General features: G+C 46.3%; 106 protein-coding genes, 1 tRNA gene and 2 pseudogenes (1 of these 109 only partly in view). 50 read left to right on the forward strand and 59 right to left on the reverse strand.

Translation table 11 applies throughout. The annotated features are described in order from the left end of the window. Nucleotides 1-89: 89 nt before the first annotated feature. From WH43_RS08225 to WH43_RS08265, 10 genes and pseudogenes are all read right to left on the reverse strand, one after another. Nucleotides 90-749 (reverse strand): cell division protein ZapD, encoded by a 660-nt coding sequence (locus WH43_RS08225; protein ID WP_286049592.1) that lies wholly within the window; start codon nt 747-749, stop codon nt 90-92. After that, nucleotides 689-835 (reverse strand): hypothetical protein, encoded by a 147-nt coding sequence (locus WH43_RS20500; protein ID WP_286049593.1) that lies wholly within the window; start codon nt 833-835, stop codon nt 689-691. The genes WH43_RS08225 and WH43_RS20500 overlap by 61 nt, the downstream gene beginning before the upstream one ends. Before the next feature lie 38 nt (nt 836-873). Beyond that, entirely contained in the window at nt 874-1,497 is a 624-nt protein-coding gene (gene coaE / locus WH43_RS08230) for a dephospho-CoA kinase (RefSeq protein WP_053424152.1), read from the reverse strand. 19 nt (nt 1,498-1,516) lie between these two features. Next, nucleotides 1,517-2,398, reverse strand: coding sequence for a prepilin peptidase (locus tag WH43_RS08235; protein ID WP_053424153.1), 882 nt, complete (start codon nt 2,396-2,398; stop codon nt 1,517-1,519). Continuing rightward, nucleotides 2,398-3,618: a type II secretion system F family protein gene (locus WH43_RS08240; RefSeq protein ID WP_053424154.1), complete on the reverse strand. Its 1,221-nt coding sequence runs from the start codon at nt 3,616-3,618 to the stop codon at nt 2,398-2,400. Before WH43_RS08240 ends, WH43_RS08235 begins: the two co-directional genes overlap by 1 nt. Before the next feature lie 31 nt (nt 3,619-3,649). Further along, nucleotides 3,650-5,346 (reverse strand): annotated as a pseudogene (gene pilB, locus WH43_RS08245) (type IV-A pilus assembly ATPase PilB). Between the two features lie 98 nt (nt 5,347-5,444). Continuing rightward, nucleotides 5,445-5,822 (reverse strand): pilin, encoded by a 378-nt coding sequence (locus WH43_RS08250; protein WP_053424155.1) that lies wholly within the window; start codon nt 5,820-5,822, stop codon nt 5,445-5,447. 238 nt (nt 5,823-6,060) lie between these two features. Further along, nucleotides 6,061-6,630: a DUF1294 domain-containing protein gene (locus WH43_RS08255; RefSeq protein WP_053424156.1), complete on the reverse strand. Its 570-nt coding sequence runs from the start codon at nt 6,628-6,630 to the stop codon at nt 6,061-6,063. A gap of 116 nt (nt 6,631-6,746) precedes the next feature. Next, nucleotides 6,747-7,616 (reverse strand): carboxylating nicotinate-nucleotide diphosphorylase, encoded by an 870-nt coding sequence (gene nadC, locus WH43_RS08260; RefSeq protein ID WP_053424157.1) that lies wholly within the window; start codon nt 7,614-7,616, stop codon nt 6,747-6,749. A gap of 46 nt (nt 7,617-7,662) precedes the next feature. Beyond that, nucleotides 7,663-8,181 carry a retropepsin-like aspartic protease family protein gene (locus tag WH43_RS08265; RefSeq protein WP_053424158.1) on the reverse strand — a complete coding sequence of 173 codons (519 nt, stop codon included), beginning with the start codon at nt 8,179-8,181 and terminating at the stop codon, nt 7,663-7,665. Between the two features lie 77 nt (nt 8,182-8,258). Here WH43_RS08265 and ampD point away from each other — a divergent pair, with 77 nt between their 5' ends. The 14 genes and pseudogenes from ampD to WH43_RS08340 all read left to right on the forward strand — a co-directional run bounded on the left by ampD (nt 8,259) and on the right by WH43_RS08340 (nt 29,005). Beyond that, nucleotides 8,259-8,807 carry a 1,6-anhydro-N-acetylmuramyl-L-alanine amidase AmpD gene (gene ampD / locus WH43_RS08270; RefSeq protein ID WP_286049582.1) on the forward strand — a complete coding sequence of 183 codons (549 nt, stop codon included), beginning with the start codon at nt 8,259-8,261 and terminating at the stop codon, nt 8,805-8,807. Further along, nucleotides 8,808-9,695 (forward strand): beta-lactamase regulator AmpE, encoded by an 888-nt coding sequence (ampE, locus tag WH43_RS08275; protein WP_053424159.1) that lies wholly within the window; start codon nt 8,808-8,810, stop codon nt 9,693-9,695. A 406-nt stretch (nt 9,696-10,101) separates the two neighbouring features. After that, nucleotides 10,102-10,863 (forward strand): pyruvate dehydrogenase complex transcriptional repressor PdhR, encoded by a 762-nt coding sequence (gene pdhR / locus WH43_RS08285; RefSeq protein WP_053424161.1) that lies wholly within the window; start codon nt 10,102-10,104, stop codon nt 10,861-10,863. Between the two features lie 68 nt (nt 10,864-10,931). After that, on the forward strand, nt 10,932-13,598 hold the full coding sequence (gene aceE / locus WH43_RS08290; RefSeq protein ID WP_053424162.1) for a pyruvate dehydrogenase (acetyl-transferring), homodimeric type: 2,667 nt from the start codon (nt 10,932-10,934) through the stop codon (nt 13,596-13,598). Nucleotides 13,599-13,609: 11 nt separating this feature from the next. Then, nucleotides 13,610-15,238 (forward strand): pyruvate dehydrogenase complex dihydrolipoyllysine-residue acetyltransferase, encoded by a 1,629-nt coding sequence (gene aceF / locus WH43_RS08295; protein WP_053424163.1) that lies wholly within the window; start codon nt 13,610-13,612, stop codon nt 15,236-15,238. A 143-nt stretch (nt 15,239-15,381) separates the two neighbouring features. After that, nucleotides 15,382-16,794 carry a dihydrolipoyl dehydrogenase gene (gene lpdA / locus WH43_RS08300; protein ID WP_053424164.1) on the forward strand — a complete coding sequence of 471 codons (1,413 nt, stop codon included), beginning with the start codon at nt 15,382-15,384 and terminating at the stop codon, nt 16,792-16,794. Between the two features lie 151 nt (nt 16,795-16,945). Further along, on the forward strand, nt 16,946-19,036 hold the full coding sequence (locus WH43_RS08305) for a M13 family metallopeptidase (protein ID WP_053424165.1): 2,091 nt from the start codon (nt 16,946-16,948) through the stop codon (nt 19,034-19,036). A 547-nt stretch (nt 19,037-19,583) separates the two neighbouring features. After that, complete coding sequence (locus WH43_RS08310) at nt 19,584-21,236, forward strand: RNA-directed DNA polymerase (RefSeq protein WP_053424252.1); 1,653 nt, start codon at nt 19,584-19,586, stop codon at nt 21,234-21,236. Continuing rightward, nucleotides 21,233-21,973, forward strand: a complete 741-nt coding sequence (locus WH43_RS08315) for a hypothetical protein (protein ID WP_053424166.1) — start codon at nt 21,233-21,235, stop codon at nt 21,971-21,973. The genes WH43_RS08310 and WH43_RS08315 overlap by 4 nt, the downstream gene beginning before the upstream one ends. Nucleotides 21,974-22,214: 241 nt before the next feature. After that, nucleotides 22,215-24,812 (forward strand): bifunctional aconitate hydratase 2/2-methylisocitrate dehydratase, encoded by a 2,598-nt coding sequence (gene acnB, locus WH43_RS08320; RefSeq protein ID WP_053424167.1) that lies wholly within the window; start codon nt 22,215-22,217, stop codon nt 24,810-24,812. Nucleotides 24,813-24,870: 58 nt separating this feature from the next. Further along, nucleotides 24,871-25,245, forward strand: coding sequence for a YacL family protein (locus WH43_RS08325; protein WP_053424253.1), 375 nt, complete (start codon nt 24,871-24,873; stop codon nt 25,243-25,245). Nucleotides 25,246-25,426: 181 nt separating this feature from the next. Then, nucleotides 25,427-25,765 (forward strand): P-II family nitrogen regulator, encoded by a 339-nt coding sequence (glnK, locus tag WH43_RS08330; protein ID WP_008899672.1) that lies wholly within the window; start codon nt 25,427-25,429, stop codon nt 25,763-25,765. A gap of 11 nt (nt 25,766-25,776) precedes the next feature. After that, nucleotides 25,777-27,047 (forward strand): annotated as a pseudogene (locus tag WH43_RS08335) (ammonium transporter). Between the two features lie 1,034 nt (nt 27,048-28,081). Further along, complete coding sequence (locus tag WH43_RS08340; RefSeq protein ID WP_053424168.1) at nt 28,082-29,005, forward strand: Dyp-type peroxidase; 924 nt, start codon at nt 28,082-28,084, stop codon at nt 29,003-29,005. On the opposite strand, the gene argR is transcribed toward WH43_RS08340, so the two are convergent. Further along, nucleotides 28,988-29,458 (reverse strand): transcriptional regulator ArgR, encoded by a 471-nt coding sequence (argR, locus tag WH43_RS08345; protein ID WP_008899669.1) that lies wholly within the window; start codon nt 29,456-29,458, stop codon nt 28,988-28,990. The genes WH43_RS08340 and argR overlap by 18 nt on opposite strands. A 185-nt stretch (nt 29,459-29,643) precedes the next feature. Between argR and mdh the strand changes: the two genes are divergently transcribed. Further along, nucleotides 29,644-30,585, forward strand: coding sequence for a malate dehydrogenase (gene mdh, locus WH43_RS08350; protein ID WP_053424169.1), 942 nt, complete (start codon nt 29,644-29,646; stop codon nt 30,583-30,585). A 64-nt stretch (nt 30,586-30,649) separates the two neighbouring features. Here the strand turns inward: mdh and ispB are convergent, their stop codons facing one another. Continuing rightward, on the reverse strand, nt 30,650-31,621 hold the full coding sequence (ispB, locus tag WH43_RS08355; RefSeq protein ID WP_053424170.1) for an octaprenyl diphosphate synthase: 972 nt from the start codon (nt 31,619-31,621) through the stop codon (nt 30,650-30,652). A gap of 207 nt (nt 31,622-31,828) precedes the next feature. Here ispB and rplU point away from each other — a divergent pair, with 207 nt between their 5' ends. The 5 genes from rplU to WH43_RS08380 all read left to right on the forward strand — a co-directional run bounded on the left by rplU (nt 31,829) and on the right by WH43_RS08380 (nt 34,712). Beyond that, a complete protein-coding gene (rplU, locus tag WH43_RS08360; RefSeq protein WP_008899666.1) occupies nt 31,829-32,137 on the forward strand; it encodes a 50S ribosomal protein L21 in 309 nt (102 codons plus the stop codon). Between the two features lie 18 nt (nt 32,138-32,155). Next, on the forward strand, nt 32,156-32,413 hold the full coding sequence (gene rpmA / locus WH43_RS08365) for a 50S ribosomal protein L27 (RefSeq protein WP_008899665.1): 258 nt from the start codon (nt 32,156-32,158) through the stop codon (nt 32,411-32,413). 190 nt (nt 32,414-32,603) lie between these two features. Next, nucleotides 32,604-33,758 carry an Obg family GTPase CgtA gene (gene cgtA / locus WH43_RS08370; RefSeq protein ID WP_053424171.1) on the forward strand — a complete coding sequence of 385 codons (1,155 nt, stop codon included), beginning with the start codon at nt 32,604-32,606 and terminating at the stop codon, nt 33,756-33,758. Between the two features lie 7 nt (nt 33,759-33,765). After that, complete coding sequence (folA, locus tag WH43_RS08375) at nt 33,766-34,254, forward strand: type 3 dihydrofolate reductase (RefSeq protein ID WP_082335722.1); 489 nt, start codon at nt 33,766-33,768, stop codon at nt 34,252-34,254. A gap of 77 nt (nt 34,255-34,331) precedes the next feature. Continuing rightward, complete coding sequence (locus WH43_RS08380) at nt 34,332-34,712, forward strand: DUF3718 domain-containing protein (protein ID WP_053424172.1); 381 nt, start codon at nt 34,332-34,334, stop codon at nt 34,710-34,712. Nucleotides 34,713-34,781: 69 nt separating this feature from the next. Here WH43_RS08380 and WH43_RS08385 read toward each other — a convergent pair whose 3' ends face one another. The 7 genes from WH43_RS08385 to WH43_RS08415 form a co-directional block, all read right to left on the reverse strand. Beyond that, entirely contained in the window at nt 34,782-36,794 is a 2,013-nt protein-coding gene (locus WH43_RS08385) for a HAMP domain-containing methyl-accepting chemotaxis protein (protein WP_053424173.1), read from the reverse strand. A gap of 108 nt (nt 36,795-36,902) precedes the next feature. Further along, nucleotides 36,903-37,700 (reverse strand): symmetrical bis(5'-nucleosyl)-tetraphosphatase, encoded by a 798-nt coding sequence (locus WH43_RS08390; RefSeq protein ID WP_053424174.1) that lies wholly within the window; start codon nt 37,698-37,700, stop codon nt 36,903-36,905. A 4-nt stretch (nt 37,701-37,704) separates the two neighbouring features. Further along, a complete protein-coding gene (gene apaG / locus WH43_RS08395) occupies nt 37,705-38,082 on the reverse strand; it encodes a Co2+/Mg2+ efflux facilitator ApaG/CorD (RefSeq protein WP_053424175.1) in 378 nt (125 codons plus the stop codon). After that, the gene (gene rsmA, locus WH43_RS08400) at nt 38,079-38,894 is read right to left on the reverse strand and encodes a 16S rRNA (adenine(1518)-N(6)/adenine(1519)-N(6))-dimethyltransferase RsmA (RefSeq protein WP_053424176.1); all 816 of its coding nucleotides are present in this window, start codon (nt 38,892-38,894) and stop codon (nt 38,079-38,081) included. The genes apaG and rsmA overlap by 4 nt, the downstream gene beginning before the upstream one ends. Then, nucleotides 38,884-39,882, reverse strand: a complete 999-nt coding sequence (gene pdxA / locus WH43_RS08405) for a 4-hydroxythreonine-4-phosphate dehydrogenase PdxA (protein ID WP_053424177.1) — start codon at nt 39,880-39,882, stop codon at nt 38,884-38,886. Before pdxA ends, rsmA begins: the two co-directional genes overlap by 11 nt. Then, nucleotides 39,879-41,171 (reverse strand): peptidylprolyl isomerase SurA, encoded by a 1,293-nt coding sequence (gene surA, locus WH43_RS08410; RefSeq protein WP_053424178.1) that lies wholly within the window; start codon nt 41,169-41,171, stop codon nt 39,879-39,881. Before surA ends, pdxA begins: the two co-directional genes overlap by 4 nt. An 11-nt stretch (nt 41,172-41,182) precedes the next feature. Continuing rightward, a complete protein-coding gene (locus WH43_RS08415) occupies nt 41,183-43,456 on the reverse strand; it encodes an LPS-assembly protein LptD (protein WP_082335723.1) in 2,274 nt (757 codons plus the stop codon). Nucleotides 43,457-43,598: 142 nt separating this feature from the next. Between WH43_RS08415 and WH43_RS08420 the strand changes: the two genes are divergently transcribed. Genes WH43_RS08420 through djlA form a run of 4 tightly spaced genes read left to right on the forward strand, consistent with a single transcriptional unit; the run spans nt 43,599 to nt 46,062 of the window. Next, a complete protein-coding gene (locus tag WH43_RS08420; RefSeq protein ID WP_053424179.1) occupies nt 43,599-44,588 on the forward strand; it encodes an aminoglycoside phosphotransferase family protein in 990 nt (329 codons plus the stop codon). Between the two features lies 1 nt (nt 44,589). Continuing rightward, on the forward strand, nt 44,590-45,273 hold the full coding sequence (gene murU / locus WH43_RS08425) for an N-acetylmuramate alpha-1-phosphate uridylyltransferase MurU (RefSeq protein WP_053424180.1): 684 nt from the start codon (nt 44,590-44,592) through the stop codon (nt 45,271-45,273). Continuing rightward, nucleotides 45,263-45,490 (forward strand): co-chaperone DjlA, encoded by a 228-nt coding sequence (locus tag WH43_RS20505; RefSeq protein WP_286049583.1) that lies wholly within the window; start codon nt 45,263-45,265, stop codon nt 45,488-45,490. The genes murU and WH43_RS20505 overlap by 11 nt, the downstream gene beginning before the upstream one ends. A 56-nt stretch (nt 45,491-45,546) precedes the next feature. Beyond that, on the forward strand, nt 45,547-46,062 hold the full coding sequence (gene djlA / locus WH43_RS20510; protein ID WP_286049584.1) for a co-chaperone DjlA: 516 nt from the start codon (nt 45,547-45,549) through the stop codon (nt 46,060-46,062). On the opposite strand, the gene WH43_RS08435 is transcribed toward djlA, so the two are convergent. The 6 genes from WH43_RS08435 to WH43_RS21070 all read right to left on the reverse strand — a co-directional run bounded on the left by WH43_RS08435 (nt 46,059) and on the right by WH43_RS21070 (nt 52,209). Then, nucleotides 46,059-46,403 carry a DMT family protein gene (locus WH43_RS08435; RefSeq protein ID WP_053424181.1) on the reverse strand — a complete coding sequence of 115 codons (345 nt, stop codon included), beginning with the start codon at nt 46,401-46,403 and terminating at the stop codon, nt 46,059-46,061. The genes djlA and WH43_RS08435 overlap by 4 nt on opposite strands. 81 nt (nt 46,404-46,484) lie before the next feature. Beyond that, entirely contained in the window at nt 46,485-47,252 is a 768-nt protein-coding gene (locus WH43_RS08440) for a DUF3530 family protein (protein WP_053424182.1), read from the reverse strand. Nucleotides 47,253-47,379: 127 nt separating this feature from the next. Further along, nucleotides 47,380-48,444 (reverse strand): OmpA family protein, encoded by a 1,065-nt coding sequence (locus WH43_RS08445; RefSeq protein ID WP_053424183.1) that lies wholly within the window; start codon nt 48,442-48,444, stop codon nt 47,380-47,382. A 185-nt stretch (nt 48,445-48,629) separates the two neighbouring features. Further along, complete coding sequence (locus WH43_RS08450) at nt 48,630-49,283, reverse strand: RluA family pseudouridine synthase (RefSeq protein ID WP_053424184.1); 654 nt, start codon at nt 49,281-49,283, stop codon at nt 48,630-48,632. Nucleotides 49,284-49,294: 11 nt separating this feature from the next. Beyond that, a complete protein-coding gene (gene rapA, locus WH43_RS08455) occupies nt 49,295-51,556 on the reverse strand; it encodes an RNA polymerase-associated protein RapA (protein ID WP_353504800.1) in 2,262 nt (753 codons plus the stop codon). Continuing rightward, nucleotides 51,535-52,209 (reverse strand): SNF2-related protein, encoded by a 675-nt coding sequence (locus WH43_RS21070; protein ID WP_353504799.1) that lies wholly within the window; start codon nt 52,207-52,209, stop codon nt 51,535-51,537. The genes rapA and WH43_RS21070 overlap by 22 nt, the downstream gene beginning before the upstream one ends. 291 nt (nt 52,210-52,500) lie before the next feature. Between WH43_RS21070 and WH43_RS08460 the strand changes: the two genes are divergently transcribed. Then, complete coding sequence (locus tag WH43_RS08460) at nt 52,501-53,892, forward strand: PhoH family protein (RefSeq protein ID WP_053424185.1); 1,392 nt, start codon at nt 52,501-52,503, stop codon at nt 53,890-53,892. A 40-nt stretch (nt 53,893-53,932) separates the two neighbouring features. Here WH43_RS08460 and WH43_RS08465 read toward each other — a convergent pair whose 3' ends face one another. After that, a complete protein-coding gene (locus WH43_RS08465; protein WP_053424186.1) occupies nt 53,933-54,601 on the reverse strand; it encodes a choice-of-anchor H family protein in 669 nt (222 codons plus the stop codon). Between the two features lie 84 nt (nt 54,602-54,685). Here WH43_RS08465 and WH43_RS08470 point away from each other — a divergent pair, with 84 nt between their 5' ends. After that, nucleotides 54,686-55,525 carry an RluA family pseudouridine synthase gene (locus tag WH43_RS08470; RefSeq protein ID WP_053424187.1) on the forward strand — a complete coding sequence of 280 codons (840 nt, stop codon included), beginning with the start codon at nt 54,686-54,688 and terminating at the stop codon, nt 55,523-55,525. Here WH43_RS08470 and WH43_RS08475 read toward each other — a convergent pair. Beyond that, nucleotides 55,516-57,495, reverse strand: coding sequence for a tetratricopeptide repeat protein (locus tag WH43_RS08475; protein ID WP_053424188.1), 1,980 nt, complete (start codon nt 57,493-57,495; stop codon nt 55,516-55,518). The genes WH43_RS08470 and WH43_RS08475 overlap by 10 nt on opposite strands. A gap of 79 nt (nt 57,496-57,574) precedes the next feature. Here WH43_RS08475 and WH43_RS08480 point away from each other — a divergent pair, with 79 nt between their 5' ends. Further along, nucleotides 57,575-58,423, forward strand: a complete 849-nt coding sequence (locus tag WH43_RS08480; RefSeq protein WP_286049585.1) for a kinase — start codon at nt 57,575-57,577, stop codon at nt 58,421-58,423. Here WH43_RS08480 and WH43_RS08485 read toward each other — a convergent pair. From WH43_RS08485 to WH43_RS08500, 4 genes are read right to left on the reverse strand one after another with little or no spacing between them, the layout of a single operon-like run. Next, the gene (locus tag WH43_RS08485) at nt 58,407-59,360 is read right to left on the reverse strand and encodes a D-2-hydroxyacid dehydrogenase (protein ID WP_053424190.1); all 954 of its coding nucleotides are present in this window, start codon (nt 59,358-59,360) and stop codon (nt 58,407-58,409) included. The two genes, WH43_RS08480 and WH43_RS08485, sit on opposite strands and share 17 nt — an antisense overlap. Further along, complete coding sequence (locus tag WH43_RS08490) at nt 59,360-59,776, reverse strand: group I truncated hemoglobin (RefSeq protein ID WP_053424191.1); 417 nt, start codon at nt 59,774-59,776, stop codon at nt 59,360-59,362. The genes WH43_RS08485 and WH43_RS08490 overlap by 1 nt, the downstream gene beginning before the upstream one ends. Next, the gene (locus WH43_RS08495; protein ID WP_053424192.1) at nt 59,770-60,597 is read right to left on the reverse strand and encodes a DUF3034 family protein; all 828 of its coding nucleotides are present in this window, start codon (nt 60,595-60,597) and stop codon (nt 59,770-59,772) included. Before WH43_RS08495 ends, WH43_RS08490 begins: the two co-directional genes overlap by 7 nt. Further along, nucleotides 60,594-62,924, reverse strand: coding sequence for an EAL domain-containing protein (locus WH43_RS08500; protein ID WP_053424193.1), 2,331 nt, complete (start codon nt 62,922-62,924; stop codon nt 60,594-60,596). The genes WH43_RS08495 and WH43_RS08500 overlap by 4 nt, the downstream gene beginning before the upstream one ends. Before the next feature lie 240 nt (nt 62,925-63,164). Here WH43_RS08500 and WH43_RS08505 point away from each other — a divergent pair, with 240 nt between their 5' ends. Both WH43_RS08505 and WH43_RS08510 read left to right on the forward strand, forming a co-directional pair. Next, on the forward strand, nt 63,165-65,441 hold the full coding sequence (locus tag WH43_RS08505; RefSeq protein WP_053424194.1) for a patatin-like phospholipase family protein: 2,277 nt from the start codon (nt 63,165-63,167) through the stop codon (nt 65,439-65,441). Between the two features lie 14 nt (nt 65,442-65,455). Next, entirely contained in the window at nt 65,456-66,196 is a 741-nt protein-coding gene (locus WH43_RS08510) for a substrate-binding periplasmic protein (RefSeq protein WP_053424195.1), read from the forward strand. Here WH43_RS08510 and WH43_RS08515 read toward each other — a convergent pair. Beyond that, on the reverse strand, nt 66,193-66,636 hold the full coding sequence (locus WH43_RS08515) for a hypothetical protein (protein WP_053424196.1): 444 nt from the start codon (nt 66,634-66,636) through the stop codon (nt 66,193-66,195). The two genes, WH43_RS08510 and WH43_RS08515, sit on opposite strands and share 4 nt — an antisense overlap. A gap of 171 nt (nt 66,637-66,807) precedes the next feature. Then, on the reverse strand, nt 66,808-67,770 hold the full coding sequence (locus WH43_RS08520) for a helix-turn-helix domain-containing protein (RefSeq protein ID WP_053424197.1): 963 nt from the start codon (nt 67,768-67,770) through the stop codon (nt 66,808-66,810). 149 nt (nt 67,771-67,919) lie between these two features. Here WH43_RS08520 and WH43_RS08525 point away from each other — a divergent pair, with 149 nt between their 5' ends. Beyond that, nucleotides 67,920-68,312, forward strand: coding sequence for a rhodanese-like domain-containing protein (locus WH43_RS08525; protein WP_053424198.1), 393 nt, complete (start codon nt 67,920-67,922; stop codon nt 68,310-68,312). Here the strand turns inward: WH43_RS08525 and WH43_RS08530 are convergent. Further along, nucleotides 68,309-68,719 (reverse strand): DUF3429 domain-containing protein, encoded by a 411-nt coding sequence (locus WH43_RS08530; RefSeq protein ID WP_053424199.1) that lies wholly within the window; start codon nt 68,717-68,719, stop codon nt 68,309-68,311. The two genes, WH43_RS08525 and WH43_RS08530, sit on opposite strands and share 4 nt — an antisense overlap. Before the next feature lie 321 nt (nt 68,720-69,040). Between WH43_RS08530 and WH43_RS08535 the strand changes: the two genes are divergently transcribed. From WH43_RS08535 to WH43_RS08545, 3 genes are all read left to right on the forward strand, one after another. Then, nucleotides 69,041-69,697 (forward strand): hypothetical protein, encoded by a 657-nt coding sequence (locus tag WH43_RS08535; protein ID WP_152342813.1) that lies wholly within the window; start codon nt 69,041-69,043, stop codon nt 69,695-69,697. Between the two features lie 228 nt (nt 69,698-69,925). Continuing rightward, a complete protein-coding gene (locus tag WH43_RS08540) occupies nt 69,926-70,285 on the forward strand; it encodes a DUF4189 domain-containing protein (RefSeq protein WP_053424201.1) in 360 nt (119 codons plus the stop codon). A gap of 29 nt (nt 70,286-70,314) precedes the next feature. Then, a complete protein-coding gene (locus WH43_RS08545; protein ID WP_152342814.1) occupies nt 70,315-70,593 on the forward strand; it encodes a Ca2+-dependent phosphoinositide-specific phospholipase C in 279 nt (92 codons plus the stop codon). Nucleotides 70,594-70,649: 56 nt separating this feature from the next. Here the strand turns inward: WH43_RS08545 and WH43_RS08550 are convergent, their stop codons facing one another. The 3 genes from WH43_RS08550 to WH43_RS08560 all read right to left on the reverse strand — a co-directional run bounded on the left by WH43_RS08550 (nt 70,650) and on the right by WH43_RS08560 (nt 74,181). Continuing rightward, nucleotides 70,650-71,273: a DUF2339 domain-containing protein gene (locus WH43_RS08550; protein WP_082335724.1), complete on the reverse strand. Its 624-nt coding sequence runs from the start codon at nt 71,271-71,273 to the stop codon at nt 70,650-70,652. After that, nucleotides 71,195-73,222, reverse strand: a complete 2,028-nt coding sequence (locus tag WH43_RS08555; RefSeq protein ID WP_053424204.1) for a DUF2339 domain-containing protein — start codon at nt 73,220-73,222, stop codon at nt 71,195-71,197. The genes WH43_RS08550 and WH43_RS08555 overlap by 79 nt, the downstream gene beginning before the upstream one ends. Before the next feature lie 134 nt (nt 73,223-73,356). Next, nucleotides 73,357-74,181, reverse strand: coding sequence for an ion transporter (locus WH43_RS08560; protein WP_082335725.1), 825 nt, complete (start codon nt 74,179-74,181; stop codon nt 73,357-73,359). Nucleotides 74,182-74,330: 149 nt separating this feature from the next. On the opposite strand from WH43_RS08560, the gene WH43_RS08565 reads away from it, so the two are divergent. Continuing rightward, nucleotides 74,331-74,777 (forward strand): hypothetical protein, encoded by a 447-nt coding sequence (locus tag WH43_RS08565; RefSeq protein WP_053424206.1) that lies wholly within the window; start codon nt 74,331-74,333, stop codon nt 74,775-74,777. Between the two features lie 28 nt (nt 74,778-74,805). Here WH43_RS08565 and WH43_RS08570 read toward each other — a convergent pair whose 3' ends face one another. Genes WH43_RS08570 through WH43_RS08585 form a run of 4 tightly spaced genes read right to left on the reverse strand, consistent with a single transcriptional unit; the run spans nt 74,806 to nt 81,195 of the window. Next, nucleotides 74,806-75,426: a TetR/AcrR family transcriptional regulator gene (locus WH43_RS08570; protein WP_053424207.1), complete on the reverse strand. Its 621-nt coding sequence runs from the start codon at nt 75,424-75,426 to the stop codon at nt 74,806-74,808. A 43-nt stretch (nt 75,427-75,469) separates the two neighbouring features. Next, nucleotides 75,470-76,885, reverse strand: a complete 1,416-nt coding sequence (locus tag WH43_RS08575) for an efflux transporter outer membrane subunit (protein WP_053424208.1) — start codon at nt 76,883-76,885, stop codon at nt 75,470-75,472. After that, a complete protein-coding gene (locus tag WH43_RS08580) occupies nt 76,882-80,013 on the reverse strand; it encodes an efflux RND transporter permease subunit (protein WP_053424209.1) in 3,132 nt (1,043 codons plus the stop codon). The genes WH43_RS08575 and WH43_RS08580 overlap by 4 nt, the downstream gene beginning before the upstream one ends. An 18-nt stretch (nt 80,014-80,031) precedes the next feature. Further along, a complete protein-coding gene (locus WH43_RS08585) occupies nt 80,032-81,195 on the reverse strand; it encodes an efflux RND transporter periplasmic adaptor subunit (protein ID WP_053424210.1) in 1,164 nt (387 codons plus the stop codon). Between the two features lie 203 nt (nt 81,196-81,398). Here WH43_RS08585 and WH43_RS20515 point away from each other — a divergent pair, with 203 nt between their 5' ends. From WH43_RS20515 to WH43_RS08610, 6 genes are all read left to right on the forward strand, one after another. Then, on the forward strand, nt 81,399-81,989 hold the full coding sequence (locus WH43_RS20515) for a radical SAM protein (protein WP_286049587.1): 591 nt from the start codon (nt 81,399-81,401) through the stop codon (nt 81,987-81,989). After that, on the forward strand, nt 81,896-82,759 hold the full coding sequence (hemN, locus tag WH43_RS20520; RefSeq protein WP_286049588.1) for an oxygen-independent coproporphyrinogen III oxidase: 864 nt from the start codon (nt 81,896-81,898) through the stop codon (nt 82,757-82,759). The genes WH43_RS20515 and hemN overlap by 94 nt, the downstream gene beginning before the upstream one ends. A 71-nt stretch (nt 82,760-82,830) precedes the next feature. Next, nucleotides 82,831-84,159, forward strand: a complete 1,329-nt coding sequence (trhP, locus tag WH43_RS08595; protein WP_053424211.1) for a prephenate-dependent tRNA uridine(34) hydroxylase TrhP — start codon at nt 82,831-82,833, stop codon at nt 84,157-84,159. Next, a complete protein-coding gene (locus WH43_RS08600) occupies nt 84,144-84,353 on the forward strand; it encodes a YfhL family 4Fe-4S dicluster ferredoxin (RefSeq protein WP_053424212.1) in 210 nt (69 codons plus the stop codon). Before trhP ends, WH43_RS08600 begins: the two co-directional genes overlap by 16 nt. Before the next feature lie 121 nt (nt 84,354-84,474). After that, complete coding sequence (locus WH43_RS08605) at nt 84,475-84,915, forward strand: nucleoside deaminase (protein ID WP_053424213.1); 441 nt, start codon at nt 84,475-84,477, stop codon at nt 84,913-84,915. Between the two features lies 1 nt (nt 84,916). Next, the gene (locus WH43_RS08610) at nt 84,917-86,542 is read left to right on the forward strand and encodes a diguanylate cyclase domain-containing protein (protein WP_152342815.1); all 1,626 of its coding nucleotides are present in this window, start codon (nt 84,917-84,919) and stop codon (nt 86,540-86,542) included. Here the strand turns inward: WH43_RS08610 and WH43_RS08615 are convergent. The 6 genes from WH43_RS08615 to WH43_RS08640 are packed head-to-tail and all read right to left on the reverse strand — an operon-like array spanning nt 86,519 to nt 90,759. Continuing rightward, nucleotides 86,519-87,571, reverse strand: coding sequence for a CobW family GTP-binding protein (locus WH43_RS08615; protein ID WP_286049589.1), 1,053 nt, complete (start codon nt 87,569-87,571; stop codon nt 86,519-86,521). The genes WH43_RS08610 and WH43_RS08615 overlap by 24 nt on opposite strands. Next, nucleotides 87,519-87,995, reverse strand: coding sequence for a Fur family transcriptional regulator (locus WH43_RS08620; RefSeq protein WP_053424216.1), 477 nt, complete (start codon nt 87,993-87,995; stop codon nt 87,519-87,521). The genes WH43_RS08615 and WH43_RS08620 overlap by 53 nt, the downstream gene beginning before the upstream one ends. A 3-nt stretch (nt 87,996-87,998) precedes the next feature. Then, nucleotides 87,999-88,580, reverse strand: a complete 582-nt coding sequence (locus tag WH43_RS08625; protein WP_053424217.1) for a ZrgA family zinc uptake protein — start codon at nt 88,578-88,580, stop codon at nt 87,999-88,001. A 20-nt stretch (nt 88,581-88,600) separates the two neighbouring features. Further along, entirely contained in the window at nt 88,601-89,176 is a 576-nt protein-coding gene (locus WH43_RS08630; RefSeq protein WP_053424218.1) for a DUF1826 domain-containing protein, read from the reverse strand. Next, the gene (zigA, locus tag WH43_RS08635; RefSeq protein WP_053424219.1) at nt 89,176-90,384 is read right to left on the reverse strand and encodes a zinc metallochaperone GTPase ZigA; all 1,209 of its coding nucleotides are present in this window, start codon (nt 90,382-90,384) and stop codon (nt 89,176-89,178) included. The genes WH43_RS08630 and zigA overlap by 1 nt, the downstream gene beginning before the upstream one ends. A gap of 3 nt (nt 90,385-90,387) precedes the next feature. Further along, nucleotides 90,388-90,759, reverse strand: a complete 372-nt coding sequence (locus WH43_RS08640; RefSeq protein ID WP_053424220.1) for a MerC domain-containing protein — start codon at nt 90,757-90,759, stop codon at nt 90,388-90,390. Between the two features lie 117 nt (nt 90,760-90,876). Between WH43_RS08640 and WH43_RS08645 the strand changes: the two genes are divergently transcribed. Together WH43_RS08645 and WH43_RS08650 are read left to right on the forward strand one after the other, a co-directional pair. Continuing rightward, complete coding sequence (locus WH43_RS08645) at nt 90,877-93,294, forward strand: TonB-dependent receptor (protein ID WP_053424221.1); 2,418 nt, start codon at nt 90,877-90,879, stop codon at nt 93,292-93,294. A gap of 61 nt (nt 93,295-93,355) precedes the next feature. Further along, the gene (locus WH43_RS08650; RefSeq protein WP_053424222.1) at nt 93,356-94,681 is read left to right on the forward strand and encodes a hypothetical protein; all 1,326 of its coding nucleotides are present in this window, start codon (nt 93,356-93,358) and stop codon (nt 94,679-94,681) included. A gap of 328 nt (nt 94,682-95,009) precedes the next feature. Here WH43_RS08650 and WH43_RS08655 read toward each other — a convergent pair. The 5 genes from WH43_RS08655 to rpsU all read right to left on the reverse strand — a co-directional run bounded on the left by WH43_RS08655 (nt 95,010) and on the right by rpsU (nt 99,832). Beyond that, a tRNA-Ile gene (locus WH43_RS08655) sits at nt 95,010-95,086 on the reverse strand. A 189-nt stretch (nt 95,087-95,275) separates the two neighbouring features. Then, nucleotides 95,276-97,126, reverse strand: a complete 1,851-nt coding sequence (gene rpoD, locus WH43_RS08660; RefSeq protein WP_053424223.1) for an RNA polymerase sigma factor RpoD — start codon at nt 97,124-97,126, stop codon at nt 95,276-95,278. Between the two features lie 103 nt (nt 97,127-97,229). Next, nucleotides 97,230-98,954 (reverse strand): DNA primase, encoded by a 1,725-nt coding sequence (gene dnaG, locus WH43_RS08665; RefSeq protein WP_053424256.1) that lies wholly within the window; start codon nt 98,952-98,954, stop codon nt 97,230-97,232. A 202-nt stretch (nt 98,955-99,156) separates the two neighbouring features. Further along, entirely contained in the window at nt 99,157-99,600 is a 444-nt protein-coding gene (locus tag WH43_RS08670; RefSeq protein ID WP_053424224.1) for a GatB/YqeY domain-containing protein, read from the reverse strand. Nucleotides 99,601-99,616: 16 nt separating this feature from the next. Beyond that, nucleotides 99,617-99,832, reverse strand: coding sequence for a 30S ribosomal protein S21 (gene rpsU / locus WH43_RS08675; protein ID WP_008899776.1), 216 nt, complete (start codon nt 99,830-99,832; stop codon nt 99,617-99,619). A gap of 169 nt (nt 99,833-100,001) precedes the next feature. Between rpsU and tsaD the strand changes: the two genes are divergently transcribed. Next, complete coding sequence (gene tsaD / locus WH43_RS08680; protein ID WP_053424225.1) at nt 100,002-101,015, forward strand: tRNA (adenosine(37)-N6)-threonylcarbamoyltransferase complex transferase subunit TsaD; 1,014 nt, start codon at nt 100,002-100,004, stop codon at nt 101,013-101,015. Nucleotides 101,016-101,032: 17 nt separating this feature from the next. Here tsaD and plsY read toward each other — a convergent pair whose 3' ends face one another. Then, a complete protein-coding gene (gene plsY / locus WH43_RS08685; RefSeq protein WP_053424226.1) occupies nt 101,033-101,656 on the reverse strand; it encodes a glycerol-3-phosphate 1-O-acyltransferase PlsY in 624 nt (207 codons plus the stop codon). Nucleotides 101,657-101,793: 137 nt separating this feature from the next. Here plsY and folB point away from each other — a divergent pair, with 137 nt between their 5' ends. Beyond that, nucleotides 101,794-102,147: a dihydroneopterin aldolase gene (gene folB, locus WH43_RS08690; protein ID WP_053424227.1), complete on the forward strand. Its 354-nt coding sequence runs from the start codon at nt 101,794-101,796 to the stop codon at nt 102,145-102,147. After that, on the forward strand, nt 102,147-102,656 hold the full coding sequence (folK, locus tag WH43_RS08695) for a 2-amino-4-hydroxy-6-hydroxymethyldihydropteridine diphosphokinase (RefSeq protein WP_053424228.1): 510 nt from the start codon (nt 102,147-102,149) through the stop codon (nt 102,654-102,656). Before folB ends, folK begins: the two co-directional genes overlap by 1 nt. Here the strand turns inward: folK and WH43_RS08700 are convergent. Then, nucleotides 102,619-103,863, reverse strand: coding sequence for a multifunctional CCA addition/repair protein (locus WH43_RS08700; RefSeq protein ID WP_053424229.1), 1,245 nt, complete (start codon nt 103,861-103,863; stop codon nt 102,619-102,621). The two genes, folK and WH43_RS08700, sit on opposite strands and share 38 nt — an antisense overlap. Nucleotides 103,864-103,975: 112 nt before the next feature. On the opposite strand from WH43_RS08700, the gene WH43_RS08705 reads away from it, so the two are divergent. Further along, nucleotides 103,976-104,884 (forward strand): ExeA family protein, encoded by a 909-nt coding sequence (locus WH43_RS08705; protein ID WP_053424230.1) that lies wholly within the window; start codon nt 103,976-103,978, stop codon nt 104,882-104,884. Nucleotides 104,885-104,894: 10 nt separating this feature from the next. Continuing rightward, nucleotides 104,895-105,722, forward strand: coding sequence for a general secretion pathway protein GspB (locus WH43_RS08710; RefSeq protein WP_053424231.1), 828 nt, complete (start codon nt 104,895-104,897; stop codon nt 105,720-105,722). Between the two features lie 8 nt (nt 105,723-105,730). On the opposite strand, the gene WH43_RS08715 is transcribed toward WH43_RS08710, so the two are convergent. Continuing rightward, a complete protein-coding gene (locus WH43_RS08715) occupies nt 105,731-106,939 on the reverse strand; it encodes a cyclic di-GMP phosphodiesterase (protein ID WP_053424232.1) in 1,209 nt (402 codons plus the stop codon). A gap of 137 nt (nt 106,940-107,076) precedes the next feature. Next, nucleotides 107,077-110,850: a bifunctional proline dehydrogenase/L-glutamate gamma-semialdehyde dehydrogenase PutA gene (gene putA, locus WH43_RS08720; protein WP_053424233.1), complete on the reverse strand. Its 3,774-nt coding sequence runs from the start codon at nt 110,848-110,850 to the stop codon at nt 107,077-107,079. Nucleotides 110,851-111,026: 176 nt separating this feature from the next. Here putA and WH43_RS08725 point away from each other — a divergent pair, with 176 nt between their 5' ends. Continuing rightward, nucleotides 111,027-111,482 carry an Lrp/AsnC ligand binding domain-containing protein gene (locus tag WH43_RS08725; RefSeq protein ID WP_502694033.1) on the forward strand — a complete coding sequence of 152 codons (456 nt, stop codon included), beginning with the start codon at nt 111,027-111,029 and terminating at the stop codon, nt 111,480-111,482. 42 nt (nt 111,483-111,524) lie between these two features. Here WH43_RS08725 and brnA read toward each other — a convergent pair whose 3' ends face one another. The 3 genes from brnA to WH43_RS08740 all read right to left on the reverse strand — a co-directional run bounded on the left by brnA (nt 111,525) and on the right by WH43_RS08740 (nt 113,080). Beyond that, nucleotides 111,525-111,767, reverse strand: a complete 243-nt coding sequence (gene brnA, locus WH43_RS08730) for a type II toxin-antitoxin system BrnA family antitoxin (RefSeq protein ID WP_053424234.1) — start codon at nt 111,765-111,767, stop codon at nt 111,525-111,527. Next, the gene (locus WH43_RS08735) at nt 111,754-112,020 is read right to left on the reverse strand and encodes a BrnT family toxin (RefSeq protein WP_053424235.1); all 267 of its coding nucleotides are present in this window, start codon (nt 112,018-112,020) and stop codon (nt 111,754-111,756) included. Before WH43_RS08735 ends, brnA begins: the two co-directional genes overlap by 14 nt. A 436-nt stretch (nt 112,021-112,456) precedes the next feature. Further along, the gene (locus WH43_RS08740) at nt 112,457-113,080 is read right to left on the reverse strand and encodes a TIGR04211 family SH3 domain-containing protein (protein ID WP_286049590.1); all 624 of its coding nucleotides are present in this window, start codon (nt 113,078-113,080) and stop codon (nt 112,457-112,459) included. A gap of 113 nt (nt 113,081-113,193) precedes the next feature. Here WH43_RS08740 and WH43_RS08745 point away from each other — a divergent pair, with 113 nt between their 5' ends. Both WH43_RS08745 and glnE read left to right on the forward strand, forming a co-directional pair. Further along, entirely contained in the window at nt 113,194-114,069 is an 876-nt protein-coding gene (locus WH43_RS08745; RefSeq protein WP_053424237.1) for a CYTH domain-containing protein, read from the forward strand. A 7-nt stretch (nt 114,070-114,076) separates the two neighbouring features. Next, nucleotides 114,077-115,343: the start of a bifunctional [glutamate--ammonia ligase]-adenylyl-L-tyrosine phosphorylase/[glutamate--ammonia-ligase] adenylyltransferase gene (gene glnE / locus WH43_RS08750; RefSeq protein ID WP_053424238.1), read on the forward strand. 1,559 nt of this gene lie beyond the right edge of the window; only the first 1,267 of its 2,826 coding nucleotides appear in the window; its start codon is at nt 114,077-114,079; the stop codon falls past the right edge of the window.

A 115,343-nucleotide genomic window follows, 5' to 3' on the forward strand; every position in this document is an offset into this window, starting at 1 on the left:
TACCGTAGTCGGCGGATTTCAGGCGAGCAAATAGTAGAGGCGGTGGTTTATCCCTGCCCATCTCAAATGACCAACTGATGCTGATTGGGTTAGCAACAAGCTAACTTAAAGGGAATTGCTTTATCCATAGTAGTGCGACCTAAGCTGTCACAGAGCTGCATAAAACGTATAGCGTAGCGATATCTGTTACCGCTGATGGTTGGATAACTTTGATACTCCATGGAGTATTCAATACGAAGTAATTCAAACTGCTCGGTATTGCTTTGAAAAAAACCATTCTCAGCCACTAAAGGCTGAAATTGACCGCGTTCACGGATAAAGGTCAGTACATAAGCAATGGCAGTTTCAACCAAAGACAACTGTTCCAGCCAATCTTGCGCCGCTTTTTTGCGTTGCGCCAAAGGTTGAGAAAACCAATATTGCAGTTGAGGTAAATCAAAGTAACAGGTGCCGCCCGGAATAAAGAAGCGCTGCCGCAGTGGTGCCAGAAATTTGTCTTCTTTTAAGCTGGTGGCAAACTTACCGCATCTTAATAAATCACTTTGCAAGCGCACTGCTTTTTGTAACATGCTTTGCAGCATTTCATCTGAAATGGATGGATGACGTGACCAGTTCACTAAAGCCGATTCACAACGCTCTACATCTTTGATTAAATCCGGCCGCACATCATTACGTTCCAATACTTCAATCAACGAAAATAATGAGTTAAAAAACCCTTGCTGCTGCCATTCAGTTTCGAGTGGCAGCAGTTGGTGACTTGCTGAAACAAATACTCCACCCGCAAATAGGTGCGCACTTTTTCGTTCAGCGGATGTTCGTAGATGATTGAGGTCATAACTGAAACATTTGTTAACAATGTTGATTACCATAAACCTAAGTCGAGCTTTTTGCTAGTTTTTCCTTGGCAAACTGCTGATAACGGCTATGTAGTTGTTGTATCTGTGGCTGAAGCGCAAAAACAGGTACTGTATTGAGTACTACATCGTCGGCTAAGCGCAGGCGTTCAGGTCTTGATATCTGGCTGTTCAGAATATTCTGCACTTGTTCTGCTGGCACTTGATCCCGTTGTATAGTGCGGCTTAGTTGTAGCTCTTCGGGCACATCAACCACCAGTACTCTGTCTGCGTAGATCTGTAGGTTATTTTCCAGCAGTAAAGGTGCTATTAACAAAGCATAATCTGAGGTGCATGCGGCTAATTGCTGCAGCATACGCTGACGGATTAAAGGATGTAACAGCTGATTCAGCCATTGCTTTTCTGCTTCATTCGCGAAAATTTTAGTCCGCAAAGCAGCTCGATCCAACTGGCCATCGTGCTGCAAAATGTCCGCCCCAAAGTGCTGAACTATGGCATCTAATGCTACTTCTCCTGGCATCACCACTTGACGGGCTACCAGATCAGCATCAACACTTTGTACGCCTAAATCATGAAATAAATTGGCGACAGTAGTTTTACCGCTGCCTATTCCACCTGTCAGTCCTACTACATAGCCAGACATAAGCTCAACGCCTCATCACTTATAGACCCATGGTGCTCAGATACCAGGCGGTAATATCCTTACCCCATAACATCGCAATCCAGCCTGCTGCTGCTATATAAGGTCCAAAAGGGATAGGTGTGGCTTTGCCTTTGCCTTGCACCAGTAACATCAGCGAGCCCAGCACAGCACCGACCACGGAGGATAATAAGATAATCAGCGGTAATAATTGCCAGCCGAGCAGGGCACCAAAAATAGCCAGCAGTTTAAAATCACCATAACCCATACCTTCTTTGCCCGTCACCAGTTTAAATAACCAGAAGACAGACCATAAACTTAAGTAACCTGCTGCTGCTCCTATCAATGAATCGGTCGGGGAGACAGTAAAGCCTGTGACGCTGAGCAATAAGGCAAACCAAAGCAGCGGCTGGGTAATTTGATCGGGTAAAAGCATTTTGTCTATATCAATAAAGGACAATGCAATCAGACACCAGGTCACCAGCAAATAAATCAGAGTTTGTTCTGTGACACCAAAATGTATGGCGACCAGCACAGATAACAAGCCTGTAAAGGCTTCAATAGCCGGATAACGCACACTGATAGGGGCTTTACAATAACGGCATTTGGCTTTTAACAGCAGCCAGCTGATTAAAGGAATATTGTCCAGCGCCGACAGCGGATGCTGGCATTTAGGGCAATGTGAATGCGGTAAGGCCAAATTAAAACGGTTTTTTGTTGGCTCAGCGTTTGGATTGAAATACTGTTGATAGTCCTGTTGCCAGGCGAGTTCCATCATTTTTGGTAATCTGTAGATCACCACATTCAGAAAACTCCCTACGGCCAGACTAAACAGCGCTACCGTGATATAAAAAGTAAGTTCAGATTGTTCGAACACTTGCACCAGAGGAGAAAAAAAATCCATTACACAATACTGCCTAGTTGGAAGATTGGAAGATACATCGCAATAATAAGTCCGCCTATTAAGACACCTAACACGGCCATAATCAAGGGTTCCAGCAAAGCGGTGAGGCCATCCACTGCATCGTCTACTTCTTGCTCATAAATAGTAGCAACTTTCGCCAGCATACTGTCTAGTGCGCCGGATTCTTCCCCAATAGCAACCATTTGATTCACCATCTCAGGGAAAGCTGCAGTGTTTTTCATTGCCAGATGCATTTGATTGCCCGCCGCTACTTCTTCGCGGACTGACAATATCGCCGCTCTGTATTTCTCATTACCTGAGGCTCCGGCTGCCGATTCCAGGGCTTCAATTAAGGGCACGCCAGCGGCAAAAGTGGTCGACAAAGTACGGGCATACCGGGCCACAGCTGCTTTGTTTAAAATCATGCCGATAATAGGCAGTTTTAAAATGGCATGGTCGGCAGCGACTTTAAAGCTCTGATTGGACTTATAGGACTTTGAGATGGCCACCACACTAGCAATGACAGCGCCAAGCACTATAAACCAATAATTTTTCATAAAATCAGAGATACCCAAAACAAACAAAGTAAAAGCCGGCAATTCAGCTCCCATGTTGCCAAAAATTTCGGCAAACTGAGGTACCACAAAAATTAATAAAATAGAGGTGACTATGCCTGCAACCACAATGACTGCTATCGGATAAAACATCGCCTTTTTAATTTTAGATTTCAGGGCTTCAGCTTTTTCTTTATAGACGGCGATTCGGTCAAAAATCCTGTCCAGAGCACCGGACTGCTCACCAGATTTGACCAAATCACAATACAACTCGTCGAAGTAATCTTTATGCTCACGCAATACTTCAGACAAAGCTGTACCGCCTTGTACCTTCACTGAAACTTTGGTCATCAACTGACGCAAAGTGTCGTTGCTGGCACCGCTGGCAATCAAATCAATACTCTGTACCAAAGGTACGCCAGCGCCCAGCATAGTGGCAATTTGCCGGGTTACGACGCTAATGTCAGAGGATTTAATACCGGGTTGAGTAAAAGCTAAAGGTTTGCTTTTTTTCTTGACGGATGAAGGAGTAAAACCTTGTTGGCGCAATAAAGCTTTGGCGTCAGCAACAGAGCTCGCTCTGATTTCTCCATGGCTGGTTTTACCCCTTTTATTAATGCCTTTCCAGAGAAATGTGTCCAGCTGTTTCACTTTTACTTCGGCCATAATCCAAATCCTTGCTGCGCATTATCGTGCTTTAAGCATTGGTCACTCTGTTCACTTCAGCCAGGCTGGTGAGCCCTGCCGCTGCCTTTTTCAACGCAGATTGACGTAAGTTGGGAAAGCCCTCAATGTGTGCCTGAGCTGCTATATCAAGAGAATTGGCACCAGCCATAATTTTAGCGGCGATTTGTGCTGTGATTGGCAGTACTTCGTAAATACCTAAACGGCCTTTATAGCCGCCAGTGCAGTGATCACAGCCTACAGGCTTAAAGAGTTTTAACTGGCTGATCTGAGACGCTGTAAAGCCTTGTTTGATAGCCTCTTGTTCCGGGAGCTGTTCAGCAGCTTTGCAGTGATTGCATAAGCGTCGGGCCAGACGCTGCGCGATAATCAGTGTGACTGAACTGGCTACGTTATAAGCTGGTACGCCCATATTCAGTAAGCGGGTTAAGGTCTCAGGTGCCGAATTGGTATGCAGGGTGCTTAACACTAAATGTCCGGTTTGCGCCGCTTTAATGGCAATTTCTGCGGTTTCCAAATCACGTATTTCACCGACCATGATCACATCTGGATCTTGCCGTAAAAACGCTTTTAAAGCCGAGGGGAAAGTCAGACCAGCTCTTGGATTGACTTGCACCTGGTTGATGCCCGGAAGGTTTATTTCGACTGGATCTTCAGCCGTAGAGATATTAGTTTCTTCGGTATTGAGAATATTTAACCCTGTATACAGCGATACGGTTTTGCCTGAACCTGTGGGACCTGTCACCAAAATCATGCCCTGGGGCTGGGCCAAAGCGTTCAGATACAATTGTTTTTGCTCCGGCTCGTAACCCAGGATATCTATACCCAGCATGGCACTGTCCGAGTCGAGGATCCGCATCACTATTTTTTCGCCCCATAAGGTTGGTAGTGTGCTAACCCGAAAGTCGATCGACTTTTTTTGCGACAGTTTCAGTTTAATGCGACCATCCTGTGGTACTCGTTTTTCGGCAATATCTAAGCGGGACATTACTTTTAAACGGGCGGATAAGCGGGTGGATAGAGCCACCGGCGGCGAGGCGACTTCATGCAAAATACCGTCAATACGAAACCTGATGCGATAACTTTTTTCGTAAGGTTCAAAATGCAAATCTGAGGCGCCTTTGCGAATAGCGTCATGTAGCATTTTGTTGATAAAAGAAATAATAGGTTGATCTTCACTGTCCGAGCCGACCGTTTTTGTATCTTCCTCTTCACCGCTGGCCAAGCCCATTTTGGCCAAATCCCACTGTGTATCGGTGAAACTGTCTGTGGCTGTGGTTTCAAATAATTTGTCGATGGCTTTATGCAGCTTATCAAATTCCACCACTATCATTTCAGCATTCAGGCCGGTATTAAATTCGAAGTCTTCTACAGAGGTCATGTCTGTCGGATCTACTACCGCCAGAAATAAAGTTTTGTGTCTTTTAGCAAGGGGCAGAATATGGTGTTTGCGGATCAGTTTTTCATTGCGCAGTGAGTCCGGAACGGTATTGATATCAAAAAATCTAAATCCAGCGCGCTATGCAGAGTAAAAGCTGCTGCAGCTTCAGCTAACGCTTTGGCCTGAAGCAGTTTTTCGCCAATCAACAGGTCGGCAATAGTTTGGTATTGGTGACTTTTTTCTTGCAGCAATTTGGCAGTGATCTGTGGATCAACCAAGTTCGCTTGCTGTAAGCGTCTTAATAATATGGAGCTTGGGTTTAAGGCCATACAGACCCCCGGTGGCAGAACGTAGCGTATCTCATACAGGTATCGACATGGGAGAAACGGCCCTGCACGGGCCGCTGCAGCTACAACAGGAGTAAACTTTATGGAACTGTACAGCCTTTAATCGGTACTGCTCCTGTGCCTGATAAAGTACAAGCCCAAGTGATGCTTTCACCTGCGGCTGCTGGTCCAGTGGGTGTTAAGGTTGCGGTAATACCATCGTATGACATCGACAGAATGCCTGCGCCTGAGCAATCTGGAATAGCTACGTTTGACGAATCTGTACAACCCAGAGAACCGCTGGTGGCATAGGCTTCCGCCACTTTAATTTTTTGACCACCTAAAGAGGCTACAGCATTGGAGGCACGGGCTTTTGCCGTGTAGTCCTGATAAGCAGGTAAAGCAATAGCAGCCAATATACCGATGATGGCGACAACTATCATTAATTCAATAAGGGTAAAACCTTGGTTACGTTTCATGGGACATCTCCTGATTGATTTGCCCACAGCCGGGGCTACTTAATTCTGGTTAATATTTGTTATTAAGCAAGCTTTGCTCTGATGTTTAATTCTAGTTGCAAACCAAGCAAAGAAAAAAGGTGAATCATTGGTTAAATAATTGATTTAGCTTAGATAAATTAAAATAGTGTCACTTTTTGCAAAAAATTTGAACCAGACTCTGATAGCAGCCAGAGTAAAAAGCAACTATTGCCATAAATCACAAAACGGAACTCGCGCTGAAAAGACATCTTGTGCACCTTATGGTGCAACCGTTTTGTGCGATTAAAGCGCCTGGCCAGCCCCCAATCAGACTAAACATTTGTAGACTCTCTTCAGGTAAGCGACTGCTGTGCCCGCTGGCGGCCAGCTTTTTATCGATTTGATACAACCAGTACGTAAAAAGACTGGCTTCGAGATAAAACAAAGGCACAATAAAGGCAAAGGAACCAGCTAGTAGCGACAGCAGCAGTAAGGCAAAAAACAAATAACGAAAACACCAGGCCTGTTGTTGGATTTGATAAACGTCTGGTGCTGTTGCTTTGGCTGGTTTTATCTTTGCTACGGTACTTTCTTCAAGTTGTAGTGACTGGGCATAATGGCGTTGTTGTTTGTCAACACCAAGCTCAAAGCTAAGCCTGTCACCTTGTTGCGGGCGTCTGGCCGGAGCTTGTTTAAAATCTCGGATATGAAAAAACAGCCGTTCTTTGTGGTCTGTAATGACAAAGCCAAAACCTTTGTCATCACGCCAGTAGCAGACAGTACCTTGTAACCTTAGTGGAAGGGTCATAGCGATCACAGCTTTGCGGGAACACTAAACAAAGTGTATCAATCTTTTGTAGCTTTGCCGGACGCTGCGACGAATGATAGCAGAGGAGATCGAAACCTCCACCTGCTGATTAAACCTCAGATACTGCGTAAACGCATTGATAAATCAATGGCTTGTATATTTTTAGTTAAGGCTCCACTGGAGATATAATCTACGCCTGTACTACTTAACGAACGCAGAGATTCTGCAGTGATATTACCTGATACTTCAAGTTTGGCCTGGCCTTTATTCAGACTAACGGCTTGTTGGATATCGGCGATATGAAAGTTGTCGAGCATGATAATGTCAGCACCGGCCTGAAGGGCCTGTTCAAATTCAATCAAGTCTTCCACTTCAACTTCAACAGGTTTACCAGGGAAATTCTGCCGCGCTATGCTGACGGCGTTATCAATAGAACCAGCGGCTGCAATATGATTTTCTTTGATTAAAAACGCATCGTATAAACCCAGACGGTGGTTTTTACCGCCCCCACAAGCTACAGCATATTTTTGTGCTAAACGCAGACCAGGCAAAGTTTTACGGGTATCCAGCAAACGGGTGGAGCTGCCTTCCAGTAAAGACACATATAAAGCCGTAGTAGTGGCTGTGCCACTTAAACTTTGGATAAAGTTAAGTGCAGTACGCTCGCCTGTTAATAAAATTCGGGCTGGGCCTGTCAGCTCACACAAGACGGAGTTGGCCGTCACTTTATCACCATCCTGAATAAACCATTCCACTTGTACTTCTGCCGATAACTGACGAAATACTTCACTTAGCCAGGCGCTGCCGCAAAATACGCAGTCTTCGCGGCTGATAATAGTAGCTTTGGCTTGTTGAGTCGCAGGGATCAGAGACGCAGTAATATCGCCTTGCTCCAGCGGTAAATGGCCTAAATCCTCGGCCAGAGCCTGACGAACTGTCAGTTCAATATCCCGTTGTAAATCAGTAAGGTAAGGGACGTTAATCATCTGTATATAGTTCCGCTGTCCTAATAAGCTCTCGAGCCTATTCAAATTAGTGTTGGATAAGTTTGAGCTCATCCTGTTGTTGAGTGAATTCTAATTGTTTTAGCGCGCTCATGCCTAACAAAATATCGTTGCCATGTAAGCCAGGAGTAATGCTGGCGCGTATATCGGTCAGAACTATGTCGCCCAGTTGTAGACTGGACAGTTGGCTGTCGTATGCGATAGCAGGGCCATTTGCTGTGCTGACCTGATACCTTTGTCCTTTCTGCATCCCAAGTTTTTGTGCGGCTTGTTCTGATACAGCCACTACGGTAGCTCCGGTATCGAGCATAAATTCCATCGCAATACCGTTAAATAATGCTGTACCTACATAGTGACCGGCTTTATTGCGCTTGAGTACCGTAACTTTTTCACCACTACTGCCAATCTGACTTTGCAGCTGCTGATTCGGATTTATTTGTAACGAAATTTGATCTTCAAAAAACCAGTACAGCAGCCCAAGTAACAAGAGCCAACTGATCCAGCTAAATAAGCGGCCTAATTTAGTTGTATTGTCAGATGCTTGCATTCCAAAGTCTCAGGGTTGACAATAAAGGCATCAGCTTAACCGAGCATGAAGCGCATTTGCAAAACAGGATCGATACGGTGAATCAAGAACCGGTTTCCTTGGAACTTGAACAGCGACCAAGTCCATATTGGAATTTAAGACCGAATGACATTGATATCAGTCTGTTGGTGATCCATTGCATCAGTTTGCCTGCTGGCCAGTTTGGCAACAGTTACATCGATGATTTATTTATGGGTGTTTTGGACACAACGGCCGATAACAGTTTTGCGGATTTAGCTGGCGTACGGGTATCGGCGCATTGTGTTATTTTCAGAAACGGTGTGGTGCGGCAGTATGTGCCTTTTCACTACAGGGCCTGGCATGCCGGAGTATCGGAATTTAACGGGCGGCAAAACTGTAACGATTTTTCGATAGGAATAGAATTAGAAGGTACTGAACATCTGCCTTATACCGATGCGCAGTACCAAAGTCTGGTGCTATTAACCAGACAACTGATGCAAGACTTTCCGGCTATCACAACGGAACGTATTGTGGGACATCAGCAGATTGCGCCGGGTCGGAAAACCGATCCTGGCCCGTCATTTGACTGGGACCGTTATCAATCTGCGTTAAAGGAGAATGGATAAATGACCTTGATCAGTATGCTTATCGCCTTAATTATCGAACGGCTGGCGGTTCGCAGCGAGGCCTGGCAGTTTTTGTTTTATGCGAAAAAGTACCTTTCCCTGAGCCATAGTTCTGGATTATCTAAATTGTCAGACGACAGTAAAGGCCAGTATCTGTGGGTACTGTTGCCAGGTATTTTCTATGCTTTGCTGTTGTGGTTAATCGGCAGTAGTTTGGTGACTTTAGTGCTGAACACGCTGGTATTACTGGTCTGCATTGGCTGCTGGTATTATCGTCAGTTGTACAAACAGTATTTAAATGCCAGTGAAAGAGCAGATAACGAAGCGGCTTTTTTGACGATGCAGCAACTCAGCAATGATGTGGGTTTAACCGATGCTGAGTTAAGTTATGGCCAACGTTTGGTTTGGCTTAATTTCCGCTATTACGCTGCAGTGCTGTTTTGGTTTGCGCTGTTAGGTGGCGCCGGTGCTATCACTTATGCTCTGCTGCGTCAGATGAATGAACCCGCCAGTTGGGATAAACCTATGAAACTGGCGGAAGAAGGTGATGAAACTGCTGAATTTGTTGAAGCAACACCTGATATTCCTGCGGTATTCAAGCAATTGATGTTCTGGGCTGATTGGGTGCCAGCACGTCTATTTGGTGTAGGTTTGGCTTTGGTTGGGCACTTCTCCCGTGCTTCAGCTTCTTTGTTGGCCTTCTTGGGCGATTTCACAACGCCAGCAGACAAAGTAGTGACTACAGTAGCCAAAGCTGCAGAACCTCTGCCGGATGATGCTTATAACTGCGCTGAAGAAACCTCTTGTATGGTGCAGTTAGCTAAACGTAATGTCCTGTTTTTCCTTGCATTAGTGGCGGTGTTAACACTATCAGGCTGGCTGCGTTAAACTGGCTAATTAATAAAAAGCAGCTTCTGCTGCTTTTTTTATGTCCATGGATGGACGGTATGTCGCAAATGTATGGGTGATAGCGGTCTTTCGAAATGCCAACAATTTGGCATTTCGCCGATATCACGCCTTCGCGTCTGGCGAAGGCCGGGCTTTTGTTGCGACGATGTCCATGGAAGGACGGTATGTATTCACTACTAATGGTCAGACCAATTTTATTGCTATCTTTTCCTCTGTTTTTTTCTGAGCTTTTACTCTAATTATTTGGCCGCTTTGGTCGCATAATTCCGCAGTTTAATTTACAGTTTGATTCCTTTCTGCTAAGTTATGCCGCATAAAATTTAATTGGTAAGACCAATTTACAAGTGGTCAACGCTAAAACCAATAGCTTAACATCAGGGTGACAATGTCCAGTCTGAGAATCAAACCTGCTAAATTGTCCGATCAAATAGTCCAGCAACTGGAACATATGCTGCTGGAAGGTACTTTTACGCCGGGACAAAAGTTACCGCCTGAGCGTGAATTAGCATTGCAGTTTGATGTCTCACGTCCATCCTTGCGTGAAGCTATTCAAAAGCTTGAAGCCAAAGGTTTAGTCAATCGCCGTCAGGGTGGTGGCACTTATGTTTGCGAAAATCTGGCTGTGGGTTTAACCGATCCGCTATTTGCTTTGATTGGTCGTCACCCGGAATCACAATTTGATTTACTAGAGTTTCGTCACGCCTTAGAAGGTATTTGTGCTTATTACGCCGCGCTTCGTGGCACACAAGCTGACTATGACTTGATTAAACAACGTTACGAAGAAATATGTGCTGCCCAGCAGCAACAGGATTTAGACGCTGAAGCGCGGTCGGTAGGCCAGTTTTATTCGGCGGTTGCAGAGGCATCGCATAATGTGGTGCTTTTGCATTTGGTGCGCGGCTTAACGCCGCTGGTGGAGCAAAACATCAAGTTAAACCTTGAAGTTTTGCGGAAAAAAGAAGGCATAGTGAGCCAGCTGAATTCGCACAGGCATCGCCTGATGCAAGCGGTGATCAATGGCGAGCCGGAGCAAGCCCGGCAAGCCAGCAACAGCCATTTAGCCTTTATTGAAGAGGCATTGCTGGAAGCTGACCGGGAGCGCTCACGCATTGAACGCTCGCTCAGACGTTCACAACAGAGCGAATGAGCGTAAGCATACTTTTTAACTGTTAATGTTCCGCTCTCTGGCGTGGAACTGATTAAGGAAACTTTGATATGTCTGAAGTCAATAAGACTGACATCGACGCGCTCGAAACCAAAGAATGGTTAGAGGCTCTTGAATCTGTAGTTCGCACCGAAGGTGTAGAGCGCGCTCAGTTCCTGTTAGAACAAGTGCTGGAACAGGCTCGTCTGGAAGGCGTGGATATGCCAACAGGCATCACCACCAATTACATCAACACCATTCCGCCACAGCAGGAACCTGCGTATCCGGGTGATGTGAATCTGGAAAAACGTATCCGTTCCGTGATCCGCTGGAACGCTATTATGATCGTTTTACGTGCTTCGAAGAAAGAGCTGGATTTAGGCGGCCATATGGCGTCTTACCAGTCTTCAGCTGCGTTTTACGAAACCTGTTTTAACCACTTCTTCCGTGCGCCGAATGAAAAAGATGGCGGCGATTTGGTGTATTACCAAGGCCATATCTCTCCTGGTATTTATGCCCGTGCTTTTGTCGAAGGCCGTTTAACAGCAGATCAGTTGGATAACTTCCGTCAGGAAGTAGGTGGTGAAGGTTTATCTTCGTACCCACATCCTAAATTAATGCCTGAATTCTGGCAGTTCCCAACAGTATCTATGGGCTTAGGTCCTATTACGTCTATCTATCAGGCCCGTTTCCTGAAGTATTTAGAGGGTCGTGGTTTAAAAGATACCAGCCAACAACGTGTCTATGCCTTCTTAGGTGACGGTGAGATGGATGAGCCGGAAAGCCGTGGTTCTTTATCTTTTGCTGCCCGTGAAAAGCTGGATAACCTGTGTTTCCTGGTCAACTGTAACCTGCAACGTTTAGATGGTCCTGTGATGGGCAACGGTAAAATCATCCAGGAACTGGAAGGTTTATTCCGTGGTGCCGGCTGGAACGTAATTAAAGTGGTATGGGGTAGTGGCTGGGACAAGCTGCTGGCCAAAGACACCACAGGCAAGTTACTGCAGCTGATGAACGAAACTGTAGACGGTGACTACCAGACCTACAAAGCTAAAGACGGCGCTTATGTGCGTCAGCATTTCTTCGGACGTTACCCTGAAACTGCAGCTTTAGTGGCTGATATGACAGACGAAGAAATCTTCGCGTTAAAACGTGGTGGTCATGAGCCATCCAAGTTATACGCTGCCTTTAAGTCTGCTCAGGAAACCAAAGGTCGCCCAACTGTCATTCTGGCCAAAACCATCAAAGGTTATGGCATGGGTGAAGCGGCTGAAGGCAAAAACATTGCGCACCAGGTCAAGAAAATGGACATGACTCATGTGCTGCAAATTCGCAAGCGCCTGAATCTGGAAGATTACATCAGCGAAGACGATGTACAAAGCCTGCCTTATATTCAGCTGCCTGAAGGTTCACCAGAGCACCAGTATCTGCATGCCCGTCGTAATGCGTTAAATGGTTACACGCCAGTGCGTTTACCAAATTTCACTAAGGCATTAACTCTGCCAGAACTGAACGTGTTTGAGCCTCTTTTAGAAGAGCAAAAACGTGAAATTTCCACCACTATGGCTTTTGTGCGTTCACTGAACGTGCTGCTGAAAGATCCAAATATCGGCCAGCAAATTGTGCCTATTATTGCCGATGAAGCCCGTACTTTTGGTATGGAAGGTTTATTCCGTCAGATTGGTATTTACAACCCACGTGGCCAGACCTACACGCCGGAAGACCGCGCTGTGGTGTCTTACTACAAAGAAGAAACTTCAGGTCAGGTATTGCAGGAAGGTATTAACGAGCTGGGCGCTATGGCGTCATGGGTCGCAGCTGCTACGTCATACAGCACCAACGATCTGCCGATGATCCCGTTCTATATTTACTACTCTATGTTTGGTTTCCAGCGTGTTGGCGATATGGCCTGGCTAGCTGGCGATCAGCAAGCCCGTGGTTTCCTGTTAGGTGCTACTGCCGGCCGTACTACCTTAAACGGTGAAGGCTTGCAGCACGAAGATGGTCATAGCCATATTCTGGCAGGCACAGTACCTAACTGTATTTCTTACGACCCGACTTACTCTTATGAGCTGGCGGTGATCATTCAGGACGGTATCCGTCGTATGTACGGTGCGGACCAGGAAAATATCTACTACTACATCACAGTGATGAACGAAAACTACCATCACCCTGCTATGCCAGCTGGTGCTGAAGAAGGTATTCGTCGTGGTATCTATAAACTGGAAAGCCATGTTGGCGACAAAGCCAAAGTTCAGCTGTTAGGTAGCGGCACTATCATGAATGAAGTGCGTAAAGCGGCTGAAATTTTAAGTGAAGATTATGGCGTAGGCTCAGACGTGTTCTCTGTGACTTCATTTAACGAGCTGGCACGTGATGGTCAGGATTGTGAACGCTTTAACATGTTGCATCCTATGGCTGAAGAAAAAGTGCCATACATTGCCACAGTGCTCGGCACAGCTCCTGCTATTGCTGCCACTGACTATATTAAAAACTATGCCGATCAGGTACGTTCTTTTGTACCAGCTGTGTCGTATAAAGTTCTGGGTACAGATGGTTTTGGCCGTTCTGACAGCCGTGAAAATCTGCGTCGTCACTTTGAAGTGAACGCAGGTTATGTCGTTCTGGCGTCGTTACGTGAACTGGCTAAACGTGGTGAAATCGATAAGCAGTTAGTGGCAGACGCTATTGCCCGTTTTGGTATCGACACCAATAAAACTAACCCACTGTACGCATAAGAGGATTTGTCATGACGATTGAAATTCATGTGCCGGATATAGGTGCGGATGAAGTTGAAGTCACCGAAGTACTGGTGAAAGTGGGCGATAAAGTCACGCTGGACCAGTCTTTGTTATCTGTTGAAGGCGACAAGGCATCAATGGAAGTACCAGCTGCACAAGCCGGTACTGTCAAAGAGATTAAAGTCAAAGCCGGCGATAGAGTAAAAACCGGCTCACTGATTATGGTGTTTGAAGCTGAAGGTGCTGCTCCGGCAGCGCCAGCAGCTGCGGCTGCTGCGCCTGTTGCTGCACCAGCTCCGGTTGCTGCTCCGGCTACTCCTGCCGCCGCAGAGTTAAAAGAAGTGAAAGTGCCTGATATTGGCGGCGATGCTGTTGAAGTGACTGAAGTGATGGTAAAAGTCGGTGACTCTGTTGCTGCAGATCAATCACTGTTGTCCGTTGAAGGTGATAAAGCTTCAATGGAAGTACCAGCGCCTTTTGCCGGTATTGTCAAAGAAATCAAAGTGAAAGTAGGCGAAAAAGTACAAACCGGTTCACTGGTCTTCGTATTTGAAGTGGCTGGTAGTGCTCCAGCAGCTGCAGCTGCTGCGGTAGCGGCTCCGGCTGCTGTGGCTGCGCCAGCTCCAGTCGCTGCTCCTGCGTCTGTTGCATCAGCTGTGGCTGCAGCACCATCTGCGCCAGCAAGCGAATTTATTGAAAATCAGGCTTATGCTCATGCTTCTCCTGTAGTGCGTCGTTTAGCCCGTGAATTTGGTGTTGATTTAAGCAAGGTTACCGGTACTGCCCGCAAAGGCCGTGTCCAGCGCGAAGACGTGCAAAATTATGTGAAAAACATTCTTGCGCAAGTAGCATCAGGCAAAGGCAACGTCACCAGCAGTAGCAACAGTGTGGGTTTTGATTTAATCCCTTGGCCAAAAGTAGATTTCAGCAAGTTTGGCGCTGTGGAAGAAAAACCACTGTCCCGTATTCAGAAGTTATCCGGTGCAAACTTACACCGCAACTGGGTACGTATTCCGCATGTGACTCAGTTTGATGAGGCGGATATCACTGGACTGGAAGAATTCCGCAAAGAGCAAAACGCGCTGGCTGATAAAAAGAAAATGGGCGTCAAATACACCCCATTAGTCTTTATTATGAAAGCTGTTGCCAAAGCTCTGGAAGAATTCCCAACCTTTAACAGCTCGTTATCTGATGATGGCTCAAGCCTGATCCTGAAAAAATACGTGCATTTAGGTATAGCTGTTGACACACCAAATGGTTTAGTAGTGCCAGTGGTGCGTGATGTGAATAAAAAAGGCATTATCGAATTATCCCGCGAACTGCAGGATATTTCGTTAAAAGCTCGTGAAGGTAAATTGACTGCTGCAGATATGCAGGGTGGTTGTTTCACCATCTCCAGCTTAGGTGGTATTGGTGGTACGGCCTTTACGCCTATCGTCAACGCGCCTGAAGTGGCTATTTTGGGTGTGTCAAAATCTGATATCAAACCGAAGTGGAATGGTAAAGAGTTTGAACCACGCCTGATGGTGCCTTTGTCTGTCTCTTATGACCACAGAGTGATTGATGGTGCTTTAGCTGCGCGTTTTACTGCGACTCTGGCATCTTATTTAGCGGATATCCGCCAAATCATTATGTAAGACGAAACGCGACTGAAAGTTGTCCTGTGCTCTGAAAAGATACGGGACATCTTTCAGGTAGGGTGATAAAATTCCGTCACTTTATTTCCTGGCCGCCTGTTTTGACTGGCGGCTATCTTAGCAAAAGATAAAAAGGTAAAACGATGAACAACGAAATCAAAACGCAAGTTGTGGTGTTAGGCGCCGGCCCTGGTGGATATTCTGCAGCATTTCGCGCAGCTGACTTAGGTCTGGAAGTGACTTTAGTTGAAGCACGCAGCACACTTGGTGGTGTTTGTTTAAATGTTGGCTGTATCCCATCTAAAGCTTTATTACATGTCGCCAAAGTGATCGATGATGCGAAAGAAATGGCATCACACGGTGTGACTTTTGGTGCACCACAAATCGATTTAGACAAAATCCGTGCCTGGAAAGACAAAGTAGTGGCTCAGCTGACCAACGGCTTATCTGGCATGTCGAAGATGCGTAAAGTCAAAGTTGTGACTGGTTACGGCAAATTCACTGGCCCTAATACGCTGGTTGTGGGTGATACTACTATTACTTTTGAAAGCGCTATTATCGCTGCTGGTTCTGAGCCAGTTGCTCTGCCATTTATTCCAAAAGATGACCCACGTGTGATCGACTCTACCGGCGCTTTGGAATTAAAAGACATTCCAGGCGAAATGCTGGTGTTAGGTGGCGGCATCATTGGTTTAGAGATGGGTACTGTGTACCGTGCTTTAGGCTCAAAAGTCTCTGTGGTTGAATTTGCTGACCAGTTGGTTCCTGCTGCGGACGCTGATTTAGTCAAGGTGTACACCAAGTACAACAAAGACAACTTCAACATTATGCTGTCGACTAAAGTAACAGCGGTTGAAGCCAAAGCTGATGGTTTGTATGTGACTTTTGAAGGCAAAAACGCACCAGCAACAGCTGTACGTTACGACAAAATTTTAGTGGCAGTTGGTCGTCGTCCAAACGGTTCGCTGTTAGATGCAGCCAAAGCTGGCGTGAACGTGGATGAGCGTGGTTTTATCAATGTAGATAAACAACTGCGTACTAACGTACCTCATATCTATGCTATTGGTGATGTGATTGGTCAGCCAATGTTAGCTCACAAAGCTGTACATGAAGGTCATGTGGCTGCAGAAGTTATTTCTGGTCTGAAGCATTTCTTCGACCCACGTTGCATTCCTTCTGTGGCTTACACAGATCCGGAAATGGCATGGGTTGGTATCACTGAAAAAGAAGCCAAAGAAAAAGGCGTTGCTGTTGAAACTGCTACTTTCCCTTGGGCAGCTTCTGGCCGTGCTATCGCCTCAGCCCGCACTGAAGGTTTCACTAAGTTAATTTTCGACAAAGAAACACACCGTATTTTAGGTGGCGCTATTGTTGGTATTAACGCTGGTGAAATGTTAGGTGAAATCTGCTTAGCAGTAGAAATGGGTGCAGATGCTGAAGACATCGCTCTGACCATCCATGCTCACCCAACCTTAAACGAATCTATTGGTTTAGCGGCTGAGATGTACGAAGGTTCTATCACTGACCTGCCAAATCCAAAAGCGAAGAAAAAATAAACTGACTCTTCACTAAGAGACAGAATAAAAACCGGCAACTGCTTCGCATTGCCGGTTTTTTATATTTTGTTACAACTTCCATTAACAAAAAGTGGCCTGCCGGAGTAGTATACTGCGGTTATTTAATCCTTTTTGGCAGGAAACCCTTCGAATGAAAAAAATTACCTTAACTGCGCTGAGCGTCGCTATGGCCCTTGGCCTGGCTGCTTGCGGCAAAGCCCCTGAAACAACCACCACTGAAACCGCAAAACCAGCAGCAGAACAACAAGCTACAGCAGCTGTAGCGACTTTGGTTTCTGGTGTGGACAAAGAAAACTTCGACCCGGCAGTACGTTTTCAGGATGACTTCTTTTTAGCTGTGAACGGCGGCTGGTTAAATAAAACTGAAATCCCGGCGGAAAAATCTTCGTACGGCTCTTTCCACGTATTGGCAGATAACTCGCAATTGGCAGTGAAAGCCATTATTGATGAAGTCGCCAGCCGCACTGATTTAGCGCCAGGTTCAGATGGCCACAAGTTAGGTAGCTTCTACAACAGCTATATGAACGAAGCCAAACTGGAAGAGCTGGGTTTAACCGCTTTACAGCCACAGTTAGAACTTATTCAGGGCTTAAAAGATAAAACCCAACTGGCCAGCACTTTTGCCTCACTACAGCGTGACGGTGTGACTATTCCATTGGGCTGGTATGTGAACAACGACGCAAAAAAATCTACTGAATATGCAGTGTATGCCGACCAAAGTGGTTTAGGCTTACCAGACCGTGATTACTACACCAAAGATGATGAAGCTTCGAAAAAAATTCAGGCTGAGTACCAGGCCTACCTGCTGGATTTATTCACTTTAGCTAAACATGCAGACCCGGCAGCTGCGGCTAAACGCGTGTATGCGCTGGAAACTGAGCTGGCGAAAAACCAGTGGACCCGCGTACAAAACCGCGATGCCGATAAAACGTATAACAAAGTATCGACTGCTGATTTAGCTAAAACTTTAGGTGAGTTTAACTGGAACGACTATGCTGCTGGTTCTAAGCTGACCAACGTCAACGAAATCATTATTGGTCAGCCAAGCTATTTTGAAGCGCTAGGTAAAATTGTTGCTGCCACCGATCTGCAAAGCTGGCAGGACTATCTGACCTTCCATACGGTCAATGATTATGCCGACAAGCTGAACAAAGCCTTTGTTGACCGTCAATTCCAGTTTTATTCCACTACCTTACATGGTGTAAAAGAGCAAAAACCACGCTGGAAAAAAGCTGTGGATGCCAGTGATGCCGTATTAGGTGAGTTAACAGGCAAGCTGTATGTAGAGCGTCACTTCAAGCCAGAAGCCAAAGCTCATATGGAAAAGCTGGTGGCAAACTTAATCAAAGCCTATGAGCAGTCGATTAAAGATCTGGAATGGATGTCGGAAGACACCAAAAAAGCTGCATTGGTTAAATTAGGTACTTTTACGCCAAAAATCGGTTACCCGAACAAGTGGAAAGATTATTCCAATCTGGAAATCAAAGCAGACGATTTAGTTGGTAACTTTGTGCGCTCCACGCACTGGAGTTACGATCAGATGCTGGCGAAGTTAGGCAAGCCAATCGACAAGGACGAATGGTTTATGACACCACAAACAGTCAATGCTTACTACAACCCGGCGAATAACGAAATCGTGTTCCCTGCAGCTATTTTACAACCACCTTTCTTTAACATGGCTGCAGAAGATGCAGTGAACTATGGTGGCATTGGTGCTGTGATTGGCCACGAAATCGGCCATGGTTTTGACGATCAGGGTGCTAAGTATGATGGCGAAGGTAACTTACGCAACTGGTGGACAGAACAGGACGAAACTAAGTTCCAGGCTTTGGGCAAAGCCTTAAGCGCACAGTACAGCAAATATGAGCCGGTACCTGGCCATTTTGTGAATGGTGATTTGACCTTAGGCGAAAACATCGGTGACTTAGGTGGTTTAACTGTCGCACTGAAGGCTTACCATTTGTCGCTTGAAGGCAAAGAAGCACCGGTGATGGATGGTTTTACCGGCGATCAGCGCGTGTTATTAAGCTGGGCTCAGGTATGGCGCTCGAAATACCGTGATGAAGTGATGAAAGAGCAGTTAGCGACTGACCCACATTCACCACCGCATTATCGCGTCAATGGCATAGTGTCCAGCCTGCCAGTGTTCTACACAGCTTTTGATGTGAAAGAAGGCGACAAGTTGTACATAGCACCGGAAAACCGCGTGAAGATTTGGTAACTGTCAGATCAAGTCTGAGCTAGTACATGTCAGATTAAATCTGAACAGTTAGATGTTAGGGCCGCAATGCGGCCCTTTTGTTTGTTTGGCTTTCTGTGTTTAACGTCTAAACTGCTTTCGCCGCAGGCGAGATACTTTCTTTTGCGTCGACCAAAAGAAAGTATCACAAAGAAAAGGCGACCCTGGCCGCTGCGAAAGCCCGCTCAAAAAAGTGCGTCCAAGGCGACTCGGCAACTCGTTCGTCGCTACCGCTCCTCGCTCAGACACTCCTCGTCTTAAAACCTTGGCCACCCATTTTTGAACGGCTTGCGGCTAAGGGGGGCTCGGCTGCTAGATTGTTAACTTACGATAGATGTGATCTTTTGCTTTGTATCATGGCTAAGAAACTTCAAAATCAGTGAACACGATTTTTCTTAGATAGATTCTATCTATTGAATATTAGGCATTTTCCCATTAAGGTCACAGATATTGTATTTTGCATCCACAGCCATAGCTCTCAATGGCAAATTTTGTAAGCATTAAAATAATCAGGAAGGCAGGGACGAGAATGACTCAGCAAGTAAGCTTAGATAATTTCACATACAAAGAAGGTGAGCTTAAATCAGCTTTTGCCTTGTCGATCAAAAATATTGTCAAGTTTGGTGATACCGATATTTTCCCTTTCCCATACGAAACTAGGATGTATGCCGATATTTTCTCTGAAATGCTAGAGTCATTAGATGCCACTCAATCTGATTTCACGAACAGGTTAAACGAATGCCCACCAGTGAATATTAGCACCTGCTCAACTGTCGGTTATAACGGATACCGTTGGGCCACACAAATTGACCCGTATTGGAACGCATATTTTCTAGGATTAGTGCTATCAATCAGTGAAAAAATCGAGAAAGCTAGGGTTAGTAGTGAATACGTTTATTCGTATAGATACTCTCCTGATTATCAAGATGGTTATTTGTTTAACAAAGATATAAATTGGAGAAAATTTCAATTTGATAGTCTTGAATTAGCAAAGACAGACAACGACATAAATTATGTGGTGACTTGCGATATCGCTGATTTTTACACTCGGATTTATCACCATCGTTTAGAAAATGCACTTGATAGGATAGACCCTCAAAAAGTTGTCTCCGCAAAGCTTAAAAAGCTTATTCAGAATTTTTCAGGTACAAATTCTTATGGTCTTCCAGTTGGTGGGCCTGCGGCAAGAATTCTTGCCGAGCTAGCATTGGACTCGTTGGATCACATTTTGCTTATAAGTGGAATTCGCTATAAGCGCTATGTAGATGATTTCTTAATTTTTTGCGAGACTAAAGAAGATGCTCATTCAGTATTAACTTTAATTAGCCGGAAGTTGATGGAAAATGAGGGGTTAACACTTCAAAAACATAAAACAAATATTCTTTCGAAAGATGAATTTACGTCTTTGACACAATCAAAGCTATTTGGTCTTGATGAGGACGAAGGCTCGCCGATGAAGGCGAAATTTATGAGTTTACCTATACGATTTGATCCCTACTCGCAAAATGCTGCAGAGCAATATGAAGAAATCAAAGACTCGCTTAAAGACTTTGATTTGCTGGGTATGTTAAGTAATGAATTGCAAAAATCAAAAATAAACCAACCATTTAGCAAGCAACTTATTAGGGCTTTTGCGGCAGTTAAAGACCGAGTACTTTCAGATGCATTTAACGTGATTTTTGACAGTATCACTGAGCTTTATCCTATTTTTACTACAGTTCTCCAAGTAGCGACAACTAACTGGTCAAGGTTTGACGATGCAACCAAACTGAACATTAGGTCAACGTTAATAGAACTCATAAAATCAGACTCATTTATCCTTAAAACAGAGTTAAATCTAGCTTATGTAGTTAAGCTTTTTGCCAAAGATAACAATGTTGAAAGTCAGACGATATTAACTGAAATATACAGAACAAATACAGACAGCATTCTCATAAACTTAGTAGTCACTCAAGCAATGGCTAAGTGGAATACTCATTACTGGTTATCAGAGCTAAGACGCACATTTCCGACGATGACACCCTGGCAAAGACGGCTATTCATAGTGTCTTCGTATTTATTAGGGGACGAAGGTAATCACTGGCTTACTCATAACAAGGCGAAGTTTAACTTCATAGATCTTTTATATAAATCATGGGGTGCAATGCGTAAAAGTAATCGCAATATTGAGGACGCACTATGATATCGGAGGTTACGTTTGCGAAAAAATTTACATCTTTTTGGAACGAGATTTTACCTAATGCTAAAAACTACGTTAGGTTGATTAATGGAGGTCTAATCGAAGCGATTTATGAACCATTCGAAACGGCTGATAGAAAGAACAATATAGCTTTAGTGAATGTTATGTCTTTCGGAATGCTACGAAGGTACAGCAAAAAAGTTGATTCTTGGGCTTTTCTTTGTAGTGCTAAGTTCTTTGATAGCACTTCTTTTGACGAACTTCTATTCGAATCAATGTCGTATCTAGCCAAATTTAGTTATGGCAGTGAGTGCGAATTACCTTTGTCGTCGAAAGAGAAAAATCAGATAAGTCATATATTTAAGTTGATTTTTGCTCGCCATTTAGCGCACGGTCAACGAGTCATAATTGATCCTTCTTTTGACGGCTGTGGCTTTATAAATGAGTCATTTGGAGATCTAATTTCTGGTAGTGTTTTGGTTGAGATTAAATCAGGAGAGCGCAGATTTAGCGTGACCGACGTTAGACAGGTAATTATCTATTTGGTCTTGAACCATTACTCTGAAAATCCGCTAATGATAGACACTGTAGAATTGTTTAATCCTAGAATGGGCATTGTTTTTTCTGAAGAAATTGAGAGCTTTTGCAAAAATCTGAGCGCTTTAAGTAGTCATGAATTATTTTCCGAAGTGCAGAAATTTATAGTTGATAACAACTTTGTTGAGGTTTATGACTTTTAAGGGAATTAGTAGATAACTCGCTATTTAAAAAGACAGCTACGTTGGCTGCGACCTCATTCTTGAGAATGATTCTCAACTGGGAGTGGTATTCACGAAACTTATAGCCACTATAAGCTTGGTTGCTTATACTCAGGTGTCAATTCAGGCAGTTTTTTCTTATAATCCAGCCTGTTCGAGATTCCTGTCTATCGCTGCGGTACTGATACAGTGCTCTGTGGCGACCTAACCAGAGGACATTACTGTGCTTCAACAATACCGTGAACATGTGGCCGAACGTGCGGCTCAAGGCATTCCTCCGTTGCCACTGAATGCGCAACAAGTGGCGTCGTTAACTGACTTATTGAAAAACCCACCAGCAGGTGAAGGTGAATTCTTAGTTGATCTGTTAGAAAACCGTATTCCACCTGGCGTGGACGAAGCTGCTTATGTCAAAGCAGGCTTTTTAACAGCACTGGCTAAAGGCGAAGTTTCAAGCCCTTTGGTCACTCCAGAGCGTGCGACTGAATTATTAGGTACCATGTTTGGTGGCTACAATATCCAGCCAATGATCGACTTGCTGGATAACCCAAAATTAGCAGCCATAGCAGCGAAAGGTTTGTCTCACACTTTACTGATGTTTGATTCTTTCCATGACGTGAAAGAAAAAGCCGATGCAGGCAATGCACACGCCAAAGCTGTATTACAAAGCTGGGCTGATGCCGAGTGGTATACCAGCAAGCCTGCTATCCCAGAAAAAATCACTGTGACTGTGTTTAAAGTCACAGGCGAAACCAATACCGACGATTTATCACCAGCTCCGGATGCCTGGTCACGCCCAGACATCCCTCTGCATGCTTTGGCGATGTTGAAAAACGTACGTGATGGTATTGAGCCTGATGCACCTGGTTCTAAAGGTCCGGTGAAGCAAATCGAAGCGTTAATTGCTAAAGGTTTCCCACTGGCTTATGTCGGTGATGTGGTAGGTACAGGTTCAAGCCGCAAATCAGCCACTAACTCTGTGCTGTGGTTTATGGGCGAAGACATTCCATTCGTACCTAACAAGCGCACTGGCGGTGTCTGTTTAGGTAGCAAAATTGCACCTATTTTCTTCAACACTATGGAAGACTCAGGTTCATTACCTATCGAATTAGACGTGTCAAATATGAACATGGGTGATGTGATCGACATTTTCCCACATCAGGGTGTGGTGAAACGCCATGGCACTGATGAAGTGGTTTCTACGTTTGAACTGCGCTCTAATGTGCTGCTGGATGAAGTGCGTGCCGGTGGCCGTATTCCTCTAATCATAGGTCGTGGTTTAACAGACAAAGCCCGTGAAGCTTTAGGTTTACCACACTCTACAGTGTTTGAGCGTCCTGCTGTAACTGAAGTGACTAACAAAGGTTTCACCTTAGCCCAGAAGCTGGTTGGTAAAGCATGTGGCGTGAAGGGTATTCGCCCTGGCCAATACTGTGAACCAAAAATGACCACTGTAGGTTCGCAGGACACCACAGGCCCAATGACTCGTGATGAGTTAAAAGACTTAGCTTGTTTAGGTTTCTCTGCTGATTTAGTGATGCAGTCTTTCTGTCACACTGCGGCTTATCCGAAGCCAGTTGACGTGAACACGCATCACACACTGCCAGATTTCATTATGAACCGTGGTGGTATCTCTTTACGTCCAGGTGATGGTGTAATCCACAGCTGGTTAAACCGCATGCTGTTACCAGATACAGTAGGTACTGGTGGTGACTCTCACACCCGTTTCCCTATAGGTATCTCTTTCCCTGCAGGTTCTGGTTTAGTGGCTTTTGCTGCTGCCACTGGCGTAATGCCACTGGATATGCCTGAGTCTGTGTTGGTGCGTTTTAAAGGCGAAATGCAGCCTGGTATCACGTTACGTGATTTAGTGCACGCAATCCCTTACTACGCTATCCAGCAAGGCTTGCTGACTGTTGAGAAGAAAGGCAAGGTCAATATTTTCTCTGGCCGTGTGTTAGAAATTGAAGGTCTGGAGCATTTAACGGCTGAACAGGCGTTTGAATTATCTGACGCTTCAGCTGAGCGTTCAGCTGCAGGTTGTACTATCACCTTGTCTGAAGCTTCAGTGGCTGAATACTTAGAATCCAACATCGTGATGCTGAAATGGATGCTGAGCGAAGGTTACGGCGATGTACGTACTATCGAGCGTCGTATTCAGGCGATGCAAGCCTGGTTAGCCGATCCAAAACTGGAACGTGCTGACGCTGATGCTGAATATGCTGCGGTGATCGAAATCGATCTGGCTGAGATTAAAGAGCCAATTCTGTGTGCTCCAAACGACCCGGATGACGCTCGTTTATTGTCTTCAGTTGCAGGCGATAAGATTGATGAAGTCTTTATCGGTTCTTGTATGACCAACATCGGCCACTTCCGTGCTGCTGGTAAACTGTTAGACAAGTTCAAAGGCCAGATCCCAACCCGTCTGTGGATAGCTCCACCAACCAAGATGGATAAAGATCAGCTGACTGAGGAAGGTTATTACGGTATTTACGGTCGTGTGGGTGCCCGTATCGAAATCCCGGGTTGTTCATTATGTATGGGTAACCAGGCTCGTGTAGGCGACAATACCACTGTGGTATCGACTTCTACCCGTAACTTCCCGAACCGTTTAGGTCAGGGGGCTAACGTTTATCTGGCTTCTGCTGAATTAGCTGCTGTTGCATCTATTATCGGCCGTCTGCCAACAGTGCCTGAATACCTGGAGTACGCGAAACAGATTGAAACTACAGCAGCGGATACTTACCGTTACCTGAATTTCCATCAGATGAGCCAATACACCAGCAAAGCGGCCAATGTAATTATTCAGCAAGCTGTCTGATTACTTTAATGTGATGCAAAAAGGCCCGCTTAGCGGGCCTTTCTATTTGGAACAATGCATGGAATTCGATTTTATCTACAACACTGAGGCGAAGCGCTACAGCCTGAAGTTAAGTTCTGAACAGCTGGCGCTGCAGTGTTTCTTATTGGATGAGTTTGAGCCTAAGGCAAGTGCATATCAGTCTCTGTTAATACAGCTACAACAGCTGAAAGCTCATAGCCAGTATCAATGGGATGGTAAAGAGTATCGGCTCACGGTACAGGCCTCTGAAGTGGTGATCTGTCACTTCTCATTGTTGCAGGAGCAGGGCATTGAAATGGAGTTGGATCCAGAGCAGGATTTGGAGTTGGATCAAAGCCAGCTTTATGCTGAATGTGGTCTGGAAGATCTGCTGCATTTAATACAGCAGTGGCAGCAATTTTTACCCACCTGATTTAGTTCTGTTATCTATCCGCTGCACTCTGGCAGTGAATAAACGCACCTTGTTGGTGCGTTTTTTTTGAGCGCTTTAAATTTATTTTCATAAGTAGTTGAAAAATATAGATTATAAATCTTGGCACAAGGTTTTCTTGTCTTATTGGCAAATGCAACAAGACACCATAAGGATAATAACCATGAAACTCGTATGTGCCATCATCAAGCCGTTCAAGCTTGACGATGTCCGTGAAGCGATTGCGGACATTGGTATTGAAGGTCTTACTGTGACAGAAGTGAAAGGCTTCGGTCGTCAGAAAGGTCATACAGAACTCTATCGGGGAGCGGAATATCAGGTCGATTTTTTACCTAAGGTAAAATTGGAGATCGCGGTATTGGATGAAAACGTCGAGCGTTTGTTGGAAGTGATCCAAAAAGCTGCACACACAGGCCGGATCGGGGACGGAAAAATCTTCGTTTACGATCTGGAGCAAGTGGTGCGGATCCGCACAGGTGAAATGGACTCAGAAGCCATCTAAAGGGGTAAATCATGCAGGAACAAATTTATCATTTACAGTTTGCGATGGACACCTTTTACTTTTTGGTGTGTGGCGCTTTAGTGATGTGGATGGCCGCTGGCTTCTCCATGCTGGAAGCTGGTCTGGTCCGTGCTAAAAATACCACGGAAATACTGACAAAAAATATCGTTCTGTATTCAGTGGCTTGTGTTATGTATCTGATCTGTGGCTACCAGCTGATGTATGGTGGTGGTTATTTCTTAACAGGTATAGGTGAAGTCGATGTGGCACAAACCTTAACCAGTTTTGCTGAACGTGAAAATGGTTTTGAAGGGAAAGCGATTTATTCTAAAGCCTCAGATTTCTTCTTTCAGGTGGTATTCGTAGCAACAGCTATGTCTATCGTCTCTGGTGCAGTAGCTGAGCGCATGAAGCTATGGGCTTTCCTGACTTTTGCTGTGGTGATGACAGGTGTGATTTACCCAATGGAAGGTTCGTGGACATGGGGTGGTCAGTCTGTGTTTGGTCTATACAGCTTAGGTGATTTAGGTTTCTCTGACTTCGCTGGTTCAGGCATAGTGCATTTAGCAGGTGCTGCTGCCGCTCTGGCTGGTGTGTTACTGTTAGGAGCACGTAAAGGTAAATATGGTAAAGACGGCAAAGCACATGCTTTCCCTGGTTCTAACATGCCACTGGCTGCTTTAGGTACCTTAATTTTGTGGTTAGGCTGGTTTGGCTTTAACGGTGGCTCAGTGCTGAAGTTAGGTGATATTGCTAACGCTAATGCGGTTGCCGTGGTGTTCTTAAATACCAATGCTGCCGCTGCTGCCGGAACTATTGCTGCAATAGGCTTGTCTATGTTGTTGTTCAAAAAGGCTGATTTAACCATGGCGTTAATGGTGCTTTGGCTGGTCTGGTGGCTATTACCGCAGAACCTTCAACGCCAACGCCTTTAGAAGCGTCTATCTTCGGTGCTATTGCTGGTGTGTTAGTGGTCGGTTCTATTCTGGCCTTAGATAAGTTAAAAATTGATGACCCTGTAGGTGCGATTTCTGTGCACGGTACTGTAGGTTTATTTGGATTATTAATTGTTCCTCTGACCAAACCGTCTGCTTCATTAGTGGGTCAACTGGCTGGTGCTGCTACTATTTTCGTCTGGGTTTTTGCGGCGAGTTTAATAGTGTGGTTTGCTTTAAAAATGACAGTGGGTATCCGTGTCACAGAGCAGGAAGAATATGAAGGTGTCGATCGTTCTGAGTGTGGTGTAGAAGCCTATCCTGAATTTGTATCGACAGTAAAGTAGGCAGCCTGGGAAGAGCCGGTGGGGCTTCTCAGGAGCTGGTTGCAAGCCAGCAGCTACGCAAGTAGCAGTTGGTCTTGGCAACTAAACCCGTACCACCAAATTCGTCTATCCTTGTCCTTTGTCTTTATCAGACAACCCCGGCGGCGTAAGCTTCCGGGGTTTTTTCTTGTGGTCTTAGCCACGGACCTGTGCGCTGTTTTAGTGCAGTCGCCAAATCATTTTGCAAAGAACGGATGTAATCTAACAGCTGTTTTCAAACAGGAAAAGGGCCCTGTTGAAAAAAACAACATTATTGTTAGTACGAAAACTCTAAATTGCTTCAGGGTGACGCAAGAGGTGCATTAGTATGGTGCATTTGTGAGGCGGCTGACTAGAACGAGGGAGAAAATAAAAACCGGTGCTCTGAAAACAAGACGGGCCGCGAACTTCGCGGCCCCTAAAACTTGGTGGCGTCCTTCCAACCACTATCCCTGATGGATCATCCCTGTGCTCGTCCTGAACATTCCAACTGCAATCCTGCAGCATCCCTTTCCATTTAACTCTCTATCCTGAGAGTACCTTCTGCCTCCGGCAGAGTCCCTATCCTTGAATCTTCATCCTGAAGATGTATGCTCACTCCGGAGCCTGTCCTGTTCATCCTTGTGCAGCCCTGCACAATCCTTTGATATCCCAGCTTCCTGCGGCTACTTCATGTAGCTTGTCCTGTTAAACATCTTGTTTAACTGTCACATCCAGCGACGAAATAATTATCCTACATTTAGCGTCGGAAAAGGACCTTCTTTGTTAAATACTTGTAGTGAAATATTATTGTAATCTTGGTGTTTTTTGAGTTTTTCTATTATGAATCATATGTTTGTGAATTTGTTATAGGAGTGTTTCTTGCAGTAAAAGCTATATTAGCTTACTGATTTGTGAGATATATCTCACAAAGAAATAGGGCGATTGTCTGCCTGAACTTTGGCTTGCGTGAAAACTACTGACCGGGAGCAGCCAAATTGATATGATCATTCTTTCTTGATTCTGATGAGATAGATATGGCCCGGGAACAATCTGGCATTTGTGCCGAAGCAAACTTGCACTGTTGTTATTTATTGTTAAATGCCCTGGATGGTCATGAACAGTATTTGCGCTTGCAGTTGGCTAAAGTTCCCCTATTAGCAGAGCGTTTATCCGAGCAGTTTTCAGAGGCGATGCTTAATGTTGTAGTTGCTGTAGGTCAAAATTACTGGCTTCATTTGTATCCTGAGCAGCGACCTGACCCCTGGCCTGACTTTTCCGATAATCTGGCAGATATAGCTGTGGTTGCTTCGGATTTATTGATCCAAATTCGGGCTGACCGTTTTGATGTGATTCATATCGCGACTCAGCAAATTTATCATGTGTTACAGCAGCATGTGGATCTGTACGAACAGTGCCATGCATTTCGTTATCTGGATGGTCGTAATTTGACTGGATTCCATGACTGCCCAGATAATCCAAAAGGCAAACTACGGCGCTCCTGTGCTTTGATCAGTAACGAGCCGAAAAGCGCTATGAGAGCAGGCAGTTATGTCTACATGTTACGTTATCAATATGATTTACAACGTTGGCAACAACTGACCATGCCAGAGCAGGAAGCTGTGATGGGGCGTAATAAGCTGGATGGTCAACTGTTGCCATCAGCACAACGTTTGGCAAATTCTCATGCGGATAAAACAGCACTGGAAAATACAACAGGCCGCAAACAGATCCTCTGGCAAAACATGCCTGTAGCTAATGTTCGTGCTCAGGGTATGATTTCCGTCGGGTTTTCAGCTAACGCCACAGAGGTGCCTTTGTGGTTGTCGAATCGTTTAGGGCAGAACAGCGAAGATGCAGATTTATTGTTAGAGTATTGCCAAATTGAGGCGGGGGCTGCATTTTTTGCCCCCTCCATCAGTTTTCTTGAAGAGCAGGCCGGATCAGACCTTTTCAAATAACTCTGTCACCTTATTCAAGGTGAAGTTAATGTTTTTGACACTGGTCGGCGCGATAAAAATAGTGTCATCGCCAGCTATGGTGCCCAACACGCCTTCGGCTTTACCAACAGAATCCAGCAAACGAGCTATCAACTGAGCTGCACCAGGACTGGTGCGGATAATGATCATCACATCGTTATGTTCGATATCCAGCACTAATTGCCGTAATGGGCTTTTAGTGGTGGGCACACCTAGCTCAGGAGGCAAACAATACACCATCTCCTGCTTGGCATTACGGGTACGTACAGCACCATATTTGCTTAGCATGCGGGACACTTTAGACTGACTTATATTATCAAAGCCTTCCGCTTTCAGCGCATCCACAATATCGCTTTGGGAACCAAAACGCTCTTCTTTTAATAAAGACTTAAAGGCTTGGATCAAAGCTTCTTGTTTCGATTGTTTAGTCATCATTTTTATTTAAACTTTTTATTTTTTAGGCCGAATTAACTGAACTTGGACTAATACTGTGGTTCAGCAAGTAAATTACACCAAAATCGGATAAAATGCTTAGACTTTAGGCGTAAGTGATTTGTATTTTGTGCCACATTTCAGTATTGTTGGCGCGTTTCTTTTGAACCGTAAATTGGGAGAATAGCATGAAAGTTGCCGTATTAGGTGCTGCTGGTGGTATAGGTCAGGCGCTGTCTTTATTATTAAAGTTAAACTTACCGGCTGGTACTGATTTAGCTCTGTACGATTTAGCCCCAGTGACTCCAGGTGTAGCTGTTGATTTAAGTCATATCCCTACAGCGGTAAAAATTACAGGTTTTGGTAAAGAAGACCTGGATAAAGCGCTGATCGGTGCTGATATTGTGATGATCCCTGCCGGTATGCCACGCAAGCCAGGCATGGACCGCTCTGATTTATTCAACATCAACGCTGGTGTTGTAAAAACTCTGGCTGAAGCCATAGTAGTGAACTGCCCTAAAGCCTTGGTTGGTGTAATCACTAACCCTGTAAACACCACTGTTGCTATCGCAGCTGAAGTGTTCAAAAAAGCCGGTACTTATGATCCTAAGCGTTTATTTGGTGTAACTACGCTGGATGTGATCCGTGCTGAGACTTTTGTTGCTGAATTAAAAGGCAAAAACCCTGCTGAAATTACTGTTCCAGTGATCGGTGGTCACAGCGGTACTACTATTCTGCCTCTGTTGTCTCAAGTCAAAGATGTCACTTTCACAGATGAAGAAGTATCTTCATTAACTTACCGTATCCAGAATGCCGGTACTGAAGTTGTGGAAGCTAAAGCTGGTGGCGGATCTGCCACTCTGTCTATGGGTCAGGCGGCTGCTCGTTTCTGTGTGTCTTTAGTCAAAGGCTTACAAGGCGAAAAAGTCACTGAGTATGCTTATGTTGAAGGTCAGGGTGAACATGCCCGTTTCTTCGCTCAGCCAATCGTATTAGGCAAGAACGGCGTTGAAGCGCTATTACCTATTGGTGCATTAAGTGCATACGAGCAAAAAGCCATGAACGACATGTTAGGCACGTTAAAAGCTGACATCACCTTAGGCGAAGACTTTGTTGCTAAAGCAAACTAAGATTGTTTTTATAGAGAAAAGCCAGCATTTGCTGGCTTTTGTTTTTTTGAAGTGTATCTGCTTTTTAGTGATTTCGTTGCACCGCAATATCGGCTAACGTCAATAAAGCATCTTTGTAACCAGATTCTGGTAAGAAGGCGATGCACTGGCGGGCTTTTTCAGCTTCCAGTTCAGCCATAGAACGGGTGTATTCAAAAGCTTTAGTGTGCTCCAGAATCGCCATAATGCGCTCCAGATGCTGCATACCGTTGGCATGTTCAATCGCATCTTTCAGCAGTTGCTGGTCATCACCGCTGGTGTGGCGCAGTGCATAAATCAGTGGCAGTGTCGGTTTGCCTTCTGCCAAATCGTCACCGATGTTTTTGCCCAATTCATCCGCATCTGCCTGATAATCCAGCACATCGTCAATCAGTTGGAAGGCCGTGCCCAGATGCATGCCATAGAGTTTCATGGCGTTCACCACAGATTCAGGCTGATTTGCCAGAATAGCGGCAAGCTGGGTAGCTGCTTCAAATAATTTAGCGGTTTTGCAGTAAATCACCTGCATATAGTTCTGTTCGGAGGTTTGTGGGTCGTTGACGTTCATCAACTGCAACACTTCACCCTCAGCGATGATATTGGTCGCATCAGCCAGGATTTGCATGATTTGCATTTTATCCAGCGACACCATCAGTTGAAAGGCTCTGGTATAAAGGAAGTCACCTACTAATACGCTGGCTTGGTTACCAAACACAGCGTTGGCGGTTTCCTTACCACGGCGTAGCATGGATTCATCCACTACATCGTCGTGCAACAAGGTCGCGGTGTGAATAAACTCCACTATAGTGGCAAGTGTAATATGCTGCTGGCCTTCATAACCCAGCGCACGAGCTGCCAACACAGCTAATAGCGGGCGTAAGCGTTTACCACCACTATTGACTATGTAGATGCCAAGCTGATTAATCAGCGCCACCTCAGAACTAAGCTGAGAGAATATATGTTGGTTCACGGCCGTCATGTCGTTAAGACTGAGCTGGCGGATCTCTTCGAGCGTCATCTGGTAAAACAACTGCTTAGGTATAGAATGTGGCTGATTCTACACCATTGCAGCTGATCAGCTAAAGTAAAACCCGATCCTTTTTGTGGCTCACTGATCTTTTTAATAATTGTGCTTGCGAGGGTAGGGGAAATTGCGTACAATTCGCGCCCTGTGATTATAATTAACACGCCCTTAAAAGTCGGCGTGCTTTGTACGGAGTTAACTATGTACGCGGTTTTCCAAAGTGGTGGTAAACAGCACCGTGTAACGGAAGGGCAAACCCTTCGTCTAGAAAAACTAGACTTAGAAACCGGCGCAACTATTGAATTTTCAGCTCTGATGATCGCTAACGGCGAAGACATCAAGATCGGTACTCCTTTAGTTGAAGGCAGTAAAGTAACAGCGGAAGTGGTCAACCATGGCCGTGGCGATAAAGTTAAAATCGTCAAATTCCGTCGTCGTAAGCACTACCGTAAACAAGCTGGTCACCGCCAGTGGTTTACTGAAGTGAAAATTACCGGCATCAGCGCGTAATCGAAGGAGTAACTACTCATGGCAAGTAAAAAAGGTGTAGGTAGCACTCGTAACGGTCGCGATTCAGAAGCGAAACGCTTAGGTGTGAAACGTTTTGGTGGTGAGTCAGTATTAGCTGGTAACATCATCGTTCGTCAACGTGGTACTAAGTTCCACGCTGGTAGTAATGTAGGTATCGGTAAAGACCACACATTATTCGCCTTAACTGACGGTAAAGTGCAATTCGAAACGAAAGGCGAGCACAATCGCAAATTCGTAAGCATCGTTAGCGAATAACGACGCATTGATTCGAAAAGCCCCGCCTAGTGCGGGGCTTTTTTATTAAGAATCATCAAAGGCTGATACTTCAGTCTACTGAAGGTTAGTTTTGTTGCTTTCAATTCATCAGAGCCTTGCTATGCATTCATGTAGGGGCTGAATTGATAGTATAATGAGCCCATAGTTTTTTTAGATCAGGATAGTCTAGATGAAATTCGTAGATGAAGCGGAAATTCGGGTTGAAGCCGGCGATGGCGGCAACGGTATTGTCAGTTTCCGTCGCGAAAAGTTTGTCGCCAAAGGTGGCCCAAATGGTGGTGACGGTGGTGATGGTGGTGATGTTTATTTAATGGCTGACACCAACCTGAACACTCTGGTGGACTATCAGTTCGAAAAGTATCACCAGGCAGAACGTGGTCAGAATGGTATGAGTACCAACTGCACAGGTAAGCGTGGTGATGACCTGATTTTACGTGTCCCGGTTGGAACTCGTGCTGTAGATATTGATACTGCTGAAGTGATAGGTGATTTAACCAAAAACGGCCAAAAGCTGATGATCGCGAAAGGCGGCTGGCATGGTTTAGGTAACGCTCGTTTTACTAGCAGTACCAACAGAGCTCCACGTAAGAAAACCAATGGTACACCAGGTGAAGTACGTAACATCCGTTTAGAATTGCTGTTATTGGCTGATGTGGGCTTATTAGGCCTGCCAAATGCCGGTAAATCGACTCTTATACGTGCAGTATCTTCTGCCAAGCCAAAAGTCGCTGATTATCCTTTTACCACACTAGTACCTAATTTGGGTGTGGTCAGGGTTGAAAGCCATCGCTCTTTTGTGATTGCCGATATTCCAGGTTTAATTGAAGGTGCTGCCGAAGGTGCTGGTTTAGGTATTCAGTTTTTAAAGCACTTAGAACGTTGTCGCTTGTTATTGCATGTTGTTGATGTGCTTCCTGCTGATGGCTCAGATCCGGCTGAAAATGCTGTGACCATACTAAAAGAATTAGATAAATACAGTGAAAAGTTAGCCAATAAACCTCGTTGGTTGGTCTTTAACAAGCTGGATTTAGTGCTCGAAGATGAGTTGGACGAAGTGATTGAGCGTGTAACCAAAGCTATCAACTGGCAAGGCGAAGTTCATAAAATAGCAGCTGCGAGTCGGACGAATACCGAACGTTTAGCTGCTGATATCCTGAATTATATCGAATTGTTGCCAGTTGAAAAACCGCGAGAGCAAGTCGAAGACGCCGTAAACTTTAAGTGGGATGATTATCATCAGGACGTACTATCTGTCGAAGACGACCTGGATGATGATGATTTTGATGAAGACGATTACGACGTTGAAGTAATTTATAAGCGCTGAGGTGACAATGCGGATTGCAATGATAGCGGCTATGGCCAATAACAGAGTGATTGGCAAAGACAATCAGATGCCCTGGCATCTACCGGCAGATCTAAAGCATTTCAAAAAAGTGACTTTAGGTAAGCCGGTGGTCATGGGTCGCAAGACTTACCAATCTATTGGTAAAGCCTTACCGGGACGCCGTAATATTGTCATCAGTAGGCAAGGTGTAGCTCTAAGTGAAGATGCAGATTGGGTACAAAGCATAGAGCAGGCGCTGGCTTTAGTACAAGATGAAGCAGAAGTGATGATCATAGGTGGTGCAGAGATTTATCGTCAGGTCTTGCCTATGGCTGACAGGCTTTACATTACCGATATTGATCTGACCGTAGAAGGTGACGCCTTTTTCCCCGACTACCAGGCTGCAGCTCGCTGGCATGAAGCAGCATCAGAATCCCATCAAGCTGATCCACAAAATCCCCATTCCTATCATTTCCGTATCCTGAACAGAGAATGAACAGGACTTCATTGCACCTGTTGCTACATGTTGTTACTATACTTTTGTCTGTTTTTTGACTGCTTCAGGAGTAATGTATGAAATTGTTGCCAGCAGTGTTCTGTGGTGTAGTGGTGGCCGGTGCAGTATTGGTGTCCCCGGTAGTGCATGCTGACGACCAGTTAGCGGCTTCGATGTGCGATTATGTCAAGGCTGACGATAAAAATAGATTACGCAAAGTTCTGAGTGATTACCGTCTACGCTTACGCAATATTTATGAAGGCGTTACTTGTAATGGCGATAGCTTAGTTCGGTTTGCGATAAAAAATAATGCCGCTGATGTAGGTGAGTTTATAGTGAAGCAGTTACCAGCAGCTCAGGTCGCAGCATCTGGTGATGTTGCATGGGCTGAGGGGAATGGTTTTGCATCTTCCCCTTTGATAGCTGTTATCAAAGAGCGAGCCGGTGGTGGTGAGTAAGTCGCTATCCTGACCCAATAAAAAATCCGCCATCTGGCGGATTTTTTTTAGTATGAACTAGCGATCAGTTCAGACTTTGAACTGATCGACAGACTGACGTAACTCTTCCGCTAAACGAGCGACTTCATGGCTGGACTGAGAGGTTTGTTCTGCCCCTGAAGCCGTTTGCTCAGCGATGGTCACAATAGACTCTAACAAGTGGCTGATTTCGTTAGACACTTGGTTTTGCTCTTTGGCGGCATGAGAGATTTGCTCACTCATATCATGGGCCAAGTGGACAGCGTTAGTGATAGATTCCAGAGCCTGGGCAGCTACTTCAGTTTGAGTCACACAATTTTCAGCCTGCTTTTTACCCTTGTTCATCGCTTCTACAGCTGCATGAGCACCGGTTTGCAACACTTGGATCATGGCTTGAATTTCCTGAGTGGATGCCTGAGTTTTGCTAGCCAGAGAACGAACTTCATCTGCTACCACTGCGAAACCACGGCCTTGTTCACCAGCACGTGCTGCTTCAATAGCTGCGTTTAATGCCAACAGGTTGGTCTGTTCTGCTATGCCACGGATAACATCAAGAATGCTGCCGATTGAGGCGCTATCTTTATGTAGTTTATTAATCACAGCAGAGGCCTGATCAACTTCTGTAGATAATTGCAGTATGGTTTGTTTGTTATTTTCAGAAATCACTTTCACACGCTCAGCTTCGCTGTCGGCATTTTTGATTTCAGCCAACGCGTCGTTTGAACTTTGCATGACGCCTTGTGAAGTGCTGCTCATCTCAGTTGTCGCTGTAGCTGCCTGAGTGACCTGAGACTTCTGTTCACGGATAGCTGTGGTAGTCTCTACGGTAATAGCTGATGTTTGTTCTGAAGCCGCGGCAAGCTGCGTAGAGCGGGAAATAATGCCTTGGATCAACTGACGTAAGTTAGTGATTACCTGATTACAGTTACGAGCCAGATCACCAAATTCGTCATGAGCCTTGTCATCCAGGCGTTTCGTTAAGTCACCTGATGCGACTACACCTAAAATTTCGTTCACTTTAGCTAATGGGACTGTGATGCTGCGCACCGTAACCATAGCTATACCTACAGCCAAACCTATAGAAATCAATACGACAAGGAAGATAGTCGTAATGGCACCTGATACGTCAGATTGAGCTTCAGCCTGAATTTCACCAGCAGCCGTACGCGCTCTGGACAATAAACGATTTAATCCATCTAACGCAGTTTTGTTGTGAGCTTCCGCTTGTGTCAGTTGTTTTTGTGCTTCCGCAGAGGCCGCTAACATTTGTGCTTTTAACGTCAGTATACCTTCATCACCCACTAACAAATCATTGATTGCTGTGATTTTCTCATCTAAATCAGCAACCATATCAACACTGGCTCCTGCTTCAGTTTTGATGGTGGTCATTTGCTGATTGACACCTTCTAAACGTGAAGTGACTTCATTCGAAATAGTCTCTGCTGTGCTGGCTGATGTTGTACGGGTTAAATCAACGACGATACTGACTAAGGTATTTAATCCGGTCTCCAGCTCAGCAGCCGCTTTGCTAGCCTGTGGGAAACGACGAGCCACGTCTCTGACATCGCTGAAATCCAGTAACAAAGATGCCGAGTCATCTGAATTTAACTCCACATCTGATAATTGAGAGGCAATTTGGTCGCGCAGCGTCAGGCTTTTGCTAAGCTCTGAGAATAGTTTTTTACTGACGGGGGTAAATTCGGTATAGGCAGCGGATACATCCTTAAAAGAATTTGCCAGCGTTTCTTCTTCTGCTACTACTACTTGCAGTGCTTTAGCGGCAGTGTCGTACAAATCTTGTTCAACAGCGAACTGAGTCTCTAATTCTTTAACCTGCTTCACTTCAGTCGCATAAAAAGCCTGCAGACTGACTTTGCTCATTTTGACAAATTCACTTTGCAGTACGGCACTATTTTCTAATGCTGGGATCGAGATTTCATTTACTTGCGTGGTTGAGGCATTGATACTATTCAAGCTCATGTACGAGGTAATACCGATCACCAGCAGTAGCAGTGAAATGACACCAAAACCACCAATAATCCGAAGTGCTACCGTTAACTTCATAACCTTACTCCCAGTATCCAGGTTAAAAGGGCATTGTTACCCCTGTCACCACACAATAACAATCAAAAATATATTATTTTGAAACAGCGCCGCATTATAGCGTTATTTTTAGTCAGAAACACTATAACGCCGTGCCGTCTCAATACAATAGGCCGTTAAATAATTTCCCCAGACACATCCGGTATCTAAAGCGTGAATACCCGTTACCGGGCTATGTCCCATTAAGGCCGCCCAGTGACCAAAAAAAATCTCCGGATGAGATTCTTGTTGCCAAAATGCATACCATGGAAGCAGCGTACTCACTTTTTCAGGATGACGCTTTTCTTTGAGTTCAAGTGCTCCATTTGCCAGACAAAATCGCATTCTAGTGCAGCTGTTAATAGTAAAACGCCAACGCTCCTGCTCAGAGTGTGCTTCTGACCATAAAGCCGGGGTATTGCCATACATGACAGAAAACAGTCTCTCTGGAGAGCCCTTGAGTACAGCGCTGACTTCTGCGGCCGCCTTTAATGCGATATCTACTGGCCAGTTTGGGGCTAACCCGGCATGAACCAGCAACAAGTTACGCTCTGGTTCAAAATGCATCAAAGGTTGCTGCTGTAACCAATGGACGAGTTCAGCTAAATCCGGAGCGTGCAGCAAGTCGTCTAACAGATCTTTTGGATCGGCTTTAGCGAAACCAAAAACGCAGGCCAGAAAATGCAAATCATGATTTCCCAGTACTACCTTGGCTCTATCACCCAAAGAGCGGATAAACCTTAGTGTCGCCAGCGAATCTGGGCCTCTGGCGACTAAATCTCCGCAAAACCACAAATAGTCTTTATTGGCATCAAACTGGATTTTAGCCAAGAGCGACTGTAGTTGTTGAAAACAACCTTGCACATCGCCTATCACATAGCCTGGCATAACATCAGTTCAGAATATTTGGAATGGCCAAACGGAACAGAGGAATAGCTGCTTTAAAGCTTAACTGGCTCTGGCTGGTCATTTCGTAGTGACCTTGCATAGTCCCTACAGGAGTCTCCAGCACTGCGCCACTGGTATAGCTATAACTGGAACCAGGTGCCAGCTGCGGCTGTTCACCAACGACTCCGTCACCATGGACTTCGGTTTCTTTACCATTAGCATCGGTAATCAACCAGTAACGCTTTAACAGTTGTACCGTCTCTGCACTGTGGTTTTTTATGGTAATGGTATACGCAAAAACATAGCGGTTATTAGCCGGGTCTGATTGCGCTGCGACATAAAATGTTTCAACTGAGACAGGAATTTCAAAACTCAAACTCATAACTGGTGTTGCTCTTGTTGATGTAACCAGCGAGCTATACCGATAAACTGCTCGACACTTAATTGTTCCGGACGCAAGGTTGGATCTATTCCCATTGCTACAATCTGCTCTGCTGTTGCAAAGTTGCTGAAACAGTTGCGTAAGGTTTTTCGACGTTGATTAAAGGCTTCCAGACACACTCTGTTTAATACAGCGACAGGCACATCCTGACGCTCTGATACAGGTTTAGGAATAAGCCGAACTACGGCTGAATCAACTTTAGGGGCCGGTTTAAAGGCGCCTGGTCCAACTTCTACCACTGGCATGGCATGACAGAAAAACTGAGTCATAACAGATAAGCGGCCATAAGTTTTAGAGCCATGGCCTGCGGTCATTCGCTCAACCACTTCCTTTTGCAGCATAAAATGCATGTTCTCAATATCGTCAGCATAATCGAATAAATGAAACAACAAAGGAGTCGAGATGTTGTAAGGTAAATTGCCAAAGACTTTGAGTTTTTTTCCTGGTTGCAATAACTGACGGAAATCAAATTTCATTGCATCGGCCTGATAAATAGTTAATTTATCTGCCAGCACAGGATGTTCCTGTAAACGTTGTGCTAAATCTCTGTCTAGTTCAACGACGGTGAGGTGGCCCGATTTTTCTACCACAGGTTCTGTAATAGCGCCTAAACCAGGACCAATTTCTACCAGTATGTCTGTTGGTTTCGGATTGATGGCTTTGACTATGCGTTCGATCACAACTGGATCGTGCAGGAAGTTCTGACCAAAACGTTTTCGGGCTGTATGTCCTTGGTGTACTTTATCTGTCATGTGATAACTTGGCTCTTTGCGCTAAATAAATGGCTTGTTCCAGGGCGTGGAATAAACTTCCGGGGTCGGCTTTGCCTGTACCTGCTAAATCCAGTGCAGTGCCATGATCAACTGATGTTCTTATTAAAGGTAAACCAAGGCTAATATTGACTGAACGTCCAAAGCCTTTGTATTTCAGCACAGGCAGGCCTTGGTCGTGGTACATGGCCAGAACTGCGTCCGCATGTTCCAGATATTTGGGCTGAAACAAGGTATCTGCAGGCAATGGGCCGACTAAATCCATACCTTGCGATCGCAGCTCGTCTAAAGTGGGGCTGATCACGTCTATTTCTTCACGGCCTAAATGTCCGTCTTCTCCTGCATGTGGATTTAATCCACAGACATAAATAACCGGAGCTTCAATAGCAAATTTGTGCTGTAAGTCGTGATGTAAGACGGAGATGACTTTATGCAGACGCTCTTTCGTAATAGCTTTTGCAACATAAGCAAGTGGGATATGTGTGGTGGCCAGGGCCACCCTTAGTCCTTCAGTGGCCAGCATCATTACTACATAAGGAGTGTTTGATAACTGGGCAAAGAATTCAGTGTGACCGCTAAAAGGAACTCCTGCCTTGTTAATAATACCTTTGTGCACTGGACCAGTCACTATGGCATCGAATTCGCCAGAGATGGATTTTTCGCCTACATACCTTAAGGTGTCGACCACATAACGTCCGTTGGCTTCATTCAACTGGCCAGTCATGACAGGTGCTTCTAATGCAAAGTCAACGTAGGTTAAGGTTCCTGCCTGTTGTGGTGAAGCAGGTTGATTTGGCTCATAAGGTAAAAGCTGAAGCGGCAGGTTTAACGCCGCCGCTCTTTGCTTTAACAGGTCTGCGTTGGCGCAAACAATCAACTGGGCCGGCCAGTTTTTTTGCGCCAACATCACCACAAGATCAGGTCCTATACCAGCTGGCTCTCCTGGGGTGATTGCTATCCTTAATGTCATTCAGTCTCCGTCAGTACTTCAATAAAAGCCTGATCACGAAGCTCACGCAGGAAGTTAGCTTGTTCTTCATTAAAGCGGCGATTAAATAACATACGGTAAACTTGGTCTTGTTTTTTCTCTGCGGTCATGTCAACAACACGTTTATCCAGCAGTTGCACTACATGCCAGCCATGCTCAGTGCGGAAAGGCTGACTAATTTCCTCGATCTGCAGATTATTCAGTGTATCGCGAAATGCAGGGACATACATGGCCGGATCGGCCCAACCTAAGTCACCACCTTTTAATTTAGAACCCGGATCTTCAGAGTTGGCTGACGCAAATTCGGCAAAGTCTGCTTTGCCTGCTTTAAAGTCAGCGACAAATTGCTTTAAGGTGTCACGGGCTTTTTCTTCGCTCATAATAATGGAGGGTTTGATCAAAACGTGACGTGATTTGACTTCATTCAGCTCAGCCACGTTCGCGCCACGAATATCAAAAATAGTCAGGATGTGAAAACCGGCACCAGAACGCAAAGGTCCAATTATATCGGTTTTTTTCTTGCCGCGAATGGCATCAGAGAACAGCGTTGGCATTTCGTTAATATTCATCCAGCCCATGTCACCGCCATCCAGAGCTGTAGTGTCAGACGAGGAAGCAATAGCAATTTTCTTAAAGTCGCTACCTTCACGCAACAGCTTCATCACTTTGTCAGCGCGATCTTTGGCTTCGGTAATTTCCTCAGTACTGGCCTGATTTGGAATGGAAATCAGAATGTGCCCTATATTGTATTGCTCATTCGAGGAACCTTGTTCTTCCATCACTTTCATCAGCGTATCTATTTCCTGCGGGCTGATATAAATGCGGCGTTGTACGTTGGCTCTTAACACTTCGCCCGTGGTAATTTCTTCACGGAAGCGTTCACGAAACTGTTGGTAGTCGCCTTCTTCCTGCACTATACGCTGACGAAATTGCTCCATAGTCAGGTTTTCACTGCGTGCAACGTTTTCCAGCGCCTGGTCCAATTGAGGGTCTGTGATCTGTAAACCCATACGTTTAGCCATTTGCATTTGCAAGCTGTTGCTGATTAAACGTTCAAGGGCCTGAGTGCGTAAAGCGCGGTCGGAAGGCAAGGTTTGCCCCTGACTTTGTGCGTTACGTTTTACTTTATTGACCATATCCGTCACTTCAGTGTCTAGTACTACACTGTTGTTGACGATAGCTGCAACACCGTCGATCTTTTGTTCTGCCGCCTGGCCCGAAAAGGCCAGAAATGCGGCCACAGAGCTGGCAATCAAAAGTTGTAACTTCATAGGTTCCTACATTAATTATTTAGTAAATATGGGCGTCTATAACCAAAAATACCATTCGACAACATGTCGCTGACTGAGAAGCCAGCTCCTTCGCCAAAACCTTTCAAGACAAATTGTACGGCGATTCCATTATCGAAGGTTGGAGGTTGTGACAAATCATCCAGCGCCAATTCAAGGTTGGTATTGATTTGGCGCTTGGCAACCACACGTATAGCCCAACAACAGGACTCATATTGCAAACCAAAGTTAGCTTCTATCATATGATGCTTGTTGATGTCACGATAATAACTGGCAATCAGTTTCCATTTATCATCTATAGGTGTGGTACCTAAAAAACCGACCTGTTCAATTTCGTAGTCTGAGACCTCACGACTGTAGCGGTGGTTCAACTGCAGCAAACTTTTATCATCAGCCACGTAATCTAAAGTCACGTTACTTTTTACCATCCGCTCATTGCTTGCATCATACTGCAATGCCGTATTTAAGTACCAGCCCTTGCTCCAGTTCCATAACAGCTCAGAAGCAAGTACCGAGTCTGCGGTCTGTTCTGTGTCTTGCAAGGAATTATCTATAGGCTTGGGGTCATCAAGGAAAACGATTTGACCTAAACTGAAACGAAACAACTCTGTATCTTGCGAGTCATAAAGCCGGGTTGTCCAGCCTACCGTCAGTTGGTTGGTGTCGGCTATTCGGTCCAGACCTGAATATCTATTTTCACGGAACAAACCATAATAATCGTCCTGCAGCCTGGCTGTATCGTAAAGTCCAATATCTGATTGGTCACGATAAGGAATATAAAGATACTGCAACTGGGGCTCGAACGTTTGTAATGACCCCGAATCTTCCCAAGCCAGTTCTCTTTCCATATTCAATTTGGCATTAATCTGCACTTTAGGTACAGTTCTGGTCGTTTCTTCTTGCACCAGCAGGGTGGTTTGATCGGTATTTTGTTGATAGCGCGTGTGCAACAGGCTGGTTTCGGCAACCAGTTCCATGGCTGGCGTGATTAAAGGCCAGCGAATACTGGGTTCCAGGTGCAAACGGTCAGCATTGTTAATGATGGCTGCATCATTGCGAAAATGGGCATATTGGCTGTGCCAGTTAAACTCAAAACCTGCAGCTAAATCCAAAGGTGCAGCTGAGCTCAGATCAATCTGAGGCAAAGCAGCATAAGAAGGGGAATAATTCCCAAGGATTTCAAAACCCTGCAGACGAATTTCTGAGTTCAGATAATCGCCGAAATAATTCAGACTAGCTTGACGGTATAACTGCGTATCGCTTTGATTGCTGTAATCTGAACCTAATTCAGACAAGTAGGCGTCGTCGCTGACATCGGTGAAATCGACACTAGCTCGCCAGCGGTCCGACAGATCGCCGGTGTGGCTAAAATGAGTTAAATAACGACTGCCAAAGTCTGCAGGTTTGTCATTATCATCAGGCAACACTTCTAATTGCAGTTGACCAGCATGGGCCTCTGTCAGATAACGGAATTCAGTATTGAGCTGTGCGCCCCTTTTACTCATCATACGTGGACTGATGGTCGCATCGTAATTCTCTGCCAGATTCAGGTAATAAGGAGTTTCAAGTTCTAGCCCCAACTTTTGCGAGCTGCCAATTTTTGGAAACAATAAACCACTTTTACGTTTGTCACTGACCGGGAAGGTCATATAAGGTAAATAAAAGATCGGGATATCCTGAATTTTGATCACCGAATGCCAGGCTTCGCCCCAACCATCCTCTGAGTTGATATTAATTTTATCTGCATGCAAGGCCCAGCTACTGTCGTTTGCAGGGCAAGTGGTGAAACTCGCCTCTGACAAATTGATCTGTTGCTTTACAGCACTCATTTCTTTGGCATAACCACGCCCAGACTGGCTGACCAGTTGATAATCAGCGTCGTTTAACACGGCCTTGTCTTCTTTGAGCTGGGCACTAAACTGACTGCTGCTGACTTTTAAATCAGGGCTGTAGTACTGGATCCCTCCAGTGGCAAGCAAGGTTTGTTCTTTTTGGCTGAGCTGCGCATTTGCAGCATGGAGCATGGTATTGCGGTAAATAATCTCTATATTGCCGTCAAATAATGCAGTTTGGTCTTGCATCATTCGGATCCGGTCAGACAAAATCTGTAGTCTGCTGTCTTTTGCTGATAAAGAACTAAGCTTGGCTGGCATTTCAACCGCACTGTAACATTGCTCAATAGGTTGAGATGTTTGCTCTTCTGCATGGACTATATAGGGGATACCAAGTGCCATGATAATGAGGCGATAGATCAGAGAATGAGTCATACAACCTACTTAGTACAATACCTGAAATGGGTGAAAACGACCGGAACACCGAGCGAGCTATAATAAATCAATTTTCCAGATCCTGCTAATCCGTTATAGTGCTGGCTTTGACCTGTAGGGGAAGAGTGAAGTGCCAGAGCGAATGCAGTTAATTCAAAGTTTTTTAGCCGCTTGTTTTCCTGGCGAAACAATTCAGTTGGATCCCATCACAGGCGACGCAAGTTTCAGACGCTATTTCCGTTTTTCCAGAGCTCTTCAGCACTATATTTTGATGGACGCTCCAACGCCTACAGAGGATTGTGGCCGTTTTGTTGCTACTCAGCAGGCCTTTGCCAACGCAGGTTTGCAAGTTCCGCAAATTATTGCGCAGGATATCCAGCAAGGATTTTTACTGCTCAGTGATTTAGGTGACACTTTATTGTTATCCAAACTGACTGAAGATACAGCCAGCTCTTTCTATCGTCAGGCTTTGGCGCAATTAGCTCAGATCCGGAAGATCAGCGCAACCAGTGCAGGGCCTCTCCCTGTATTTGATCAGACATTTTTGATGCGGGAAATGCAGATTTTCATCGATTGGTTTGTACTTCAACACTTGCAGTTATCACTCAGTGAACAAGAACAACGTATGTTGCAGCGGCACTTTCTGCGGTTGGCAGACTCTGCACTACAGCAACCGCAGGCTGGAATGCATAGAGACTACCACAGCCGCAATTTGATGCTGCAACCCGATGGTTCTCTGGCTGTGATCGATTTTCAGGATGCGGTGACAGGGCCAATCAGCTACGACGCAGTATCGCTGTTAAAAGACTGTTATATCAAGTGGCCGACAGAGTTGGTCCAGACGCTCAGCCAGGAGTTTTATCAAAACCTGGTGGCTCAGGAGGAATTGTCGGCAGAAGTCAGCCCTGACCAGTTTCAGCAATGGTTTGATTGGATGGGACTACAGCGGCATATTAAAGTCTGTGGTATTTTCTGCCGCTTATACCATCGAGACGGAAAGTCTGGCTATCTTACTGATTTACCTCGGGTCTTTGACTATGTGCTTGAGGTCACATCGCGCTATCCAGAGCTACAGGAGCTCGACTTGTGGTTAAACACCAAAGTGAAACCAGCATTGGAGGCCAAAGACTGAAATGAAAGCAATGATACTGGCGGCAGGTCGTGGCGAGCGTATGCGTCCTTTGACTGATCATTTACCTAAACCACTGTTAGCTGTGGCTGGCAAACCATTGATCCAGTATCACCTTGAAGCGTTATGTGCTGCGGGTATCAGAAATATTGTGATCAACCATGCCTGGTTAGGACATTTGTTACCCCAGCATTTAGGGGCTGGTGGGCAGTTTGGTGTCAGCATCCATTACTCAGATGAAGGTGCTGAAGGACTTGAAACTGCTGGAGGTATTAAAAAAGCGCTACCTTTGTTAGGTGATGCTCCTTTTGTTGTGGTAAACGGCGATGTGTTCACGGATTATCCTTATCAATTATTGACTACCAGGTTGGCATCAGACAGCTTAGCGCACTTAGTTCTTGTTCCTAACCCTGTACAGCATCCCCGTGGTGATTTTGGCATCAGTGAGCAAGGTTATGCTTTAGCTGAAGCCACAGACTGCTTTACCTTCAGCGGTATTGCAGTATACCGGCCGGAATTTTTCAGGGATATCGCTGCAGGTAAACAAAAGCTGGCTCCCTATTTGCGTCAGGCCATGCAGAAAAACAAAGTCACGGCGGAGCTGTATCAGGGCGTCTGGCACGATATTGGTACTGTGCAACGACTGACAGAATTATCGGCACAGTTGGAGTCAGAGCATGTGGGGTAAAATTCTTGGCGCCTTATTTGGTATGGCGCTGCTCAAAATTCCTGGTTTATTGCTTGGTTTATTAGTAGGGCATTGGTTTGACAAGTCCTATGGCGGGGCTTTTGCCAGCCGCGGTGGTTTTAATGGTTTTTCTCGTGACAAATCAGAAGCACAAGGCATTTTCCGCTATAACACTTTTGCGGTAATGGGGCATATCGCCAAATCAAATGGGGTCTGACTAAGTCACATATTCAGCAAGCCACTGTCTTTATGGACCAGTTAGGTCTGAGTGCTATGCAAAAACAAGAAGCTCAAGCGGCTTTCCGTCATGGTAAGCAGGCTGATTTTCCTTTGTTAGAGCAATTAGCTGAATTTAAGTCTGCATACAGAACCAGGCCTGATCTGCTACTGATGTTTCTCGAAATTCAAATCAGTACCGCTTATGTCGATCTGAATCTGAGCAGCGCAGAGCAAAGGATCCTGACTCAGGTCGCATCAGCTTTGGGGATCAGTGCTAGTCAATTAGAACAAATGATTAGCCGCTACGAAGCCGAAGCCCGTTTTGCCAAAAGTAGTCAAAACGGCGCTACTGATACGATAGATCGTCTTGCTGATGCCTACAAAATTTTAGGGATCAGTGCCGAAAGTTCTGAAGCAACTGTTAAAAAAGCCTACAAAAAACTAATGGCACAGCATCATCCGGACAAACTGATGTCACAAGGATTACCGCTTGAGTTGATGGATGTGGCCAAACAAAAAACTCAGGATATTCAAGCCGCTTATGAGTTGATCCGCAAGCAAAGAGCTTAATCGCGGAAAAACATAAAATAGACAGCTCCCATCAGACACAAACCGGCGTAGACATAATTCCATTTGAAGGGCTCTTTCATATAGAGCACCGCGAATGGGATAAATACGCTCAAGGTAATAACTTCCTGCAGAATTTTTAGCTGAGCCAGACTCAGCACCTGATGACCTATCCGATTGGCAGGTACCATTAACATGTATTCAAACAAAGCTATCCCCCAGGATACGGCAATCGCAATGTACAACGCTGAGCTCTTAAAATGCTTTAGGTGCCCGTACCAGGCAAAGGTCATAAAGATATTACTGGCGGTGAGCAATAAGACGGTTTGGATCAAGGGCGACATAGTCCAGCTTTTCCGGTATGTGGTGACAAAGTGATGAATGTTGCACAGTGTAATAGTTTTTTATCAGAGGCAAAGTGATTTTTAGTAGCCCTGATAGCTCAGCCAACCGTAGATTTCTTTCAGTACCCGTTGCTGAGTTTCAGCTTGTGCACTAAGTCCACTGATTTCACGTTGGCGATAGAGTAATTTTTGTTGTTGCCTTGCCAATTGTTTTCTTAATTGCCACTGGGCTGCGACTTGCCTATTTCCTTGTTCTTGCATCAGATCTAAAGTGGGAACCTGTTGCTTAGCTATGGCTAAGGGTAAGCTGCGTTGCTGTTCTGCTAAAGGCAAATAAGCTTCCAGCAAAATAAGAGATTGAGGCTCTTGTAATTTTTTATCTGCATACAGCTGGCTGAGTAGTGCGGCGCTGCTGCCCTGAGCTACAACTATGATGGCATTGTTCTCTGGCTGCACACTGGCCATTGCTGCCGCGACACGTTGTTGCAACTGCATTTTGTAGCTGTCTAACGCTGCAATATCATCCTCAAAAGGAGCATCTGGCACAGCTATAGCTAAAGTGTCCCAGCCATAATCATTAAATTCTTTACGAAGTAGATTCAGATATTTAGGACTTGCAGCGTGTTGAGACCAGTCGGGAATAAGTAAAATAGTGCCTTTTACTTTTGCAGTAAATGCGGCTCGTTTTAATGCCAGAAAACTTTGGTCGCCAGCCAATAGTTCGGTGATTTCATCTGTAGGTAATTGCCAGCTTAAATCGGATTGATTCCATTGCTCCATCGACATAGGTTCTGAAGTTGCGGTGCAGCAGCTTAAAAGCAGCAGAACAACTAAACTTTTTGGTAGCATCAGCTCGACTCTGAATGATGAAAATCTGTATAGGCTATATCGGCAGCCTATTGCGAAACTTTATCGATGAGTATGAATGAAAGGAATAAAAAAACCGCCTTGCGGCGGTTTTTTCTCAAAGCAGAGATTAACGCTCTACTTTCTCTTTTACTGTAGCAGTAACAATAGCTTCGATGCGGCGGTTAGCAGCATGAGCAGCTGCAGTATTGCCTTCTACTTTTGGACGGTTCACACCGTAGCCAGTAGCAGTAACGCGGCTTGCACTGATACCGTGTTCATTGGTCAGAACCTGAGCAACAGCGTCAGCACGACGTTGAGATAACTTCATGTTGTAAGCTGCAGAGCCTACGTTTGAAGCATGACCACCGATTTCAACATCAGTACCAGGGAAACGTTTCAGGAAGGCTGCTAATTCAGCGATTTCTGTTCTGTACTCTGGTTTGATTTCAGCTGAGTCGTTAGCAAACTGAGCTTTTAAAGTGAAGTTCACTTCTTTTTCTGTGAAGATTGAACAACCTGTAGCGTCTACTTTATCAGTAGAAGGAGTGCCTGGGCACAGGTCGTTTGCATCAGATACACCGTCGTTGTCGCTGTCGGCGACTACAACAACAGGAGCTGCTACTGGCTCTGGAGCCGGAGTTGGTTCAGCTACAACAGGAGCATCACCAAACAGCACTGACATACCTAATTTAATGCCTGCATCACCAAAGCCATCATCCAGACTTTGGTAGCGGTTCATTTCACCGAATAAAGACACGCGATCCGTTGCATAGTAGCGGTAACCAACACCAGCGTTCACTGCATAACCGTCATCACCGCCTTTGAATTGTAAATGCTTCAGACCACCAGCAATATACATGCCTGTGGTACCTACATTATACAAAGCGTCAAGACCTGTACGTTCAGCGCTCAATTTTTCGTCAGTGTTTAACTGTTCTAAACGTTGTTTGCTGTGCTCAAGACGCATACCCCAAGTTTCGTTGAAGTAATAGCCTAATTCAAAACCAAAACCTAAACCTTTGTCTTGGAAAGACCAGTCAGCAGATTCAGTTTTTTCGCCGTCTGGCAGGTAGTATTCGGCGAATAAAGAGCCAAAAGCACGATCAGTCAATACTGGTTTTGAGCTATCAGCTAAAACAGTAGTGGATAATAAAGCTGCCGTAATGGCAATTGCGCTAGTACTTAGTTTCATCCATATCTCCTAAGAGGTAAATTGCGGCTGCTATTCTATTTCACTAAAACATTTAGTCAAATTTAGCGGCTCGTTATTACAAATGTTAGTCAGATATCCACCTGACTTCTTACCCTGATGCTAAGTTTACCTTGAATAACTGAACCTTAGGTTAACAAAGCAATCAATTACAGCTGTTCCTTTGATCAAAACGGACATTGCACTTCAAAATATAGCTCAGTTCCTGAAGTTGGGTGTCTGAATGCCAAAGAGCCAGCATGCAACTGAAGTCGATCTACTGAACGTCGTCCACATTCAGTACCATAAAACTTGTCTCCGAGGATCGGATGACCCAGCCACAACATATGTACTCTCAGCTGATGCGAGCGCCCTGTAACGGGCGTTAACTCAACTCTGGTCTGGTGTTGGTTTCGCTCCAGTACCCGGAAATACGTGAGCGATGGCTTACCGGATCTAAAATGCACCATTTGTTTTGGTCTGTTGGGCCAATCACACAATAAAGGCAAATCAACAGTCCCGGAGTCCGCAGGGACTTGTCCTTCCAGTAAAGCGAAGTAGCGCTTTTTAGTCTGGCGCAGCTCAAACTGTTTATTCAAAGCCCGCTGACTCTGGGCGTGCATCGCCATGATAACCAGCCCGGAGGTCGCCATATCCAACCTATGTACTATACGGGCTTGCGGCCATACCAAACGGACCCTATAGTCCAGACTGTCTTTGTGCTCCGGAGCTTTGCCAGGAACAGTAAGGAGTCCACTTGGTTTATTCAGGATCACAATATCCTCATCCTGAAAAACTATATCCAGATATGGGGTCGTCGGTGGCCTATATTCAAGTAGCATTTTATTAACTTTTAATCATGACTGACAACAACGACCCGCAGCGCATCAAATTTTAACCTGGCTTTACTGATGTAATCCGTTAATTCTTGTTGCTGTTGTTGTAAATATGCAATTTCTTCCGGACGCACCGAAGGATTTAGTTTTTGTAGCGCCTGCAGACGTTCGATTTGAGCATTCAATTTTTGTTGCATCAATTCTTGTGCTTGTTGTTGTACTTCGACAAGACGCACAGTCGCCAATTCCTGAGCTTTACCTATCAATGGATGGATGAAGCTTTGTAAGGCTTTCACCATTTTTGCAGCAGGTTGACGCCCAACAGGTTTTAATTGTTTATTAAACTGCTCAAAACCCACGTTTGCAGCCAGATTTTTCCCATTTTTTTCCAGCAATAAACGCACAGGAGTCACAGGTAAATAACGACCCAGCTGTAATTCTTTTGGTGCACTGGCTTCTACAATAAATACAAATTCTACAAAGTAGGTGCCGGCGGGGAGGGCCTTATTCGGCAACAAGGCGACAGAACTATTGCCCATTTGTTCATTGGTCAGAATATCCAGTGTGCCTTGTACCATCGGATGATCCCAGCTTAAGAATTGGATATCTTCCTGTGCTAAAGCCGTTGCTCTGTCAAAAGTGACACTGATGCCATCGTCGTCCAGCATCGGGTAATGGCTGTGCAGATGCTCGGACATCGTCAGCACCATGCTATTTTCACCCCGGTCGTCTTGGTTGACACCCAACACATCCCAGGCTCTTAGCATAAACATAGGTAACTTCGTCTCGTCATCCAAAGCGGCGATCGCTTCAGCAAGATCTCGGGCCTTGCCCTGGCCTGAACTGTTGATTTCCAGCAGTTTATCGCGGCCTTGCTCCAGTTTTTGTTTCAGTTGCTGGTTGAGTTCTGCGCTTTTGGTAATCAGCGACTGAACGGCATCTCGACCTATAGTAGGAGCGGCCAGCAATTCAAACAGCTCTGTGGAAACTTGTTCAAATACCGAGCGTCCGGTCTGGCAAGTCTGGCTCAGTGCTTGTAAACCCTGTTGATACCAATCCAGCAGCACGTGCTGTGGATGATCGGCAAAGTACGGAATATGAATTTGAATATCCTGAGTCTGACCTATACGGTCCAGACGACCGATACGCTGTTCCAGCAAGTCAGGGTTTAAAGGTAAATCAAATAACACCAGATGATGAGCAAACTGGAAGTTGCGGCCTTCACTGCCTATTTCTGAACAGATCAGCATTTGAGCGCTATTGTCTTCCTGAGCAAAATAAGCGGCAGCCATGTCCCGTTCAACAATAGTCATGCCTTCGTGGAAGACTGACGCCCGAATACCCTCACGCACACGCACAGCTTCTTCTAGCGCGATCGCTGTGTCGGCATGAGCACAGATCAGTAAAAACTTGCTGCGTTTATGTTGTTTCAGTAAGGCAATTAAGTGATCAACCCGAGGGTCAAACTGCCACCAACTGCTGCTTTTACCTTCAAACTCCTGGAACACCCGCTCTGGAAATAAACTGGCTTTGGCTTTTTGCTCCAGACTTTGTTGTTTATTAAAGGCTTGTTGCACTTTTAACGCGTTTTTATATTGTTCAGGCAACTCCAGGGCTACAGCTTGTGGTTGACGTTGTGGGAAACCTGAAATGGCGCTGCGGCTATTACGAAATAAAATTCGGCCAGTGCCATGGCGATCTAATAACTGACTTAACAGTTGCTGTTGAGCCTGTTCTATCTCTTCAACACTGCTGTCTGTTTGCAACAAAGTGCTTATCGCAGCTTTAATGTCGCTTTCAGCCAATAATTGACTCAGTTCTTGTGCTGAGGCTTGGCTTAATGGCTTTTGTTCCAGGACAGCGGCGGCTAAATCAGCGATTTGTTTATAGCTTTGCTCTTCAGCGATAAAAGCCTGATAGTCGTGGAAACGGTTTGGGTCTAATAAACGCAAGCGGGCAAAATGGCTTTGATGCCCCAGCTGATCTGGAGTTGCTGTCAGCAGGATCAAACCTGCTGTGCCCTCGGCCAATTCTTCGATACGTTGATATTCAGTGCTGGCCGCTTCTTCGCTCCAGTGCAGATGGTGAGCTTCGTCCACCACTAACAAATCCCAGTCAGCATCGACGGCCTTTTGGTGATGGCTACGTTTTTTCACCAGAAACTCGAGGCTGGTCAACACCAGCTGTTCGGTTTCAAATGGATTACCGCCATCCAGCGAGGATTCCACACAACGCTCATCATCAAAAATAGAAAACTTCAGGTTGAAACGACGTAACATTTCCACCAGCACTGATGCTGCAGCGACTCGGGCACGACCACCAATACGCGTTTTGCTAAACCTGCCAGCACTTGTTGATGAATAATTAAACCGGCTTCAATAGTTTTACCTAAACCTACTTCGTCGGCCAGCAACACGCGCGGTGCGTGGCGTTTGGCTACCTCTTCTGCAATATAGAGCTGATGTGGGATCAAACTCATACGGCCACCAACCAGACCTTGCAAAGGACTTTGTTGCTGGCGGTGCAAATGCTGCCAGCTCTGATAACGCAGCGGGAAGGTTTCAAAACGATCCACCTGACCGGCAAATAAGCGGTCCTGTGGCTGGCTAAAACTAATAAAGTGATCGAGGAATAATTCGCGTAAGGCTACAGTTTCGTTGGTGTCTGTACGGGTGCCATGATAAATAAAACAGTCGTTTTTGCTTTCGACTTCGCTGATTAATAGAGAAAAACCTTCAGCGCTTTTGACTGTATCGCCCGGGTTAAACTGAACACGGGTCAGCGGTGCTTCCAAAATAGAGTACAGACGGTTTTCACCACTGGCTGGAAACAGTAAAGTCAGCATTCTGCCTTCCTGCCCAATTACAGTACCTAAACCTAAATCCGACTCACTGTCGCTGATCCAACGTTGGCCCAAAGCAAATTTTGTCATCTTGTCCTCACTGCAGAAAATGGCGCGCTATGGTACAGCGAAATGCCTGATACCGCATCAGCTCAACGAACGTATTTTTTTGTAATAGATTAAAAATCGTCATCTATTGGTCATACAGGCAGTGCATTTTTGCTCTAAGCTTAGATCAAATGAATAAAAGTACTGCGGGTTCTGTCTTTGCTGAACCAAACAGCATCCTATAAGTCAGACGCTGTATACCGAAAATAAATAAAGATTGTTGTATTTTTGCCATGGACTTTCATGGTTTTTATTGACGCTAAGGAGCTGCTTATGGCGCGAAGAAGAGCTAAAGATAAAAAAATATACGTTCTGGACACCAACATTCTACTGCATGAACCTTTCGCCTTCTTAAACTTTCAGGAACACGACGTTGTCATCCCGATGACAGTGCTCGAAGAATTGGATCATATCAAAGACAAGCATAAAGACGTCAGTCGTGAAGCCCGTATTGCGATTCGAGCTTTGGAGGATGTGCTTAAAGACGCAACACCGGAACAGATGCTACAGGGTGTTGCTTTACCCAGTCATTCAGAGGAAAAAAATGCCGGTCATTTATTTATTATTAATGACCATCATATCAGTGATCAGATACCAGGTTTACCTGGTGGGGAAAACGATCATTTGATTATTAATACTGCGTTGTTTTTACAGAGGGAAAAAGCGCCGACCAAAGTGATACTCGTCACTAAAGATATTAATATGCGACTTAAAGCTAAAGGCGCAGGACTGAAACTGGTTGAAGATTACCGTACCGACCAGTTGATTGACGATGTACGATTTTTATATAAAGGCTATTACAAGTTTTCGGGTGATTTTTGGTCCGTCGTCAAAGACTGCCGCACCCACAATGAAGGCCGTGAAACCTACCATTTTGTACCCCGTTCCGTTTTACCTAATGCTTATATCAACGAATACCTGATTGACGAAGCTGAAACTTTTGCTGGCCGGGTGCTGGAAATCAATGAACAGGAAATCAAAATTCTTGATTTAGGTTTTGAGCGCCTGATGCACAAACACGCCTGGGGTATCCACCCGAAAAATATTTATCAGGCAATGGCGTTAAACGCCTTGCTTGACCCGGATATGGATTTAGTGATCCTGACTGGCCCCGCCGGTTGCGGTAAAACTCTGATTGCGTTGGCTGCGGCGCTGGAGCTGGTGATTGAAAAGGGCATGTACGACAAAGTAATAGTCACCCGCAACACGCCGGAAATTGCTGAGTCTATCGGCTTTTTACCTGGCACAGAAGAAGAGAAAATGGCGCCATGGCTAGCGGCCATTACCGACTCGCTGGAAGTGTTACATAAAACCGACGAACATCCGCATGCCAGCGTGCAATATATTATGGATAAAGCCAATATCCAGTTTAAGTCAGTCAATTTTATGCGCGGCCGCAGCATTCAGAATGCAATAGTGCTGCTGGATGAATGTCAGAACTTAAGTGCAGCTCAGCTGAAAACTATCATTACCCGTTGTGGTGAAGGCACCAAGCTGATCTGTTCAGGCAACCTGTCGCAAATTGACAGTAACTATCTGACCGCTGTTACTTCAGGTTTGACTTACATCGTAGAGCGTTTTAAAAACTTTGAGGGTAGTACCACCATCAATCTCAATGGAGTAGTACGTAGCAGATTGGCGTCTTTTGCTGAGGCTAATTTATAAAAGTAATAAAAAGCCCCGCAGCAGAGCGGGGCTTTTTTAGTTAAGAAATGTTCACTTTGCGTCTGTACCAGGCTATCCCTGCCAATCCCAGCAGACCAAACCAACTAAAACTACCGCTATCCTCTTCCACTATCACAACCTGTGGTTCGTCGTATGACAAATCTTCCAATGGCAGTTCCGCTAATGCTGGTTCGTCAAAGCCGGAAATTTCGGCCAGTAAGTCGTTGTAATCGGCGTCATAAATCCGGATCACCAAGTCATAGTAAGCGGGGGGTAAGCTATGTAGCAGTTCGCTTTCTATTGAAAACCAATCTTCTGCACTAGTACCGTACAGAGTAAATACAGAACTGGTATGAATGATGACTTCAGGTGCTCCGGCACGTTTGAGCGCAAAATGAGCGTATACAGGTACTGAACTGTAGTTGGTATCTGCGTCAAAACGGACATATACGTTGTGATAAAAGCCGTTATTGTTTAAATCGGACTCAAATGAGATATCAATAGTGTCAAACCAGACGTTATTTTCGACGCTCTGGATCAGGATACCGCTGCTACGAAGTGCTGTTTTGGGTTTCGCAGTTTTTGCAATGTCCGAAGGTAACTTAAATGACTCTTTAGTGGATGCAATTTCTGCAGGCGCTGCGATCGAAACAAGGGGTAAAATAGCAGAAGTTATAACAAATACACTGACCAACCAGAATTTACGCATACACAGAGCCTCCTTAGCTTTGGTATCATTACAGGCTAATGGCCATGAATACTGGCTGAACTTATTTTTAAGTGAAGAATTATTTTGAAACTATCAAAAAAGCTGCAGATCACCACAGCACAACAGGCCATTGATGCTTTAGTTACAGCGGCACCACAGCTCAGCAAAGGTCGGCTGAAAGATGCGATGAATAAAGGGGCTGTGTTGTGGCGGCGTGGCAAGCAAAATAAAAGATTGCGCCGTGCTCAGGCGGATCTATTGCCTGGCGATAGTCTGGAGCTGAATTACGACGAACAGCTGCTGCAACGCAGTTGTGAGCCCGCGGTTCTTATCCACGAAGCCCGTGGCTACAGCGTCTGGTTCAAACCTGCAGGTATGCTGTCGCAAGGCAACGAATGGGGCGATCATCTCTCTTTATTACGCTTTGCGGAATTGTACTGGCAAGGTAAACGTCAGGTCTTTTTGTTGCACCGTCTGGACCGTGAAGCCAGTGGTTTGGTGTTGATTGCTCATACTAAGCAAGCTGCCGCAGCTTTTAGTCTGATGTTACAGCAGCACAAAATAGAAAAAGAATACCGTATTGAAGTGAAAGGCCAGTTGTCCGCTGAGCTGATTACAAAAGCTGTGCTGAATTCTCCGTTAGACGATAAGGCGTGCGCCACTGAGTTTGAACTGGAATCTTATTCTGAACAGCGTCGCAGCAGTGTAGTTCGGGTCAGGTTAATCACCGGCCGTAAACATCAGATCCGTCGTCATTTTGCACAAGCAGGACACCCGGTGATGGGTGACCCAGCCTATGGCTCAGGCAATAAAAATGAACAGGGCTTAATGTTACAGGCGGTAAAACTGAAGTTTATATGTCCTTTTCGCAAAACCGTGATGACATTTGAACTGCCAGAATCCTTGTTGCAGCTTCAGATATGAGCCAGTTGGCTCTGTAGTTTTGCGCTTAGCGAAACGCCGTTGGCCTGAACCTCTAATAAACCCAGACTAATGGAGTTAAATAAATCCTGACGTAGTTGTTCAGCTTGCCAGGCACAAGGTCGACTCTGATGACACTGATAGCCCAGGTGTAATGCGCCTTTCAAACCTTGTTGCTCCGCCAGATACAAGCTGTACCACACCAGCTCTCGCAGCGCATCTAAATCCTGTTCGCAAATACGCTCTGAAAGAAGTGCATGCAGGGGCAGGACTGCAGAGTGAGCCTGATAGTCTTCAGGCAAGCTTTGTACGAGTTGATGTTGCAATTCCACAGCCTGTTGTTCTGAAGCACAGTACAACCAGAATTCCTGATCCTGTTCAACCCAGAATAACGCTTGATCCAATATCAGCCTGAACCCCTCTAAATCAGTACTGACTTGTTGTATACCTTTGTTCAATAGCGCAGGCGTTTGTTGTGGCATCACCAGCAGCAAGTGTCCCTGAGTTTTGGTTCTGTGATGATGCAGCAATAACTCGGTAAAACTACGCCATTGTGGCATTTGGACCAGTGCGCCAGAACGATTTTTTTTCTGTTTGCTCAACAGCAGTAGTAGTGTCAGGACGGCAATAGCCAGTAGAACCAGACTAATCCGCAACCAGTATTTCAGTTGAGTTTGCTGACTGAAGTGCAGCTCTTGCTGTTTTTCCTGTTGCAGCTGTAATTCAAGACTGCTTTGCAGGTTGTCCAGTTGCAGCTTGCTGGTATCGTTTAGCTCTGCCACCTCCATTTGGTTGGCTGTTTTTTCCAGTTGATAAGCTTGTTGCCATTGTTGCTCAAGCGCCGCGAGTTCTGCGCTTAATGCAAGATGCTTACGCTTTAGAAAGGCCGCCAGCTTATCCGGTTCTGGAGCTGCTTCGTCCAGCATTATTTTGGCTGCACTATAGTTTTGTTTTTTGATAAATACGTTCGCCAGAAATAAAGCGGTTTCTGCTTTAATCGATTGTGCTGAAAGCTGGCTGGCCAACTGATGTGCTTTGGTCAATAACTGCTCAGATTGGTCTAAGTCACCTTGTTCCAATGCCAACTCAGATAAGCTGACATGGGCAGAGATCAACATGTAAGGATCCTCACTCTCCACTGCCAGTTTCAGTGCTTTGTTGTAGGTTGTTTTGGCGTTGTCTAATTGTTTTAAAACCAATTGACTGTCACCGCTATTAATCAGTGCATTGACCTGAGCACTTAAGCTGTTTAATTGCTGATACAGCCGCGCAGCCTCGTTAAAGTACTGTAACGCCAGCTCATGTTGTTCCAGTTTTTGATAGGCCATCCCCAAGCGCATACTAATGGACGCTATCGCTTGCTGATCACCCATTTCACTGGCAAGTGGCAACGAAGATTTAAAATATTGATAAGCCTTGCTCAGGTTGTTGTTTTGTAGATGTAGGCGTCCAAGCATGATCATGGAATTCAACTGACGCTGTTTATCTGCAGCTTGTGTTGCCAGGGTCAGGCTTTGGGTCGCGGCTTTCATCGCAAGTTCTACATTTCCCTGTTGATTATAAGCCTGGGCAAAACTTTCCAGAATATCCATACGCAAACTACGTATCGCTGTCGTGTCCTGTTCCGGCAAAATAGCTTCTGCCAGTTTTAACTTTTCGATGGCCATCGCGGTGTCACGATAAAATACGCCATAGCTTAAAGCTTGCATCAATAAGATGCGGCCAGCCAGTTCAGTGTCAGGTTCCAAAGTCATAGCTTTATTGCTGAATTCCAATGCCGCTTCTTTATTATTCAGGACATAATGACTGTAAGCCAATAAAAAATGCTCTTCGGCTGTTTTGGCTGGGTGCTTTAATTGTGTGTCAAGTTGTCCTTGTGGGTTGGCTTTGACTTGCTGCATTAATTGAGACAAATCTGCTGCATGAACCGAAAAAGTAACCAGTACTAAAAGAATGCTTAACGCGTGGCGCATGCAGAAGTTCTCCAAAAATAGACAACGCAGTGTAACTGAAAGAAAATCAGACAGCCAGATGAAAACGATGAGGTGTTTAGTGACTGATAATTCAGGATATTTATGGCTTCGGCAATGGCTTTTTTATAGCCTAAAAGTGCAGTTATCCAATCAGAGCGTTTGGAATGAGCAACTAAGGCGTTTAAGCGAGGAGCAGCCCTCGCAGTCATTTATTATCGGCATCAGCGGGGCGCAAGGCAGTGGAAAAAGTACACTCGCTGCCAGTTTACAACAATTATGGCTTGAGCAAGGGGTGCGCTCTGATGTGATCTCGCTGGATGATTATTATCTGGAACCAGCACAGCGGTTGGAGCTGGCACGTCTTTGGCACCCGCTCTTTGCTGAGCGTGGGGTCCCCGGGACTCATGAGACAGGCTTACTGCTTTCACAGCTTCGGGCATTTCTTCGTGGCGATGCTCAGAGTTGGCGCCGTTACGACAAAGGCAGAGACTGTATTTCAGCTTACTCTGAAAAAACAGATGCCCGTTTGCTGATCCTCGAAGGATGGTGTGTTGGGGTTGCGGCTCAAGCGGATGCAGCCTTGCTTACAAGTCTGAATATGCTGGAACAACAGCAAGACCCTGACGTGATATGGCGGCGCAAAGTGAATCAGCAGCTTGCTGATCATTACCAGCAGATCTGGCAATTATTAAACCATCTGCTATGGCTCAATGCACCGGACTGGGACGCAGTATGCCGTTGGCGAGCTTTGCAAGAACTCCCTTTACAGCAGCAAGGGCTTGGCAAAAGCCCGGCTGAACTGACGCAGTTTATGTTGTATTTTGAGCGTTTGACTCGTGAGAGCTGGCAACAACTGCCGCACTGCGCCGATTTTATTCTGACGCTGGGGCAGGATCACAGCCTGCGGAACCTCATACCTGACGAATAGGTTGTTGTGCCAGAAATGCCTGCAGGTTTTCAGCCAGTTGTGCCACCAGACGTTGCATGGCTTGACGACTAGCCCAGGCTACATGAGGAGTGATGATCAGGTTGGGTATGGCGGTTTGAAGCAGAGGATGATCGGCAGCCGGAGGCTCGGTACTTAGCACATCCAAAGCAGCTCCAGCCAGAGTACCTTTTAATAAGGCTTCTGCTAAAGCCACTTCATCAATCAGTCCCCCTCGGGCGGTATTGATCAGCAGCGCCTTCGGTTTCATAAAGCTTAGGGTTTTGGTATTGATCAGTTGTGCCGTGTCTTCTGTCAAAGGACAATGCAAAGATAAGACGTCGGCCTGACGTAATGCATCTTCGAACGAGGTTCTGCCAGTACGGATCTCTTTAGCGTCCGGACGTTCTGCAACAAGAACTCTCATGCCAAAAGCTTCAGCCAGACGAGCAGTAGCCTGACCTAAATCACCATAACCCAGTACAGCAATGGTTTTACCCGCCAGCTCTTCTATCGGCTGCAAGTGCAAACAAAATTGCGAGCTTTGACTCCAGGCTCCTTGTTGTACCGCCTGATGATAAGTCTGAATATGGTTGGTCAGTTGCAGCAACAAGGCAAACACCTGCTGTGGCACTGCAGTACCGGCATAACCCTGCGCATTGCAAACTACTATACCAGCCGCCTTGGCTGCGGCTAAATCCACCATATTGACGCCAGTTGCCGCCACCAGAATGCAGCGCAGCTCTGGCAGCGCCGCTATGGCTTTGGCATCTAATGCAACTTTATTGCTGATCAGCACTTGTGCGCCGCTGGCGTGATGCTGTAGCTGCTCCACAGAGGTAGATGGGTACAAAGTTAAACTAACGTCAGCCAGATGCAGCGGGCTTAAATCAGTGTCAGCCAAAGTGGCTGCATCCAGAAAAACAACCTTTGCAGCCATTAGCGATACACCACGTCTTTGTACATCGGGGCCAGCATAGCCAAAAATTCGTTTTGCGCTTCTATCGGCACTTGTTGTTGTTGCATGGCGCTGATGAGATGGTTCACCAGAGCGTCAAAATGGGCTTGAGTAATTTGGAATCCTGTATGGCTCTCCTGCATCGATGCGCCAGTATATTTACAGGGGCCACCAGCGAGTTCACAAAACTGTTCTATTAATAAACGGCGGAATCTGGGGATATCGGTATCAGCAAAATGATGCACTATGCTGGAATCGTGTTCTATACCAGATAAAACACCATCCACAATATTTTCGACTCCTGTTTCGCCGCCTAAACGCTGATATAAGCTGGCTTCAGGATGTTGTTGGCATGCAGTTAATACTAAGGTCGTTACGAACAACAGGTATTTCACCATGTGCCCTCCACTGATAAATAAAAGCCCGTTTGTTCGGTGAGACCGGCAATATCACCTAAATCAACATAACCGAGCACCACAGATGCATTTTTATTAATAAACCAGGCGGCAAAGACGTCACGCCAGTGTTGTTCATCAGCAAACCCCAGCTGATTAGGTTTTTGTTTAAATTCTGTCCCCAGCGCCAGATTATAATTGAGCAACAACACTGCTGAGCTTTCAAACATCAGTTTGTGGCTAACGCCTGCGCCACCAAAGCCTAATAAGCCGGTTTGATGAGCATCGGTGGAGCGAACAGTGGCATTGAGCAGCAGATTGCGGCCTGCTATGGCATCAAAAAATACTTTGCTGGCAGCCAGATACAGCTCATAACCTGAATCATCTCCGGCTCCGACCGCTGCAGGTAAAGCAAAATCACGGTTTTTCTTAAACTGAGCCCCGAGGCTTATTTGCGGCATACCAGAGTATAAAAGTTCGCCCGCGATTTTGTACTTGATCCCCAGAATGTCCTGACGCAGTTCACCACCTATGGTATCCAAGGTAAATTTTTGCCGGGCAAAGGACAGTTCCCACTGATTATTAAAACTGGCTCCTATCCCCACACTGTCCAGCGTAAAATCATCGACGCCAACCCGCCCAGCAAAGGTGTTTACCGACCACTCATCGCTACTGCTGTAGCCGTTGATCGTAGCCCAAGGCACTATGCCGCCCCCTGAATTACCTTCAACAGTGGTTGCGCCACCTGTGGCTATTACTTTTGAGCCTGCCATCAGGCTGCCACTGGCCATCAGTAAACAAAGACTGCAGAGGAGTATTTTCATTGATTGCTCTCTTGTTCAAACCATTCAGGGCTTTTTTCAGAAAACTGTTGAAGCCATTCGCCGAAAACTTCTGAGGTTAAAGGTTTTGAAAAAAAGTAACCTTGTACTTTATCGCATTGATACTGTTGTAATTTTGCCAGTCCTGCCAGATTTTCCAGGCCTTCAGCCGTTACTTTGAGGCCTAAACTATGGGCTAGTTGAGTGGTGGCGCTGACGATCAGGGCGTCATCCTGATTGTGTTCGATGTCTTTAATAAAAGCCCGGTCAATTTTGACTTCGTGTACGGGTAATTGTTTTAAGTAAGCTAATGACGACTGACCCGTACCAAAGTCATCAATGGCTAACTCAATCCCCATGTCACGCAGTTGGGTTAAAATCTGGATCACTTGTTTAGGGTCCTGCATCACAGCACCTTCAGTGACCTCTAAAGCCAGCACTGAAGAGGGCAGGTGATAGCATTGCAACAGTGCAGCTATATCTGCAGGCAGTTGCGGGTTGGTGAGATCGTGAGCGGACAAGTTCACGGCCACTTTGATCCTTTTTCCTTGCTGATACCAGAGCGCTAGTTGTGCAATAACGGTATTGAGCATCCATTCGGTCACCAGCGCTATATTGCCGGCGTGTTCTGCTAATTTTATAAATTCATCCGGTGGTACAAAACCTAGTTCCGGATGTACCCAGCGGATCAGCGCTTCTGCTGAATGGCAGGACTGTTGTTGCAGATCGACTTTAGGTTGATAGACCACAAAAAGCTGGTTTTGCTGCAAAGCGGCAGGTAAATCACGCAAAATAGTCAGCTCACGCTGGTGGCTTTCATCCTGGCCTTGTTGATAAAACGCGACTAAGCCGGGCTGCTCTTTAGCATGACTGAGTGCAATATCCAGCCGTCGTATTGCATCATTGGCATGAACACTGCCGAGACTGATGTTATAAGCTCCAATGGATACCTTCAAGCTCAATGGAGAGTCGGCCAGTAAGTACCCCGAGCGTAGTTGTAGTTTTAATTGTTCTACCTGTTCCGCAGAAAAATAGTGGGTATAGAGCAATAAAAACTCATCACCGCCTAGTCGGGCCGCTAAGACAGGCGTTGGATTTAGTTGGTGTAAACGTTGGGCCATTTGCTGTAGCAAAGAGTCGCCATTGGCAAAACCTAGAGCGTCATTGATATGCCGAAAGTTTTTGATATTCAGTAGTAACAAGCCCACATTTGCCGACGGCAGTAGTTCTGCCAGTCTACGTTCGGCTGCACCTCTGTTTTTTAACCCAGTCAATGAATCATGTTCGGCCTGATACAGCAATTCAGCTTCACGACTACGAATGTCCTGCTGCATCTTATATAAAGTGTTGCCTAACACGCCAATTTCACCTTTGGCTTCGGGCAAATCTGCAGTGGTCTGGCCCTGGCCAATCTGGCTGGCGAAATTGGATAATAAACGCAGAGGTTGTGTGATGCTTCGGGCTATCACAAACGCTAGCAACAAGGCCAAGGTTAAACTGAAACCAAAAATTCCCAGTAGTTGTTGGCGGATGTCCTGGTAACTTTCCTGCCAGCGAGAACTTGGATAATGCAATACAGCCCACAGCAGTTGCTGCTTGTCTAAGGCCAGCGCCAAGGATAAAAATTTATCCTCATTGCTGCTAAAAGGTTGCTGCCTGGTTTCAACCAGACTGGGTAACAATGGCAACAAACTTTGTTGAGTGTCGGTATCTAAAGTGGAATGCAGCGTCTGATTGCCTCTGTCGCCATTGGTGGTGAAACTGATGTCCAGATCCGTGATGCCTTTGATTTGTTCTGCAAGCTGCTTATTTAAACTAAAGCCCATACCAACCCAGGCTATAGTTTGAGGTGCTTTAACTGGTACTAAAACAAACTGATAGGAGTTGCCTGCTAATACAAGTATGTCGTTGACTGTGCCTGACTGATTGCCTTTGCTTTGCAAAAACACGGATTTTACATCGTCATTATTCAGGTCCGGGCTGGTGCTGGCGAGCAGATCTCCGGCAGGTGACAATAACAACACTAAATCTGCATTGACTCTACTGCCATGATTTTCCAGTACAGATAAAATAGTTTCCTGCTCAGCAGTGGCTACAGCCCGTCTAAAGCCAAAATCACTGGCTAAGATACTGACAGAACTGCTGAGCTGGCTGGCCCTATTGTCCAAAGCCTGCAGAAACACATTCGCTGCAACTTTCAATACTTGCTGTGCCTGCTGCTCGCTGTCTTTTTTCATGGTACTTAACGTGGCGAGGCCGCTGGCTAAAGCCAGAATAGTCAATAAGCTGATAAGGGAAACTACCAATCTGCTGCGTAATGAATCGAACATTTGACCTCGTTGTGGCAGCCCAACTTGAATGCTGTCATAGTAGATAAAAAAATTCCGGGTAGCGCAACACTGCGCGCTCAACTAAGCATAAGTGAAAAGCAAAGGTCTGGATATGTGTTTTAAAACCTTAGCAATAACTCGGTTTGCACTCAACTCTAAAGCGTCAGAACCAAAGAAAAACCTGATTATTCAATTTAGTAGTTTTACGGACAACGAAAAACAGCTCAAGAGGAGCCGTGTATGAAGGCAAAGTGGCTGCTGTGGTTATTGCCCATACTATTGAGTGAACTATCTTTTGCCGCCCAAACGGAGCATCAGCACCAGTTACCTTGCGACAAAGTCAAAAACCGTCCTTGTATTGCTTTAGTACTGGGAGGTGGCGGAGCCCGCGGCGGTGCTCATTTGGGGGTGATCCGTCAGTTAGAGCAGCAGTCAATCCCTATTGACTTGATTGTAGGGACCAGCATTGGTGCTTTTATCGGCGGGCTTTATGCAACAGGCCATAGCCCGGATGAAATTCAGCATATTCTGAATCACTTAGAATGGAGCACAGGATTTCGCGATAAAGTGCACCGGGATGAAATGCCGGTAAGGCGTAAACAGCAGCAAGATGACTATCCTATCCGTTTGGGCTTAGGTTTAGATAGTTCTGGTATCAAAATTCCAAAAGGAGTGCTGTTAGGTCAGGCCATGGCCGAGTTAATTTTAGAAGCCTATGGACCCGTATTAAATCACAGCCATTTTGATCAGTTACCCATTCCTTTTCGCGCTGTCGCGGCCGATCTGACCAACAGAGAAACGGTAGTGATGAGTCAGGGCAGCTTATTACAAGCCGTGCAGGCCTCAATGTCTATCCCGGGTGTTGTCAGACCTATGGAGATGAATGGTCGTGTTCTTGTTGATGGCGGAGTTGCCAATAACTTACCTGTCAGTATTGCGAAAGAGTTAGGCGCTGACAGAGTGATCGCAGTAGCAATCGACGCGCCGCTGCTCAATAAAGACCAATTAGATTCTGCCTTTGCGGTTACGGATCAGCTGACTAATTTTTTAGTGCGTCAGGTGGTGGATCAGCAGATTGCTCTATTGGGGACGCAGGACTTGTTACTGGTTCCGGACGTTGCGCAGATAGGGACTCTGGATTTTGAGCTGTTACCTCAATCTATTGAGGCGGGCAAAGTCAGCGCTTTGCAACAAAGTAAAGCCCTCGCCAGCTTTGCTTACCCCGAGCACTATTCACAGTGGCTGGCGGCGCACAGAGCACAACAAGAGCAAAGTATCGAGGTGGATAGCATAGAATTGGATAACCAAAGTTTATTGTCTGATCAGGTGCTGCTACAACGGCTTGCGTTAAAAGAAAACAAAATTTATGACAGCAAAAAACTCAAAGAAGGCCTGCGCCAGGTCTACGGAGTGGATACGCTGGAGAGAGCATCCTTGCAACTAGAAAAAAGCGAACAGGGAAAAGACACTCTGCTAAAGGTGCGGGCCGTAGAGAAAAGCTGGGGGCCTGGTTATCTGAATTTTCGTTTCGTCATGGAGGATGACTTCCGGAACAATAGATACTACCAGCTGGCAGGTTCTTATACGTACACCAATATCACCGATCTCGGCGCCGAACTGCACAATGAACTGGCACTGGGAACTGATAAATTTATTAGTTCAGAGTTGTATTGGCCTGTGTTTTCACCGGCCACTTTTATTAGTGCCCAACTCCAGCGGGAAAACACTATTTTGTCGCTGGAGGATACGCAAGGGTTATCTTTAGGAGATTTATCCAACAGAGAAACAGCACTGACAGCTAAGGCAGGCTGGAACCTATCGGATCATGCAAGACTAAGCTCCGGCTGGACTAACAGAGACGGCTATTTCCGTATTCCGGGTGTTGGAGCGGAGGATTTGGGATTGACCAGACTGGGTTATGATCGTGAAGGTCCGTTACTGGATTTTGTCTGGGACAGAATGGATAACCCGGTATTTGCCAGTCGTGGCTTTCGTGTCAGTGCAAACTGGCAATGGTTGGATGACACAGCCTTTGGCCGAACTTATCGTAGCCGCAGTCACTCGATTGAAGTGCAGGCTGCCCGCAGCTTTTTTGAACGCCATATTCTGCGTACCCGCTGGCGTTTTGAAGATTACACGCCAGGCGATCCAGAGGTTGCTGTTGAGCAGTTTTCATTGGGAGGCTTATTAAATCTGTCTGGTTATCCAAAAAATTATTTATTTGGCAGTGAAGTAAAATTTGGCAGTCTGGTGTATTTATACAAAATGAGTGAAAACAGATTCAGTGTTTTTAATTCACCATTTTATCTAGGAATGTCTCTGGAAAAAGGTCAGGTTAAGGGCAATATGATCCAACTGGATAGTCTTGCCAACGAAACAGACTGGATATGGGCCAGCAGTCTGTTTGCTGGCTGGGATAGTCCTTTCGGTCCTGTGTATATGGGATATGGCAGAGCTGAAGATGATATCAATGGGACTGCCTACAGGTATTATTTATCCCTTGGGCAGAATTTTTGACTTCAGGCGCTCTTATGCACACTTTACCTGGTTTACTGCTGATCCTGTGTTGTAGTTTTACTTCTGTAGCATCAGAGGGCGAAGCACCTTTGTTGGTGGGGTTGAGTCAGAATTCAGCACCAGAAAAACAAGGTAAAACCATTCAGTTTGAAACGGAGTTATTCCGTCAATTGCTGACAGAACTCGGGTACAAGGCAGAGTTTATCGCTGCGCCTCACGCCAGGTTGACCCGCATGTTACAAAATAAGCAGTTGGATATGGCGGCAAGACAAGGTGGGGAACCTGTTGCCGGCTTATTCTATAGCCAGCCTTATCTTGAATTTCATAATCTGGTTTTTGCCTTGTCAGACTTTCCGGATCAATTGCACAGCATACAGGATATGAGCCGTTATTCTGTCGCCAGTTTTCAGAATGCCAGCAAAATGCTGGGCTCTGAATTTACGCAGGCAATGAAAATAGCTGCTTCGTTCCGCGAGGTGGTCGATCATGATCAGGCGATTGAGCTGCTGCAGCAGCGGCGAATAGAATTGCTGGTGCTGGATAAGATCACTTTTTACAGGCGCTGGGCTGACAAAGGATTAAAGCCCCATCAGGTCCGTACATTTGATTTGTTTCCAACTGCTCAGCACCATATTGGCTTTACCGATGCCAAGCTGCAGCAACAGGTGAGTCGACTTTTGCAGCAATGGCAGGATTCCGGCCGGGTTGCAGAATTACAGAAACAAACCCGGCAGCATAATCAGTCGCTGAACTAGCTTTCTTCTACCAGTTTTTTAGCGGCTTCTTTAATCAGCTGTTCTTTTTGTTTTTGCAGCATTTCTAATTGCGATTTCTCCGCATCGCTCAGCTCGCCCTTTTTGTTGGTAAGGGCTTCAATTTTCTCTTCTATTTCTTCCAGCTTTTTCCTGTCTATACCCAGTTTACCGTCCAACACTTGCTGCATCAGCGTTGCTAACCTATCGGGTTGTTGCAGTGATTCGTTTTTATCCTGGTTTTGTATGCCCGATTCAGTTGAAGCCGTATTGTGTTTAGCTAAATGCTGATAGGTCAAAGCCGGTTCTTGTAAGCCGCTGGATAAACTAACTTTGTCGGCACAAGGATCGTCAATAAATACTTTATCTTTGCCAAAAGACGGTGATTGAACCAGTTGAACTTCCGGTCCCAGTGCCGGAGCCAGACCTGAAATACTGAACATATTTATCTCCAGAGCTTTAGGTTGTGGCCATGGTACTGGCCTTTTGCTTGAACAAGAGCAAATTTGATGCCAAAGCGAGAGCACTGGATCTTCAGCAAAATAGCGGGGCAGTAGCTGGGCTGCGGCAAAAGCTGGCCGCTTTTGACATTTTTTTACATCTACTTTGCCACTTTACACCATTGTTCGCTGCGCTGGCTGACTGCAGCTGAACTGACGTTGATACTGGCGTGGACTTATTCCTAATTGTTTCTGAAATTGCTGGCGCAGATTCAGAGTCGAACCAAAACCTGTCAGATCTGTGATCTGCTCTATCGAATGCAGGCCTTGCTCCAGATAGTGTTGTACCAGTTGCAAACGTTGTTGTAACAGCCATTGCAGAGGACTTAGACCTGTACTGGCTTTAAAATGCCGGTCAAAGCTACGCCTGGACATACCCGCCTTATTTGCGAGTTGTTCCACAGCTAAAGGCTGATGTAGATGCAATAAAGCCCAGTCCATGGTTGCGCTGAGTAAATTGGTTTTTTTCTGCAGCGGCTGAGCGACAAATTGAGCCTGGCCACCCTGACGGTGCGCTGAAATCACGGCTCTTTTGGCCACTTGATTGGCGATTTCAAACCCAAAGTCCCGCCTTATCACGGCCAGTCCTAAATCCAAAGCGGCGGCACTGCCAGCAGAGCAGCCAATCTGACCATCAAAACAATAAAGGACATTTTGTTGATAGCGACTCTCTGGATAACGGCGCTGAAACTCATCGGCATAACGCCAGTGCGTTGTTGCTGCTTTATCTTTTAGCAGACCAAGTTCCGCTAATAAAAAAGCGCCAGAACAGAAAGAAATCAACCGGACTCCGCGCTGATAAGCGGCCAGCAATTGTTGGCGTAATGTGTCGGTTGGCTGTGGCACTGAGACAGACCAGTTTGGGATCAGAATAGTATCGTAAGGACTTAAATCCTCAATCTGCGGCACTAATAACTGCAGACCACCAGTGGCCATTAAAGGCCCGGGAGCAAAGCTGACTATATCGGTCTGATACCAGTTAGGGTATTCAGGCCGGTTTAAAGCAAATAATTCAGAAGCACAACCGAGCTCAAAGGTTGCTACTGAAGGGCCTAATAAAATCGCAACTTTATGCATGCCTGTGCTCCGGTTTGCTTTGATACTCAGATTTGGCTTAATACTAATCTGTTGTGTCTTTTAAGCCAATGGTGTGAGTTGTGTAAGCAAAGTACGGTGCTGCTGAACCTGATTTGCTTTGAACAACCACCTACTTAGGAGCGGCCCTTATGTCATCTATGGTATCCAGACCTGCAGCAGCGGGATCAGCCCAAGCCATTGCTCACTTTAGCGCTTTATTACAATTTGAAACGGACTGCTGGGATGTACAGCATGCTATCAGCAATAAAAGACAGGATTTTGTACTGTTGGATGTGCGGGGAGAAACTGCTTATGCCCAGGGCCATCTGCCGGAAGCTGTATGTTTTCCTCAGAGCCGAATTTCAGCAGACACTGTGGCCGGATACCCGGCGGACACTTTATTTGTTGTGTACTGTGCCGGACCTCATTGTAATGGTGCTGATAAAGCGGCGCTAAAACTGGCGCAACTGCAAAGACCTGTGAAGAAAATGATAGGTGGAGTCACAGGTTGGCTGGATGAGGGCTTCAGGTTAATTCGTTAAAGAGACATCCAGTACACCAGGTGACAAATAACCACTACAGTGGTCAGATGATTTCTTAATCTGTTATAGGCTGGTGAATAATTGAGTTGGCTTTGCTGTGTGTATTCAAACAGCCGCAATGCGGCAAAAGCTGCTGCCAGCACAAGCAGTTGCTGCTTAGGTAACAGCAGACTGCTAAACCAGCCTGCTAAGGCAAAACTGACCACCCAGAGCGGAAAAAGCTTTCCAGAGTGTCGATAAAGCACAGGCCATAGGACCCCTGCCATAAAGGCCAGAATAATCTGACTGTAGCTTTGAAACGGGATAAAGGAAGCAGGAAAAGTTGCAAGCTGTGGCCAGAGCTGCAGGCAGGTCAGGCCGATAAAGGGCAGTAAGCCAGCGTAACCTAAAATCTGGATAAGGGACATAACAGTATTTCTTTAAGCAAATTAATTACTAATACGCAGTCAATCAGGTTCTGGATGAACAGTAAAAAAAAGAGGGAGAACCACAAGGGTTTCCCTCACAAAAATCCAGGACAATCCAGAGAGTTAAAGCAACACGTTGACAGGGTTCGCACTTAACTGATGCCCATTATCCGGCTAGTTCGTGGCAAATTTATGACAAGTTGATAAAGCTTTCGCGACACTTGCCAATTGAGTCGCTTTGCGGTTGACTGTGCAGGAGCCGTTTGGTCTGGAGTAGTAGATGTTAAAAAATACCTGCAGCAAATCCGTCAGGGTAAGCCTGTGCATTACGGCCGTATGCTGGAGTTGTTGCCACCGCTGTTTTATCAGAAAAAGTCCGAGATGTTTAAGGTGCGGCAGTTAGGCTCGGGTCGTTGGCAGGTTAATATCTTATCTGAAGCTTTGTTTAGCCAGCTTGAGCAGCAAGCGCTTAAGCCGGCATCACGCAAAGAGGCGGCTCAGATTGGTGACTCGCATCAGGTCAATACCTCTTTTGGTTACCAACTGGTGTATCACCAGTCATGTCTGAATCGACAACCTGAAGTGGTGGTGTTGGACGGCAACAATAAATTCCAGAGTTATCAAGCGAAACCTACCTTGTTACTGATTGAAAACGAAGAATGTTTTTTCCGTTATGCGGAGCTCTTGCCTGTCTGTGGTCAGATGCTGGCGCTGGATTTTTCTTTGCACACTACCGACATTGGGTTTGCCTCTGGCAGTAAAGCCAGTTCAGCCTTGCTGATGCCGTTTTACCAGCAGTACCAGCAAATTTATTGCGCCTTTGATTTTGATGCTGCAGCGTTAGAGCTGTTTGATTTGTTAAAGCAGCGCTTAGGCGACAAACTAAAATTTGTTACACCAGCAGATTTCAGCCCATGGCAGGCGTTGTTTAACAACAAACCCAAGCACCCTAATCAGTTGGCAAAAGCCTGGAGTTAGCAGAAAAACATCATTTTTATGGTTTGTTGGATGCGTTGCAGCAAAAGGGCTGCTTTTTGGAGCAAGAGGCGCTGTTAGAAATATAACGGCTTTAGTGGTGAGATCTGTCGTAAGCAACTACAGTGTTCAGGACGCAACAGGCAGATTAAATTCGCTGTAAATCAATAAGCTGTGTCTGTTATTGGGCTTTGTGGTTACTAGGTATAACTATTAAGGGGAAATCTGGTTATGTATAAAAATATGCTGTTTGTTTTTGTAGTGATAATGTTTAGCTCTTTGGCTCAGGCCGCCGGTGCTTTAGCTATTGATGAAAATCAGGGCGATCAATATGGTTTTGCCTATGACTATGCTTCAATTTCAGAAGCTTCAGAGAGAGCTTTAGCAGAATGTGGTGGAAATTGCAGTGTAGTGCAGGTATTTGAATCTGGTTGTGCGGCTTATGCTGCTGACCAAACTGCAGGCAGCACCATTTATGGTTGGGCGACCAGCAGTGATGGTGGCGATGCTCAATCTCAGGCGTTGCAGTACTGTTCAAGTTATGGCGGTAGTCAGTGTATGGTGCGCAGCTGGGGCTGCAATTCACAGTAAATCGGGCGCCAGACAGTCCAGAGGCCGCTATGCTGCAAAATCAGCCAGAGCAACAGTGTGATGCCATAGAAAAGCTGGTGCAACAGGGCTATATAGTGCGCATCCGCAGTGATGAATTTCATCCAACAGCCTATTCTATTGCAAGACGGGATACGGCTTTGCGAAGTGCTGCTCAGATTGTTTCCACCGACTTTTATCCACAAGCGCCACAACAAACACCTGATGGCAAAGCGGTGCAATTTCCGGATCAAAGCCTATGGCGTTGTCACCCTAAATTAACCGATAACCCTTGTGTGGTCTCAGAATAATCTGCAGAGCCTGAGCACAACTTTTTTGTTTGCTCAGGCTCTGCTTAGGTTTACCGCTATGAAGATACAGCATCGACGTCTGATTTTTGTAAACGCTGAAACAACCAGCCAAGCATAACCAGACTTAAACCTAAACCAATAAAAGATAAGGCCCTGAGTACCCCGGTTAAGTCGTTTAAATCCACCACAAAAACTTTCAGCACCACACCACTTAACAACACAAACCCTGCTTTACGCGGTCCACTTTTGTTTTGCCATTGCGAGAGCAACACTGTAGCGATGGCGATGGTTAAAAACACCAACGAATAGCTGTATTGCTCCGCCACTGACGTCGGCAAGCTCAGCAGTAGTTGCCCTTGTTGCCAAAAATGTCGGATAGCGCCAGTCAGGTACAAAGTGCCACTGCCGAAAGCCAGATAAAGGGCTGCTTTTTTTAAGCGAAACTTTAATGGCAAGCGGCTAAAACCCCAAAAAATGACGGCAGGTAAACCCCATAACAGCAGCAACAGATTCAGCACAGGCACAGAGCCTAAAGACTGAGTATGCCAGAACGGGTTTTCTTCAAGGCTAAGTTCTAAATGCGCCAGACCGACCAGTATCACTAAAACAGCGGCTGCTCCCCGGTAAAGTAGCGCTGTGCTGCCTGCTTTACCGCTGCGCCATTGATAAACCCATGCCATGAGTAGCCAGTTAAAGGCTGAATAGTCAAGGTATTAAAATTCATATCAGTAAAATCAACGACACCCTTATTGAGCCAGTACTGGGTTTGCACTGTGATAAATACAGCCACCAAATGCAGTAACGCTCCCTCCAGATAGCTTCGAAGTGTGGTGCTAAACCATAAGTACCAGCTCAGTGCAAAACAGAACAGAGCGACAGGGTAAACCACAAAAGACCAGTGCACCCCCAATAACAGCTCGGTTTCATAGTGTCCAATCAAAGGGGCCGTTGTTAAACGTACCAGTACGGCAGCCACTATCAGTTTGATGAGCCAGTGCGGCACAGGCATGTTTGATCGGATACCTAGCAGCGTCAGCAGCACCAGTTGAACGGCGATAGCTAAAGTTAAAGCTGCATCGGAAAGCCACAAGGTAAAACATAAAGTCAGTGCAAAGTTAGCTCCTGCCATCTGAATAAAGGCAGCAGCTTTGTGGCTGGTTTTCAGCGCCATCGAACTTTGAGCCGCAACCAGAAGCAGCGCTAAAAAAGTCCAGAACAGTTGCAACTGTTGCTGTATTTCAAGGCTGGCCTGGGCATGACTCACTCCCAGTATCAGCACAGGCAATAGGGCCAATGCACTGCTCCATTGCAAACGCTGCGGCCACTTCAGTGCTACAGAGCAAAATGGCACTGCAAATACAGCCAATAACAGCAGATGTTGTTTTAGGCTGGCACTGCTGGTGGCATAAGGGTCTGCGGATAATCCCAAAGGTTCTAGTATCAGCCAGCAAAGGGCCGGCAGAAAGCTCAGCCAGATCAGTAGTTCTGACTTACTGTCTGTAGCTGCGCAGCACAGCATCAGTAGGATAAGCACAACCAGGCCTGTGAAACTGACGATATCTGCAGTGTTGAACAATGCACAGCATGCCACCACCAAAAGCGCCAGGCTCAATATCAGCGTCCGGTTCAATGGCCACCAACTGCGCATGGGCTGATGGGTAAACTGCATATGTTGTGCTTGAACACCAATACGGGGTAACCAGACCAGCATCGCAAAACTGCCACAAAGTACCAGCCAAAACGCCCACAACTGATGTGAACTAGCCAGCCAAATCGCGGCAAAAAGCCATAACAGATGGACAGACATGGGCAACCACCATAGCCAGAGGCGTTTCACTTTTTGTTCGACCAGTACTGAAGATGCGGTGACCAGTGAAATATAAGCCAATAAAGCCGGCACATTGCCTGAATCCGTGGACACCAGTACTGGCACTGCATAAGCACCCACAATACCAATCAGTGCTAATAATGGGCCTTGTCGCAAGGACATCCAGGATGCAGACAACGCAATAATGGCAAGGAGTGGAAAAGCAACAGCAGGGCTCATCAGTTGATACCAATCCAGCGCTACCAGCACAGCTGCATAAAGGCTGATAAAACCACCACTGGACAATGCCGCTGGCGCATAGTTGTTCAGCGCATGGCCCTGACTACGTCTATGCAGCCATTCACTACCGATAATCAAAGCCAGACCAAAGACAGCGCCGGACGCGCTGCGTAAGGCCGGAGATAACCAACCAGCGTCCAGTGAATGTTTGACTAAAAAGATGCCTCCCAAAGCCAATGCCAAAGCGCCTACCCAGACCATGCCTCTTTTAATCAGCTGTTGTTCTATCCAGCCAGATAGAGCAGAAAATAAATCGACAGGGGCAGCTTTAGTCTCTGTGCCTGCTGAATAAGTAGGTTGGGGTTGAGGTAGAACGGCTAATGGGTTGAGTGGATTCAGCTCTGAAGCTTGCTGTTCTGCCATAACTGGCACGGCTTTAACAGAGGCAGGAGCTGAGCTTTTTAGTTGTTTTTTCAGCTCAGCCAGTTCTGATTTTACTTTTTGTAACTGTACTAAGGCGGTGATGCCACAGGCTGCACCAAGCAGCACAGCAAACAGAGCTAAAAATGCCAGAGCTGTCATAAGTCTGGCCTTTTAGTTCGGGTCATCAGAGAAACAGCAAACAACATCCGGACACTCCATTGTATAGATAGGCAGCTTCACAATAGCCTCAGCTGAAATAGGCCGCAACCTCAATGTGCAGCCCGTGACGAGGCTTAGTGGTTGCGTTGTTTTAGTTCTGATCGCAAGGCCTGTAATTCCTGCTGGATCTCTTTGAGTTGCTGGTGCATCAGCTGTTGTTCTGCCTGCTCTGCTTTTTTATCTTCAGCCCGCTCTGCCGCATGCTCCTGTTCGGTAAAAGTTTGCATGGTGTTGACGATAATGGCGATAAAAAGGTTCAGCATGGTAAAAGTAGCGATCAGGATAAAAGGCACAAAAAAGGCCCAGGCAAAAGGGAACTGTTCCATCACAGGACGGGAAATACCCATGGACCAGCTTTCTAATGTCATCACCTGAAACAGAGTATAAAAAGATGCACCAAGAGAGCCAAACCATTCAGGGAAGGCACTACCAAATAACTTAGTGGCGATGACAGCGAAGACGTAATAAATCAGCACTAAAACCATAGCTATAGAGCCCAAACCAGGTAAAGACCCCAGCAACGCCGACACGACGCGGCGCATCGAAGGCACAATAGATAATAAACGCAATACCCGCAGTACCCGTAAAGCCCGCAGCACCGAAAATTGTCCTGTCGCTGGCATCAGGGCTATAGCGACTACAGCAAAATCAAACAAACTCCAGGGATCTTTAAAAAAGCGCAAGCGATAGGCGAAAATCCGTAGCAGTAGTTCCAGCACAAAAACCGACAACAGGATCTTGTCTGCAACTAGGATCACGGTACCAAAGTTTTGCATCAGTGCCGCTGAAGTTTCCAGGCCCAGTAAAACCGCGTTAATTAATATTAGCACTAAGATACTGTGACTAAACCAGGTTTTCTCCACCAGTTGTTGCACCTTATGTTGCAGCTGTTGTTTCATTTTTCCCTCTGAGTATGCAAAATTATGCCGCATTGTATCTGTCGCTTTGTGAACTTGGTAGCTGGCTTTGAAGCTCGGTTGTCAAAAGAATGTCTCTCATACTGGCTTGTATTTTGCTTGGTCAGCCTGAGCTAGGTAAGGACATTTTTATGAAACTGGACAACAGCAATCTTTTTGAAACCTTAAGTCAGATCCGCTCTGGGCAGTATTCTGCTCTGTATGCAGCTGTCGCGAAAAGGGAGCAACAATCTGTCGCTGCTCCAACTGATCAGACTGTGGACAAGGGGCAAGTAGGGGATGGTAAGACCCTGACCTTTGATCAGATGAGCCGCAAACAATTATCCGACTGGCTGACCAAGGGCCTGGATAGCGGTAAAATTCCAGCGGATCAGGAGCAGGCGTTTCGGGTCTTGCTGTATTCAGGGAAAACTGAAAGTTCTGCTGAGCAAAGCGGTGCAGATACTACTGCAGTCGATTTTATGGCCAAAGCCAAAGAAGCATTACAAAGTGCGGTGCAGCGCAACGATACCCGCTCTATCCGGTTTTGGGCCAGTGCTATGGCTACTATGAATCAGGATCAGGGCAATACAGCCTAAGGCAGTACCAGACTGCCTGGTAAAACTGTTATTCAAAAGGTGACAATAAAGTCCGCAGCGCAGGGCGGAATGCCAGCAAAATGGTGTCTTTTTGCAATTCTGGATATAAGGTTCGGCGCATTGCCAAACCCGTGATCATCGAAAAAATGACATTGATACGGGCATCCAGTTCTTTGTCCGTCGCATCTTTAACCAGACTGCGTTCACCAGTTAACAAGCGGCGCATTCTTGCTCTGGCCTGGGTGTCAGATTGTTGCATTAAAAACGCCACTTTTTGATTACGGGCTGCTTCTGCCAGCATCTCCAACTCCAGTGCATTTTTTTCTTTATCTATATGCCGTTCAACACCATGATCTGCACCATCGAGCATAATGGTCAGCAGATCACCAGGATCGTCTTCGAACTGCTGGAATATAGAAAACATCTCTTCCATATCACGCTGAATAATAGCTTCAATAATGGCTTCTTTGCTGTCGAAATAGTTGTAAATGTGACCTGCGCTCATCCCTGCGGTTTTTGAGATCTCCGCCATACCAGCACCATGGTACCCCTTGCGGCGAAAACACTCCGCTGCCGCTGTCAGTACCTGATTTCTCCGCGCCGCTGCCAGCGCAGGATCTGTATGTCTTTTTGTGATTTTTTCTGTCATAGGGAACTCCGACACCGGGCCCAAAAGCCCGGTGATCACGCATTTATTCGGCTGACGTATTACTTTGCTGCCAGCCACCGCCGAGCACTTTATACAAACTAATCTGGCTGGCAAGTAAAGCTTGCTGGCCACTGATTAATTGTTGTTGTGCGCTGTACCAGGACCGCTGCGCGTCCAGTACCTGCAGATAACTGTCAGCCCCTTGTTTAAAGCGGGCTTCGGATAACAGAAAGCTTTGCTGGTTGCTATTGGCCAAATCTTGCTGTGCCTGCAGCTGGGCCGCATAACCTTCACGATCTGCTAAACCGTCAGACACTTCACGAAAAGCCTGCTGGATTTTTTGCTGATAGGTTGCTAATGCTACTTGCTGCTGTGCTTCGGCCACTTCTAAATTGGCCTGAGTACGGCCCATGTTAAAGATCGGCAGGTTGATGGACGGAATAAAACTCCAACTGCCTGAACCGCCTTTAAACAGATTATCCAGCTCAGCTGAAGCAGAACCCGCATTAGCCGTTAAGCTGATGCTGGGGAAAAAGGCCGCTTTGGCTATGCCAATATTAGCGTTTGCTGCCAGTAAGTCATGTTCTGCTGCTTTTAAATCAGGCCGTTGTTGCAACAAATCTGATGGCAGGCCGGCTGGTAATTCCGGCAATTGTAGCAATTTGCTCAGTGGCTGATCCGGCAACAAGTCTGCCGTTACTTGAGTTCCTGTAAGCAAGTCCAGCGCGTTTTTATCGCGGGCAACTAAACGCTGGTACCGTGCTATATCTACTTTGGCGGTTGCAACTGTACTTTTCACTTGCTGTAGTGTTAAAGCTGAAGCGGCGCCTAAGTTGTAGCTTTGCTCTGTCAGTTCCAGGGTTTTTTGCTGGCTATGCAAGGTATGGGCTGCCAGTTCCAGCAACTGCTGATCGGCGGCATAGGTTAGCCAGGCATTGGCCAGCTCTGCTACCAGACTGATCTGGCTGCTCAGCTGTGCCTGCTCTGAAGAATACAGCTGCTGCAAGACTTGTTCTGACTGATTCCGCACTTTGCCCCAGAAATCCAGCTCGTAGGAGGTAATACCCACAGTCGCACTGTATTGCTGATTGATTTGCGCGTTGCCTGTACCTGTTAAATCAGCTGGCAGACGCTGGCGTGTGCCGGATGCGTTTAAGTCCAGAGACGGATACAAAGCCGAGTCTTCAATCTGGTACAAAGAGCGTACCCGCTGCACATTCAGTGCAGCGATTTGCAGGTCTTTGTTGTTGGCAAGACTAAGCTCGATCAGCTGTTGCAGTTTCGGATTGTTGAAAAACTGCTGCCAATGCAGCTCTGCTGCTGCAGTGCCTGAGCTTTGTGCTTCTGAAGCATAAGCATTTGGCACTGGCAACTCAATAGCCTGCTGTTCTGGTGCCAACTGGCAAGCGCTTAATACCAGCATGGCCAGAGCGCTTACACTTAAGGTTTTTAATTTCATTCTGCGTTCTCCTGCGCTGCTGGGTGTTTAACCGGGAATACACGGCGAACCAGCACAAAAAACATCGGCACAAAGACGACAACCAGAATAGATGAAGCTAAAGTGCCACCAATCACGGAAATACCTAATGCGTTTTGTGCACCTGAACCAGCACTTGAGGCTATGGCTAAAGGCAATACACCACAAATAAAGGCCATTGAGGTCATAATGATAGGGCGCAGACGTAAACGCACAGCTTCAACCGCGGCTTCGACTAAGCCTAAACCTTGTTCCATGCGATGGATGGCAAATTCCACAATCAGAATGGCATTTTTCGATGCCAGACCTATGGTGGTTAATAAACCTACCTGCAGATAGATATCATTCGACAAGTTGGCAACCAGTGCTGCTAAAGCCGCACCAAAGACCCCTAATGGCACTATCATCATCACAGCAGCAGGTACCGACCAGCTTTCATACAAGGCAGCTAAACAGAGGAACACCACGAGCAAGGATAAAGCGTATAGCAGAGGCGCCTGACCGCCACTTAAACGCTCTTCATAAGAGATGCCTGTCCACTCATAAGCAAAACCCGGCGGTAACTGTTTGGCCAGTTTTTCCATTTCATCCATGGCCTGACCTGTACTGTAACCAGGAGCAGCTGCGCCCTGAATTTCCATTGATGAGAAGCCGTTATAGCGCTCCAGACGAGGAGAACCATAAGTCCAGTGAGAGCTGGCAAAGGCGGAGAATGGCACCATGTCACCTTCGCTGTTACGCACATACCATTTGCTTAAATCTTCCGGTACCATGCGGCTGTCCGGTGTACCTTGCAGATAGACTTTTTTCACCCGGCCACGGTCAATAAAATCATTGACATAACTACTACCCCAGGCTGTTGCCAGCGTACTGTTGATATCGGCCTGACTGACATTCAAGGCTTCGGCTTTAGCCAAATCTATATCCAGTTTCAACTCTGGCATATCTTCCTGACCATTAGGACGCACACCAGCCAATACCGGGCTTTGGGCTGCCATACCTAACAACTGGTTACGGGCAGCCAATAACTGGTCATGACCTAAGCCAGCTCTGTCCTGCAAGTGCAGGTTAAAGCCATTGGCCGTACCCAGCTCTACCACTGCTGGCGGTGGGAAGGCAAATACAAAAGCCTCTTTGATGGTGGAGAAATAGCCCATGGCTTTGCCTGCGACAGCACCCACAGATAAGTCAGGGCGCTGACGCTCATCCCAATGTTTTAAGTTGACAAAACCTAAGGCTGCATTTTGACCTGAACCGGCAAAACTAAAACCTGTCACGGTGAAAATTGACTTCACAGCTTCGCTTTGATCGTTCAGGAAATGGTTTTCCATTTTCTCCACGACTTTCAGGGTTTGCTCTGTGGTCGAACCTGCAGGTAACACCACCTGATTAAACATAATGCCCTGATCTTCATCCGGTAAAAATGCAGAGGGTAGCTGGCTGAAAATAAATACCATACCACCAACTATCAGTGCATAACCCAACAGGTAGCGTTTGCTTTGTTTAATCATACGGCTGACAAAATTTTGTGTACCTTTGTTGGTTTTATCAAAACCACGGTTAAAACCAGAAAAGAATTTACCCAAAGCAGAGCTATCATCGTGCACATGGCTTGGTTTTAATAAAGTTGCACACAAAGCAGGAGTCAGTATTAATGCCACCAGCACCGACAGGGCCATAGCGGACACCAATGTGATGGAGAATTGACGGTAAATAACACCCGTAGAACCACTGAAGAATGCCATAGGCACAAATACGGCTGATAACACCATAGCGATACCGACTAAAGCACCTTTAATTTCGTCCATCGACTTACGGGTAGCCTCGAGTGCAGACAAGCCTTCTTCGGTCATTACCCGCTCGACGTTTTCGACCACGACAATGGCGTCATCGACCAGCAGGCCTATCGCCAGTACCATAGCAAACATGGTCAGGGTATTAATGGAGTACCCAAAGGCCGACAAAATAGCAAAGGTACCGAGCAAGACGACCGGCACTGCTATGGTTGGGATTAAGGTAGCGCGGAAATTCTGCAGGAACAGATACATCACCACAAACACCAGCACGACAGCCTCAATTAAGGTATGTACTACTTTTTCAATTGATAAAGACACAAAAGGTGTGGTGTCGTAAGGCACTACAGACTTTAAACCTGTCGGGAAAAAGGGCTCTAAATCAGCCAAAGCTTTTTTCACGCCAGCCGCTGTTTCCAGCGCATTGGCACCACTGGCTAGTTTGACACCTAAACCAGAAGCTGGTTTACCATTAAAGCGAGCTACAACACCGTAGTTTTCACCACCTAACTCTACTTTAGCCACGTCAGCTAAACGCACGACGGATCCGTCGCTGTTGGTTTTCACCAGAATTTGACGGAACTGCTCTGCAGTTTGTAAACGGCTTTGGGCTGTAACGGTAGCATTTAGCTGCTGGCCTTCAATCGCGGGCATCCCCCCTAATTGGCCGGCAGAGACCTGAGCATTTTGTGCACTGATAGCAGCGCTGATATCTGCTGTAGTCAGTTCATAATTTTGCAGTTTGGCTGGGTCTAACCAAATCCGCATCGCATATTGCGAACCAAACATTTGCACTTCGCCTACACCGTCCACACGCGAAATAATGTCCTGCACATTAGATGCCACATAGTCGCCTATGTCGATGTTGCTCATGCTGCCGTCTTCAGAGACAAAACCTGCCACTAACAGGAAGTTACGGGCAGATTTAGCTACAGAGACGCCCTGACGTTGTACTTCCTGCGGTAACAGCGGAGTAGCTAAGGCCAGTTTATTTTGCACCTGAACCTGAGCTATATCCGGGTTAGTATCAGCGCTAAAGGTTAAAGTTAAAGTCACAGAACCATTGGACTCAGACGTGGATGACATATACATCAGGCCATCCAGCCCCTTCATTTTCTGTTCTATAACCTGGGTAACTGTATCTTCCAGAGTACGGGCTGAAGCACCGGGATAGCTGGCGCTGATGCTGATAGCAGGCGGTGCTATCGATGGATATTGTGCTATTGGCAGAGTATTGATGGCTAACACACCAGAGAGCATCACCACTATCGCCAATACCCAGGCAAAAATCGGCCTGTCGATAAAAAATCGTGACATCAGAATTCTCCGTTGGCTTTACTGGGATTTAGTTTGAGCAGCAGCTTCCGCTGGCACTGCCTGTACTGGCGCACCAGGACGTATTTTCTGCAAGCCTTCAATAATCAGTTGATCACCGGCATTTAAACCGCTGCTGACCAGCCAGTCTGAGCCTATTGTACGGTCAGCTTGTAAAATACGAGCTTCTACTTTGCCTTCTTTGCCAATCACCATGGCGGTGGCTTCGCCTTTGCTGTTGCGACTGATACCACGTTGTGGCGCCAGAATAGCGTTAGCTTTAACACCCTCTACTACCTCAGCGCGAACATACATGCCTGGCAGCAGTAACTTTTCAGGGTTAGGAAATTGAGCTCTTAAGGTAACTGAACCTGTGCCCGGATCTACGGTCACTTCTGAAAATTGCAAAGTACCTTTATGTGGATACGCAGAGCCGTCTTCCATCTTCAGTTCAACTTGTGTCTGAATGGCTGCATCTGAACCTAAAGCACCGGATGCCAGCGCTTTTTTCAGTTGCAGTAACTCGTTGCTCGACTGAGTCAGGTCGACATAAATAGGATCCAGCGAAGTGACTGTAGCTAAAGCCGTAGCTTGATTAGCGCTGACCAGAGCGCCGGCAGTGACAGCTGATTTACTGATTTGGCCGCTGATAGGAGACAATACTTTGCTGTAATTTAAATTAATCTGCGCTGTTTTCAGCTGAGCCTGCGCTGTTAATAAATCAGCCTGAGCTTGTTTATAGGCCGCATCTGCCTCATCAAATTCCTGTTGGCTAACGGCTTTAATTTTTAACAGTTCAGTATAACGGCTGGCTTTTGCTTTGCTGCTAGCAATACTGGCCTGAGCACGGGCTACAGCTGCTTTAGCGCTTGAAAGCTGTGCTTCAAAAGTAGCTGGGTCAATTTGATACAAAGCCTGACCAGCTTTAACTTCACCACCTTCTGTAAATAAACGTTGCAGCACTATGCCGTCCACCTGAGGGCGGATTTCGGCAATTTGTGAGGCGGTAACACGACCCGGTAATTCTTTAGTCAGGGTAATGGCCTGACTTTTCAGAGTAACTACACCCACAGGCATGGCCTGAGCAGCGGGCGCTGAGGCTTGTTGAGCCTGGCCACAACCGGCCAAAGCAACAGAGCCCGCCAGGGCAGAAAGGGCAAAAAATACAATGCGGGAACGCTGCATATTTTAAATCTCCATTTAGAGTGAACGTTCATTCTAAGTTAATTGGCCGACTTTTTCTAGCTTTATTTGTCGTCGTTTTTCCGGCTTTGGTCGTTACTAGAGCTGAAAAATGGCTGTCACCGACTTTGTTTCAGATCAACACAAGGGAAAAACGGCTGCTTTACACTGTAGCCACCTTTGACGGGACAACAGAGAAAAGTTCAATGCAGGTATTATGGTCAGCTGAATTAATACAGAAATACTCGGTGAATGGTCCCCGCTATACCTCGTATCCGACGGCTTTATCTTTACAGCCTGACTTTCCTGCTTCCGCGGTACGTGCTGCTTTGGCAGGCTCCGCCGCTGAGCTTTGCTTGTATCTGCATATCCCATTTTGTCAGCAGCTGTGTTACTACTGCGGCTGCAACAAAATAGTGACCCGCCATAGTGAAAAAGCGGATTTGTATCTGCAAAGCCTGGCGACAGAGATGGCCTTGTATCAGCCTTTAATCGCAGACAAAACCATAGCTCAGCTGCATTTGGGGGGCGGAACTCCAACCTTTTTAACACAAGAACAGTTATCCAAACTTATGCAGTTGCTCAGGCAACATTTTGTCTTTAAAGCGGACGCAGAGCTTTCGATCGAAATAGATCCACGCAGCTGTAGTCTGGAAAAACTGGCTCATTTACGCCAGTTGGGTTTAGCCGTGTTAGCTTTGGTGTGCAGGATTTTGACGAGCAAGTACAAATCACTATCAACAGGGTGCAAAGCGAAGATCTGGTACGCGCTTTGGTTACTGAAGCCAAACGTTTAGGCTTTAGCTCTATTAATCTGGATTTGGTTTATGGTTTGCCTTACCAAAAACCTGAGAGTTTTTTACTAACACTGCAAAGCGTATTGCTGCTGGACCCGGATCGGGTGTCTTTGTTCAGTTATGCCCATTTGCCGACTCGTTTTGCCGCTCAGCGCAAAATTCCGACTCAAAGTTTGCCGCAAGCTGAAGATAAACTGGCGTTGTTGCAGCTTGCTATTAAGCATTTCAGTGAGGCCGGTTACCAATGTATAGGCATGGATCACTTTGCCAAAACCACAGACTCTTTAGCCATAGCGCAACAACAAGGCAAACTGCAGCGTAATTTTCAGGGGTACACCACAGCGGGACAGGATGCGTTGATTGGGCTAGGAGTATCTTCTATCAGTCAGGTGAATGGCGTGATCTGGCAAAACCAAAAAGAGCTGCAGGACTATCAGCAGCTGCTTGCTGGCGGACAGTTGCCGCTGGAGCGGGGTTTTAGTTTAAGCCAGGACGATAAAATCCGTGCCGCTTTAATCAGCCAACTCATGTGTCATTTTGAACTGGATGTACCGGATTTTTGTCAGCGCTTTGCTATAGAGGACTTCTGGAGTTATTTTACTGATGCTTTACCTAAGCTGGATCCGCTGATCGCCGATGGCTTAGTGTTGTGTTCCGATCATCATATTCAGGTGACGCCACTGGGCCGGTTGCTGGTGCGTTTAGTCTGTGCCAGTTTTGACCGTTACTTGCAAAGCAATAGTAACCAAAGCTATTCCAAAGTGGTTTGATCCAACGCAAAACCCGGATAAAAGCAGGCGCTATGATGCGCCTCGTCTTTTTATGATCTGTGGATTGCCCAATGAATGCTCCTGAACTTTTATCCCCAGCCGGCAGTTTAAAAGCCATGCGGATGGCTTTTGCTTATGGTGCTGATGCGGTGTATGCCGGTCAGCCACGTTTTAGTTTGCGGGTGCGCAATAATGAATTTGATCTTGAAACCCTGGCCATCGGTATTAAGGAAGCTCATCAGCAAGGCAAAAAGTTTTATCTGGTGGTCAATATTGCGCCGCATAACAGCAAGTTACAGCGTTTTGTTGAAGATATGGTGCCCGCTATAGCGCTGAAACCAGATGCGCTTATTGTGTCCGACCCTGGCGTGGTGTTTTTACTCCGTCAGCATTTTCCACAGATACCACTGCATTTGTCGGTGCAAGCCAATACGGTCAACTGGGCTGCTGTATTATTCTGGCAGCAACAAGGCATAGAGCGGGTGATTTTATCCCGTGAGCTGGCGCTGGAAGAAATAGCACAAATCCGCGAACAAGTACCAGAAATGGAGCTGGAAGTTTTTGTGCACGGTGCTTTGTGTATGGCCTATTCAGGCCGTTGTTTATTATCAGGTTATATCAATAAACGCGATCCGAATCAGGGCGCTTGTACCAATGCTTGTCGTTGGTCTTATCAAAGCCATAAAGCAAAAGCTGACGAAGTGGGGCAATACAACCCTGCAGTAGCAGAATTACCGGAGCCTGTGCTGGTCGAAGAGCAAGGTCGCCCTGGCGAGCTGATGCTGTTGGATGAGGACGAACACGGCAGTTATATCTTTAATTCTAAAGACTTGCGAGCTGTACAGCATGTGCCAGCTTTGACGACTATGGGGGTGCATTCGCTGAAAATAGAAGGCCGCACTAAGTCACCTTATTATGTCGCCCGCACAGCCCAGGTGTATCGCAAAGCTATAGATGACGCGATGGCAGGCAAGAGTTTTGATATGGAATTATTGCAGCAACTGAACGGCATGGCGAACCGTGGTTTTACCGAAGGCTTTTTGCGCCGCCATGTTCCTGCCGATTTACAAAATTATCAGACCAGTCATAGCGAAGGTGAGCAGTTGTTGGTGGGGGAATTTAGTGGCGAGCTAAATGCGCAGGGCCAGGCTTTGTTACAGGTGAAAAATCGTTTTAGTTTTGATGATGAGCTGTTGCTGATGACACCACAAGGTATCACAGCCTTAGGCTCCATTTTCTATGCTGCCGATGGTCAACAACTGCTGGTGGCGCCGGGTTCTGGTTATCAGGTTTGGTTTCCACTGCCGGACGGAGTAAAGCCTGAGTATGGGTTTTTATTGAAGCAACAAAATACTCATGCTGCAGCAACCTGTGGGGACACTTTATGTCAGTGTGGATAGAGGCTGTCTGTATTAACTGTGATATGTGTGTACCTGAATGTCCGAATACTGCCATTTACAGAGGTGAACAGCATTATCAGGTCGATGCAGGCTTATGCACTGAATGTGTTGGTTTTTATAATAAACCGGCCTGTATTGAAGTTTGCCCGCTGGATTGCATCCAAATCGGTACGGTGGAAGCTGATACAATTTAATTTCTCGGTTTGCACTTCTTTTTCTGTTTTTCTCACTAAACTGTTGAAACATAGCCACTAGCTTTTAAAGGCTTGTGGCTGCTTTCAGACGATCCACAGTCGATCTACAGGATTAAAGTGAATGACAGACCCTTTTATGTTAGCTGCGATAGCACAAGCCAAAAAAAGTTTAGCCGAAGGCGGTATTCCTATCGGTTCTGTGCTGGTGATTGACGGCAAGATCGTTGGCCGTGGCCATAATCAGCGGGTACAAAAGGGCAGTTGTGTATTGCATGCGGAAATGGATTGTCTGGAAAATGCCGGCCGTTTAACGGCAAAAGACTACCAAAATGCCGTGTTGTATTCGACCTTATCCCCTTGTGACATGTGCAGTGGTACCGTGTTGCTCTACGGCATTCCCAAAGTAGTGGTTGGTGAGAACCGCACTTTTCAGGGGCCAGAAGATTATGTCAGAAGTCGTGGCGTACAGCTGATTATTCAAGACAATGCCGAATGTGTGCAGCTGATGCAGGATTTTATCGCAGCTAAACCCGAATTATGGAATGAAGATATAGGGGAATAATGTGAAGCTGTGGCGAGCGCTATTCTCGGGACTATTGATTACAACTCCGGCTTACGTTCATGCTTCAAGCCTGCTGTCGGATAATTCCGGCTGGCTGTTTCCGGGCGTTGCTGCACTTTTTATTATTTCTGCTGCTTTAATCTTTATCATTCACGGCAATCGTAAACTCAAGGCGTTAGTTATTGCAGGTCAGCGTGTAGCCCTGATGCAACAAAACAGAGGCAGAGTTCTGTCAATGATTGTTGAACAGGCGCCACTACAGAAGGTGCTGGATGCGTTAGTTGAGGGAGCGGAGCACATGGACCCGTCTGCTCGCTGCACAGTGTTATTACTGGATGAACAAGGTATTTTGCATGTCGCTTCCGCACCTCATTTACCAGATGAATACAATGCAGCTATTGATGGCATAGCTGCAGGTTATGGTGTTGGGTCCTGTGGCACCGCTGCGTATCTGGGGCAGCGGGTGATAGTGGAGGACGTGCGTGTGCATCCATACTGGCACTCTTATCAGGCCTTAGTTGATATCGCAGATATCCGTTCTTGCTGGTCTGAACCCATTAAAAATCGTCGCGGAAAAGTGTTGGGCACCTTTGCGATTTATCACAAAGAGGTCACGGCCCCATCGGAGCAGGATATTCAACTGATCAGCGAAAGCGCGGCGTTAGCCGAGATTGTCATAGAACGTAGTCAAGCCATAGAGGCGTTAAAACGCAGTGAAGAGCGACACAGGTTATTGGCTGACCATGCCACTGATGTGATCTGGACTATGGATCTGAACGGGCATTTTACCTACATAAGCCCCTCGGCAGAAAAGCTAACAGGTTTTACTGTAACAGATCTGATGCAACGCCAAATGCGGCAATTGGTGACACCTGAATCTTATATACAGGTGAAATTACAAATGAAAAAAGCAGCGAAAGCCCTACAAAGTGGCGAGTCTTATCCGGATTATGTGGGGGAGGTTGAGCAGATCTGTAAGGATGGCCACCGGGTCTGGAGTGAAGTAAAAATCTCCGGTATGTACGACGCTAAAGGTGTTCTCGTTGGTATTTTGGGAGTAAACCGTGATTTAACAGAACGGCGTAAAATTGAGGAACGTATGCGTTATATGGCGCAGCACGATACGTTAACAGGCTTACCGAACCGTACTTTATTCTCTGACCGCTTACAAAAAGCGCTGCAATACGCAGTGCGGCATAAAAAAACCTTAGCCTTGATGTTGTTAGATTTAAACAAGTTCAAACCAGTTAATGATACTCATGGTCATGCAGTGGGAGATTTATTATTGCAGCAGGTGGCAGACCGGCTGCTGCATACGGTACGTGCTTCTGATACGGTAGCCCGGATAGGAGGAGATGAGTTTATTATTTTGCTACCCAAAGTAGAAGAATGCCACAGTGCCGCTCTTTTGGCCGAAAAAATTCAGCATGCTATTGCGCTACCTTTTGATATACATGGTCTGAGTATCCAAATCAGTTGCAGCATAGGGCTGGCATGTTACCCACAAGACGGAGACTCTGATTTAGTGCTGAGTAAAGTGGCAGACCAGCGGATGTATCAGCAGAAAGCTGCTACTGTGGCTGGTCAGCTCAATAACGCTGATTTACAGCCTGAACAAAGGTTGTAAACTGACTTCCAGTTGTTGCGCTGTCAGCTCGTCGGTAATAAATACCAGCTTGCTTTTTCTTTCGTCATTCGGCCAGTCCGTCAATACAGCTGTGGGGTGCAACAATTGCTGTACGCCATGGATCACCATAGGGCCAGGAAATCCTTCTACATTTAAGATTGCTTTTAACCGCAGCAACTTATGGCCCATTTGTGGTAACAAGGCGTCCAGCCACATTTCAATAGCCCGCAAGCTAACTGGCTTATCAAGTTGATAACAAAAAGCTCTGATATTCCCCTGATGTGGACTGAGCTCCTGCTCTGCGGAACGGAGTAAAGTTGGTGTTTGCTCAGGTTTCAGTGGCTCAAATTGCACAGCACTAAAATTTAGCCAGTTGGCCAAGGGGGTACTGGAGTGAACTGGCTCTATATGGTCCAACTTCAGCAGCGAGCGCAAGGCCGTGACACCATTGAGCGCTTGTTGTAGTGGTGCAGTGGGGTTTAGCTGGCGGACCCGCTGTTGAACCTGCTGTAGTACTTCGGCACTGACCAGATCCTGCTTGGTCAGCAGAATTAAATCTGCAACCGCAACCTGACGTTTCGCTTCACTGTACTTTTCGATGCTATGCAAAGCATTGGCAACATCTACCGTAGTCACAGTGCCTTGTAATCTGTACTGCTGGAATAGTTTTTCATTGGAAATCAGCGTGTTTAAGATAGGGCTTGGGTCCGCTAGCCCTGTAGTTTCTATAATGACTTTATCAAAACTTTTGATGCCATTGCGGCTAAAACGCCAGCTGATATCGGTTAAGGTTTTTGCCAGATCGCCCCGTATAGTGCAGCAGATACAGCCGTTGGACAGCTCAACAATTTGTTCTTCAGTACTGCGGCTCACCAGTAAATGATCCAGGCTGGTTTCACCAAACTCATTAATAATCACTAAGGCTTTACTAAAAGCCGGATCCTGAACCCATTGATTCAGTATGGTGGTTTTGCCACTACCTAAAAAGCCTGTCAGCAGATAAAGCGGAATTCGCTGAGCTTGATTCACTTTGTTTGTCCTTTTGGCATGCCGCGCAAATACCATGAAATTCAACCGGCTGCTGATTTAATTTAAAACCTGAGGCTGCAATTTTGCGTCTTTGTTGCTGCAATGGATTTGAGCTGGCAGAAAAGGTGACAGCCTGACAGTGCTCGCAAATCAGGCACTGGCCGGGTTCATTCATCCCCTCAGGCAGCGCTATAAACTTGTTAACGGATACCAGCTTCAGGATCAGCTGCTTGGCCAATAAAAAGTCTAAGCAACGATACACCAACATAGGGTGAATGATCCTACCTATTTGCGGTCGCAGCAAATCTATAATTTCGTATGCTGATAAAGCCCTTTGCTGCGTTTGCATGAGCACCAATACGGCTTTACGATTGCCGGTGAGCTGAATTCTGGCTGGTTTTGGCTCAGTGCTGCTCGTTTGCATAGCTTAGTTCAGAGAAATCTGGCTTTCATTGGTGCTAAGAGTAGCAGCGGATTGACCATTTTCAGTGATCCAACTACTGTTGATGCTTTGCAACTGTGGAAACAGAGTAAAAAGATTCACCGTCACAGTCACAGGTCCGGTTGTTGTGCAATTGAAATGGTAGCTAGCTTCTATATCACTATGTCCTGAATGCTCATGCTCATGCTCATGCTCGTGTTCATGAGAGTATTCATGAGAGTGTTCGTCTTTAGAACCAGAATGGTGTTGCAGTTCAGCCAGATTAGATTGATGTTGTGTCACTGTGCACTCTGCGCCTTCAATCTTAAACAACTTATCAGGAGTGGACAGCAAAGCTATAGCTTTTTTCACCGTATCGGCTTGCGCCTGGTTTTGTGGTTGATGTTCAAAACCCAGAATATCCGTACCTGTGGCGTAAAAACCTATTTGTAATTCTGTTACCTGTTTAAACAGCTCCAGTCTGGCGACACCATGTTGATGGGCTCTGGTATCAGGCTGTTCGGCCAGAATATCCATACTTTGGCTAAGCAGCACTGTGCTCGCTGCCAATAAAAACGCTAAGCGCATAAAAATCCTCCTGTTATAGGTTATTCGCCCACTGGGTCCAGGCTCAGTAGTAAACGAGGTTGAGTTGTTTGTGGAGAGCGGTGCCAGATGGCACTCTCTTTACTGTCGTTCCAGGCTGAACCTTTCAGTAGCGCCACATCTTCGGCACCTATTTGTTGATGCTGCAAAGCGCTGGCTTCACTTTGCCATTCAGTACCTGCGCCTGAATAAGTCACCAATAATCGCAGTGCGACATGGTCGGTGTGAAAACGTGGGCACATGGCTTTTTCCAGTCGTTTCAGCCTGAAGCCTACCGCAGTGCAGTCCATCAAACAGGCCAACATCTGACTTAATAACTCCAGATCGGCGATAAAGTTAGTCTTACCTTCCGCCTCGGGCAAACGTTGCTCTAATATGCTTGTCAGCTCCTTGGGCTCTGCGACAAATTGCAATGCCTGAAAGTCGGACAGGCTTTGCGCGTAGGCGCTGATAAGGTCGTTGCTGTCACGCTGCCATATGGCCAGATTTACGTCTGGCTCAAAGATCTGCGTCAGCACTTCGGCAGACTGGCTTTGCACTTGCCGCATCCGGGGGAGGAGTTGGAAGGCAGCTGACATCAGGCAAATTCCGCCTGAAATGGACTGGGCAGTGCTTTCCAGTCGTTGACAGATAAGGCCAGCTCTTGCTCTGTCAGCAGACACTGTTCTAATTGTTCTCGCATCTGCTGTTGATCCAGTTGCTGACCAATGAATACCAATTCTTGCCGGCAATCCCCAAAAGGCGCTACAAAGCTACTTTGGATCTGATGTACGGTTTCTGCATCCTCCGGCCACTGCTCCTGCGGCACTGCATGCCAGAATAAACCTGCCATGCCATAACGGGCTATGCCACCGGCCTGATGCCATTGCCAGGCATAATCAGGCTCACTGGCCAGCCAGAAATAACCTTTAGATCGCAGCAGTTTGCCTTGTGGCCAGTCTTGGTGCAGGAAGTCGTAAAACCGCTCTGGATGAAAAGGAATACGAGCCTGAAAAGCAAAACTGCTGATACCATATTCTTCCGATTCAGGTTGATGCTCACCACGTAACTCTTTTAGCCAGCCTGGGGCTTGCTGAGCTTTTTCAAAGTCAAACAAGCCTGTGCCCAGTACTTTATCTATATCAATTTTTCCCTGACTGGCCTGATGGATTTGCGCTGTGCTATTGAGTTTACGCAGTATGGCTTTGAGCTCGAGTAAATCCTGTTCACTAACCAAATCTGCTTTACTGATGATCAGCACGTCGCAAAACTCGACTTGTTCTATCAGTAGATCGGCGACACTGCGCTCGTCCTCTTCACCCAAGCTTTCGCCTTTCTCCTGCAAAGAGCTGGCTTCGCGATAATCTTTTAAGAAGTTCACGGCATCGACAACTGTCACCATGGTATCGAGCCTGGCTACATCAGATAAACTCTGACCATCTTCATGCTCGAAAGTGAATGTTTCAGCTATAGGCAGCGGTTCTGAAATGCCTGTAGATTCAATCACTAAATAATCAAAACGACCTTCTCGGGCTAAACGGCCCACTTCCAGTAACAGGTCTTCGCGCAAGGTGCAGCAGATGCAGCCATTGCTCATTTCCACCAGCTTTTCTTCAGCGCGGTTTAGGCTGATTTCGTTTTTTACTATAGCAGCGTCAATGTTCAGTTCACTCATGTCGTTGACGATCACCGCCACTTTGCGACCAGCTCTGTTATTAAGAATTTGATTCAGTAAAGTGGTTTTGCCCGCGCCTAAAAAACCTGAAAGTACAGTGACTGGTAATCTTTTATCTTCAGAGTTCAGCATAAATCAGCTCGCTAATGAGTGAGGAGTAAGGGTATTCAGCAGACGTCTGTTCAGAAGATGCGCTGCAATCAGAATTAAACCAGCTAAAACTGCTAATACAGGTTCAGCCGACTCAGGGACAAAAAGGGATGTCAGCAATAAGCTAAAACCCAGACCGCCAATCAATAATGGTTTGGTATTGCGGTGCTTAATCCAGGAAGAAGGCAGGCTCCACACCAGCATTAGGCTGATTGGAGCCAACAGCAAATAATGCACCCATTCAGATTCAAACCATGCGCCAATCAGACCTACGCCGCCTAACGCCAGCAATATTGGTGTCACTAGACAATGCAGGATACAGAGCCCTGATAAACACACTCCTAACAGATCTTTCATGATGTTCGCCTTATTTGATGTAACTGAGACTTGCCAACAAACCTTGGTTTCGTGATATGTTATATTATCACAAAATGTGAAAGCAACCGAAACTGGAATTGTTTTTTGGGGAAGTGCATGCGTAGAAAAACTATAGTGGCGAGCCTTATTGCTGCGAGCCTAAGCGGTCCGCTTTGGGCTCAGTCTGTACAAGGGACTGTGGTCGATGAGCAAGGCCAACCTGTGGCGGATGCCTGGGTGACAGTAGTTGGACAAAACAAAAAAGTGAAAACTGATGCCTCAGGTCGTTTTGAATTCAAAGACTTGCAGAGCAAGCAGGCGGAACTGCATATCGAAGCGGGCAGTTTTGCCCACCGCAATTTCCGTCTGGATTTACCTGCTCAGGGTCTACAAAGTATTCAGTTAGCGCTAAATCCTACAGCGCTTGAAGTGATAGATATCAAAGCCAGCCCATTTCATGCCTCTGCGACAGAGTCTGCTTTACCTGTCAGTGTATTGGCTGGTGATCGTCTGAAAATGAATCAGCAGTCTACGTTGGGCGATACGCTGAAAAACGAAGTAGGGGTACACAGTAACTTTTACGGTTCTGTTGCCAGTAGTCCTATTATACGGGGTTTAGATGGCCCAAGGGTTCTAATCACGCAAAATGGTCTGGATGCAGGTGATGCCTCCCGCGTTGGTCCTGATCATAGTGTGTCGGCTGAAGCCAGTACTGCCAGTCAGATAGAAGTCTTACGTGGGCCTGCCACTTTGTTTTATGGCAGTGGCGCTATTGGTGGTGTGGTGAATGTGGTGGATAACAGAATTCCCACTGAGCAAGTCACCAAAGGCGAATGGATGCTACAGCGCGAGTCGGTGAATAACGAAAAACTGGCTTCAGGTTCCGCTCAGACCTTTGTTGGTCAAACTGGTTTATATGCCGACGTATTCTGGCGTGATAACGATGATTACAGCATTCCGGGTCAAGCAGAAGTACATCACGACGACGAAGATCATGACCACGAAGAAGGCGCTTCAGGCAAAGTGGTCAATACAGCAGCCACAGCCAAGGGGTTTAGTGTAGGCAGCAGCTATCTGCTAGAAAATGGCTTTGTGGGTGTGTCTTTTGGCCAGTTAAAACGTGAATACGGTATTCCGGGCCATAGCCATGGCGGTCATGAAGAAGAAGGTGAAGAGCAGGCTGAAGAGTCTGTGTATGCCGATTTAAAACAAGACAGAGTGCAGTTTTTAAGTGAACTGGAGCTGGGGTTGTCCTGGTTACAGCAGCTTAATAGCCGCATTGCTTACACTGACTACCAGCATATGGAAATTGAAGAGGGTGTAGTAGGCACTACCTTCAAAAACCAAAGCGAAGAAGCCCGCTTTGAATTGTTGCATCCGGTGATTGCCGATTGGCGTGGTGGTATCAGCCTGCACTACAAACACAGCGATTTTGCCGCAGTTGGAGACGAGGCTTTTACTCCTCCTTCGAGCAGCGAGATGCTTGCTATAGCTTTGATGGAAGAGCGTCATTTTGGTCCAGTGTTGCTGCAATTAGGTGCTCGTACTGAGCAAGTGACTATTGATGCCAGTGATGTGTTGTTGCCTGAGCTTGCTGCCCATTCACATGATGAAGATGTGGATGATCACGACCATGATCATGACGCAGAATTTATCCGTGTTTTTGATGTGGAGCATAAGTTTAAGCCTTACAGCCTGTCGGCTGGTGCTGTTTGGGATTTTACTGAGGGCTACAACTTAGGGCTGTCGTTATCCCGCTCTGAGCGCGCGCCCTCGGCTTCTGAATTATTGTCCTTTGGTCCACACATTGGTACTGGCTCTTATGAAGTTGGTGCCTTGTTTAGCCGCAATACTGACCCAGATGCAGAACAAGCCATAGTGCTGAATCGCCAGCCGATAGAAATGGAAGTAGCCAACAACCTCGACCTGACCTTCCGTAAAATCAGCGGTGATATTGGTCTGGTATTCAATGCCTTCTACAACAAAGTAGATAACTACTACTACCAGCAAAACACTGGTTTATTCGCTGAAAGCGGCCACAGCCATGATCATACCGAAGAAGAAGGCCATGATCACAGTGGTGAGTTACCGGTTTACCTTTTTGTCGCAGAAGATGTGATTTTGCATGGCTTTGAATCGCAATTGGTATGGCAAATAGCTCAACCTTATCGCTTTACAGTGCAGGCGGACTATATCCGGGCCCGTCTGGACAGAGGCGGTGATTTACCCCGCACACCACCGCTGCGTTTATCCAGCGAACTGGCTTATGAAGGCGATCAAATCTCGGCTGATCTGCGCCTGACCCGCTATTTCAAACAAGACAAAGTCTCGGAGCTGGAAAGCGCTACAGCTGGCTACAACCTGCTGGATGCATCAGTCAGTTACCACTTCAGTGGTGCCTTACAAGACATAGTGCTTTACGTCAAAGGCGAAAACCTGACGGACGAAGAAGCCCGTGTTCACACCTCTTTTTTGAAAGACAAAACCCCCTTACCAGGCCGTTCCTTGGGTTTAGGTATTCGTGGTCAATTTTAAGTTTTATCGCGGCTTAACGTTTCCTGGTTAGCCGCGGTCTTTTTATTTTTATGGAGTTTGTATGTTGAAATCAAAACTAAATGTGCTGGCATTACTGATCAGTGCCTCTTTGCTGGCCGCCTGTGGTGACAGCACAACGAACATAGTGGAAAAGGATCCTATTCCTGTGGAAGACGATCATGATCACGACCACGAAACCGGTGCTGGTCGTCTGGTTATTTCAGATAAAGACAGCACCATGCTCAGAGTCTATAACCTTGAGGACGGTGACTTACTGGGCCAATTCAGTTCATTGAGTAATGCATCAGCTTTGTATGCTTCAGCCAGCCAGCGTTTTGTCATGGTAGTGCAGCGTGAAAGCGATAAAGTAGAGTTTATCGATGGCGGTTTGTATCAGGAAGATCATGGCGATCACTTGCATCCTTATGAAGAAGAACCTCGCTTAATGAGCCTGCAGCTCAGCGAAAGCCGGCCTACTCATGTCACCACTACAGATGAACAAATAGCCATCTTTTTTGACGGCAATGTGGCCACCTCCAGTGTGGCAAAAGTCGCAATGCTGAATGATGAGCAAATCAATACAGGCAGCAATGACTATCCGGTTTTAACCTACAGCACTCATATGCACGGCGCCGCTCAGGCCCGGGGGGAGATATTAGTTTCAACTATTCGTGATGCAGCAACAGCCAGTACTTTGCCGGATCAGGTGGGTATTTATCATGTGCATGGTGATCACTTCCATCTGGAGCAGGAATTTGACCTGCGTTGCCCTGGTTTACATGGCAGTGCACAGAACAAAGATTATGTCAGCTTTGGCTGCACTGATGGCGTGATGCTGTTAAAGCAGGACGGTGAAACTTTTACAGCAAGTAAAGTGGCCAATACGGCGGATTTCACAGGCACTATGCGGATTGGCACGCTGGAAGGGCATGAAGACGCTGCGCATTTTATCGGCTTTGCCGGAGCCGCTGTGTTTTCGGTCAATCCGGTGGCGGGAACTATCAATAAAGTCGAATGGCAGGCCACGACTGGCGCCAGCATCATAGGCTATGGTTTTGCTAATCATGGTGAAAAGTTTGTGCTGCTGGATTCCACTGGTGCTCTGAGTATCCTGAATTACAATGCAGCAGCTACAACTGGTGCTGCTTTTGAACTGGCAGACAAAGTCCAAATCACCACAGCTGATTTAACCGCTATGCCCACAGGCAGTCAGTTGCAACTGGCTATATCCGCAGCAGACGACAAGGTGTATGTGGCGGATCCACTGAGCAAAACCGTCAGCACTATTGACCTGGAAGAAGCTGAAGTCACAGAAACTCAGGAGCTGGGTTTTACGCCACATAAACTGGTGTGGGTAGGCATTCCTGCAGGGCATGACGATCATTAATTGCTTCTTTTGCCACTAACTATTAATAAGGCAGCCGTTACAGCTGCCTTTTTTACGCCGTAACATCAGAGCATCAAAGCCTCAGCTTCTTGTGCTGGCAAATACTCTGAATAAATCTTTAACAAAGTATCGTCTCTCTTCAGCTCTTCCATTTACCTTTCATCGTTCAACTGTCCTTAGGCCAAATTATTCTGGTGAGCAATCAATGCAGTTAAGTAAGGCGGTAATGTAATGAACAGTAAAGGGTTTAGATGGAGAGACGATAAATTGCACAGAGGTAGCACAGACCTAAAGTGGATCAGAAGAAGTAACGTAAGTGCTTGATAAATGGTGGCCCCACCTGGACTTGAACCAGGGACCTGCCGATTATGAGTCGGATGCTCTAACCAACTGAGCTATAGGGCCATTTGAAACAGGCTTTAACTAAACAAGTTCAAGGGCTGAACTCTTTAAAGCGCAGGCAGTATAAGAAGTTTTTCCGCTGTTGTCACCGCTTGATAACACGGAGTTTGTATCGATTGCTTACTTTTTATCCGCTTCTGATTTGTTTCAATAAAAAAGGCACCTTGCGGTGCCTTTTTTTATGTCTTGATACTACTCGTCGAGGAAGCTTTTTAATACTTCTGAACGAGAAGGGTGGCGTAGTTTACGCAGCGCTTTGGCTTCGATTTGACGGATACGTTCCCGTGTTACGTCAAACTGTTTACCCACTTCTTCCAGAGTATGGTCGGTATTCATATCGATACCAAAACGCATACGCAGTACTTTTGCTTCACGTGCTGTTAAACCGGCCAACACTTCGTTGGTGGCGGCTTTTAAGCTTTCCATTGTGGCTGAATCCAGCGGCGATTCTGACGTGCTGTCTTCGATAAAATCGCCCAGATGCGAATCTTCATCATCACCTATTGGTGTTTCCATGGAGATTGGCTCTTTAGCAATTTTCAGCACTTTACGGATCTTATCTTCCGGCATGCCCATACGTTCGGACAATTCTTCCGGAGACGGCTCACGACCCATTTCCTGCAACATCTGACGTGAAATACGGTTCAGTTTGTTGATGGTTTCGATCATATGCACAGGGATCCGGATAGTACGGGCCTGGTCAGCGATTGAACGGGTAATGGCCTGACGGATCCACCATGTCGCATAAGTTGAAAACTTATAACCACGACGGTATTCGAACTTGTCGACAGCCTTCATCAAGCCGATGTTACCTTCCTGAATTAAATCAAGGAATTGTAAACCACGGTTGGTGTATTTTTTCGCGATAGAAATAACCAGACGTAAGTTCGCCTCAACCATTTCTTTTTTCGCACGACGGGCCTTAGCTTCACCAATCGACATGCGACGGTTGATATCTTTAATTTTAAAGATCGAAAGACCGGTTTCTTCTTCAATTTTTTTCAGCTTCTCAACGCTGCGGAATAAATCTTCACGCATCTCACCCAGCTTGGCTGAATAAGGTTTGCCTGCGGCAATTTCGGCGTCGATCCATGCCGTTGAGTTTTCGTTGCCACTGAAAGACTTCATAAAGTTTTTCTTTGGCATTTTTGCGTACTCAACGCAGTTCTTCATCACAATACGTTCCTGGACACGCACGCGGTCCATCATTTCACGCATGTTTTTGACCAGACGGTCGAACTGTTTTGGCACTAAACGGAAGCAACGGAACACTTCGCTCAGTTTTTCAATTTCTTCTTTGGTGGTTGGGTGTTCACGGCCGTTTTTGACGATCGAAGCACGGGTTACTTCGTACTGAGTACGGAGTTCACCAAACTTCTCGCGCGCCATTTCCGGATCCGGGCCAGTGTCCGCTTCATCATCACCGTCTTCTGACTCTTCGTCATCGCCAGAGATATCGGCATCTTCATCGGCCAGTTCTTCTTCTGGCACGTCAGAGCCGATATGGGTGGCCGTTGGGGCCATATCATCCACTTCGTTTGGATCGATAAAAGCAGTGACAATATCACTTAAGCGAATTTCTTCGGCTTCGAATTTATCCCATTGTTCCAACAGGTAGGTGATGGCTTCAGGGTATTCAGCCACAGAGGTCTGAACCTGATTGATACCATCTTCAATCCGCTTGGCGATGTCGATTTCGCCTTCACGGGTTAACAGCTCTACAGTGCCCATTTCACGCATATACATGCGGACCGGATCTGTAGTGCGACCTAACTCTTTATCCACACTGACTAAAGCCTGAGCGGCTTCTTCTGCGGCGTCTTCATCCGGCGCAGCATCAGTCATAATCAGGTCATCGGCATCTGGTGCTGTTTCAAACACCTGAATACCCATGTCATTGATCATGCGGATAATGTCTTCGATCTGATCGGAGTCAATAATATCTTGTGGAAGATGATCATTCACTTCAGCAAAGGTTAAATAACCTTGCTCTTTACCCTTTAAGATCAGGAGTTTTAGTTGCGACTGAGGATTGTGCTCCATAGAGGCTGTTCTTCCACCCAAATAGTTAGTTCAAAAATGCGAATTAGCGATTATAACAAAGCGCGGCTTTTCTAGCCACCGCGCAATGACAGCTTACTCACGGTTATTTGCTTTTAAAAGCTTTTAACAGCAACACAAATTCGTGTTTTTCCGCCGTGGTCAGTTGCTGCAAGGTATCTTTGCGTTGCAATTCTTCCAGACGTTGACCCAGATACTGATCCTCTATAGAGCGAAAGGTATCCAGAAATTCTTTAGTTAACTGCTCTTCGGCAACCTGATGGTCCCATAACGCCAGTTTCACTAATATGTTGTATTCAGGCGTATCACGCCAATGTTCCAGCAATTGCGCTGTGGTCAGTTCAGGTTGAGCTAATAACCTCTGTTGTAAGGTCAGTAACAACTGAATACCAGGCAAATTCGCTTCTGCCAGTTCAGGAGCCAAAGGCATCGCTTTCGCGAGGGCCGGATATTGCAATAACAGAGCTATAGCGCGGCGCATCGGCGTAATTTTTGTGGCCGCAGGTGCTTTGTTCTGCACCTTGTTCTGGCTTCTGGCTGTCGTATTCTGCTGCGACGATTTACCGACCAGCGAACCTAAAGTCTCAAACAAAGCATCGCGATAAAATTCACTGGGAATTTGTTTAATCAGCTCATTGCCTTTAACCCACAAGGCGGACTTTCCGGCATCGCTGTTTAAATCTAATTCTTTGGCCAGATGGTCAAATAAATACTGACCTAAAGGCATGGCCTGTTCCAGACGGTTTAAAAAGGCCTCTTTGCCTTCTTTTTGCACCAGCGAATCCGGGTCTTCGCCGTCCGGTAAAAATACAAAATTCAGTTCCACGCCGTCTTTTAAATGCGGTAAAGCGCTTTGTAAGGCTCGCCATGCGGCGTCGCGGCCTGCTCTGTCGCCGTCGTAACAGCAAGTCACAGTGCTGGTCAGGCGGAATAGCGTATGCATATGATCTGGGGTCGTGGCGGTGCCTAAACAAGCCACAGCAAAAGATATTCCTTGCTCAGCCAGACCTACCACGTCCATATAACCTTCAACAATCAGCACGCGATTCAGCCGATCCTGGCTTTGTCTGGCTTCATATAAGCCATAAAGTTCACGACCTTTATGGAAAAGTCGGGTCTCAGGTGAGTTTAGATACTTTGGCGTACCTTCACCTATCACCCTGCCGCCAAAACCTATCACTCTGCCGCGTTTGTCCCGGATCGGAAACATCAGCCGGTCACGGAAAAAGTCGTATTCACGGCCCTGATCATTGCGGCTGATCAGTTTAATTTCAAACAGCTGATCACGAGCTGAACGTGAAGCGCCTAACTGCTTTAACACAAAGTCCCAGCTGTCAGGTGCGTAACCTATGCCGTATTTTGTCGCTGTGGCCTCTGAAATCCCACGTTTCTGCAAATAAGTGGCAGCATGAACCTGTTGCTTCAGCTGTTGCTGATACAAATCTGCCGCTTTTTGCATCTGGCTGTAATCGTCGGCCTGAGCCTGCGGATACGGCTTACCACTGCCTTGTTCGCGTGGTATCTCTAAATGATGCTGCTTCGCCAGTTCTTCAATGGCTTCTACAAATTCAAGCTGTTCGTACGCCATCATAAAACTGATGGCATTGCCGTGAGCGCCACAACCAAAGCAATGATAAAACTGTTTGTCGCTACTTACGGTAAAAGAAGGGGATTTTTCGTTATGGAAAGGGCAACAAGCCTGGTAATTCTTACCGGCCTTTTTTAACGGAACTCTGTGATCAATCAGTTCTACTATATCTGTACGAGCTAATAAGTCGTCGATAAAGTGTCTGGGAATTTGTCCTGCCACCTTTTTCCTCATCTACTGATATAGACCCAAGCAACTTGATGTTGCAGGGAGGCGACAAGCTCGTGAGACCCAGGAGCATAGACGCACTATGTAACTGGGGCGAATGAGCGCAGTCAACAAAGCTGCAGCTTCAAGTACGACGGGTATACAGAAAAAGACAAGCCGTGCTTAGGGCACGGCGTGCAGTAGTTCAGCTAGAAGCTTAACTCAAACGAGCTTTAATAACCTGACTTAAAACGGCCATATCAGTACGGCCTTGAACCTGTGGTTTTAAGTGGGCCATGACTTTCGCCATGTCCTGCATTCCAGAGGCTGCAACAGCAGTAATAGCGTGTTGCACTAAATCATCCAGCTCAGCCTGAGATAAGGCTTGTGGCAAAAACTGTTCTACGATTACGATTTCTGCTAATTCAATATCAGCTAAATCTTGCCGACCTGCTGCACTGTATTGACTGGCAGATTCTTTCCGCTGTTTTACCATTTTAGTAAGCACAGGAAGAATGTTGGCGTCATCAGGCACCAGCTGCGAGTCAATTTGACGTTGTTTGATTTCAGCTAAAGCTAAACGAATAGTGCCAAGACGCAATTTGTCTTTGGCACGCATTGCATCTTTTTGCGCTTCTTGCAGCTGTTCTAACAATGCCATAGGTCAGGCAATAATCTTAGTAAAGCTTGATGCGACGTGCGTTTTCGCGAGAAAGCTTTTTCATGTGACGCTTAACAGCGGCAGCTTTCTTACGCTTACGAACCCAAGTTGGCTTCTCGAAAAACTCTTTAGAGCGTACATCTGCTAATACGCCAGCTTTTTCACAAGAGCGCTTGAAACGACGTAAAGCTACGTCAAATGGTTCGTTTTCTTTTACTTTAACAACAGGCATTAAATTCTCACCTCGGTCAACTCTGGTTAGTGTCTAACCAATACGATTAAAAATGGTGCGGCATTTTACTCAAAAGCCAGCCCCAATGTAAAGCAATAAGTGTTGTACTGGTGATGATGCTCGGATCCCAGTACAATTCGCCGCGTAGCATATAGGTAAGGGGAGAAAAATGCGAGTACTTGGCATAGAAACATCATGTGATGAAACCGGCATCGCTGTGTACGACGAAGAGCGGGGTCTGTTAAGTCATGTGTTATACAGCCAGATCCCTTTGCATGCCGATTATGGTGGTGTAGTGCCTGAACTGGCTTCCCGTGACCATATCCGTAAAACTTTGCCCTTAATTCAACAAGCGTTAAAAGAGGCGGGTTGTGAAGCGTCCGACATAGATGGGGTGGCTTATACTGCAGGCCCGGGTTTGGCCGGAGCTTTGTTAGTGGGCGCATCAATAGGTCGTAGTTTAGCTTTTGCCTGGGGTAAACCAGCTCTTGCAGTGCATCATATGGAAGGCCATTTACTGGCACCTATGCTGGAAGAAAATCCACCGGAATTTCCTTTTATTGCCTTATTAGTCTCTGGTGGTCATACCCAGCTCGTTCGGGTGGATGGCATAGGCCAATATCAGTTATTGGGTGAATCTGTCGATGATGCAGCAGGTGAAGCTTTTGATAAAACAGCTAAATTAATGGGGCTGGAGTATCCGGGTGGGCCTTTGCTTGCCAAATTAGCCACTCAAGGCCAAGCCGATAAATATGCCTTTCCACGCCCTATGACAGACAGACCTGGTTTGAATTTCAGTTTCAGTGGTTTAAAAACTGCTGCTGCTAATGTGATTGCAGCCGAAGGCAAAAGCCCTGCAGTACAGGCCGATATAGCAGCGTCATTTCAGCAGGCTGTAGTGGATACGCTGGTATTAAAATGTCGTCGTGCCTTAAAAGAGCAGCGCTTAAAACGTTTAGTGGTGGCAGGTGGCGTCAGCGCCAATACGTCGTTACGTGAACAGCTGGAAGTGTTACTGAAAAGCTTAAAAGGCGAAGTCTATTACCCACGCAAAGAATTCTGCACCGACAACGGCGCTATGATTGCTTTTGCAGGTTTTCAGCGGTTAAGAGCAGGGCAGCAGCAGGATTTAACCATAGGTGTGACACCACGCTGGCCTATGGAGCAATTACCTGCCTTGTAATAAATTGGGGCCTTTAATTATTCTTGTTCGGGATCTTGAGGTTTGGTTTTGCGGTTTTTATGCCAGACCTTAGTTTCCTGACCATTCCATAGCCTGATAATATTATCTTTGTGACGGATAATAATCAAAAGGCTCAGCATAGACACAGGAATGGTATACAAAGGTTTGATAAACCAGGTGAAAATGGGCGCAAGGCCTACAGTGACAATAGCTGCTAACGACGAATAACCGGTAGCTCCTACCAGCATCATCCAGGTCGATATTAATAAACCGGCTAAATCCAGCCCTATAGGCATCATGCTGCCAAAAGCTGTCGCAACGGCTTTGCCGCCTTTAAAGCCAAAAAAGATTGGGAATATATGACCTAAGCAAGCGCAAACCGCAATCATGCCCAGATAAAAGGCCTCTATGCCTAAAAAATACGAGCCCCAAACCGGAATAGTGCCTTTGAGCACATCAAACACCAGTACCATAGCAGCTGGAACAGCGCCGCCTAAACGTAACACGTTAGTCGCGCCAGGATTACAGGAACCATGAGTGCGTGGATCCGGCAGTCTGAACAGTCGACTGACCAGAATAGCAGACGAGATTGAGCCGCTTAAATAAGCCAACAGCATCAATATCGCTATGGTTAGGGTCATGGATTAAGGTTCCTCAGTCCGACAAAATGCGCTAAAATCGCGACCTGTGTAATAAGCTGCTCAGAGTATAGGCTTTTTTAGTTTTTGCCTATCCGACCAGCCTACCTGAAACAAGTCTTTAACAAAAGCGGAAATCTATGACGGATATAGTTTTTATCAGGCAATTCAAGGTTCAGACGGTAATAGGTGTGTATGAGTGGGAAAAAGCCATACAGCAAACACTGGAGTTTGATTTGGAGCTGGCCACCGATATCCGCCAGGCCGCTGCGACCGACGATTTACAATACACTTTGGATTACAGCGCTGTCTGTGACGCTATTGTTGAGCTTTGTCAGCACCCTCATGAACTGATTGAAACTGTGGCTGAAAAAGTTGCAGCTATGGTGCTGGAAAAATTTCAGACCAAAGCAGTGAAAGTAACGATAGCTAAGCCAGCAGCAGTGCCTGCTGCCGCCAGTGTCGGCGTGTCTATTTCGCGTGGCAGCTGGTAATGGCGCTGATTTACATCAGTATTGGCAGCAACATAGAGCGGGATCTGCATATCCGCGCTGCTTATCTGGAGCTCACGGCACTATTTGGTGAAATTGGTTGCTCTCAAGTATACGAAAGTGAGGCTGTAGGTTTTACCGGTGATGCCTTTTACAATTTGGTGGCGCAAGCCAATACCGATTTATCTGTGGCTGATTGTGTCGCAGCCTTTAAGGCGATAGAACAGAAATATGGTCGTCCTGCTACATCGCCCAAGTTTTGTGGCAAACGGCTGGATCTGGATTTGCTGACTTACGATCAACTGGTCTGTAAAACACCTGTTGAATTACCGCGGGACGAGATTACTAAAAACGCCTTTGTGTTGTTGCCTTTGTCCGAACTGGCACCAGAGCAAATCCATCCGCTGACAGGCTTGAACTATCAGCAGATGTGGCAAAACTACAAAGAAAACCAAAAGCTTTGGCCCATAGACTTCAACTGGCCGGATGCAGTTGCTGCCAAAGCTGTTTAGCGCTGCTGATAGCTTCAAGCCTTGCCTTGGCAACTTCCAGTTTAATCGCCTCACCTTTTAAACCCAAAGCGACTATAGCCTTCACATCAATAGCCCGAGCCGCCACTGCAAGCTGGCGCAAGTAATCGGCTTGCGGATAAGCTGCCTGTTCAAAGCCAGTCCGGCCGCGTAAATCGGCTATGGCACAGAGCAGCAATAAGTCCAGACGTTCGGGTTTACGCCATAAATCTATGCCATCAAATAACTTTTGCACTGTGGCAGGCCGAAGCTCAAAAGCTTTGTGCAGCAACTGATGGTATTCACAGGCCAGCAGCGCCAAATCACGACAGTCATTTGGCACCCGAATACGACTGCAAAGCTCCTGCACCAAAGGCAAGCCGCTATGCTCATGACCATGATGTTTAGGCCATAAAGCAGGGTCTGTGATGCCTTTGCCCAGATCATGACAAAGCGCGGCAAAACGCACATCCAAACGGTCAGACAAGAAAGCCGCTTGTTTCAGCACCAGCATGCAGTGGATGCCGGTGTCTATTTCCGGATGCCACTGCGGTGGGTTGGGCACTCCCCACAGTTGATCCAGCTCTGGCATCAGTACTTTTAACGCGCCGCAGCTGTGCAGTAATTCAAAATAAGCTTGTGGGTCTTGTTCTGTTAAAGCGCGAGCCGTTTCCTGCCAGACCCGCTCAGCCGTTAAATGCTGTAACTCACCACTCTGACTAAGCTCCGTCATTAACTGCAAAGTTTCAGCGGCAACGCTAAAACCTAAGTGAAAATAACGGGCATAAAAACGCGCCACTCTTAACACCCGCAATGGGTCTTCACTAAAAGCAGGCGAGACATGGCGCAGAATTTTTGCCTTGAGATCAGCAATACCGCCGTAAGGGTCGTGCAGCTGACCAGCTTCATCCTTGGCGATGGCATTGATGGTTAAATCACGGCGCTGCAAATCCTGCTCAAGAGTCACATCTTGAGCAAAATAACAGGCAAAACCTGTGTACCCCTGGCCTTGTTTACGTTCGGTGCGGGCCAAAGCGTATTCCTGCTTGGTTTTAGGATGCAAAAACACTGGGAAATCTTTACCCACAGCCTGATAACCCAACCCCAGTAATTGTTCAGGTGTAGCGCCGACCACCAGCCAGTCCTGGTCCAAAGCCGGGTAGCCCAGCAGCTCGTCGCGAACAGCGCCGCCTACAAGATAAATGTTCAATCTATTTCTACTCCAGCGACAACATAAGTTTTCAAAGCTTCATGCAGTCTGTTTTTTTGCCATTATAACGCCTTGCTTACAATTGTCGCCCTAACTCAGCATCAGGAAGCTTATGTACACCGGATTTTTCGGTTTAACCAGTCAGCCTTTTTCAATAGCCCCTAACCCTGACTTTCTATTTTTAAGCGCTCGTCATGCCGAAGCGCTGGCGCATTTGCGTTATGGTTTGGGCGAAGCCGGTGGTTTTGTGCTGCTGACAGGCGAAGTGGGCACTGGAAAAACCACAGTGTCCCGCTGTTTGCTGCAGGAACTGACCGATAAAACCGAAGTGGCTTTTATCTTAAATCCGACCTTAAACGAGCTGGAATTGCTGGCTGCTATTTGTGATCAGTTAAAAATTCGCTACAAAAAATCCGAAGCCAGCTTAAAAATGCTGACTGACAAAATTACTAACCGTCTGATGAAAAACCATCAGGCCGGCAAAAATACTATTTTAATTATCGACGAAGCACAGCATCTGCAACCTGCAGTACTGGAGCAACTGCGGCTGTTAACCAACTTAGAAACCAATACTAAAAAGCTGCTGCAGGTGATTTTAATAGGTCAGCCTGAATTGCAGCAGTTGTTGCAGCGCCAGGATTTACGTCAGCTCGCGCAGCGGATAACGGCCCGTTATCACTTAATGCCTTTGACTGAGCAGGAAGTGCAGCAGTACATCAGTTATCGTTTGCAGGTAGCGGGTTGCAGCCGGCCTGTATTTACAGCTTCTGCAGTAAAAAAATTATTTCAATTATCTGGTGGTATTCCGCGTTTACTCAATTTAATCTGCGACCGCGCTTTGTTAGGGGGTTATAGTCAGCAAAAGGCGTTAATTGATGCAGGTCTGGTGAATCAGGCGGCTTCAGAAGTGCTGGCAATAAAACCTCAAGCGGAAAAAGCGCCCTGGCCTGTTTGGGTATGGCCGCTATTAACGCTAGTGGCGTTAGGCGCAGGTGCCGGGCTGTCAGCATTCATTTGGTAGGAAACTTTTCATGTCGTTATTAATGGATGCGTTAAAGCAACAACAGCAAGTGCCAGTGGCCGCAGCAAAAACTGCATCAGGTCATGGCTGGCGTATTGCCGCTTTAACCTTATTAGTGGTTTTGGGTTTAGTGTTGGGGTTTTTTATAGGTCAGTATCAATTCGATACTAAAGAACCTGTAGCTGAAGTGGTGGTTGCTCCGGTTCAGGCTGCACCTGCTATTGCCAATGCAGCTGATATAGCGATGGAACTGCAACTGGCGGCTGACTTACTAAAACCAACAGAGCCAGTGCAACTGGAAGAAGTACCTGAAGAAGAGCCGCAATTGGTGGTATCTGCCAAACGTGGTGAGAAGGTGCTTGGCCGTTCACGAGCAGAAGAAATAGAAGAGGACTTTATAGATTTTGAACAAATGCAGGAAGCGGATGCAGAACAGGAACTGACCCCAGTTGATGAGCTATTGCCAGCAGCAGAACTGGAGCAGTCTGAAGTATCTGCGGAACTTCGGGGTAAATTTGAGTCGGCTTTAGCTGCTGAAGATGGCTCGCAGCGCCGCAAACAAGAAATTAATTATCATGATGCACCGGCTGTGGACATTAACCAGTTGGACGATTTATTGCAGCGTCAGTTACCTGCTTTACGTTTTGAAGCTCATGTCTATGCCACAGAGGCTAAACAACGTTGGATCAAAGTAAACGGCAAAGACTTACAGCAAGGCCAGTGGGTGACCGCGGATATTCAGGTGAAAGAAATATTACCTCAGTATGTAGTGCTGCAATTTAATCAGGTACAGTTTAGTGTCGAAGCTTTAACAGACTGGAGTTATCAAGGCCGCTAAAGGTTTTGTTACTCCAGCACTGACTGGCGGAAAAGACGGATCATATCAATACCAAAATCTTCCGGCATCGCAGCGCTTTCAATCTCCAGATCCACTTTGAGGTTTGCCAGATCAACAACTGAAACTTCAATATAACGTTTGAATTTGCAGTTATAAAATACTTTAACGACAGGACGTAGCGGCTCCAGCTCATTGGCTTTAAGTACTATCCCCAGCTTTTCATTACTCAGTTTCACTAGCGTACCAACCGGGTGAATGCCTATAGCTTTAATAAACTGGGCCAAGAGCACAGGATCAAAACTCTGAGGCGATTCTCGTTTTAATATTTTCAGTGCTGAAATACCGCTCTGGCCTTCTTTATAGCAACGTTGCGCGGTAATGGCATCGTAGGTATCAACAATAGCGATCATCCGGCCATAGACTGAAATTTGTTGTTCAGCTAAGCCATGAGGATAACCTTTACCATCCAGTCGCTCATGATGCACAGCTGCCACATCAATACTGACAGGACTTAAGCCTGGGATCTGCTGCAGAATTTCATGGCTGTACACCACATGACGGCGCATTTCCGCGAATTCTTCCGCGGTCAATTTACCTGGCTTATTCAGTATATTGTCCGGTACCAGAATTTTACCTATGTCGTGCAATAAGGCGCCTGTCGCCAGTTGTTGGATCAGCTCTTCGTCAAACTTCATTTGTTTGGCAAAAATGGTCATCAGAATAGAGACGTTGACCGAGTGCTCCAGCAAGTAGGCGTCTTTTTCGCGGATGCGGCTGATGCAGAGTAAGGCATCCTGATTACGAAATACCGAGTCGATAAAGCCTGTAGCGCAGTCTTGAAAGGGTTGCAGGTTCAACGCACGGCCTGCCTGAATATCGGCAAAAGCTTTTTTCTGCAGGCTTTTTGCTTGTTGGTACAGCGTATTTGCCTGGCCAAGCTCTTGCTCAAAACTGACTTTTTCGCGGTTTCTGCCCGTTGTAGTAAGAGGAGTTATAGGCGCTGCAACCTCTGGTTTGGGTTGATCTAATGTTTTACTTAAATCAACAACCAGTTCCTGCACGCCTTTTTGCTTTAGCTGCTCTATCACTGCTGCAGTTCTGGCCCAGCCTTGAGTTTTAATTTCGATAGTGCCTTTTTGTTTGTGCACAGACACCACATACATACCGGGCTGTAACTCGGCAATAGACAAAACTTTAAGCTGAGCTGGTGCTGTCATAAACTGACTCTCTCTGATTGCCAAAGTGGTTGATCCGCTAATATGTGTAAATATGAAAAAAATGATACATTATTTTCAGTTAAAAAAAAAGCCCGCAACAAGGCGGGCCCGAGATTTAATTAGCTTTCGCTGAAGTTTTAACCCAGGTTGTCTGTCATCGTCATTAACGAGGCATTGCCACCTGCAGCTGTGGTATTGATAGTGACGGTTTTTTCTGTCACTAAACGATGCAATAACTGATGATCAGCAGGGCTGGTGACCAAAGCACTGATAGCGCCATCACGGGCCGCCATCCACTGCGCAGATAAAGCTTTCAGTGGGTTGGTGCCTTCAATCACAGCTGTTGCCAGTGTTGGATGGGCTAACACTGCTTTTAAGGCAGGCAACTTCACCCAATGGAACAGGTTCGCTGGTAAACCAGCTTGCAGTAATAACTTACGGCAGGTATCCATTTCCGCATGCTGAGCTTCGCCTGCAGTACTGACCACTGCATTACCTGATACCAGAGCTGTGATTAACGCCAGCATCCAGTGTTGGAAGCTGCTGTGTTCGCTACGAATAAGCGCGACTACACCTTTGGCTTCCAGATGCAATTGGTTAGATTCACCTGTAGGTCCAGGCAGAGTTATAGGCTGAGCCAGCTCTTTTTCGATAAACTGCAGCTGTTCGCGAGCGGCGGTGATCACCTCGTTTAAGTCGTGTTCTTGCTCGGACACCAGCTTGTTACCAGCCAGCTGAGCGATAAAACGACGTAACACAGAGCCTCGATTGGTAACGTTTTGGTTCAGCCAGGCCACCTGAGCTACAGCCATTTGCTGCAGTTGAGTATTGAGCTGAGCATCAAAACCGCTGGCTGCTTCTAACTGTTGTTGGACAGCTGCATCCAAAGCTGGAGCCTGTAATTCATGTTCTTTCACCAGACGGCTTAAGTAGAACGGGCCACCGGCTTTAGGGCCAGTACCCGACAAACCACGGCCACCAAAAGGCTGAACACCGACCACAGCACCGATCATATTGCGGTTGACATAAATGTTACCTGCTTTGATTTCGCTGGCGACTTTCATTGTCGTTTGTGCAATACGGCTATGGATACCCATAGTCAGGCCATAACCTGTGGCGTTAATTTGCTGAATAACTTTATCCAGCTCTTCCGCTTTAAAGCGGATGATATGCACCACAGGGCCAAAGACTTCACGTTCCAGCAGATTCAGGCTGCTGATTTCATATAAACGTGGTGCGAAGAAGTAGTGATCGCCTGCAGCTGGTGCATCACAGACATAATGCAAGGTCGCTTTGCCTTCCAGATACTGCACATGCTGGTTTAAACGCTCCAAGGCTTTGTTATCAATCACAGGGCCTAAGTCAGTGCTTAACCAGGCCGGATCGCCTACATGCAGCTCTTTCATCGCGCCTTTGATCATCGTAATGATCTTATCGGCTACATCTTCCTGCAGGAACAGCACACGAAGAGCAGAACAACGTTGACCAGCGCTTTGGAAACCAGAAGAGATCACATCGTCAACCACTTGCTCAGGCAGAGCTGTAGAGTCCACAATCATACAGTTCTGACCACCGGTTTCGGCAATAAGCGGCACTGGCTCGCCACCACGTTCGGCCAGTTTACGGGCAATCCAGGCACCGGTTTCAGTAGAACCTGTAAACATCACAGCCTGAATACGAGTGTCCGGCACTATGACTTCACCGACCTGACGACCTGGTGCTATCACCAGTTGCACTACGTTTTCAGGGAAACCAGCAGCTTTCATCAGCTCCAGAGTACGCACAGCAATTAAGCTGGTTTGTTCGGCAGGCTTAGCTACTACTGTATTACCAGCTACTAAAGCGGCGCTGACCTGACCTAAGAAAATAGCCAGTGGGAAGTTCCACGGGCTGATACAAAGCACGACACCACGGGCTTGAGAAGCTTGCAGGTTCTTCGTGGCTTCAGCAGCATAATAACGACAGAAATCGACCGCTTCGCGTACTTCGGCCATGCTGTCGCCTACAGTCTTACCTGCTTCTTTAATACATAAAGCCAGTAATTCGTCGCGATGTAATTCCAGCTGATCAGCCAGTTTATTTAAAAGCGCAGCGCGTTCAGTCACAGCAGTGGCTGACCAGGCCGGGAATGCAGCTTCAGCGTTGGTTACTGTCTGCTCCATCTGAGCACTGTTGCTGTGATGATGGAAACCTATCACTTCTTTGGTGTTGGCCGGGTTAGTCACAGCAAAAGCACCAGCTGGTACTTCAATCTGGCTGACAGAAGCCAGCCATGTATCCATAGCTTCGCGCATAGCCGTGATTTGATCGATATCGGTAAAGTCCTGACCTTTAGAGTTCAGACGAGCAGCACCGTACAGCTGGTCTGGTAACGGAATAGAGTTATTACGTTTTTTGCTCCAGGCACGCACTGTTTCTACCGGATCTTTGAGTAAAGACTCCACTGGAATGTTTTCATCCACAATGTTGTTCACAAAAGAGCTGTTAGCACCGTTTTCTAATAAACGACGGACTAAGTAAGCCAGTAAGTCTGAGTGTTCACCAACAGGGGCATAAATACGGCAAGGTACTTTGTCATCAGCCACGATTTGATCGTACAGCGCGTCACCCATACCGTGTAAACGCTGGAACTCATAACCAGTGCGGTCTGGCGCCATTTCTAAAATAGTGGCTACGGTGTAGGCGTTGTGAGTGGCGAACATAGGGTAAATGCTGTCGCGGTATTCCAGCATCTTTTTGGCACAAGCCTGATAAGACACATCGGTCGACGGCTTGCGGCTAAATACCGGGAAGTCGCTTAAACCTTCGGTCTGGCTGACTTTGACTTCAGTATCCCAGTAGGCGCCTTTCACCAGACGCACCATCATTTTACGGCCCACTTTCACCGTCAGCTCACGCAGCCATTCAATCACAAACAAACCACGCTTTGAGTAAGCCTGCACTGCTAAACCAAAACCTTCCCAGCCGTTTAATTCAGGGTCGGAGAATACAGCTTCGATAATATCCAACGACAAATCTAAACGGTCAGCTTCTTCAGCATCAACAGTAAAGCTGATGTCATAGGCTTTGGCGGCAATGGCTAGTTGTTTTAAACGGGGCACTAATTCACTGATCACACGGTCGCGATGGGTAAATTCGTAGCGTGGGTGAATGGCCGATAATTTTACGGAAATGCCAGGGCTTTTTAATGGGCCACGTTTTTTCGCTGCTGTGCCTATGACTTTAATCGCCATCATGTAGCTGTCGAAATAACGGTTGGCGTCGTCCATAGTGCGGGCGCCTTCACCCAGCATATCGTAGGAGTAAGTAAAACCTTTGCTTTCCAGCTCTACTGCACGTTCTACCGCTTTTTCAATGCTGGTGCCCATCACAAACTGGGTACCCATAATTTGCATCGCATAACGCACAGCCTGACGGATCACTGGCTCGCCCATACGACCACAAGTACGTTTTAATAAACCAAACTGAGCTTTTTTCTGATCGTCGCTGTAATTCACCAGCTTGCCAGTCAGCAATAAACCCCAGGCCGAGATATTCACAAATAAAGATTCGCTATTGCCTAAATGCGAGCTCCAGTCACCGTTAGATAACTTGTCGCGGATCAGCAGGTCGGCGGTATGTTTGTCTGGCACCCGCAATAAGGCTTCGGCTAAACACATAAGCACCAAACCTTCGTCGGTCGACAAAGAAAATTCGTTCAGCAGGGCGTCTACACCGCCTTTACCCACCTGAGCTTCACGGATATTCACCACCAACTGACGGGCTTTTTCCCAGGCACGGCTGCGCGCTGCAGGGCCAATATCAGCAATAGGCAATAAGTGGTTAAGTACCTGATCTTCATCAGCGCGGTAATGGTCGCGCATGGTTTGACGAATAGCGTGACTGGTGGTCAGTTGGCCTTGGAATAACATAGGGTTTTAATCCAGTGAATTGAAAAAAATTATGCTGCATTTTAGTGAAAGCGCAGCCCTATTTGGTGGTTTCTTTTTCAAACTAACCTTATATAATTCGGTTTATAAATCATAAAACCCGAAAAAATACTGCCATGACTCAAAGCGCCAAAGGCCGGTTACCGGACCGTATCGACATGACAATTCTAGACACGCTACAAAAAGATGGCCGTATTTCTAATGTCGAACTGGCAAAAAAGGTCAACTTAAGCCCAAGCCCATGCATAGACAGGGTTCGCAAGCTGGAACAGGACGGTTTTATTGAAGGCTACGGCGCGCGTTTGAACGCCAGCAAGTTGGGTTTTGGCACAGCTGCATTTATTCAGGTGACTCTGGACAGAACCACAGGTGCAGTCTTTGATCAGTTTCGCGATGCTGTGGTCAAAATTCCACAAGTGGCGGAGTGTCATATGGTGGCCGGTGGTTTTGATTATCTGTTGAAGCTGCGTTTATCTAGTATGGAGGCATACCGCGGCGTATTGGGCTTGATTGTGGATTTGCCGGGCGTGTTACAGACTCATACTTATGTGGTGATAGAGCAGGTAAAGCAGGATGCGGGTTTGCCGCTGAAGTTGGCTACGGCGCCGGAGTAAATTGTAGGGGCGGGCCTTGCGCCCGCACGTCTAAAATGGCAATCAGCTGCCAGTATTATGCTGCGGTATAGCTTCCAGCCTTTCTGCAAGCCAGATTTTAATGATGGATTGACGAGTCACCCCTATTCTGTGCGCTTCACGATCTAAAGACTCGAGCATCCAGGCAGGAAAATCTACGTTGACACGTTTTTGTTTTAGCATTGGTTTTTTTATCTGGGTCAGATCAAGCTCCTCTGTTACATCTTCATCTGCTTCAAATTTGGCATCGAATTCATGCGCTTTCATACAGCTCTACCTCGGATTTTCGCGAACGTCTGACAGATATGATCCTTATCGTTGAACCCCGGTATGTAATTACACCTGACCAGTGTTTGCCATCAAGCCTAGCTATCACTAAAGATCGTGGTTCGTCGATAGTTTTAGCAGGGATCTCTACAAGGTCTGAATCATTCCACAAGTCTTGTGCTGTATGAAAATCAATACCATGTTTTTCGAGATTGCTTCTGCTTTTGTCTTGATCAAATTCAAACTCAATCATGAGTAAAAATTAAACCCTTTTTACTCATAATGCAAATTTCGTCCAGGTTGAAGTTTTAGTATCGAGAGCATTATTCTTGTTGGCTATATTCGTTGTGCCGCTGCGCACAACAAATAACATTGCAGCAACAAATTAGATAATATTTGAGTTCAAGTCGTTTCGTTGCAGGCGAGATACTATCTTCTGCTTTGCCAAAAAAGAGGTATTCAAAACAAGAAAGTGCAGGAGTTTTTCAGATTTTACTTAGATAAAACAGCTGTAATTTCAGCCAATACAGGAGCTGCAGCTCTGACAATAAAAGTGGAATAGTTAAAGGTTTTGAACTGATACAAGCTGAACGGACTTAAACCAGTGCTGAGCCTTTAAAGCCAACTCAGCACCTGATTTTTCAACAATAACTAGCGGTATTTCAGAGGGGAAGGCTAATAACCCTAAATCACATCCAGCGTTCTTTGCGGCGGCGTCCAGGGATCAGGGCTGGGACTATCAGACCTAATAACAAACCGGCGAAACCTAAAATAGAACCTAATACCATTTTGTCTTGCCAGAAGGCGGATGGTTTTTCCTGCAGTTGTTGAGTGAGCAGGGCAATGGTTTGCTGCGCCGTAGCCGTGGCTTTTTCTGCTTGTTGTACTGCGGCGTCTGTTTCATTCAGTTGTTGTTGTAACTGATCTTTTTCTTGCTGCAACTGCGACACCAGACTTTGCTGTTGTTGTAATTGCTGCTGTAGTTGCTCGCTTTCACCACCAAATACAGGAGTTAAACTCACATACTGTTTTAAAATCCAGCCGGTGCGGCCTTTGCTGTCAGTCAGTTGCCAGTATTCGGAGCTACTGTCTTCTGCAACCAATTTAATTTCTTCGCCAGCGGCTATGCTGCCAATAATTTTGTAGTCCCGGCCCGGGCCGTTGTACAGATAAGTGATCAGCTTATCGCTGATATAGGCATTTTGTGGGCTGACCGGGGTGCCTGTTGGTTCTTGTTGTGCAGTGACGCTGGTGCTCAGCAGCACTGTGGCTAGTAGCATGCCTGCTTGCCATGGTCTTGAGGTGATCAACATAAAAATCCTAAAAAAACCGACCAACATCTGGCCAAAATTGAGAATTAAGCCGATCATAGGCCAGAAGCTAATGACTTGACAACTTCTTCTTACAGAACAGGAATTAAGCCGCTATGGCGATGGAAGCTGAACTTAAATTTTTACTCACCCAAAGCACACTACCTGCTTTGGACTCCATGTGGCAGCAGTTGGCTGTGGCAGTGCAAAAACATGAAAGCGTGCAGTTACTCAATGCTTATTATGAAACGAATGATCTGTGGTTTCGCAGTCATGATGCGGGCCTGCGTACCCGGTTGAAGAAAGGTCAGTTTGAACAAACCATTAAACTCTCAGGGCAGCAGCATGGCGGTTTACATCTGCGGCCTGAATACAATCTGCCTTGTGCTTCGGTTTGGCCTGAACTCAGCGCTTTTCCTGCTGAAATCTGGCCGCAAAATACAGATTTAGCGATGCTGCAACGTCAGTTGAAACAACTGTTTCGCACCGACTTTGTTCGTCAAAGCTGGTTACTGACTTTAGCCGATGGCAGCACAGTAGAAGCTGTGTTGGATCAGGGCGAAGTAGTCTCAGGCGAACAAAAAGAAGTGATAGCTGAGCTGGAACTTGAGCTGCAACAAGGCGATGTGAAAGCCTTATTTGATGTGTCGCGTCAGCTTGTGCAATTGTTGCCGCTGCGTTTGGGTTGGCAGTCTAAGGCGGAACGGGGTTATCGTTTGGTGCAGAAGCAGCCTTTGGTCTTTATGCCACTGGATAACAGCAATACTGCAGCGTTATTAAAATCGCTGCAGTATCACGAGAGTTACTTTTTGCGCAGTCAGGATCCGCAGTCATGGCAGGTGATCGAACAATGTATCCAGGCCTTGTCTGTTATCTCTGCAGACTTTGCCGCTTTGTCATCACCTGATGCAACACAAGCCTTGAGTTTTTTCAGCAGTGCAGCTTATAACTGTGCTTTGCTGAATTGTTCTGAATCATTGTTTTCTGCCTGAGGTATAGATGAGCCAACCAACCGCCCTGTTAAGCCCTGTATTGCCTGCTGAGTTACAGCATGAAGTTGATTTGGTATGGCCCACTTTAGTCAGATCGGATTTAACTGCGAAGCAGCATCAGGATCTGCAATTACTGCTGGCGGTTAGTCCTTTTTTAAGCCGGGTGATGCAGCAGCAACCAGAGCTGATTGCTGTGCTGCTGAATACAGATCTATTGGCTCAGCCTTTAACACATCTGAACCCATTGTCTGAGCTTGCTGATCAATCCGAAGCTACTGTATTTAAAGCTTTGCGCCGTTGCCGAAACGCGCAACTGGCGCAAATTCTGGCGGCCGATATTCTCGCAGTGAAATCGACAGAGCAGTGCCTGCTGGATATCTCAGCTATGGCAGATAACCTGATTAACAGCGCTTATCAGTGGGCTTATCAGGATATAGCTACTCAGTGGGGCCAGCCTTTGGATCAGCAAGGCAAGCCTATGCCTTTGCTGATCTTAGGTATGGGCAAATTGGGTGGTGGTGAGCTGAATTTCTCATCCGATATCGACCTGATTTTTACCTATCCGCACAACGGTGAAACCAGTGGTGGCCGCAGGTCGGTTGAAAACCAGCAGTTTTTTACCAAGTTAGGTCAGAAGCTGATATCCGCTTTGCATCAGGTCACAGCCGATGGTTTTGTCTTCAGAGTGGATATGCGCTTGCGGCCTTTTGGCGATTCTGGCCCGCTAGTGCTGAGTTTTGCTGCGATGGAAGATTATTATCAGGCGCAGGGCAGGGAGTGGGAACGCTACGCTATGCTCAAGGCGCGTATTCTGAATCCTGACTCTGTGCATGCGCCTGAGCTGAATCAGCTGCTAAAACCTTTTGTTTATCGCCGCTATATCGACTTCTCCGCCTTGGAATCGCTACGCCGGATGAAACAGCTGATCGAGCAGGAGAACCGCCGTCGTAATCGCGTGGACAATATTAAGCTTGGCGCTGGCGGTATACGCGAAGTGGAGTTTGTGGTGCAAACTCTGCAGCTTATCCGAGGCGGGCGTCTGCCTGAGTTACAGCAAGTCTCTATTTTCAAAGCCTTAGAGGCTTTGCAAAGTCAGCAGCTGTTAGAGCCACAACAGTATCAGCAATTGCGACAGGATTATTTGTGGTTACGTAAAGTGGAGCAGCTGTTACAAGGCCTGGACGATCAACAAACTCAAACCCTTCCAGCCGATGAGCTGAACCGGCAGCGACTGGTGCTGGGTTTAGGTTTTAGCAACTGGCAGCAACTGACTG

Origin of the sequence: Rheinheimera sp. KL1, from assembly GCF_001275035.1 — a bacterium.
GTDB classification, from domain to species: domain Bacteria; phylum Pseudomonadota; class Gammaproteobacteria; order Enterobacterales; family Alteromonadaceae; genus Pararheinheimera; species Pararheinheimera tangshanensis.

Bases quoted from the DNA above. Each gene is read 5' to 3' on its own strand.
- surA (WP_053424178.1), bottom strand. From the start codon at position 41,171: ATGAAGTTACAACTTTTGATTGCCAGCTCTGTGGCCGCATTTCTGGCC.
- WH43_RS08735 (WP_053424235.1), bottom strand. From the start codon at position 112,020: ATGATTGAGTTTGAATTTGATCAAGACAAAAGCAGAAGCAATCTCGAA.
- ampE (WP_053424159.1), top strand. From the start codon at position 8,808: ATGACCTTGATCAGTATGCTTATCGCCTTAATTATCGAACGGCTGGCG.
- WH43_RS08460 (WP_053424185.1), top strand. From the start codon at position 52,501: ATGGCGCGAAGAAGAGCTAAAGATAAAAAAATATACGTTCTGGACACC.
- WH43_RS08705 (WP_053424230.1), top strand. From the start codon at position 103,976: ATGTACACCGGATTTTTCGGTTTAACCAGTCAGCCTTTTTCAATAGCC.
- WH43_RS08570 (WP_053424207.1), bottom strand. From the start codon at position 75,426: ATGACAGAAAAAATCACAAAAAGACATACAGATCCTGCGCTGGCAGCG.
- WH43_RS08555 (WP_053424204.1), bottom strand. From the start codon at position 73,222: ATGACAGCTCTGGCATTTTTAGCTCTGTTTGCTGTGCTGCTTGGTGCA.
- folB (WP_053424227.1), top strand. From the start codon at position 101,794: ATGACGGATATAGTTTTTATCAGGCAATTCAAGGTTCAGACGGTAATA.
- WH43_RS08420 (WP_053424179.1), top strand. From the start codon at position 43,599: ATGCAGTTAATTCAAAGTTTTTTAGCCGCTTGTTTTCCTGGCGAAACA.
- brnA (WP_053424234.1), bottom strand. From the start codon at position 111,767: ATGAAAGCGCATGAATTCGATGCCAAATTTGAAGCAGATGAAGATGTA.
- argR (WP_008899669.1), bottom strand. From the start codon at position 29,458: ATGATGACTAAACAATCGAAACAAGAAGCTTTGATCCAAGCCTTTAAG.
- WH43_RS08310 (WP_053424252.1), top strand. From the start codon at position 19,584: ATGACTCAGCAAGTAAGCTTAGATAATTTCACATACAAAGAAGGTGAG.
- WH43_RS08475 (WP_053424188.1), bottom strand. From the start codon at position 57,495: ATGCGCCACGCGTTAAGCATTCTTTTAGTACTGGTTACTTTTTCGGTT.
- pdhR (WP_053424161.1), top strand. From the start codon at position 10,102: ATGTCCAGTCTGAGAATCAAACCTGCTAAATTGTCCGATCAAATAGTC.
- plsY (WP_053424226.1), bottom strand. From the start codon at position 101,656: ATGACCCTAACCATAGCGATATTGATGCTGTTGGCTTATTTAAGCGGC.
- WH43_RS08380 (WP_053424172.1), top strand. From the start codon at position 34,332: ATGAAATTGTTGCCAGCAGTGTTCTGTGGTGTAGTGGTGGCCGGTGCA.
- WH43_RS08625 (WP_053424217.1), bottom strand. From the start codon at position 88,580: ATGCGCTTAGCGTTTTTATTGGCAGCGAGCACAGTGCTGCTTAGCCAA.
- WH43_RS08575 (WP_053424208.1), bottom strand. From the start codon at position 76,885: ATGAAATTAAAAACCTTAAGTGTAAGCGCTCTGGCCATGCTGGTATTA.
- WH43_RS08605 (WP_053424213.1), top strand. From the start codon at position 84,475: ATGACAGACCCTTTTATGTTAGCTGCGATAGCACAAGCCAAAAAAAGT.
- aceF (WP_053424163.1), top strand. From the start codon at position 13,610: ATGACGATTGAAATTCATGTGCCGGATATAGGTGCGGATGAAGTTGAA.
- WH43_RS08745 (WP_053424237.1), top strand. From the start codon at position 113,194: ATGGCGATGGAAGCTGAACTTAAATTTTTACTCACCCAAAGCACACTA.
- folA (WP_082335722.1), top strand. From the start codon at position 33,766: ATGCGGATTGCAATGATAGCGGCTATGGCCAATAACAGAGTGATTGGC.
- WH43_RS08250 (WP_053424155.1), bottom strand. From the start codon at position 5,822: ATGAAACGTAACCAAGGTTTTACCCTTATTGAATTAATGATAGTTGTC.
- WH43_RS08490 (WP_053424191.1), bottom strand. From the start codon at position 59,776: ATGGTGAAATACCTGTTGTTCGTAACGACCTTAGTATTAACTGCATGC.
- WH43_RS08440 (WP_053424182.1), bottom strand. From the start codon at position 47,252: ATGCTACCAAAAAGTTTAGTTGTTCTGCTGCTTTTAAGCTGCTGCACC.
- WH43_RS08315 (WP_053424166.1), top strand. From the start codon at position 21,233: ATGATATCGGAGGTTACGTTTGCGAAAAAATTTACATCTTTTTGGAAC.
- WH43_RS08740 (WP_286049590.1), bottom strand. From the start codon at position 113,080: ATGTTGATCACCTCAAGACCATGGCAAGCAGGCATGCTACTAGCCACA.
- WH43_RS08600 (WP_053424212.1), top strand. From the start codon at position 84,144: ATGTCAGTGTGGATAGAGGCTGTCTGTATTAACTGTGATATGTGTGTA.
- WH43_RS08620 (WP_053424216.1), bottom strand. From the start codon at position 87,995: ATGCAAACGAGCAGCACTGAGCCAAAACCAGCCAGAATTCAGCTCACC.
- aceE (WP_053424162.1), top strand. From the start codon at position 10,932: ATGTCTGAAGTCAATAAGACTGACATCGACGCGCTCGAAACCAAAGAA.
- WH43_RS08645 (WP_053424221.1), top strand. From the start codon at position 90,877: ATGCGTAGAAAAACTATAGTGGCGAGCCTTATTGCTGCGAGCCTAAGC.
- WH43_RS08240 (WP_053424154.1), bottom strand. From the start codon at position 3,618: ATGGCCGAAGTAAAAGTGAAACAGCTGGACACATTTCTCTGGAAAGGC.
- WH43_RS08265 (WP_053424158.1), bottom strand. From the start codon at position 8,181: ATGCAAGCATCTGACAATACAACTAAATTAGGCCGCTTATTTAGCTGG.
- WH43_RS08710 (WP_053424231.1), top strand. From the start codon at position 104,895: ATGTCGTTATTAATGGATGCGTTAAAGCAACAACAGCAAGTGCCAGTG.
- WH43_RS08445 (WP_053424183.1), bottom strand. From the start codon at position 48,444: ATGAAACTAAGTACTAGCGCAATTGCCATTACGGCAGCTTTATTATCC.
- zigA (WP_053424219.1), bottom strand. From the start codon at position 90,384: ATGCTGAACTCTGAAGATAAAAGATTACCAGTCACTGTACTTTCAGGT.
- rpoD (WP_053424223.1), bottom strand. From the start codon at position 97,126: ATGGAGCACAATCCTCAGTCGCAACTAAAACTCCTGATCTTAAAGGGT.
- WH43_RS20505 (WP_286049583.1), top strand. From the start codon at position 45,263: ATGTGGGGTAAAATTCTTGGCGCCTTATTTGGTATGGCGCTGCTCAAA.
- WH43_RS08325 (WP_053424253.1), top strand. From the start codon at position 24,871: ATGGAATTCGATTTTATCTACAACACTGAGGCGAAGCGCTACAGCCTG.
- WH43_RS08670 (WP_053424224.1), bottom strand. From the start codon at position 99,600: ATGGCATTGTTAGAACAGCTGCAAGAAGCGCAAAAAGATGCAATGCGT.
- lpdA (WP_053424164.1), top strand. From the start codon at position 15,382: ATGAACAACGAAATCAAAACGCAAGTTGTGGTGTTAGGCGCCGGCCCT.
- nadC (WP_053424157.1), bottom strand. From the start codon at position 7,616: ATGATTAACGTCCCTTACCTTACTGATTTACAACGGGATATTGAACTG.
- djlA (WP_286049584.1), top strand. From the start codon at position 45,547: ATGCAAAAACAAGAAGCTCAAGCGGCTTTCCGTCATGGTAAGCAGGCT.
- apaG (WP_053424175.1), bottom strand. From the start codon at position 38,082: ATGAGTTTGAGTTTTGAAATTCCTGTCTCAGTTGAAACATTTTATGTC.
- WH43_RS08340 (WP_053424168.1), top strand. From the start codon at position 28,082: ATGGCCCGGGAACAATCTGGCATTTGTGCCGAAGCAAACTTGCACTGT.
- WH43_RS08510 (WP_053424195.1), top strand. From the start codon at position 65,456: ATGCACACTTTACCTGGTTTACTGCTGATCCTGTGTTGTAGTTTTACT.
- WH43_RS20500 (WP_286049593.1), bottom strand. From the start codon at position 835: ATGACCTCAATCATCTACGAACATCCGCTGAACGAAAAAGTGCGCACC.
- WH43_RS08495 (WP_053424192.1), bottom strand. From the start codon at position 60,597: ATGAAAATACTCCTCTGCAGTCTTTGTTTACTGATGGCCAGTGGCAGC.
- ispB (WP_053424170.1), bottom strand. From the start codon at position 31,621: ATGACGCTCGAAGAGATCCGCCAGCTCAGTCTTAACGACATGACGGCC.
- WH43_RS08725 (WP_502694033.1), top strand. From the start codon at position 111,027: ATGACAATTCTAGACACGCTACAAAAAGATGGCCGTATTTCTAATGTC.
- WH43_RS08390 (WP_053424174.1), bottom strand. From the start codon at position 37,700: ATGCCAGGCTATGTGATAGGCGATGTGCAAGGTTGTTTTCAACAACTA.
- coaE (WP_053424152.1), bottom strand. From the start codon at position 1,497: ATGTCTGGCTATGTAGTAGGACTGACAGGTGGAATAGGCAGCGGTAAA.
- WH43_RS08520 (WP_053424197.1), bottom strand. From the start codon at position 67,770: ATGCATAAAGTTGCGATTTTATTAGGCCCTTCAGTAGCAACCTTTGAG.
- putA (WP_053424233.1), bottom strand. From the start codon at position 110,850: ATGTTATTCCAAGGCCAACTGACCACCAGTCACGCTATTCGTCAAACC.
- WH43_RS08465 (WP_053424186.1), bottom strand. From the start codon at position 54,601: ATGCGTAAATTCTGGTTGGTCAGTGTATTTGTTATAACTTCTGCTATT.
- WH43_RS08485 (WP_053424190.1), bottom strand. From the start codon at position 59,360: ATGGCTGCAAAGGTTGTTTTTCTGGATGCAGCCACTTTGGCTGACACT.
- WH43_RS08385 (WP_053424173.1), bottom strand. From the start codon at position 36,794: ATGAAGTTAACGGTAGCACTTCGGATTATTGGTGGTTTTGGTGTCATT.
- rsmA (WP_053424176.1), bottom strand. From the start codon at position 38,894: ATGACAGATAAAGTACACCAAGGACATACAGCCCGAAAACGTTTTGGT.
- WH43_RS08525 (WP_053424198.1), top strand. From the start codon at position 67,920: ATGTCATCTATGGTATCCAGACCTGCAGCAGCGGGATCAGCCCAAGCC.
- WH43_RS08500 (WP_053424193.1), bottom strand. From the start codon at position 62,924: ATGTTCGATTCATTACGCAGCAGATTGGTAGTTTCCCTTATCAGCTTA.
- WH43_RS08545 (WP_152342814.1), top strand. From the start codon at position 70,315: ATGCTGCAAAATCAGCCAGAGCAACAGTGTGATGCCATAGAAAAGCTG.
- WH43_RS08650 (WP_053424222.1), top strand. From the start codon at position 93,356: ATGTTGAAATCAAAACTAAATGTGCTGGCATTACTGATCAGTGCCTCT.
- WH43_RS08565 (WP_053424206.1), top strand. From the start codon at position 74,331: ATGAAACTGGACAACAGCAATCTTTTTGAAACCTTAAGTCAGATCCGC.
- WH43_RS08450 (WP_053424184.1), bottom strand. From the start codon at position 49,283: ATGCTACTTGAATATAGGCCACCGACGACCCCATATCTGGATATAGTT.
- murU (WP_053424180.1), top strand. From the start codon at position 44,590: ATGAAAGCAATGATACTGGCGGCAGGTCGTGGCGAGCGTATGCGTCCT.
- WH43_RS08255 (WP_053424156.1), bottom strand. From the start codon at position 6,630: ATGACCCTTCCACTAAGGTTACAAGGTACTGTCTGCTACTGGCGTGAT.
- trhP (WP_053424211.1), top strand. From the start codon at position 82,831: ATGAATGCTCCTGAACTTTTATCCCCAGCCGGCAGTTTAAAAGCCATG.
- WH43_RS08560 (WP_082335725.1), bottom strand. From the start codon at position 74,181: ATGAAACAACAGCTGCAACATAAGGTGCAACAACTGGTGGAGAAAACC.
- WH43_RS08585 (WP_053424210.1), bottom strand. From the start codon at position 81,195: ATGCAGCGTTCCCGCATTGTATTTTTTGCCCTTTCTGCCCTGGCGGGC.
- WH43_RS08235 (WP_053424153.1), bottom strand. From the start codon at position 2,398: ATGGATTTTTTTTCTCCTCTGGTGCAAGTGTTCGAACAATCTGAACTT.
- folK (WP_053424228.1), top strand. From the start codon at position 102,147: ATGGCGCTGATTTACATCAGTATTGGCAGCAACATAGAGCGGGATCTG.
- WH43_RS08550 (WP_082335724.1), bottom strand. From the start codon at position 71,273: ATGGCATGGGTTTATCAATGGCGCAGCGGTAAAGCAGGCAGCACAGCG.
- WH43_RS08305 (WP_053424165.1), top strand. From the start codon at position 16,946: ATGAAAAAAATTACCTTAACTGCGCTGAGCGTCGCTATGGCCCTTGGC.
- WH43_RS08530 (WP_053424199.1), bottom strand. From the start codon at position 68,719: ATGTCCCTTATCCAGATTTTAGGTTACGCTGGCTTACTGCCCTTTATC.
- rpsU (WP_008899776.1), bottom strand. From the start codon at position 99,832: ATGCCTGTTGTTAAAGTAAAAGAAAACGAACCATTTGACGTAGCTTTA.
- rpmA (WP_008899665.1), top strand. From the start codon at position 32,156: ATGGCAAGTAAAAAAGGTGTAGGTAGCACTCGTAACGGTCGCGATTCA.
- cgtA (WP_053424171.1), top strand. From the start codon at position 32,604: ATGAAATTCGTAGATGAAGCGGAAATTCGGGTTGAAGCCGGCGATGGC.
- WH43_RS21070 (WP_353504799.1), bottom strand. From the start codon at position 52,209: ATGACAAAATTTGCTTTGGGCCAACGTTGGATCAGCGACAGTGAGTCG.
- rapA (WP_353504800.1), bottom strand. From the start codon at position 51,556: ATGTTACGTCGTTTCAACCTGAAGTTTTCTATTTTTGATGATGAGCGT.
- WH43_RS08515 (WP_053424196.1), bottom strand. From the start codon at position 66,636: ATGTTCAGTATTTCAGGTCTGGCTCCGGCACTGGGACCGGAAGTTCAA.
- WH43_RS08580 (WP_053424209.1), bottom strand. From the start codon at position 80,013: ATGTCACGATTTTTTATCGACAGGCCGATTTTTGCCTGGGTATTGGCG.
- WH43_RS08640 (WP_053424220.1), bottom strand. From the start codon at position 90,759: ATGAAAGATCTGTTAGGAGTGTGTTTATCAGGGCTCTGTATCCTGCAT.
- WH43_RS08540 (WP_053424201.1), top strand. From the start codon at position 69,926: ATGTATAAAAATATGCTGTTTGTTTTTGTAGTGATAATGTTTAGCTCT.
- WH43_RS08415 (WP_082335723.1), bottom strand. From the start codon at position 43,456: ATGACTCATTCTCTGATCTATCGCCTCATTATCATGGCACTTGGTATC.
- mdh (WP_053424169.1), top strand. From the start codon at position 29,644: ATGAAAGTTGCCGTATTAGGTGCTGCTGGTGGTATAGGTCAGGCGCTG.
- WH43_RS08630 (WP_053424218.1), bottom strand. From the start codon at position 89,176: ATGTCAGCTGCCTTCCAACTCCTCCCCCGGATGCGGCAAGTGCAAAGC.
- WH43_RS08435 (WP_053424181.1), bottom strand. From the start codon at position 46,403: ATGTCGCCCTTGATCCAAACCGTCTTATTGCTCACCGCCAGTAATATC.
- WH43_RS08505 (WP_053424194.1), top strand. From the start codon at position 63,165: ATGAAGGCAAAGTGGCTGCTGTGGTTATTGCCCATACTATTGAGTGAA.
- pdxA (WP_053424177.1), bottom strand. From the start codon at position 39,882: ATGACATTAAGGATAGCAATCACCCCAGGAGAGCCAGCTGGTATAGGA.
- rplU (WP_008899666.1), top strand. From the start codon at position 31,829: ATGTACGCGGTTTTCCAAAGTGGTGGTAAACAGCACCGTGTAACGGAA.
- tsaD (WP_053424225.1), top strand. From the start codon at position 100,002: ATGCGAGTACTTGGCATAGAAACATCATGTGATGAAACCGGCATCGCT.
- WH43_RS20515 (WP_286049587.1), top strand. From the start codon at position 81,399: ATGCAGGTATTATGGTCAGCTGAATTAATACAGAAATACTCGGTGAAT.
- WH43_RS08715 (WP_053424232.1), bottom strand. From the start codon at position 106,939: ATGACAGCACCAGCTCAGCTTAAAGTTTTGTCTATTGCCGAGTTACAG.
- glnK (WP_008899672.1), top strand. From the start codon at position 25,427: ATGAAACTCGTATGTGCCATCATCAAGCCGTTCAAGCTTGACGATGTC.